The 115,343-nt window shown below is 43.9% G+C and carries 86 protein-coding genes (2 of these 86 cut by a window edge); 33 read left to right on the forward strand and 53 right to left on the reverse strand.

Annotated features, from left to right (window positions below):
• Positions 1 to 272, forward strand: the 3' end of a protein-coding gene (locus tag J8L84_RS03915) for a cell division protein FtsZ (protein WP_211069542.1). 856 nt of this gene lie to the left of the window's left edge; only the last 272 of its 1,128 coding nucleotides appear in the window; the start codon falls outside the window, past its left edge; the stop codon is at positions 270 to 272.
• A 107-nt stretch (positions 273 to 379) separates the two neighbouring features.
• Here J8L84_RS03915 and J8L84_RS03920 read toward each other — a convergent pair whose 3' ends face one another.
• Positions 380 to 1,387, reverse strand: a complete 1,008-nt coding sequence (locus tag J8L84_RS03920; RefSeq protein WP_211069543.1) for a WYL domain-containing protein — start codon at positions 1,385 to 1,387, stop codon at positions 380 to 382.
• Positions 1,388 to 1,633: 246 nt separating this feature from the next.
• Between J8L84_RS03920 and J8L84_RS03925 the strand changes: the two genes are divergently transcribed.
• From J8L84_RS03925 to map, 3 genes are all read left to right on the forward strand, one after another.
• A complete protein-coding gene (locus J8L84_RS03925; protein WP_211069544.1) occupies positions 1,634 to 3,142 on the forward strand; it encodes a CotH kinase family protein in 1,509 nt (502 codons plus the stop codon).
• Between the two features lie 146 nt (positions 3,143 to 3,288).
• Positions 3,289 to 3,495, forward strand: coding sequence for a ParD-like family protein (locus J8L84_RS03930; RefSeq protein ID WP_211069545.1), 207 nt, complete (start codon positions 3,289 to 3,291; stop codon positions 3,493 to 3,495).
• Positions 3,488 to 4,258: a type I methionyl aminopeptidase gene (gene map / locus J8L84_RS03935; RefSeq protein ID WP_211069546.1), complete on the forward strand. Its 771-nt coding sequence runs from the start codon at positions 3,488 to 3,490 to the stop codon at positions 4,256 to 4,258. The genes J8L84_RS03930 and map overlap by 8 nt, the downstream gene beginning before the upstream one ends.
• 90 nt (positions 4,259 to 4,348) lie before the next feature.
• Here the strand turns inward: map and J8L84_RS03940 are convergent, their stop codons facing one another.
• Positions 4,349 to 4,705 (reverse strand): HopJ type III effector protein, encoded by a 357-nt coding sequence (locus J8L84_RS03940; RefSeq protein ID WP_211069547.1) that lies wholly within the window; start codon positions 4,703 to 4,705, stop codon positions 4,349 to 4,351.
• A gap of 242 nt (positions 4,706 to 4,947) precedes the next feature.
• Between J8L84_RS03940 and J8L84_RS03945 the strand changes: the two genes are divergently transcribed.
• Positions 4,948 to 6,651, forward strand: coding sequence for a protein adenylyltransferase SelO family protein (locus tag J8L84_RS03945; protein WP_211069548.1), 1,704 nt, complete (start codon positions 4,948 to 4,950; stop codon positions 6,649 to 6,651).
• 60 nt (positions 6,652 to 6,711) lie between these two features.
• Here the strand turns inward: J8L84_RS03945 and J8L84_RS03950 are convergent, their stop codons facing one another.
• Entirely contained in the window at positions 6,712 to 7,092 is a 381-nt protein-coding gene (locus tag J8L84_RS03950) for a glutaredoxin domain-containing protein (protein ID WP_211069549.1), read from the reverse strand.
• A 186-nt stretch (positions 7,093 to 7,278) separates the two neighbouring features.
• Between J8L84_RS03950 and J8L84_RS20365 the strand changes: the two genes are divergently transcribed.
• Positions 7,279 to 7,398, forward strand: a complete 120-nt coding sequence (locus tag J8L84_RS20365) for a hypothetical protein (RefSeq protein ID WP_348771808.1) — start codon at positions 7,279 to 7,281, stop codon at positions 7,396 to 7,398.
• Positions 7,399 to 7,595: 197 nt separating this feature from the next.
• On the opposite strand, the gene J8L84_RS03960 is transcribed toward J8L84_RS20365, so the two are convergent.
• A complete protein-coding gene (locus tag J8L84_RS03960; protein WP_211069550.1) occupies positions 7,596 to 8,483 on the reverse strand; it encodes a helix-turn-helix domain-containing protein in 888 nt (295 codons plus the stop codon).
• A 135-nt stretch (positions 8,484 to 8,618) separates the two neighbouring features.
• On the opposite strand from J8L84_RS03960, the gene pobA reads away from it, so the two are divergent.
• The gene (pobA, locus tag J8L84_RS03965; protein ID WP_247670549.1) at positions 8,619 to 9,833 is read left to right on the forward strand and encodes a 4-hydroxybenzoate 3-monooxygenase; all 1,215 of its coding nucleotides are present in this window, start codon (positions 8,619 to 8,621) and stop codon (positions 9,831 to 9,833) included.
• A 27-nt stretch (positions 9,834 to 9,860) separates the two neighbouring features.
• Here the strand turns inward: pobA and J8L84_RS03970 are convergent, their stop codons facing one another.
• The gene (locus J8L84_RS03970) at positions 9,861 to 10,490 is read right to left on the reverse strand and encodes a GntR family transcriptional regulator (protein ID WP_211069551.1); all 630 of its coding nucleotides are present in this window, start codon (positions 10,488 to 10,490) and stop codon (positions 9,861 to 9,863) included.
• Positions 10,491 to 10,514: 24 nt separating this feature from the next.
• On the opposite strand from J8L84_RS03970, the gene J8L84_RS03975 reads away from it, so the two are divergent.
• A complete protein-coding gene (locus J8L84_RS03975) occupies positions 10,515 to 11,051 on the forward strand; it encodes a hypothetical protein (RefSeq protein ID WP_348771809.1) in 537 nt (178 codons plus the stop codon).
• A 220-nt stretch (positions 11,052 to 11,271) separates the two neighbouring features.
• On the opposite strand, the gene J8L84_RS03980 is transcribed toward J8L84_RS03975, so the two are convergent.
• Positions 11,272 to 12,258 (reverse strand): MBL fold metallo-hydrolase, encoded by a 987-nt coding sequence (locus J8L84_RS03980; protein WP_211069552.1) that lies wholly within the window; start codon positions 12,256 to 12,258, stop codon positions 11,272 to 11,274.
• Positions 12,259 to 12,664: 406 nt separating this feature from the next.
• Between J8L84_RS03980 and J8L84_RS03985 the strand changes: the two genes are divergently transcribed.
• Positions 12,665 to 13,867 carry an MFS transporter gene (locus tag J8L84_RS03985; protein ID WP_211069553.1) on the forward strand — a complete coding sequence of 401 codons (1,203 nt, stop codon included), beginning with the start codon at positions 12,665 to 12,667 and terminating at the stop codon, positions 13,865 to 13,867.
• Between the two features lie 814 nt (positions 13,868 to 14,681).
• Here J8L84_RS03985 and J8L84_RS03990 read toward each other — a convergent pair.
• A complete protein-coding gene (locus J8L84_RS03990) occupies positions 14,682 to 15,455 on the reverse strand; it encodes a glutathione S-transferase family protein (RefSeq protein WP_211069554.1) in 774 nt (257 codons plus the stop codon).
• Positions 15,456 to 15,686: 231 nt separating this feature from the next.
• Here J8L84_RS03990 and J8L84_RS03995 point away from each other — a divergent pair, with 231 nt between their 5' ends.
• Complete coding sequence (locus tag J8L84_RS03995) at positions 15,687 to 16,343, forward strand: glutathione S-transferase family protein (RefSeq protein WP_247670575.1); 657 nt, start codon at positions 15,687 to 15,689, stop codon at positions 16,341 to 16,343.
• Between the two features lie 26 nt (positions 16,344 to 16,369).
• Positions 16,370 to 17,113, forward strand: a complete 744-nt coding sequence (locus tag J8L84_RS04000; RefSeq protein ID WP_211069556.1) for a siderophore-interacting protein — start codon at positions 16,370 to 16,372, stop codon at positions 17,111 to 17,113.
• 255 nt (positions 17,114 to 17,368) lie between these two features.
• Here J8L84_RS04000 and J8L84_RS04005 read toward each other — a convergent pair whose 3' ends face one another.
• Positions 17,369 to 18,325 carry a PDR/VanB family oxidoreductase gene (locus J8L84_RS04005; RefSeq protein WP_211069557.1) on the reverse strand — a complete coding sequence of 319 codons (957 nt, stop codon included), beginning with the start codon at positions 18,323 to 18,325 and terminating at the stop codon, positions 17,369 to 17,371.
• 390 nt (positions 18,326 to 18,715) lie between these two features.
• Positions 18,716 to 19,759 carry an aromatic ring-hydroxylating dioxygenase subunit alpha gene (locus tag J8L84_RS04010; protein ID WP_317350025.1) on the reverse strand — a complete coding sequence of 348 codons (1,044 nt, stop codon included), beginning with the start codon at positions 19,757 to 19,759 and terminating at the stop codon, positions 18,716 to 18,718.
• A gap of 457 nt (positions 19,760 to 20,216) precedes the next feature.
• On the opposite strand from J8L84_RS04010, the gene J8L84_RS04015 reads away from it, so the two are divergent.
• Positions 20,217 to 21,116 (forward strand): LysR substrate-binding domain-containing protein, encoded by a 900-nt coding sequence (locus J8L84_RS04015; protein ID WP_211069559.1) that lies wholly within the window; start codon positions 20,217 to 20,219, stop codon positions 21,114 to 21,116.
• Positions 21,117 to 21,249: 133 nt separating this feature from the next.
• Here J8L84_RS04015 and J8L84_RS04020 read toward each other — a convergent pair whose 3' ends face one another.
• The 7 genes from J8L84_RS04020 to J8L84_RS04050 form a co-directional block, all read right to left on the reverse strand.
• The gene (locus J8L84_RS04020; RefSeq protein WP_211069560.1) at positions 21,250 to 23,739 is read right to left on the reverse strand and encodes a TonB-dependent receptor; all 2,490 of its coding nucleotides are present in this window, start codon (positions 23,737 to 23,739) and stop codon (positions 21,250 to 21,252) included.
• A gap of 1,058 nt (positions 23,740 to 24,797) precedes the next feature.
• Complete coding sequence (locus tag J8L84_RS04025; protein ID WP_348771803.1) at positions 24,798 to 25,916, reverse strand: FAD-dependent oxidoreductase; 1,119 nt, start codon at positions 25,914 to 25,916, stop codon at positions 24,798 to 24,800.
• 8 nt (positions 25,917 to 25,924) lie between these two features.
• Positions 25,925 to 26,287, reverse strand: a complete 363-nt coding sequence (locus tag J8L84_RS04030) for a Rieske 2Fe-2S domain-containing protein (protein WP_211069562.1) — start codon at positions 26,285 to 26,287, stop codon at positions 25,925 to 25,927.
• A gap of 5 nt (positions 26,288 to 26,292) precedes the next feature.
• The gene (locus J8L84_RS04035; protein ID WP_211069563.1) at positions 26,293 to 27,225 is read right to left on the reverse strand and encodes a VOC family protein; all 933 of its coding nucleotides are present in this window, start codon (positions 27,223 to 27,225) and stop codon (positions 26,293 to 26,295) included.
• Positions 27,226 to 27,235: 10 nt separating this feature from the next.
• The gene (locus tag J8L84_RS04040) at positions 27,236 to 28,396 is read right to left on the reverse strand and encodes a prolyl oligopeptidase family serine peptidase (RefSeq protein ID WP_211069564.1); all 1,161 of its coding nucleotides are present in this window, start codon (positions 28,394 to 28,396) and stop codon (positions 27,236 to 27,238) included.
• 51 nt (positions 28,397 to 28,447) lie between these two features.
• Positions 28,448 to 29,239: a cyclase family protein gene (locus J8L84_RS04045; protein ID WP_211069565.1), complete on the reverse strand. Its 792-nt coding sequence runs from the start codon at positions 29,237 to 29,239 to the stop codon at positions 28,448 to 28,450.
• Entirely contained in the window at positions 29,239 to 30,234 is a 996-nt protein-coding gene (locus J8L84_RS04050; protein ID WP_211069566.1) for a fumarylacetoacetate hydrolase family protein, read from the reverse strand. The genes J8L84_RS04045 and J8L84_RS04050 overlap by 1 nt, the downstream gene beginning before the upstream one ends.
• Before the next feature lie 194 nt (positions 30,235 to 30,428).
• Here J8L84_RS04050 and J8L84_RS04055 point away from each other — a divergent pair, with 194 nt between their 5' ends.
• Positions 30,429 to 31,337: a LysR family transcriptional regulator gene (locus J8L84_RS04055; RefSeq protein WP_211069567.1), complete on the forward strand. Its 909-nt coding sequence runs from the start codon at positions 30,429 to 30,431 to the stop codon at positions 31,335 to 31,337.
• A 6-nt stretch (positions 31,338 to 31,343) separates the two neighbouring features.
• On the opposite strand, the gene J8L84_RS04060 is transcribed toward J8L84_RS04055, so the two are convergent.
• Both J8L84_RS04060 and J8L84_RS04065 read right to left on the reverse strand, forming a co-directional pair.
• Entirely contained in the window at positions 31,344 to 31,499 is a 156-nt protein-coding gene (locus J8L84_RS04060; RefSeq protein WP_211069568.1) for a hypothetical protein, read from the reverse strand.
• Between the two features lie 142 nt (positions 31,500 to 31,641).
• On the reverse strand, positions 31,642 to 32,715 hold the full coding sequence (locus J8L84_RS04065; protein WP_211069569.1) for an aromatic ring-hydroxylating dioxygenase subunit alpha: 1,074 nt from the start codon (positions 32,713 to 32,715) through the stop codon (positions 31,642 to 31,644).
• Positions 32,716 to 32,957: 242 nt separating this feature from the next.
• Here J8L84_RS04065 and J8L84_RS04070 point away from each other — a divergent pair, with 242 nt between their 5' ends.
• Complete coding sequence (locus J8L84_RS04070; RefSeq protein WP_211069570.1) at positions 32,958 to 33,908, forward strand: AraC family transcriptional regulator; 951 nt, start codon at positions 32,958 to 32,960, stop codon at positions 33,906 to 33,908.
• Between the two features lie 517 nt (positions 33,909 to 34,425).
• On the opposite strand, the gene J8L84_RS04075 is transcribed toward J8L84_RS04070, so the two are convergent.
• The 3 genes from J8L84_RS04075 to J8L84_RS04085 all read right to left on the reverse strand — a co-directional run bounded on the left by J8L84_RS04075 (position 34,426) and on the right by J8L84_RS04085 (position 37,732).
• Positions 34,426 to 35,499 (reverse strand): fumarylacetoacetate hydrolase family protein, encoded by a 1,074-nt coding sequence (locus tag J8L84_RS04075; protein ID WP_211069571.1) that lies wholly within the window; start codon positions 35,497 to 35,499, stop codon positions 34,426 to 34,428.
• Positions 35,500 to 35,541: 42 nt separating this feature from the next.
• Positions 35,542 to 36,480 carry a VOC family protein gene (locus tag J8L84_RS04080; RefSeq protein ID WP_211069572.1) on the reverse strand — a complete coding sequence of 313 codons (939 nt, stop codon included), beginning with the start codon at positions 36,478 to 36,480 and terminating at the stop codon, positions 35,542 to 35,544.
• Positions 36,481 to 36,682: 202 nt separating this feature from the next.
• The gene (locus J8L84_RS04085) at positions 36,683 to 37,732 is read right to left on the reverse strand and encodes an amidohydrolase family protein (protein ID WP_211069573.1); all 1,050 of its coding nucleotides are present in this window, start codon (positions 37,730 to 37,732) and stop codon (positions 36,683 to 36,685) included.
• A 351-nt stretch (positions 37,733 to 38,083) separates the two neighbouring features.
• Between J8L84_RS04085 and J8L84_RS04090 the strand changes: the two genes are divergently transcribed.
• Entirely contained in the window at positions 38,084 to 38,986 is a 903-nt protein-coding gene (locus J8L84_RS04090; RefSeq protein ID WP_211069574.1) for a LysR family transcriptional regulator, read from the forward strand.
• A 467-nt stretch (positions 38,987 to 39,453) separates the two neighbouring features.
• On the opposite strand, the gene J8L84_RS04095 is transcribed toward J8L84_RS04090, so the two are convergent.
• The 8 genes from J8L84_RS04095 to J8L84_RS04130 form a co-directional block, all read right to left on the reverse strand.
• Positions 39,454 to 40,440: an aldo/keto reductase gene (locus J8L84_RS04095; protein WP_211069575.1), complete on the reverse strand. Its 987-nt coding sequence runs from the start codon at positions 40,438 to 40,440 to the stop codon at positions 39,454 to 39,456.
• A 17-nt stretch (positions 40,441 to 40,457) separates the two neighbouring features.
• Entirely contained in the window at positions 40,458 to 41,399 is a 942-nt protein-coding gene (locus tag J8L84_RS04100) for a Gfo/Idh/MocA family oxidoreductase (RefSeq protein ID WP_211069576.1), read from the reverse strand.
• A 15-nt stretch (positions 41,400 to 41,414) separates the two neighbouring features.
• Positions 41,415 to 42,254: a class III extradiol dioxygenase subunit beta gene (locus J8L84_RS04105; protein WP_211069577.1), complete on the reverse strand. Its 840-nt coding sequence runs from the start codon at positions 42,252 to 42,254 to the stop codon at positions 41,415 to 41,417.
• 2 nt (positions 42,255 to 42,256) lie between these two features.
• A complete protein-coding gene (ligA, locus tag J8L84_RS04110) occupies positions 42,257 to 42,646 on the reverse strand; it encodes a protocatechuate 4,5-dioxygenase subunit alpha (RefSeq protein ID WP_211069578.1) in 390 nt (129 codons plus the stop codon).
• Positions 42,647 to 42,655: 9 nt separating this feature from the next.
• The gene (locus tag J8L84_RS04115; RefSeq protein WP_348771804.1) at positions 42,656 to 43,549 is read right to left on the reverse strand and encodes an amidohydrolase family protein; all 894 of its coding nucleotides are present in this window, start codon (positions 43,547 to 43,549) and stop codon (positions 42,656 to 42,658) included.
• On the reverse strand, positions 43,546 to 44,565 hold the full coding sequence (locus tag J8L84_RS04120; protein ID WP_211069579.1) for an amidohydrolase family protein: 1,020 nt from the start codon (positions 44,563 to 44,565) through the stop codon (positions 43,546 to 43,548). Before J8L84_RS04120 ends, J8L84_RS04115 begins: the two co-directional genes overlap by 4 nt.
• A gap of 108 nt (positions 44,566 to 44,673) precedes the next feature.
• Entirely contained in the window at positions 44,674 to 45,765 is a 1,092-nt protein-coding gene (locus tag J8L84_RS04125; protein WP_211069580.1) for a 4-oxalomesaconate tautomerase, read from the reverse strand.
• A 2-nt stretch (positions 45,766 to 45,767) separates the two neighbouring features.
• A complete protein-coding gene (locus J8L84_RS04130; protein ID WP_211069581.1) occupies positions 45,768 to 46,454 on the reverse strand; it encodes a 4-carboxy-4-hydroxy-2-oxoadipate aldolase/oxaloacetate decarboxylase in 687 nt (228 codons plus the stop codon).
• Positions 46,455 to 46,594: 140 nt separating this feature from the next.
• On the opposite strand from J8L84_RS04130, the gene J8L84_RS04135 reads away from it, so the two are divergent.
• From J8L84_RS04135 to J8L84_RS04145, 3 genes are all read left to right on the forward strand, one after another.
• The gene (locus J8L84_RS04135; protein ID WP_211069582.1) at positions 46,595 to 47,782 is read left to right on the forward strand and encodes a LysR family transcriptional regulator; all 1,188 of its coding nucleotides are present in this window, start codon (positions 46,595 to 46,597) and stop codon (positions 47,780 to 47,782) included.
• A gap of 850 nt (positions 47,783 to 48,632) precedes the next feature.
• Positions 48,633 to 49,487: a family 16 glycosylhydrolase gene (locus tag J8L84_RS04140; RefSeq protein ID WP_211069583.1), complete on the forward strand. Its 855-nt coding sequence runs from the start codon at positions 48,633 to 48,635 to the stop codon at positions 49,485 to 49,487.
• Between the two features lie 121 nt (positions 49,488 to 49,608).
• Complete coding sequence (locus tag J8L84_RS04145) at positions 49,609 to 51,249, forward strand: glycoside hydrolase family 43 protein (protein ID WP_211069584.1); 1,641 nt, start codon at positions 49,609 to 49,611, stop codon at positions 51,247 to 51,249.
• A gap of 465 nt (positions 51,250 to 51,714) precedes the next feature.
• Here J8L84_RS04145 and J8L84_RS04150 read toward each other — a convergent pair whose 3' ends face one another.
• Positions 51,715 to 54,921, reverse strand: coding sequence for an Ig-like domain-containing protein (locus tag J8L84_RS04150; protein WP_211069585.1), 3,207 nt, complete (start codon positions 54,919 to 54,921; stop codon positions 51,715 to 51,717).
• A 431-nt stretch (positions 54,922 to 55,352) separates the two neighbouring features.
• Between J8L84_RS04150 and J8L84_RS04155 the strand changes: the two genes are divergently transcribed.
• Positions 55,353 to 56,123, forward strand: coding sequence for a hypothetical protein (locus tag J8L84_RS04155; protein WP_211069586.1), 771 nt, complete (start codon positions 55,353 to 55,355; stop codon positions 56,121 to 56,123).
• Positions 56,124 to 56,191: 68 nt separating this feature from the next.
• Here J8L84_RS04155 and J8L84_RS04160 read toward each other — a convergent pair whose 3' ends face one another.
• From J8L84_RS04160 to J8L84_RS04185, 6 genes are read right to left on the reverse strand one after another with little or no spacing between them, the layout of a single operon-like run.
• Positions 56,192 to 57,115 carry an alpha/beta hydrolase gene (locus J8L84_RS04160; protein WP_211069587.1) on the reverse strand — a complete coding sequence of 308 codons (924 nt, stop codon included), beginning with the start codon at positions 57,113 to 57,115 and terminating at the stop codon, positions 56,192 to 56,194.
• Positions 57,115 to 58,062 (reverse strand): sugar kinase, encoded by a 948-nt coding sequence (locus J8L84_RS04165; RefSeq protein WP_211069588.1) that lies wholly within the window; start codon positions 58,060 to 58,062, stop codon positions 57,115 to 57,117. Before J8L84_RS04165 ends, J8L84_RS04160 begins: the two co-directional genes overlap by 1 nt.
• A 22-nt stretch (positions 58,063 to 58,084) precedes the next feature.
• Entirely contained in the window at positions 58,085 to 59,653 is a 1,569-nt protein-coding gene (locus tag J8L84_RS04170) for a sodium/sugar symporter (protein ID WP_211069589.1), read from the reverse strand.
• 12 nt (positions 59,654 to 59,665) lie between these two features.
• Entirely contained in the window at positions 59,666 to 61,144 is a 1,479-nt protein-coding gene (locus J8L84_RS04175) for a mannitol dehydrogenase family protein (protein ID WP_211069590.1), read from the reverse strand.
• Positions 61,145 to 61,148: 4 nt separating this feature from the next.
• Positions 61,149 to 62,786, reverse strand: coding sequence for a DUF5060 domain-containing protein (locus J8L84_RS04180; protein WP_211069591.1), 1,638 nt, complete (start codon positions 62,784 to 62,786; stop codon positions 61,149 to 61,151).
• Positions 62,776 to 65,715 carry a glycoside hydrolase family 2 TIM barrel-domain containing protein gene (locus tag J8L84_RS04185; protein ID WP_211069592.1) on the reverse strand — a complete coding sequence of 980 codons (2,940 nt, stop codon included), beginning with the start codon at positions 65,713 to 65,715 and terminating at the stop codon, positions 62,776 to 62,778. Before J8L84_RS04185 ends, J8L84_RS04180 begins: the two co-directional genes overlap by 11 nt.
• Positions 65,716 to 66,095: 380 nt before the next feature.
• On the opposite strand from J8L84_RS04185, the gene J8L84_RS04190 reads away from it, so the two are divergent.
• Together J8L84_RS04190 and J8L84_RS04195 are read left to right on the forward strand one after the other, a co-directional pair.
• The gene (locus tag J8L84_RS04190; protein WP_211069593.1) at positions 66,096 to 67,688 is read left to right on the forward strand and encodes an alpha-L-fucosidase; all 1,593 of its coding nucleotides are present in this window, start codon (positions 66,096 to 66,098) and stop codon (positions 67,686 to 67,688) included.
• Between the two features lie 136 nt (positions 67,689 to 67,824).
• Positions 67,825 to 69,645: a sialate O-acetylesterase gene (locus tag J8L84_RS04195; RefSeq protein WP_211069594.1), complete on the forward strand. Its 1,821-nt coding sequence runs from the start codon at positions 67,825 to 67,827 to the stop codon at positions 69,643 to 69,645.
• 111 nt (positions 69,646 to 69,756) lie between these two features.
• On the opposite strand, the gene J8L84_RS04200 is transcribed toward J8L84_RS04195, so the two are convergent.
• The 4 genes from J8L84_RS04200 to J8L84_RS04215 all read right to left on the reverse strand — a co-directional run bounded on the left by J8L84_RS04200 (position 69,757) and on the right by J8L84_RS04215 (position 75,594).
• Positions 69,757 to 71,253, reverse strand: coding sequence for an arylsulfatase (locus J8L84_RS04200; RefSeq protein ID WP_247670551.1), 1,497 nt, complete (start codon positions 71,251 to 71,253; stop codon positions 69,757 to 69,759).
• A gap of 81 nt (positions 71,254 to 71,334) precedes the next feature.
• Entirely contained in the window at positions 71,335 to 72,822 is a 1,488-nt protein-coding gene (locus J8L84_RS04205) for an SGNH/GDSL hydrolase family protein (protein ID WP_211069596.1), read from the reverse strand.
• Positions 72,823 to 72,841: 19 nt separating this feature from the next.
• Positions 72,842 to 73,720, reverse strand: coding sequence for an AraC family transcriptional regulator (locus tag J8L84_RS04210; RefSeq protein ID WP_211069597.1), 879 nt, complete (start codon positions 73,718 to 73,720; stop codon positions 72,842 to 72,844).
• Positions 73,717 to 75,594 (reverse strand): sulfatase-like hydrolase/transferase, encoded by a 1,878-nt coding sequence (locus J8L84_RS04215; protein ID WP_211069598.1) that lies wholly within the window; start codon positions 75,592 to 75,594, stop codon positions 73,717 to 73,719. Before J8L84_RS04215 ends, J8L84_RS04210 begins: the two co-directional genes overlap by 4 nt.
• 109 nt (positions 75,595 to 75,703) lie before the next feature.
• Here J8L84_RS04215 and J8L84_RS04220 point away from each other — a divergent pair, with 109 nt between their 5' ends.
• On the forward strand, positions 75,704 to 77,905 hold the full coding sequence (locus J8L84_RS04220) for a glycoside hydrolase family 3 C-terminal domain-containing protein (protein ID WP_211069599.1): 2,202 nt from the start codon (positions 75,704 to 75,706) through the stop codon (positions 77,903 to 77,905).
• Positions 77,906 to 78,079: 174 nt separating this feature from the next.
• On the opposite strand, the gene J8L84_RS04225 is transcribed toward J8L84_RS04220, so the two are convergent.
• The 3 genes from J8L84_RS04225 to J8L84_RS04235 all read right to left on the reverse strand — a co-directional run bounded on the left by J8L84_RS04225 (position 78,080) and on the right by J8L84_RS04235 (position 81,606).
• Complete coding sequence (locus J8L84_RS04225; protein WP_211069600.1) at positions 78,080 to 79,444, reverse strand: family 16 glycosylhydrolase; 1,365 nt, start codon at positions 79,442 to 79,444, stop codon at positions 78,080 to 78,082.
• A 41-nt stretch (positions 79,445 to 79,485) separates the two neighbouring features.
• On the reverse strand, positions 79,486 to 81,090 hold the full coding sequence (locus J8L84_RS04230) for an alpha-L-fucosidase (protein ID WP_211069601.1): 1,605 nt from the start codon (positions 81,088 to 81,090) through the stop codon (positions 79,486 to 79,488).
• A gap of 159 nt (positions 81,091 to 81,249) precedes the next feature.
• On the reverse strand, positions 81,250 to 81,606 hold the full coding sequence (locus J8L84_RS04235; RefSeq protein ID WP_211069602.1) for an L-rhamnose mutarotase: 357 nt from the start codon (positions 81,604 to 81,606) through the stop codon (positions 81,250 to 81,252).
• A gap of 165 nt (positions 81,607 to 81,771) precedes the next feature.
• Between J8L84_RS04235 and J8L84_RS04240 the strand changes: the two genes are divergently transcribed.
• From J8L84_RS04240 to J8L84_RS04250, 3 genes are read left to right on the forward strand one after another with little or no spacing between them, the layout of a single operon-like run.
• Positions 81,772 to 85,011: a glycoside hydrolase family 2 TIM barrel-domain containing protein gene (locus J8L84_RS04240; protein ID WP_211069603.1), complete on the forward strand. Its 3,240-nt coding sequence runs from the start codon at positions 81,772 to 81,774 to the stop codon at positions 85,009 to 85,011.
• A gap of 2 nt (positions 85,012 to 85,013) precedes the next feature.
• A complete protein-coding gene (locus J8L84_RS04245; protein WP_011573709.1) occupies positions 85,014 to 86,897 on the forward strand; it encodes an arylsulfatase in 1,884 nt (627 codons plus the stop codon).
• 15 nt (positions 86,898 to 86,912) lie between these two features.
• Positions 86,913 to 88,484 (forward strand): arylsulfatase, encoded by a 1,572-nt coding sequence (locus tag J8L84_RS04250; RefSeq protein WP_211069604.1) that lies wholly within the window; start codon positions 86,913 to 86,915, stop codon positions 88,482 to 88,484.
• A 148-nt stretch (positions 88,485 to 88,632) separates the two neighbouring features.
• On the opposite strand, the gene J8L84_RS04255 is transcribed toward J8L84_RS04250, so the two are convergent.
• The gene (locus tag J8L84_RS04255) at positions 88,633 to 89,514 is read right to left on the reverse strand and encodes an AraC family transcriptional regulator (RefSeq protein WP_211069605.1); all 882 of its coding nucleotides are present in this window, start codon (positions 89,512 to 89,514) and stop codon (positions 88,633 to 88,635) included.
• Between the two features lie 169 nt (positions 89,515 to 89,683).
• Here J8L84_RS04255 and J8L84_RS04260 point away from each other — a divergent pair, with 169 nt between their 5' ends.
• Genes J8L84_RS04260 through J8L84_RS04275 form a run of 4 tightly spaced genes read left to right on the forward strand, consistent with a single transcriptional unit; the run spans position 89,684 to position 96,987 of the window.
• A complete protein-coding gene (locus J8L84_RS04260) occupies positions 89,684 to 91,084 on the forward strand; it encodes a c-type cytochrome domain-containing protein (protein WP_211069606.1) in 1,401 nt (466 codons plus the stop codon).
• Positions 91,084 to 92,325: a 6-bladed beta-propeller gene (locus J8L84_RS04265; protein WP_211069695.1), complete on the forward strand. Its 1,242-nt coding sequence runs from the start codon at positions 91,084 to 91,086 to the stop codon at positions 92,323 to 92,325. Before J8L84_RS04260 ends, J8L84_RS04265 begins: the two co-directional genes overlap by 1 nt.
• A 9-nt stretch (positions 92,326 to 92,334) precedes the next feature.
• On the forward strand, positions 92,335 to 95,559 hold the full coding sequence (locus J8L84_RS04270) for a DUF1553 domain-containing protein (RefSeq protein ID WP_247670552.1): 3,225 nt from the start codon (positions 92,335 to 92,337) through the stop codon (positions 95,557 to 95,559).
• Positions 95,560 to 95,568: 9 nt separating this feature from the next.
• Complete coding sequence (locus J8L84_RS04275; protein WP_211069607.1) at positions 95,569 to 96,987, forward strand: DUF1501 domain-containing protein; 1,419 nt, start codon at positions 95,569 to 95,571, stop codon at positions 96,985 to 96,987.
• 64 nt (positions 96,988 to 97,051) lie between these two features.
• Here the strand turns inward: J8L84_RS04275 and J8L84_RS20370 are convergent, their stop codons facing one another.
• The 4 genes from J8L84_RS20370 to J8L84_RS04290 all read right to left on the reverse strand — a co-directional run bounded on the left by J8L84_RS20370 (position 97,052) and on the right by J8L84_RS04290 (position 99,814).
• Positions 97,052 to 97,231, reverse strand: coding sequence for a hypothetical protein (locus J8L84_RS20370; RefSeq protein ID WP_247670553.1), 180 nt, complete (start codon positions 97,229 to 97,231; stop codon positions 97,052 to 97,054).
• Positions 97,232 to 97,333: 102 nt separating this feature from the next.
• Entirely contained in the window at positions 97,334 to 97,477 is a 144-nt protein-coding gene (locus J8L84_RS20375; RefSeq protein ID WP_247670554.1) for a hypothetical protein, read from the reverse strand.
• Positions 97,478 to 97,501: 24 nt separating this feature from the next.
• A complete protein-coding gene (locus tag J8L84_RS04285; protein WP_211069608.1) occupies positions 97,502 to 98,419 on the reverse strand; it encodes a DUF1080 domain-containing protein in 918 nt (305 codons plus the stop codon).
• Positions 98,420 to 98,461: 42 nt separating this feature from the next.
• Positions 98,462 to 99,814, reverse strand: a complete 1,353-nt coding sequence (locus J8L84_RS04290; RefSeq protein WP_211069609.1) for a family 43 glycosylhydrolase — start codon at positions 99,812 to 99,814, stop codon at positions 98,462 to 98,464.
• A gap of 690 nt (positions 99,815 to 100,504) precedes the next feature.
• Here J8L84_RS04290 and J8L84_RS04295 point away from each other — a divergent pair.
• From J8L84_RS04295 to J8L84_RS04310, 4 genes are all read left to right on the forward strand, one after another.
• On the forward strand, positions 100,505 to 104,167 hold the full coding sequence (locus J8L84_RS04295; RefSeq protein ID WP_211069610.1) for a TonB-dependent receptor: 3,663 nt from the start codon (positions 100,505 to 100,507) through the stop codon (positions 104,165 to 104,167).
• Positions 104,168 to 104,241: 74 nt separating this feature from the next.
• The gene (locus tag J8L84_RS04300) at positions 104,242 to 105,942 is read left to right on the forward strand and encodes an Ig-like domain-containing protein (RefSeq protein ID WP_211069611.1); all 1,701 of its coding nucleotides are present in this window, start codon (positions 104,242 to 104,244) and stop codon (positions 105,940 to 105,942) included.
• An 88-nt stretch (positions 105,943 to 106,030) separates the two neighbouring features.
• Positions 106,031 to 106,183 carry a hypothetical protein gene (locus tag J8L84_RS04305; RefSeq protein ID WP_247670555.1) on the forward strand — a complete coding sequence of 51 codons (153 nt, stop codon included), beginning with the start codon at positions 106,031 to 106,033 and terminating at the stop codon, positions 106,181 to 106,183.
• Between the two features lie 28 nt (positions 106,184 to 106,211).
• Positions 106,212 to 106,880: a putative glycoside hydrolase gene (locus J8L84_RS04310; protein WP_211069612.1), complete on the forward strand. Its 669-nt coding sequence runs from the start codon at positions 106,212 to 106,214 to the stop codon at positions 106,878 to 106,880.
• Between the two features lie 109 nt (positions 106,881 to 106,989).
• Here J8L84_RS04310 and J8L84_RS04315 read toward each other — a convergent pair whose 3' ends face one another.
• The 5 genes from J8L84_RS04315 to fucP all read right to left on the reverse strand — a co-directional run.
• Positions 106,990 to 107,877: a family 16 glycosylhydrolase gene (locus tag J8L84_RS04315; RefSeq protein ID WP_211069613.1), complete on the reverse strand. Its 888-nt coding sequence runs from the start codon at positions 107,875 to 107,877 to the stop codon at positions 106,990 to 106,992.
• A gap of 12 nt (positions 107,878 to 107,889) precedes the next feature.
• Complete coding sequence (locus tag J8L84_RS04320; RefSeq protein ID WP_211069614.1) at positions 107,890 to 110,466, reverse strand: sugar-binding domain-containing protein; 2,577 nt, start codon at positions 110,464 to 110,466, stop codon at positions 107,890 to 107,892.
• 298 nt (positions 110,467 to 110,764) lie between these two features.
• Positions 110,765 to 112,285, reverse strand: a complete 1,521-nt coding sequence (locus J8L84_RS04325; protein WP_211069615.1) for a tryptophan halogenase family protein — start codon at positions 112,283 to 112,285, stop codon at positions 110,765 to 110,767.
• Complete coding sequence (locus tag J8L84_RS04330) at positions 112,263 to 113,765, reverse strand: tryptophan 7-halogenase (protein ID WP_211069616.1); 1,503 nt, start codon at positions 113,763 to 113,765, stop codon at positions 112,263 to 112,265. Before J8L84_RS04330 ends, J8L84_RS04325 begins: the two co-directional genes overlap by 23 nt.
• Positions 113,766 to 114,096: 331 nt before the next feature.
• Positions 114,097 to 115,343 carry the 3' portion of an L-fucose:H+ symporter permease gene (gene fucP / locus J8L84_RS04335; RefSeq protein ID WP_211069617.1) on the reverse strand. Its footprint extends 178 nt past the window's final position, so 1,247 of the gene's 1,425 nt are visible here — the last part of the coding sequence; its start codon lies off the right edge, out of view; it ends in the stop codon at positions 114,097 to 114,099.

Below are 115,343 nucleotides of genomic sequence, written 5' to 3' on the forward strand. Positions count from 1 at the left end.
GTATTTCAATGTATGAAAGTATGCTGGCTGAACTACAAACCTTGATAGAAAGCTCTCAAGCATTAATTATTAGTGGCGTTACTATCAATGAAGCACTCCCCCACTTTGCTGAGGTATTTGTTATTGCGACAGGCATTCCACCCGATGAACAACGCGAACCTACCTCTGAGAAGATAGTAGAGATGAAACGGCCAAGACTATCTCAACCCTATAATGGCAAGGGAGAATATCTAGATACGCCGACCTTCGTTAGGCTTAAAGGTAAAGGTTAGAAGGGAAAAGTGAAAGGATAAAAGCTAAATGGGGAATACTAAAGGGAAGGACTAAAGATTAACGACGACTTACTGTAAGAGTCAGAACAAGAGAGTATGTTTTCGCACTAATTACAGTAGGTCTGGTAAAGGCTTTCAGATAAGTCAGCAAAATATTTTCGAAGTGTTAAGGGTGCTACAACTTCAATATTACTCCCTAGTCCTCTTAAAAACGCGCGAAGTTTACTATCATCGGTCACCGTTGCCATCAACATCGATTTTCCAGCAATCGTCGAGCTACAAATAGCCTGATCTTCAGCCAGCTTGTAGCCGTGTAATAAGAAAAAAGCACTGTCGTTGATAAGCAGCTTCAATTTCACCTTTTCAGGCGTTGATACTAGTTCAGCAGATGAGTTTTTCTGGAAGTCATTACTTTGCTGGCAATCATTGTCTGTTACCTCGACATTTCGAATAAAGTTTATAGGTAGGGAATAGCGCCTAGTATGCAAAGGTCCAAACGTACAAATGAAAATCAAACGACCATTTTGCTGAATTAACCCCATAGGGTTAACCTTGTCATAGTGCTTCCACACCGCTTGCTTTGCACGTTTAAAAAGACGTTTTATATCGGCATTTACCTGCTTTTTATAAAACAAAGCGGTTTTTAAACGCGCTAACGTAACCGGGTCAATATCCGGTGGCACTAAAGGTTGTGACACTTGCACGTTACTCACCGACTTTGACCAATGCTGCAAAAGCGAGTCGTTATCATGGGCTAATATTTGCTCAGCCTTATTGAAGTAAGGCTGTAGCTCTTTCAGTGTTGTATTCGGAAGAGTTTCACTAGATTGCTCCAATACATTGAACGCAAGGGCGGTGTTACCGTCCATCAAGCTTAAGTTCAATTTCTTGAAACACGCATTAATATTCCAGCCAAAGGGCTTCGAACGTTTATCGACTTCTAGCCCGAATAAGCCTATCTGCTCAAGACTTTTTAAATCTCGCTGCACCGTGCGCATATCTATATTGGCATGACCACTGTTTTGTAGGTTATCCAGAATCTGTCGACTAGACACCTTACGAGGTGCGCGGGGTATAAATTGTAGGATGTCTAATTTTCGCTGGAATGCGCTCACGGGTTTCTGCCTGTAATTAACGTTTTCATTATCGTAAATATTTGCTGCGACAAAAAGTGTCGCAGCAATCGTAAAATTGTCTCATGACGGTGAGTTAACCTAAAATGAATTTTTTACAAAACGATAATTCCTCAAAGTCTCCAATAATACTGCACCCTTTCTCCACCTTTTTGCAGTAGCTTCCCTCCATACTGAACTATTACCTTTCACGCTATAAGGCGATTGAAAGAGCTCAATGGAGTGCTTATGCGAAATCGATTTACATTAACTTTAGACCCAGCGTTCTGCAAAATTCAACGGTTTGATTTTATTGCTGTTATGTTCACTGCACTGCTATTTTTAACCGCATGTGGCAGCAGTAGTAGTACGGTTGAAGATGAGACCGTTGCTGAAGACATTGTTGACAATGTTGCTGAGGACACTGCTGAGGACAGCAGCTCAGATACTACAGAAATTACAGACACCGACTTTGAAGCAACGGACTGGACTGATGAAACTCACAGTAAAAATGTAGACCCGAACTTTGAAGAAGTGTTTGATGGCAGCGCGGTAAAGCGATTAGATTTTGTTGTCACCGAAGCGCGTTGGCAAAGTATGTTAGACGATATGACCGACACCTATGGTGAATTCGGGCAAAGCACTAACAGCGCCGGGCTAATCGATACCGATGAAAACCCAATATTTGTACCAGCTGACATTTATTACGAAGGTACTCAATGGTATCGAGTTGGCATTCGATTCAAGGGAAACTCGTCGTTACAATCAAGTTGGCAAGCAGGTATTTTAAAACTTTCTTTCAAACTAGATTTTGACGAATTTGAAGACGACTACCCTCAAATAGATAATCAACGTTTTTATGGCTTTAAGAAACTTAGCTTAAAAAATAACTATGATGACGAATCACTTCTACGCGAAAAAGTGGCTGCAGATGTATTTAGAGATGCAGGCTTAGCCGTTTCTCATACTGCCTTTTATACCTTGTATGTCGACCACGGTAATGGACCCGAATATTTCGGTCTTTACACCTTGGTAGAGGAAATTGACGATACGGTTATCGACACACAGTTTTCTAGCGATGATGGAAACTTATACAAACCAGAAGACAGTGGTGCGGATTTCGTAGAGGGTTCATTTAACGAAGAAAGCTTTGAGAAGAAGACAAATGAAGATGATGAAGATTGGTCTGATATCATCGCATTGTTTGACGCATTACATGATGATACCGCAACAACAGCACCTGCTACATGGAGAGAAAATCTAGAGGCAGTGTTCGATGTAGATGGCTTTTTAAAGTATTTAGCAGTGAATGGCATCATTCAAAATTGGGACACCTACGGCAGAATGACGCATAACTATTATTTGTATAACGATCCTGATACATCAAAACTAACGTGGATCCCTTGGGATAACAATGAAGCGTTCCAAGATGGAAAACAAGGTGGTGCGTTGAACCTAGATTTCTCAAACCTTAGCTCAAGCAGTTGGCCGTTAATTTCAAAACTATATGCCGATGACGTATACAAGGCTCGTTACAACGACTACCTATTAGAAGTCATTAGCGACGCGTTTGAAACCAACACCATTCAAGCAACTTACGACTCGTATTCAGCACTCATTGAGCCTTATGCAACAACCGAGTTGTCAGGCTATTCTTATTTAGAAAGTGCGAGCGACTTTTACAATGCAGTGCAACAGTTAAACGAACATGCACAAGAACGTTCAGAAGCGGTTGATACCTATTTAGACAGTCAGTAAATACCACCGTCTCTTATAAAATAAGTGCCTTTAGGGGCACTTATTTTCGTTATATCTAGTCTCTTCCAATGACAACAGCTCACCCAATAGACAAAACATACATTACAGTACATTATGTGGCAATACATATACTATTTGGAATAGCGATGGGAATTGTTAAAATATCTGATGCACTGCACGAAGAGGTACGTAAAACCAGTGCTGTTATGGAACGTTCTATAAACTCACAGGCAGAATTTTGGATGAAAGTTGGCCGCTTAGCAGAGCAAAATCCAAAGTTAACGTACGACCAGATCATTGAATTGGAGATGCGCTCTCAAAATGTGTCTTCAGTAAGGTTGGTCAGTGAATAGCCTCGTAAAGTCTCCAAGTGAAATTGCGCTCATGCGAGAATCTGGCAAATTATTGGCGAAGGTCTTCAGCGAGCTAGATAATTTTGTTGCCCCAGGTATTACCACTCTTGATATTGATAGCTTTGTAGAGCGGTACATTGTTGATTGCCTTAATGCGAGACCCGCAAGTAAAGGGCAATACGGGTATCAATTTGTGCTTAATAGCTCTGTGAATGACGTGGTTTGCCATGGCGTTCCCTCTGCTGCCAAAAAGCTCAAAAATGGCGATATCGTCAACATAGATATTACCCTTGAAAAAAATGGTTATATTGCGGATAGCAGCAAAATGTACGCTATTGGCACTGTGTCACCTATAGCGAGTAAATTAGTTGATGTAACGTATGAAGCTATGTGGAAAGGCATAAACACCGTTAAGCACGGCTCGACAATTGGTGATATTGGCTTTGCTATTCAACAGCATGCGCAGAAACATGGTTACAGTGTTGTTCGCGATTATTGTGGCCACGGCATTGGGAAGGAAATGCACGAAGAGCCTCAGATTCTCCACGTTGGTAGCGCGGGAACTGGGCTTAAATTGGAAGCTGGCATGACATTCACAATAGAGCCCATGATTAATCAAGGAACCTACAAAACAAAGCTTAAGAAAGACGGCTGGACCGTTGTGACAAGAGATAAGAAGCTATCTGCTCAATGGGAACACACGGTCTTGGTAACAGATACTGGCGTGGAAGTATTAACGTTAAGGCCTTCTGAAGCAAGATAATAGGCGCTCTGGTAAACTGCCCTACTATTTCGCCATATTTTAATCACACCTATTACCGAAGCGTTTTTAGCTCACAACGCCCAGGAAGGGTTAGCTGTTAATGGTTAATGGAAATTTTTCAAAGCTAACACCTTCGTGGCCTGACTGCATAAAATTGCGAATGTTCGCGTGGTCATCACCCTCTGGATTTTTTAAAACGTCGACACGATAAAAAGCACCAAACAGCGCCAAGGTTTGTGCTTGGCTAAGTTGAAGATGCTGCCCTAACGCGAGCAATTTGCACGAACCATTGTTTTGGTTTGCCTCATTGGTTACTTCGCCATTGCTAAAAGCCGTTGGCGTGAAAGTAAAAGCACTATCGATAAGGGCAATAACATCACCAAACTCAACGGTTTCAGGGGAATCATTAAGGTGCTTTGTTAACGCATTAACGTTGTTATAGTTCATATAAAATTTCCGTATCGAATTTGAAAAAATGAGAGTTTAAAGTCGTATTTATAGGGTTGCAAGCAGGCTTTATTCAAGAAGGACGCGTTTTTCATAGCTAAGCTTGGAAGCAATAGCCAATGATGCCTTTCAATGCCGAACATTTCTATAGACTACAAATTTAAATACTCATCGCAGTTTAAAGCAACGATATTTATATGTAGTACAATGCCGTTTAAATCAAACGTTTTAAAGAGTCGCCAATGATAGATGATCAAGAAAATAAACCCGAACAGCCAATCCAAACTCTTCGCGACCTTGCAAAATACGTTGATTATTCGTTTCTTAATAGCCTAGTGGTAGACCCACAAGCACAAGAAGATGGCAATGAGCATAACCCAAGGCAGGTATTCTCTGGGCATTATGTACCGGTAACACCAACCCCCATAGAAAACCCCACATACGTTGCGCATAGTCACACTTTCTTTGAAGAATTAGGGTTTGATAATAGCCTTTCCCATACGCCTGAATTCATGCGCTTGTTTTCGGGTGACATGTCTTCCCTCCCCTCTGCAATAAGGCCCTATGGGTGGGCTACTGGCTACGCACTGTCTATTTATGGCACTGAATATATTCAGCAGTGTCCATTTTCAACGGGCAATGGATATGGAGATGGTCGAGCGCTGTCTGTACTAGAAATTGTTACCAACAAAAAGCGTTTTGAAATGCAATTAAAGGGCGCAGGAAGAACGCCATACTGCCGAGGTGCAGACGGCAGAGCAGTATTGCGTTCCAGTGTTCGAGAGTTTTTAGTACAAGAGCACATGCACGCATTGGGCGTTCCTACGTCTCGTTCTCTTAGTTTATTTATGTCTCAGTCGGAAACCGTCGACAGACCTTGGTATTTAGAAGGCTCGAACTCTCAAGACCCTGAAGTCATGGTGCCAAACTTGGTGGCCATCTCAACCCGTGTGGCCCCTTCATTTATTCGCGTAGGTCAGCTAGAGCTTTTTGGAAGACGAGCAAGAAGCAACCAACACCCTACTGCTTTGGAAGAGCTTCGGCTTCTAACCGCACATTTGATTGAACGTGAATATAAAAATGATATCGATACAGCGCAACCATTTGAAGCTCAACTAGTGGCTCTTGCTACTGCGTTTCAAGACAGGCTTACATCGCTTGTCGCCCATTGGGTTCGAGTGGGTTACTGCCAAGGCAATTTCAATAGCGACAACTGCGCGGCGGGAGGATATACATTAGATTATGGGCCATTTGGATTCTGTGAGTTGTTCGACTCGGCTTACCAACCATGGACTGGTGGCGGCCGTCATTTCTCGTTTCTTAACCAACCTGTAGCGGCAGAAAAGAACTTTGCTATGTTTTGTCGCGCCATCGAACCACTGCTAGCAGATACACCAAAGGAACTAGAAGCATTGCGCGATGTGAACCGCAACTTTGCCACTGTCATGCAAGAAAAAATGAATAACATGTGGGCCGCAAAACTCGGGCTTGCGGTTTACGACAATGACCTTTTGCTGCAACTATTACACTTAATGATGCGCACGGGCGTGGACTATAACTACTTTTTCAGAGAATTAGCGAACCTTCCGAATGATGTTGAAGCACTTGCATCGAGCTTTTATGCTCCGTTAAAAGAAGACATGATTTCCCAGTGGAATGAATGGCTTCAACAATGGCGTACTCAACTTGAAAAGTCGGGGGATATTAACGAAAGCGCGACAAGAATGAAGCTCACCAACCCTAAGTTTACCTGGCGCGAATGGTTAGTGGTGCCGGCATATAAAGAGGCGGAAGTGGGTACTTTCAATCGCATTCACGCACTGCAAGAGGTGCTTGCCAAGCCTTACGAAGAACAATCAGCACAAACAGAAAGCGATTATTACCGTTTACGCCCTAGAGAATATTTTGGTGCTGGCGGTATTTCTCACTATAGCTGTTCTTCGTAGAAGGTGAGCCCTTTTAGTAGGGCCACCAGTTACAGTGAAGTTAGATACTACTGCGAACGATTACTTTGCTTCAACAAAGCGCGCTTCTAAATAACCGATAATCGCTTTAGAGTCATATAGCCACTCAACGCCATCGTTATTTTCAATTCGAAGACATGGCGTTTGAATTTTTCCGCCGCCTTGTAACAACTCCTCTCTGTACGGCGAACCCTCTGACACATTTCGCTTTTGAATAGGCACATTATATTTGTACATTGCTCGGCGAGTTTTAATGCAAAAAGGGCAACCAAAAAACTGGTATAAAGCCAATTTTTGGCTCTCTTCAGCCACTTGCATTTGTTTTTCTGGCGAACGTTTTAGCTTAGTGCCACGGGTAATGACATCTATAAAAGCAATAATGGCCCCGAGTAGGTTGCGAATTAGGTTGATAAAGAATTTCATTTTGTGGCTCTATTAACGAATGATAAAAATAAAAACGCGATTGTACTACTTGGTGCCATGCTTTGATAATTAAGATCATGAAATTTATTCATGTCTTAAATGTGAAAATCTGCACATTCAAAGGGCTATTAATTTTGGTATGTCTATAGGCTGAAATTTTATCATGCAGGAAGTTGTTTCATTGATATCACACCTCAACAGCACCAGTTTTTAAAAGCTGCGTCTGCCATTCAAAGAAAAAGCATAAAAAATATATACTTGAATGAGCTTTGCCTAATAATAAAGAGCAAGCTTATAGTGTATTAGTTTCTATTTATAAATGGTTCTATGTAGTCTATATACCTGCTTGTGCTTGATGTAGAGTTCGGCGCTGTCATAAATCAATCCAATATGGCCATCCATACAATTTTGAGTAATTGGGCTTATTCAACCATTTTTTGCACATTACAAACTTTTATTCTTTCGTGTGAGTGGGTCATTATCAAGAAATGCCAACTGTAGAATTACTTAATATTTCCTTGCTGCCGAAAAGCTCGGGCAGTAACGCCTTCCATTTTTTTGAAATATCGACTGAAATAAGCAGGGTCGTTAAAGCCAAGTTGTGCTGATATTTCTTCTACACTCTGTTTGGTATACACCAAACTGCGTTTGGCTTCTATGAGTAACCTTTGGTGGATTATGGCTTTGGGTGAGCCATGTAATAAGGTTCGACATAGGCGATTAAGTTTAGAAACGGAAATATGCAAATGCTGGGCATAGCCTTTGACAGTTAAATGGTGTTGATAGTGTTGTTCGATTAAGGCGCGGAATTTTAGCAGTATGTCTGACTCTCGGCTGGCGTTACTTAATGTCATGTCTTGTAAACGTTGCTGGCGCAATACTGTAACTAGAATCATTTGTACTAGATGATTAACCGCAAGATTTTGCGCTACTCCATCGGCTGTTAGTTCATGTTTAAGAAGCTTAATGTAATTGCAAAAGTGTGAAATTTGTTCAGCATTCTTAAATTTTAGCGTTTGGGGCCGCCAATCCAAAGCGGATAACTCACTTATATTGGTATCGCTTTGCCCATTCCCAGCTAATAATGAGTCGTTTAGAGATAAAACAAAACCTTGGGTATTTGACGCAAAATGAAAGCCATGCACTACCCCTGCTGGAATCAATACCAACCAATCGCCTAACAACTCATGATGTTTATCGTCTAAATCTACCGTCCATTGACCGTTAAACACGGCAATAATTTGCGATAACCTGTTATGCCTATGCGGGGCGATTTCCCAGCCAAGACCGCGACTTCTTGTTGCAATATCCTCCACATGGGCCACATTTGGCTCTTGGCGAATAAAAGCTTCTCCATATAAATCGTAAAAGGGAATGGTGTTATCGATCATAGGAAACTCATTACCACGCTTATATTAGAAATTGTCAATATGACGCAAAAGTACAATAACTTAGCTCGTATGTGAATTCCTAATTATTGTTTTATTAGCCATGATAGCTAAAAGAGATAATGAGTTAGACTAAAAATGAAATCAATCAAAACTAAAGTTGCCATCATTGGTGCTGGACCTTCGGGTTTGTTACTGGGGCAACTGCTCGCTAAACAGGGCATAGACAATGTGGTCATTGAACGGGTATCGGCCGACTATGTGCTTGGTCGAATTCGTGCCGGCATATTAGAACAAGGTTTGGTTGATTTGTTGCGTGAAGCCGAAGTAAGCGAACGCATGGACCAAGAAGGTCATGTGCATGACGGCTTTGCCATTAGTTATTACGGTAAACCCCATCGCATTGACTTAAATAAACTTACCCAAGGCAAAACGGTGATGTGTTATGGCCAAACCGAAGTAACAAGAGATTTAATGAATGCTCGTTCAGAAAAAGCGCTAGCCACTTATTATAGTTCTAGCGATGTGCTTTTACATGATATCGAAAGCGAAAATCCCACAGTCACATTTGAGCAGGACGCTGTAATTTACAAGCTAGAATGTGATTATATCGCCGGTTGCGATGGTTTTCATGGTGTGTCACGTAAAAGTATTCCGGAAGAAAAACGTCAGGAGTTTGAGCGGGTTTATCCCTTTGGTTGGCTTGGCATATTGAGTGACACGCCACCAGTTGATGATGAATTAATTTATTGCAAAACTGAACGTGGATTTGCGTTAGCGAGTATGCGTTCATCAACGCGTTCTCGTTATTATCTGCAAGTGCCGTTAACTGATAAGGTAGAAGATTGGAGCGATCAACGATTTTGGGATGAGCTTAAAAATCGCTTGCCACAAGAGTCTGCCAAGGCTTTAGTCACCGGCCCTAGTATCGAAAAAAGTATTGCACCACTGCGTAGTTTTGTTTGTGAACCGATGCAATTAGGTAAATTGTTTTTAGTTGGCGATGCCGCGCATATTGTGCCCCCAACGGGTGCCAAAGGTTTAAATCTAGCAGCCTCTGACGTGGCTATTTTATCTCGTTTATTATGCCAAGAGTATATTGAGAATCAAGCAAACGCCAGTCAGAGGTATTCTGAATTAGCCTTAGAGCGAGTGTGGCATGCTGAACGTTTTTCTTGGTGGATGAGCAATATGTTGCATGATTTTAAAGATGATGCCGCAGAAGCAAACAGTTTAGATCAGAAAACTTTTGAACGCTTTATGAAGTCTGAACTAGACTTTTTTCTGAGTCATGAAGCCGGCCAACGGGTTATTGCAATGCAATATGTGGGCTTGCCTTATCCTCAAATTTAAATGACGCTCCCCCATTAATTGAAAACTTTACATGACAGTTCTGGCTGATTCTTTATCAAATAGCGCTGAATAGGCCAAAGTAGCATGTGCATGCTCTTTCATCAGGGCTTCTGCACGAGCACCTTGACCATTTATCAAAGCATGAAATACGGCATGATGTTGAGTGTGAGCATAAAACAATCGTCGGTATTCTTGCTGCATTTGTTTAGGATTAAAGGCCAAGGCGCTATCAGAGGCGAAAGGTAGATGCTCACTGAGCGCTAAGGCCGCACTAATAGCACTGTTGCCACTAGCGGCAATAATTAATGCATGAAAACGCATGTTCATTTTATGATATTTTTCAACATCTGCTTCTGCTAACACGCCATTTTCAAATAATTGATCACCGGCTAGCAAACAGGCCTGTATGTGCTCTTTAGTGCTTTCACTCAGCCCAACTTCTGCCGCTTGCCTTGCCGCTAAACCTTCAAGTACGCCTCGCACTTCCACAGAATCTACTATTTGAGCCTGGGTGAAGTTCCTCACCTGATAACCGCGGCGAGGCAACTTTTCAAGCAAACCTTCTTGAGCCAGTGCACGAAAAGCAATGCGTACTGGGGTACGCGAAATACCTAAACGTTCTGCGGTGGGAATCTCAGCCACGAAACCTATGTACATGCCTCAAGCATTGGCCAAAAAGAAATAGACGAAGCGCCGGTTTCTACAAAAGTGGAAGGCAACCAAGTAGTAACTAGTCGCTTTATGGATGATGTGTATGCACCGCCTTTTTGGCAAAACGCCCTTCGCGCTAATGACTTGGCCGATGACGTAAAAGTGGACCGCTGGCAAATCTGCCGTTTCGATTTACCTAGCCATATTATGATTGAAGTGGGTGTGGCTCACGCAGGCTTAGGCGGATATCACGCCCCACAAGCATTCAAAGCCAGCAGTATAGTAGTTGATTTTATTACGCCGGAAAGCGACACATCAATTTGGTATTTCTGGGGTATGGCGCGTAACTTTAAACCCCAAGATCAAAAATTAACGGATTCTATTCGTGAAGGTCAAGGGGTTATTTTCTCTGAAGATTTAGAAGTATTAGAGAAACAGCAGCAAAACCTGCTGCATCCTGATCGCAAATTGCTGAAGCTGGATATTGATGCAGGCGGCGTAAAGGCGCGACGGTTAATTGATCGAGCTATTAAACAAGAACACCCCCTTGCTCCCAAAGCACCTTAAAAACTGGAGAATTCGATAGCATGATTAAGATGCCAGATATGGTTTATGCAGCGCTTGAATATACTTATTACCGTGCGTTTGCTTTAAGGGGCGTCAACAGGGTGAAGATTTGCAATAAAATAGTCTAAATGTAAAAACATCGGGAAAGCAATAATGCCAGCCCCGATGTTTTATCAAATAACCTGAATTATGTTTAGATAATTGGTTTTACTGCCCAAGTTTATTTTTGCAAGGTAAAACGATCTAGGTCGTTAGCGATAGTAATATCACCCTTATAAAATTCAGCTACTTCATTGGTGTATTTTTCAAATTCAGCAGGTGTCACTAAACCAGGTGCCATATGTGTTACCACTAATTTTTTGACTTTAGCCTTGGTAGCTAATTGACCTACATCAGCCGGTACTAAATGATGTTTAGACAAATGTTGCTGCATGTGGCCAAGAGCTTTGGCTGGCATCATCGGGTTCATGCGTTTTACCAAATTTACTGTATGTTCAACGTCCATCATTTCACTAATCAATAGATCAACGTTCTGTGAGAGCAATTCAACCGCTTCACTCGGCCCAGTATCACCAGTATACACAACGCTATAGTCAGTCAATTCGAACTTAAATGATAGGGCTTGAAATTTATCGTACTCCTCGCTGCCTTTTGGCCAGCTGTAATGACTATTGCGGATAACACTGAGGTTAAATCCATCAAAATCAATGCGTGAACCATCTGTTACTTCTACCACTTTAACATGACTACTTGGCGGCGGGGGCACTTGACCAGGTACTCCATAGTGGCCTAATGCGCCATAGGTCATATAAGCAAATATCCCATCTACGGTTTGTTTTGTGCCCGGAGGCCCGTAAATAGTTAATTCACTTTTAGTTTCAGTTTGCCAGCGTAAACTCAAAATAGCAGGAAGTCCGCCAGTGTGGTCAAAATGAAGATGGCTTAAAAAAATTGCATCAACCTTTTTAATATTCAAGCCGACTTTAGCTAACTGTCCAGCCGTCCCGTCGCCCGCATCGACTAAATAGGTCTTTCCATTAACTAACAAGGCATTTGCTGGTTGTGAGTGAGTCGCATTAGGAATAGGTCCAGCCATTGTACCCAGAGTTATCCATTCATTTTTTGTATTTGTTTCGCTGGCCGCCAAAACATGACTAAAAATACTCGCACCAATAAGTGTACTAACAATAATTTTCGACAGCTTCATTAATTTATCCTCTAATAATTCCTATTTATAGGTCCTGCAAATGGCGCTTCTTTCACCGCCATAATAATTAGTTAAATGCCAAAGCTCACAAAGCCCACAAAGCCCAACACTTATTTAACACTTCATTAACTATACGTTACAAGGAACTATCGTGATAATTGATTTTATAGATACAATTAAGCTGTTATTGAAATACTTTTGAACTATTTACTATCAGTTTTCATGATAGTTAAAATCAGATTAATCCATTTTTAATATATACAAATATACAACATGCTTTTAACATAAACCTTTAACCAGCCTACTTAGTGTTAGTACTTGAATTCTGCATTACTCTAGAAAACAATCGTTTAATGTATGTAATAAAGGGTATTGAGGCTTAGTAAAAACATTTGGATATACCTTTATGTCGACTCACCTCGCTGATGTAAACCCAACAAATAATCAAGCCTCTGCTAAACACGGCATTATTCTTATTCTGGCAGCTATCATGCCGCCAATGGCAATTATTACTCTAATTCCTATTTTGCCTCTATTGATGAAAGAGTTCTCTGATGTTCAAGGATCAGCGTTTTTAGTTCCTATCGCCCTAACTATTCCAGCCCTATGTGTTGCGTTATTTTCGCCTTTAGCAGGCTGGATTTCAGATAAGATGGGTAGAAAGCCAGTATTGATATCAGCACTTTTGATTTACGCGATTATTGGTTTAGTACCTTATTTTCTAACCAACCTAACACAGATTATTATCGCAAGAGTTATATTGGGTATTGCGGAAGCGGCTATAATGACAGTAGCAACCGCGCTAATTGCTGACTATTTTAAAGGTAAAGCGCGGCAACGTTGGGTATCTATCCAAATAGCGTGTGTAAGTTTAAGTGCTATTGTACTGATTGCTATAGGTGGGCTATTAGGTGAATTTTTTGGCTCTCGGGGACCGTTCTTACTTTATCTGCTTGCCATTCCAATCGCACTATGTGCTGCTTTTATCCTTTATGAACCAATAAAAAGCCATGAGAAAGTCAGTTTAGATACGCCCAAAGTACCTTGGTCACGTGTTTTACCCTTACTGTTTATTACACTTTTTGTGGGTGTTGTCTTCTACACTATTATGGTTAAACTTGGAGCGATTTTAGCGTTAGCAAGTGAAGTATCACCTGCAATAATTGGTGGAATAGGAGCTGCAGCGAACATTGGTATGGCTTTAGGTTCAATGGCATTTGGTAAATTTAAAGGAGCTTCTGGCCCTAGGTTGATTAGCATCGGTTTAACATTATCGGCCATTGGTTATATAGGTGCCGCTTTCTCGACAGCGCTAATATTCACCAGCATAGCCATCTTTGTAGCCTCCTTCGGTTTTGGCATGTTATTACCTACCATGCTGAACTGGATACTTAGTGTGCTACCTAGAAATGTCTTAGGACGTGGAACTGGCCTGTGGACTGGCGCATTTTTCTTAGGGCAATTTACCGCGCCTATCATAGCTACTGCTTTGGAAAGCAAAGTAGGCGGACTCGAAAACGTATTAATAGTATATGCAGGTTTATCGATTATCGGTGTTGTTATGGCTTTAACTAAGATAAAGGGCGCTAAAGGATTGGTTAATCACTAATCCTATTTGAAACGACAGGCAAATAGCACACACTCATGATGACATAATCAATGTAATGACTGTGCACCCCATTGATGGGGATTTGCCTGACACGATGTCTAACTAACGGTATCAGAGTGAATAGTTCTGCCATAAGCGCTTGAAAATGTCACTTATTGATAACAGTTTTTTTAGCGTAGAGCACGCCACAGAAAATCCCCACCTTGTTAACCGGCATTCCTCTATTTTTCCTAGTTTAGTCTCTGCGATTATTAATGGTTAGCTTTCATAACCTAACTTGCCAATGAATTTGAACAAAATAGGATGAGAACAATAAATATACTTTTAATAAAAACGTGGTTCATAGATGCTCCATGGGATATTAGCGGACATGACAGCTGTCGAGTAGATTAGAACGTTTGGACAACTATATTGAATGTATGTCCGAATTAGCCCTACGGATTAGTAAAAGATTAAATAAAACATGGTCGCAATATGTAATTCACGTCCCGATAAAATAATTACAACTGCGGGATACGCGCCACCATTATCAAAACCAAAACTATAGAGCCACACCATCGCTGGGAGTTTCGTATCACTTTATATTTTTGGGGGGACCATACATTTGAGAATGAACAGTCTTCGCTTATCGGCTCACCTAATGGTGCTGCGTCATCGGGAAAAGGTATTTGCAAATTATCGTTACAAAAATGCGTGACATCGCTAGTATCCTACCAAGTACTGACTGATTGTGACGGTTGCCAACGTCAATCTGAAACAGGTTACCAACTATCATCCCCAAGTTTGAGTGTTAATTCGGGCAGTAAGCCGCTAATTAATCGAGCATAGAAAGTTTTTCTGCCGATGCCATTAATTGTATATATTCTGCGTTGTGCCATTCAAGAACACCAACTTTGTATGCATCTGTGGTTTGCACCCGAGTCAACCATGCATCAATTTGCGGGTAATCAGCCCACATACTTTTAAGCTGTAATTGTTCTAAACGCTCAATATAAGGTAAAAAAGCAAAGTCGACGAGACTAATACCAGAATTCAATATCCAGTGGTTACTTTCAAGAGCACTGGCTAAATCTTTTAGTAATTTTTTGTAAGCATAAATAGCCAAATTTAGACGGGGAGATTCAGTGCCATTGGTGACCATATCCCGCATCAGAACTTTACGAGCAGGGTCTGGGATATTAGCCAAAAACGACTCTAATGCGTCATCTGTTGTATAACGTTTTAATATTTGTTGACGAAAGGCAAGGCAAAAGCTAATAACCGCAATTTGCTCATGTAACCCTGCATCTAATCGGGTCAACCATACCCTCAATTCCGCTTTTTTAACTGGGCATTCGGGCATTAAAGGCGCTTCTGAAAATACTTCTTCAAGGTAATAACAGATAACATTTGATTCGGTAATTATGTGGCCATCGTCGACCAATACTGGAATGACCGCTTTCGGGTTTATTTTTAAAAATTCCGGGGTGAATTGTTCCCCTGCACGCAAATTCATATGCACACTATGGTAAGTTAATTGTTTGTACGCTAGCACTAGGCGCACTTTCTGAGCACAGACAGACATGTCATTGTGGTAAAGCTCTATCATGTTATTTCCGACTTATTTTAGAAAATATAAATCAAGATTACCTCATGCAAACTGCTGCTAAAATTGGCTTTATTAGATACTAACTATTGGCATTGCTGATAGGTACTATGAAAATAGACGAATAGTGTTAGTGAACCAAATTCGCTATGCTCGTACTTTAGTAAAGTAAGCATTTTATGGTCCAAGCATTAACCCTCTGGGAGTTTCAGAATGAGTAATATAGTTCTTTATATGTCGCCAGGCAGTTGTGCTCGTGTGAGTGCCATTGTGTTAGAAGAATTAGAACTTGAATTTGAAACTCGTGTTGTGCGTTTTATGAAAGGTGAGCATAAATCTCCTGAATTTAAACTGAAAAATCCTAAAGGAAAAGTCCCTGCGCTTATCTACAAGGGCCAGACGCTTACTGAAAATGTCGCCATTATTACCTATTTGAATCAACTACATGGTCAACTGTTACCTGCAACTAACAATGCCCTAGACTTTGCAAAACAGATTGCCGATCTGTGTTTTTGTTCTGCAACACTGCACCCTTTGGTCACACGTATAAGAATGCCAGGATTTTTTGCAGGCGACGACAATGCAAAGACAGTGCAAGACATTGCCTTTAATGCCATGGATGAGTTTTTTCACTTAATTGATAACCAGTTAGCTGATCGGCAATGGTGGTATCAAGATCAATGGTCAGCTATGGATGCCTATCTTTTTTGGTGTTTTTGGCGTGTTCAAGGGGCTGGTTACCCTGTTGAAAAGTTTGCTCATTACTGCGCTCATGCGCAAAGAATGGAACAACGACCCGCTGTAAAAAGGGCAATTGCCCGTGATGATGAAGCGATTAAGATTTTGGAAAACGAAGGTTTGCTGTTTACACCCAAAAAGATTTTTCGTTAATTCATTTTATTTAAAAGGAAAATGTTATGGCTACTAGGCCCGCACCAAGAAATTTAGTTGTGATCAACAGCCGATATATCACACCTAATATGTTACGTATTACCTTAGGCGGCGAGGAGATGAGTGACTTTCCCGCAGATCAAGACAGCGCTTACGTGAAGTTAATTTTTCCAAGGGCCGATGGCGGTCGCCCTATGATGAGAACCTACACCGTTCGTAGCCAAACAGAGAATTCGATTGATGTTGATTTTGCTTTGCATGAAGTGAAAGGCCCAGCCTCTTCATGGGCAGTAAGTGCTAAAGTCGGCGATAAGATTATTGTTGGCGGGCCTGGTCCTAAAAAACTGCTTAACCAAGATGCAGATTGGGTAATTATCTGTGGTGATATGACAGCCTTACCGGCTATTAGTGTCAATCTTGCAATATTACCAAAAGACACAAAAGGTTATGCAGTGCTAGAAGTAGTTGATGATGCTGATATACAAGATCTCGTGCATCCTGACAATGTGCAATTAATTTGGGTTGTTAATAAACCCAGCGCTAATACGGAAGTTTTGCCTTTACTTGAACGCATCAAATCATTGCCTTCATTTGAAGGTAATTTATCCGTATGGGTTGCCTGTGAATTCAACACCATGAAAGCAATTCGTAAGTATTTGCGCAACACCTTTGAACTGCCTAAAAGTCATTTTTATACCTCAAGTTATTGGAAACTCGGCGTCTCTGAAGATGAGCATAAAATTGCAAAAAGGGAAGACAACGGATCCTAAGTGTAGGATCCAAACCTATCTATTAATACGACTTGCAGAGGCTATTCGTTTGACTCAAAAAAGTGAACCTCGATGCACTAAATTTTTTCGATAAATTAGTCAAACTTAAATAAGTTGGCTACTGTTTTGAATTGAACGACTCCATGTTGCTGGCTCTGAAATCTTCCAATTTCTTTACTAGTGCATTGTTTGCTAACGTTAATCATTTGGGTATTTCAATGGGATTAAGCCACCAAAATCCCATAACACTAAAAGCTATAAGTCTATCGTTAGCGTACTTGTTAATGCCCTTGAGCAACAAGGTGTAAATTGGTCATTTTTAGCTTTTTCTTCGCTAGATAAAAACTCATCTCTATGGTCGGGAACGCCATCTGTTACAGCGGTTAAACAAGCGCCACATATTCCCATTTCACAGGACATATCGATCTCAACACCAGCATCTTCAATGGCTTCTAGCGCTGTTTGATCGGATGCAACATCTATCTCTAAACCAGAACGACTTAAAATGAGTTTAAAAGGTATATCCCCAGTGTGTGACTCTTTAGGTTCAACTTTAAAAATTTCTTTATGTAGGTTTTGCTCATTCCATGAATGTGACTTCGCAATATCAAATATATAATCCATGTAGCCGACTGGCCCACATGTATACAAATGGGTATTTTCGGTAAAGTTTTTCAATGCCTGATTGATTGTCGCCGTATTGTTTTCCTCTTCATCTGAAAAAGAAAAAAACACCTTGGAGGCAAACGAACAAGTGGATAGTTGCTGATAAAAAGCGGTTTCAGATTTCGAACGTGTTCGATAGTGGAGTTCGAAATCTATGCCATGACTATCAAGTTCTATTGCCATTGACATAATAGGGGTAATTCCAATACCACCAGCAAAAAGTAACACTTTCTTACTTTGAACGTTGAGCGGGAACAGGTTCCGTGGTTCAGAAATAATCAGTTTATCTCCTACCGCAAGCTCATTATGCATTCTAATTGAGCCGCCCCGCGAGTTAGCATCCTTTAACACTGCAATTTTATAAAAAGCTTCAGCTTGTGGATGATTAATCAGAGAATAATGACGCAGTAGATTTTCCCCAAGGTGCACATCAATATGACTACCTGTTTCAAAAACGGGTAATTTCCCACCATCTTCACGCACCAACTCAAAGCTAGAAATATTAGGGGTCTCTTGCGTTTTCTTCTGAATAACAACTTCAAACATAATTTTCCTCGGTCTACATATTTTGCCTAAAGCAAACTAGATAAATACAACCTAATTGGTTTTTGTGCGGTTTAGCTCAGTTTTGATGACATTATCTAATGCCAATGCTCCTTGGCCTGAGAAGATGAAGTAAAAATACTCAAAACAGAACATGATTGTTTGCTCTCCCTCATTGACTATAGGGGACAAATCTTTTGTTGCATGAAATATAAAGTCAGCAACGGCCAGATAGCAAAAACGGTACGGGTACGCCATCCCAACAATATACGTAGCCCGCCAACGAATACTTAAACGCCTGCAACTCCAACTAAACTAAACCGTGCCAATGGACCTTGATGATGGATGGCCCCTGCACGGTAATGAGACAGTTTCTGCGAGACGTGCTGATATCTATGCGTCTTCTAAAGGGATATTTTCCTCGGCTAACATAGCTTCAATTCTTCTACGAACTTGGACCGCTGGTTTATCTGCCCCCACTAAGAGTTCTCGTTGTTGAGTTACGGCGTAATCTAGTCTTTTTTCTACCGCATTGATGGCAATTTGATCCTGGCCTCTAATTTTTTGATCAGCGACAAGTTGGAATTGATCTAAATCTTTATCCCCTAATCTGAAATTGCGTGTGGAAAAACCAAAGTAGTGAGTGGTCTTGTCTGTTTCTGGGGTTGCGCCGTGGAGGATCATCAGTGTACCCAACTCCTTTGGAACCTCGCTTTTACCAGGGACAGCTGTAACAATAGGTAAACTTGTTGACATAAATTCTGGACCAAAGAAGTCACTTTTTATCATGAAATCACAGAGCCCTTCGAATTCTGCTTCTGGACCAAATACCATCTTGAAATAATCGTTCCAAGGTGCTTTGCCATTTCGCGTTATGCGATAACTTCTTTCTCGCTCTTCTGTGTTAATAGGTATATCGGCCATCGCATCTTTACCTGATATGTGGTGATGCACATAAGGAAGGTGGGTAAGATCCATTAAATTATCGACTAATAATTGCGAGCGACCTTCTAGGTGAAAGTAATTTTCGGAATGAAATTCCCACCCAGGCTGGTCTAATCCAAAATCTTCATATGGAGGAATTAAATCAATATCACATTTATCTTCATCACCCATCCATATCCAACAGATTGGACCTTTTTCTACAATTTTGTATACCGGCTGACAAATTCTACCTGTGACTTTGGGCTGTGAAGGAATTTGAATACAATCGCCATTATCAGCAAATTTAAAGCCGTGATAGCCACATACAATGGCATCACCTTCAAGTCGCCCTTGAACTAAAGGCAAATAGCGGTGTGGACATAAGCCATACATAGCAACAGGGGTGCCATCTTCCTTACGATACATCACAACAGGTTTGTTCAACATGGTACGTTCCATTGGCTCCCGAGTTATCTCTGTTGAAAACGCCGCCATATACCAACGATTAGTCACGATTGAACTTTTATATTTAAATGGATACATAATTTAATATTCCTCTATTCAATACTTTTAGTAAGCTTTGTTTACCCTGTTGTTTAGTAACGTCAAGACTTCATACATCTTGTCTTCTATGACTTGTTCTGAAAACTATCAGTATAAAAAAAACCTAAATACGCGTTCTAAGCGCAGCGCTTAAAACCTTACTATTTTTAATGCCTTTACGATTCTGATGTAATATATCAGCGCCTATTAAGACTCACCAATCCTTATCAACGCTAGTTGGTATCGGTAAATTCGATGGTATTATAAGCAATAAAAAATAACGCCCCAAAACACCAAAAAACACTTTAAATTCATCACCTTAATTTTATTTTCAATATTTGAATCCACTGGTTGATTGACGGCAAAGCTCCTTTAAAATAGATTGGTATCATCTTTTGGTAGCGATAAAAATGATGGTGATGTGTGAATGCGCTTTAAAGGACTGGATTTAAATTTGTTAGTTGCGTTAGATGCACTTATTACTGAGCGCAACATTACCCGAGCAGGTGAGCGTATTAATATGAGCCAATCAGGAATGAGCTCAGCGGTATCTCGGTTACGCCAATATTTTGATGACGATCTATTTGTTCTTGTAGGTAGAGAACTTGTACCCACTTCTTTAGCTGAGACACTGGAAAAGCCAGTACGCCGCATCCTTATAGAAATGGAAAACACCATCATCAATCGTCAAAAATTTGACCCTAAAAGTGCGGATCGTAGTTATAATATTAGCGCATCTGAATTAACCACCATGGTGTTAATGCCAAAGGTCATTAGTCGATTAGCTGAAGAAGCACCCAACATTCGCTTAGAGTTATCAACAATAGGTAACATTGAGCTGCTTGATAAAGGTGATATTGATTTAATGATAATCCCTCGTCAGTTTACCTTAGAAGGTCACCCCTACGACGAAATTTATCAGGAGGGCTACAAGTGTATTTGCTGGCAAGGGAACATATCTATTGGTGACAAAATCACCTTTGAGGATTATCAATCGGCTGGTCATGTTGCAGTGAGCTATGGGAAAAATCACTCTCCAGCTTTTGATGGTTGGTTTATGAGTAATTATGGCATCAAACGCAAGGTCGAAATTACCACATCAAACTTGCTCGCACCGCCACTACTTATCATAGGAACGCAGCGAATTGCCACTGTTCATAGCCGACTAGCACAGTTTGTGAGCCAATCACTTCCCATCAAAATTATGGACCCTCCAATTGAAATTCCGGCGTTAATGCAAACCATGCAATATCATCGAAGTCGTGAAAATGATGCAGGGTTAAACTGGTTAAGACAATTGATTATTGATATAGCAAAAACAATTTAATGTATCTCTTCGAACACATTTTTAGTATGTAAAAAAACCCCGATAATCGGGGTTTTTTACTAACAGGCCTACAGCCCAATTTTAATGCTAAGAATTCGCGGCTAACATTTATTGCGACTCTCTTGCGCCGGTCCTAATAGAAGTTTGCTCTTAAACGAAGCCCAAAGGTACGAGGTGGATTATGAATAGCGTACGTTAGCCCTCGGTTGTTGACATTTGAGTTAGCCACAAATGACTCATCGGTCACATTGCGAACAAACACAGATATAGCCCAGTTAATATCGCCTGAGGTAGACATAAGCGTGGCATCTAGGTCTAGCGTTGTATAAGACTTTGCTTCTGTCGCATCGACAAATAAGAAATTAGTTTCTTGCTCAGAACGATGAGAAACCTGTGCAGTCAAAGACAAATAATGTTCGTCAAACTCAATATTATGGTTTATTGCCATGCCAGCACCGAAATCAGGAGAATACAATAAGCTTTCTCCAGAACAATCATAGCTTTCGATTGCACCTGTTACACCTGTTGATGCACATCCAAACCGACCTCGTCCAGGGTCCGATACCAGCGTCAGCGAGTCGTAGGTCGAATCTAAGAATTGAGCATTGCCGCTTATCGTGGTGTCAACGCCGACTCTCCAAATCATATCCACATCTAAACCTTGAATGGTTGAGTCACCATTAGCAATCGGAAACGACGATGCGCTATCTAATGTAGTGAAATAAGTAACTTGCTGCCCATCATACTTCCAGTGAAATGCTTCTAAGTTAAGTTGAAGGGTGTTGTCTAAAAACCGATTTTTCGAACCTATGGTAAATGCATCAATATACTCTGGGTCATAGGTAGGCGATACTGCAGATAAATCGACGCCACCTGCGCGATAACCCGTTTCGAAAGTTGCGTACAATAAATTGTCTTCGGCCACGTCATACTCTAGGCCAATACGGTATGTCGTTTCGCTGTAATCTAAGTCCGCCTCTATGAATCCCTCACCCACATTTGCTATTGTGCCTATTTGAGGAGTAATACCACCTGGAATTGTTAAGTTATATAATGGAGGAGGCCCCATGCCAGGTACTGTCGCAACTGAGTCTGGTGCAATTAATCCTTCATTCACAAAGTACGCTATGAATTCATCCCGATCTGAAGTGATAGGGTGAGCTGGCATAGCACCAGAGGCACAACCGTTACCAAAACTTGCTGGCGGTGTTAGGAAGTTACCGCTAGACGGCGCACCACCACAGAAGGTAACAAACGTATCACTAATACCCTCAACGTACTTTTTATCTTCCGTGTAACGCAAACCTAGATTTATACGAAACGTTTCCGATATGTCATATGTTCCCTGACCAAATATAGCCCATGAGTCGCCACCATTTTCATAATTTTGGATTGGCGAAGCATAGTTCTGCGCGAACACACCACTGGTTTGAATTTCTTCGTCAAAATAGAATGCGCCTAAAATACCATTAAAGGGACCTTCGAAATCAGTTGTAAAGCGGGTCTCTATACTCGTTTGCTCGTTTTCCTCACTCGTTTTAGCGGGTGCAAAGCCAGGACCAATAAATGTGTACTCTTGGTCTGATTTTCTGTACGCGGGGATCACACTTAATGTACCTAATTCAGTCGTGTAATTTAATTCAACCATTAAGCCTGAAAATGAAAGATCCTGACCTAAGTCGTCAATATTTAACGGTTTGTATGGTGCAAACGATGGTGTGTGCAGCACACCCGTTCGAATGTCGTTAGCTTCATCTGAGGTAGGGCCAGAATAAAGAGCAATTCCTGAAGGAGTAAAATCAGTTAGACTGCCAGAGTCATTACTAAACGTACCTATCAGGTCACCGCCTTGGCCTATCCCTGAATTTTCAGAATAATCTGCGGCAAAACGAATGTTAAAATCATCAGAAGGTTCATAGTAAACTTGAGCTCGAACAGCAAACGTATCGGCATCGTTAGTGCCATCGTCAGAGTAACCATCGCGTTGTAACGAGTTAATTGATAATCTGAGCGCTGCATCATCGCCAATCGGTGCATTGTAAGCGCCTTGGAAACCTAATCTTGAATAATTGCCTACTTCAACTTGAGCGTAACCTGAGGTTTCACGTAACTGAGGCTTTACAGGGATGTAATTAACAACACCGCCCGTTGCGTTACGTCCATATAGGGTACCTTGAGGCCCTTTTAGAATCTCAACCCGTTCCAAATCGAAAAGCGCTTGTCCCGCAGCACCACTAGAACGCCCTAGATAGACCCCATCGACGTTCTGCGCAACGGCGGCATCAGTCAAAGGGTTGACTGTCAACGCCCCTACCCCACGTACAAAAATACTTGTCAGTGGGCCACCACCAGGACTTATCCCTAATGAAGGAGAAAGCCTGCCTAGGTCTTGACCAGAATCAAGACCTTGACGAGTCAGTGAATCCTGATTAACCGCTAACATTGGTACAGCCGCGTCCTGTAACGACTCAGATTTTCGTTGAGCCGTGACCATAATTGTTTCAATGGCAGCGCTTTCGTCAGCCTCTACTTCTTGGTTTGCAGTCTCTTGAGCTGCAGCTTGAAGTGATAGTGCTGAAAATGCCAGAAGCGGAAAATATAACGATAGTTTTTTTAGTTTCATGTGACGTCCCCAATAATTATTGCTGTGCCAAACTCGTATATGTAGTGTTCGATGCTATAAAACAGCCTGATGTTAAAATTTAATAGCAAACATAGTGCTTATTTAACGTTTTTGTTTCATATGATTAACATAGGACAAATGTAGGAATTGATAAAATCGAATATTTTGATATTAACTATCTATATAGGCGATACCACTATCCCTTAGTCGAAGTGGCATTTTGCTCAATCTGGCAATGTGTATGGCTGTCGTAAGCTCTACTATGACTTAGAAGATATTGGAGAAAAGTTCGGCATCAATGGTGTTCGCAAACTGAAGAAGTAAAAAGAGGCAATAGCCCAAGTCGTCTCTCGAAAGCGCATTATCTTAGGCATGGACAAGCAAGTGATGGCAGTTGTGAGATACAGTGATTATTAGGTAAGAAAAGCACTTAAGTCTGGAGTGCTACCGCTTCCTATAATAGTTGATTATCGCATTATCCGATTTGAGGTAATTAATCAATATTATCAGGCAGATGGATTCGTTTTGCAGTGCTCACAAAGGCGTATTTTAAGTCGGTAATAATAGCGTTCCTAGATACATTAAATCGGCTTAACCCATTTCTCACATACAAGTTAATTATAGTGTTTGACTTAGCTATTTAGTGGCATTGATACCTATTAAATATAAATAATTGAATAACAACACCCGGACACTACAGCTTCAAATGCTGACTAAACTGCACGAATAAAATATGGCATCATTCTACGCAGCAAACGACTGCAAGCATCGACATATGTTATTTTTGAAAAGGTGAACAAGATAGGCTCTCTTCATTTGTGCGACCTACTCGACCAAGAGAAATCCTTCATGACCAAATACCTAGGTTGGCTTTAGAGAAAAATTGCTCTTGAGTGGTATATCAAAGGCAGATTTAGAGGTCGTCATTAGGTATTACCTTAGCTCAATAAAAACCTAAAACAAATTAACGCATTTGAACCACTGTAGAAAATAACACTATACGTGACATAAAATGAGCCAAAAAGGCACTTGTCCTTTTTGGCATTAAAATAGCCGTTTTAAATTGGCTGAGCCAAGGCCATCATTGATTCGCGCATAATTTGTGTATGCTCTTGCTTATCGCCGCCCTCTATTTCAATTTGAGCTAATCGAGCCGAATTCTCCACCACCATACGACAACGTTCCCAACGACGGTCTTGAAATGTGGCGAGTGCTTTTTCCAGGCTCACATTTTTGGATAATTCTTCTGCTAAGACAATGGCACTTTCAATACCAATGCAAGCACCAGATGCTAGGTGAGGTGTTGTTGCATGTACCGTATCACCAATAAGTACGATACGATTTTTATACCAAGGAGCAGGCACAAGTAATTTCCCTATAGCACGAAAATCAATCAGTGAATCTTCGTTCATCATATCTTTAAATTGCTGAATGATTGGGGCGGGAAAAGTCGCCATTAAGGCTTTAAGCTTCTCTAAGAAATCAGCGGGCTCAACGTGTTGACGTTCTTTTTTGTCTTCAGTCAAAAATAGATACATTTCGTCCTTGGACATAGGGTTTACCCCTACTTTCAAATGAGGTCCGACCCACATCATAGTGTTTTTTACTTCTGGAAGACGAGGTAGTACCGCACGCCAAATTCCTTGCCCTACATATTTAGGCTCTTCAGCTTCGGGGAATTGAGTCTTACGTACTTGGGAAAACATGCCATCTGCGCCAATCACTAAGTCATAGCTTTGTGATGTACCATCGGCAAAGGTAACGTCTACACCATTCTCTGTCTGAGTCATTTCAGTGAAGGTGCAACCGAGCTTAACATTGGAGCCTGACTGTCGGGTTTTTTCTGCTAGTATTTTTGCCAGAGCTGGACGCATAATGGCCCCCGAATTAGGAATATCTGGATCACCAATCACTGGCGTAGGAATATGAGCCAAATGCACGCCATGGGGAGCGTGTATATCCAGACCACTATGGGCACTGCCCACTTTTAAAAAGTCCTCTAATATACCTAGCGTTTTAAAAGCCCGTAATGTGGCACCACCTATGCTGATACCCGCACCATCTGTTCGCCAATTAGGATCAATTTCAACTAAATCGACCTCGATATCATTTTTACGTAGCTCAATGGCAGCAGACATACCTGAAAAACCACCACCAACAATCAAAACTTTATTCACACATGGGCTCATGATTTGAACTCCTCTATTATTCTCAGGTCAACCCACATGTCATTGCAGGCGTTAACCTCGACCTCTATCTTTGCTAACGATTGGCCCTCACAAGCCCCCTGAATACACAGACCATTTTCTATATCAAACAGAGCTCCATGGGCGGCACAAACAATGTATTTGCAAGCGGCATCTAAATACTGATGCCGCTTCCAGGGCAAAGACGTACTGCCGTAGTGCGGACAGACATCTGAATAGGCATATACCAGCCCCCCCTTTCGCACCACAAACAAGCTATCTTGACCTGTGCAACCAGGGTCAAATCCTCTGGCCTGTCCATCGGCAATATCACCAATATTACCTAAGCGTACTCTACTCATTTGACTTAGGACGCTTTAGACGGAGGTGGCCCGCCTGGCGCCCACTTCTCTTCATAGTGCAATAAAAATACTTGAGAGTTATCTGCACCAGGCATGGCTTCACGTGCAACCCATTGTTCGTCATGTAAGTCCATGTCTGCGTCATACTCAATATTGCAACCAAAGGGGCTTTTAAAATACCAAAACCAATTAGAGCCAAAGATGTGACGACCTGGTCCCCAGAAACTCTGGTAACCTTTTTCAACCAAGGCATTGCCTGCCTGTGCGACTTCTGTTGGGCCACTCATATGAAAAGTAAAATGCTCGACACCTTGCATGTGCGGCGGCGTATTTAAAAAGAATAAGGTGTGATGGTCATTTGTGCCGGCAGGGCGCATAAATGGCCCCATATGTTTAAATCGGTCGGTAGTCACAAAGCCAAGGCGTTCAGCGAAAAAGGCTTCAGCTTTAACAGCATCAGGCACAAAATAAACCACATGAGACAAGCTTCGAGGTTTAGCCACAAACTCTTTGCTGACACCTGTTTCATTCACTCCTCGTTGAGGCGGTGCACCCGGTGCATTAATGGTTTCAGCTGGCAAGTCGAGGGCTTGACGAATAGTCACTTGAAACCCTAATACGAATCCCATGTCATCCATCGTTTCGATGCTGCCATCATCCAAGGTTTTGACTTCTCTATCTTTTGACAACTCGGCCTTTATTGCATCTACTGTTGCATTATCAGCAACACCATAAAGGGTTTTACGCAGCATAGAGCCGGTGCTAAGAGCTTCGGGAAGTGAGGCGTTATCTTTGCTGTGAATTTCAATGCCTGTGCCATCAAGGGCGACAAAGTTGACATCATCTTGCTGTGTTAGTCCATAATCGAGGGCGAACTGCTTACACGCGGTGACATCGTCGACAGCAAAAATAAGTTTGTCTGGTCCGATAATATTCATAATAGGACTCCTACTTTTCTTTTAATTCGTTAAAGGTTTCAGCCACCCAATCAGCGATGTAAGAACCCGCATTCGAACTGTTATCAAAACTTGAATGCTGCACGCCACCTTCACGTTCGGTAAATATTTTAAGTTCGCGTTTAGGGCTATTAACTAATTGCTCGTAGGTGCGCTCGGCCCATTTAAGGGGGATTTGCGAATCCTTCAAGCCATGAGTAACTAAAAAAGGCACTTTAATTTTTTCAATCTGACCATCAAGATGCACGTTTTCAGCAATATTCATGAAGTCATCCATATCTTTGGCGCCCCACACCCATTGGACATGTGCCCAATAATGGGGAACGGGGAAGTCACCTTCTTTCTCTAGGCGACGCTTTTGCACATCACGCCAGTCATGGTTAGCGCCCCAAATACAACCTAGGGCAAGTCTAGGTTCGTTGGCAACCGCACGAGGACAGTAATAACCGCCCAAAGACACCCCTTCCATACCAATTCGTTTGCTATCCACGTCTTCTTGTTGTTCTAGCCAATCGACCACTGGGCTGGCCCAATGTTCAGTATCATAACGAGCATGAAAACCTTGTAATTTTAACGCTTCACCTGTGCCGGGCTGATCCAAAATTAATGATGACACGCCGCGCTCAGCTAACCATGCGGGTAACCCCACGCGATATTTCATTTCTTTAGATGAATCAAGACCGTTAACTTGAATAAGGAGGGGCGCTGGGCCTTCTACTCCCTCAGCTTTCACATAGAGTGCTGACAGGTGTTTTCCTTCATAAGGGATTTCAACACGCACACAATTTTCTTTACCAAGCTCAATAGACTTTTGGAAAAGCTCAAGTGAATCTTTATAAAGTTCTGTTCTGCCAGGGGCTCCATGAGCTTGAATACGCTCACAGGTAATAAGGTAGGTTGCTGCACGATTATATTTATAGCCTGCTGATAAGGTGCGCCCTTTAGCCAAATCTTCTTCTGCTAAGCCGCAAAGTTTATCAGCCATCTTGGCCCAGGTGTCTCTAAAGGCTTGCACACCTTCTTTATCTGGTGATTTTGCAGCGTCTTGTAACGGACCACACATTTCCTCTATCTCACCGATACGTGCGCCCATTTCTATGGCTAAATTGACTGATAAATTCCATACGTAGTTTGTTGGAAAGTACTTAAACATAATTTTTCCTCAATTTTGGAGATTCAAAATGAATGCTCAAAATTTCAAATGTTATGATTTTTCGATTAATGCAACGGCTCTGCAAAAGCCCGCAGATGCGTGTTTAATTTTGTAAGGGAAACAATTAATTAAAAATCCCGTTGACGGTAAAGTCTCTAAATTACTGAGTTTTTCCATTTGCCCATAGCCGATATCTCGGCCTGCTTTATGGCCTTCCCAGATAATAGAAGCATCGCCAGATTCGGCAAATCTCTCACGGGTGTATTTAAAGGGGGCGTCCCAACTCCATGCGTCTGTACCCACCACTTTTACGCCACGTTCTAATAAGTACATGGTTGCTTCACGGCCCATGCCCACCCCTGCATCAAGATAACCAGGCTGCCCAAACAGTTCACCTGCGCGAGTATTGACCACCACTATGTCTAATGGCTGCAACTCATGCCCAATGCGTGTTAACTCTTCTTCCACATCTTTGGCAGTGATAACGTAGCCATCTGCTAAATGCCTAAAGTCCAATTTCACACCTGGCTGAAAACACCATTCAAGAGGTAATTCATCGATACCAAAAGCTGGTTTTCCTCCGTCGGTTGTTGATGCGTAGTGCCAAGGTGCATCCATATGTGTACCGCTATGAGTGGTTATATCCAAGCGTTCTGCAGCCCATGCTTCGTCACCCGGCATTTGTGCTTTAGTTAGGCCGGGAAACATAGCGCCCATTTCTGGCCAACCCTCTTGATGATCGGTATATTCAATTTTGGGTAATAGAGGCGGAGGATCGGTATAAGGGTTGTTGTCTAGGGTGACGGACAAGTCGACAATGGTAAAATTTCTTGGGTTAAACATTATTGGTTCTCACTTTTATTACTGGCTGTAACGCGCTGTTCGATAGCACCAAATAGACTGTTACCGTTAGTATCAAAGACATTAAACTCAACCACTTCATCTTGTTGCATAAAAGGCGTTTGTGGCGCGCCGTGCTGGATCATTTCTTTTGCGCGAAGTTCAGAAATGCAGGCTTGTCCTTTAGATGGGTCAGCATTTGATACTGTACCTGAGCCAAAAACTGTGCCCGCATTAATCGGACGGGTTTGTGCCACATGAGCAATCAGTTCATGAAAACCAAAGTGCATCTCTTGCCCATCAGGTTGGCCAAATGCTTCACTATTGCGAGTTACTTGTAAGGGCAAACACACACGACCATTCTGCCAATGCTCGCCAAGTTCATCTGGGGTTAGTGCAATAGGAGCAAACGCCGTCGCCCCTTTTGCTTGCACAAATCCAAAGCCTGTTTTCATTTCACGTGGGCCAAGGGCTCGATAACTAATATCGTTAAGCAGCACCACTAGGCGAATCTTCGAAAGCGCTTCTTGGGCAGAACAGCCCATTGGAATGGCATCCACAATCACACCAAATTCACCTTCAAAATCGATACCGTGTTTTAAATCTGCGACCACTATGTCGTCTTTAGCGCCAAGAAAGCTGTCACCAGCACCTTGATACACCAACGGAAATTTGTCTGCGTCAGCGATAGGGTCAAGATGAAATGCTTGCTGCATTAAATGACCATGATTGAGAAAAAGGGAACCATCTAGCCATTGCCAAGCTCTAGGTAAAGGAGCAAGAACAGATTGTCCAGCAAACACCGCCGCACTTTTTGCTTCGCCATTATTAAGACTTTGATACCTTGCGGTTAAGGCCTCACAGCAGCTTGACCAATTTTCTAGAGCCGACTGCATTGTTGCTGCAATGTCACTCACATCCACATAAAGGGCCCGATCGTGTGAAACGATAATTAGTTTGCCATCTGGATGGTCGGTTTTTAGCGATGCTAATTTCATAGATTAGACCCAGTTAAAATTGTTAAAAATTAATCAATTAAATTGAGTTTCAATGTTAATATTTTATTTGCAATTCAAAAAATTGAATGTTTAGATGGCAACCATCAGAAAACTGGATACCTAAAGTTCTCAAAATATTTTACAACTGAATGTCTGGTGAATGGCTTGGCTTGGCTTTTCTATGAGAAAATAATATGCGATTTGAACAACTTGACCTTAATTTACTTGTAGCCTTAGATATATTGCTTGAAGAGCAAAATATCACCCGTAGTGCAGAACGATTACACCTATCCCAGTCTGCAACCAGTGGCATCTTGTCTAGACTAAGAGCCTTTTTTGAAGATGACTTACTAGTACAGATTGGCAAAAAGATGCAGCCAACACCTTTTGCTTTAGAATTGCAGGAACCAATTGCTGGTGTACTCGCCACTGTGCGCGGCTCTATCATTGGTAAAAAAGCCAACAATCCTGAGCAAAGTGAACGTCATTTCAAAATAGTGGCTACTGATTATGTTGTGCAGGTATTGCTCCGACATGTTGTAGTGGCGGTCGCAAAATTGGCACCTAATGTCACCTTTGAGTTTATGTCACCTTTTGCCCATGAAATAAATGTCCTCTCCAAAGGTGGCGCGGACATGACAATTGCCCCTGAAGTTGCCATGTTAGATATATATTCATGTGCACCACTGACTACTGATGAATTGGTGTGTATTGCAGATATTAATAATAAACTGGTCGATGATGTTTTGACTTTAGAGCAATTTAGTTCTTTGGGCCACGTATCTGTTGGTTATGCCCGTACTAGCCACTTGAGTATTGAACATTGGTTGTTCGAAAAAATGGAAATAACTCGTCGAGTCGAGATACTTACGAATGACTTTTCAACCATGATTTATACTTTGCTAAATACCAACCGTATTGCCATTTTGCCTCAGCACTTTGCCGAAACGCATGCCCAGCGTGAATTCTTTAAAATTGTTAAATTACCTTTTGAAACACCTCCGCTAAAAGAAATTATGATGTGGCACCCCACCTTAGAAAATGATCCTATGCACCGTTGGTTAAGGCAAAAGATCATCGAAAGTGCGGCTAAATTTAATTAGTAGTAACTAAAAACGGAATGATTCATGTAATTCTGCTTCGGCCGCTAATTTATTCATGGGTATGGCAATGTCAGCTGGCAATTCATTATTGGTCTCAATGCCATCTAAGAAGAACCAGCACACAAGCCACCACGCCACCACGCCACCACGCCACCACGCCACCAAATATTGCCACTGACCTGCTTCAACGTAAAACCTAAGATTTTACGTTGAAGCTCAAGTTCCTTAAAATTGTCCAGTATCTTCATAAAGCCTAATAGCTTATGCACTGGGCGCATTTGAATAGTAAAAGATTGAATACTTATTAAAGGCCTGTCACCGCGTTTTCTGCCGCTAACATTGCATCCACTTTTCTTCGAGCCTGAATTGCTGCTTTATCAGCACCAACTATTAACTCTCTTTGAAATAGCGCTGCTTGATCTATTCTTTTTTCCATATCTTCAATGGCATCAACATCTTGTTGGCGCACTTGCATTTCAGAATCATATTGGAATTTATCTAATGTTTTATCACCTTGTCTAAAATTACGAGTAGAAAAACCAAAATAGTGGGTGGTTGTTTCAGTTTCAGGGGTCAGTCCATGCAATATGGCCATATGACCCAACTCTTTAGGCACACCATCTCTACCTGGTATTTTGGTGATAGAAGGGATGCTTGTTTTGACTAGTTCTGGGCCATAAAAATCGCTCAAGTGAACAAAGTCAGCTAACCCCTCATACTCAGCTTTTTTTCCATAAATCGTTTCTAAGAAGGGGTTCCACGGCATTTTTCCCTTTCTGAGCACTCGGTAACTTTCATCACGCTCTAAGGTCTCCATAGGAATTTTTTTCAAGGTATCTCCCCCTTTACCCAATTGCTGATGTATGTAGGGCAAATGGGTTAGATCCATTAAATTATCGACCAATAATTGCGAGCGGCCTTCAACATGAAAGTAATTTTCCGAACTGTAATATGAGTCTGAATTATCTAATCCAATGTCATGATAGGGAGGGATTAAGTTAGTATCACACTTTTCGAGGTCCCCCATCCAAATCCAGCAAATTGGCCCTCGCTCTTCTAAAGGGTAAACTGGCTGGCAAAAATTACGGGGAACCGTATCTTGTGAGGGAATTTCAATACAATCGCCGTTATCGGCAAACTTAAAGCCATGATAACCACATACAATGTTATCTCCTTCAACCCGACCTTTTACTAACGAAAAATAACGGTGCGGACATAAGCCATACATAGCGACCGGAGTACCATCTTGTTTACGGTACATCACAACTGGCTTGCTCAAAAACGTGCGTTCTATTGGTTCACGGGATATCTCGTTAGAAAAAGCGGCCATATACCAACGGTTTCGTACGATAGATGTTTTGTATTTAAATGGGTACATAATGTCAATAATCCTATCTTATTATTCATTAACTTGGAGTTCATGCTCTGCCCAAAGTCGACGATTCAAATCCGAACCCACATTGTTTACTAGTGGTTCAAATGTATATTGCTGATATACCAAACATGCATTAAAAAGTTATTAATGGGCTATAGTTGTTATTATTTTGTAACTTAGTGTAGTTTCTATATTACGGAGAATATATACTTTAAGGCCCCACATTTCGGCTAAATACTCTCATTATGGACTTACTTGGTGATGTACTTTGCTCATTAAATGTGTTTTCGCATTCAATTGGCACATTTAGGTTAGCCCCCGCGATACATTTACATTTATCTGCGCTGCCAACCAATTTTGCCTATGTGTTTTCCAATATCGACAGAGACTTTTGGATCGAAGTTGACGGTAGCGAACCCTGCCATTTACAAACGGGTGACTCAATCTTAATTTTAGGTGGTAGAGCACACCGCTTTGGAGTTTCATTAGACAGTGAACCGCAGTGTTTTGAAGAGATATGGGCAGCCAATGAACTGCCAAAATTTGGAGAAATTCGGAATAAACCAATGGATCTTAAAGTTGGTGATATCCCGAATTCTGTTTCTCTTCTATCTTTGGCATTTACAGTAGATGAACCGGAGCAAAACTCACTATTGAGATTACTGCCTCCCTATATTCTGATCCCCAAGGGAAATCAGCTCGATACATGGATAGCCGCAGCATACACTTTTTGCCAGCGGGAACTTACTCACAACACGCCAGGTTTCAGCGCAACAGCAATGAATATCACTAATTTGATTTTTGGTGAGTTTATTCGCTCTTATCTAAACTCCGCAGATTTAACCCAAATGAGTTGGATGCGAGGATTATCTGACCCGCGAATTGGCGAAGCGCTAGCAATAATGCATACACGCAGTGAAGAACAATTAAGCGTCAGTATAATTGCCAAAGAAGTAGGCATGTCTCGAGCGAGTTTTGCGCGAATATTTAAAGACTTAGTAGGACAAACACCCATCGATTATCTGATTGATTGTCGTATGCAAAAGGCGGCACAGTTTTTACAGGTAGGCAAAGTTCCAATTGGCAAGATTAGCGAGATGATTGGTTACAATTCTGAACGGGCATTTAGGCAAGCTTTTATCAAGCGCACTGGTTTGTCACCCAGTCGTTATCGTAAACAAACACTCCAGATTTAAAGCCGTAATACTTCGTATAGACCGAGATCAGCTAAAGCTTAATAAACTTAGCTCAAATAATCAGGGAGCCCATGTTGATTACATGAACCTTCTAGACAAGAGCAAACTATTGAGCTTTAAGCGGCAACCGGACGGGCAAGGTTTACATTTAGACATATACCTGTTCTTCCCTCTTTACAATTGCGACAGCGGCCACTGACAATATTAAAGGGTACTGAAAACTAGTCACCGGGCTAAATAAATTCGACATCTCGCCCCATTTCAAGTACCCCTCCGGTAATTTCATGACCTAAAACCAATCTAGAACAAGCATAATCTAACCGCTTGACCTTCAAAAGGTCACTAAAAGCCTAACAATGTAAATATAAAAGAAATGGTTAATCTATAACTGTGCTCAATATTTATCAAATTCCAAGTTCAACTGTTTTAAATAGCTAAACGGTGAGCGATCGCTTCTGAACCTACTATATCTCAAACACCATCGCTCACACTTATCAAATAGAGCGTTAGCGCTTAGTTACCATTCGGTTTTGAACGCACCATAAGTGACCGATTTACCTTCGGTTTCCTCTTTGACAATATTATTACGTTGACGGCCAAGGTAAGTAATTTCAGCTTCCATTACATCGCCTTCTTTAAGCCATGCTCCGCCAAAATTTGCAGCATTACCTGGAGGCGAGCCCATAATGAACAGATCACCAGGTAATAACCGAAGACGCTCGGATGCATGGGAAAGCACTTGACTTGGACCGAAGATCATATCTTCTGCAGGCCAATCTTGACGCTTCTCACCATTAACATTTAATCTAATTTGCATTTTGTTGCGATCGACAAATTCTTTTGGCACTGCAAAAGGACCAAATGGCTTGAAGTTAGGCTGGAATTTACTGACCCAATCAAAGTTAAATTTGATATCGGCACGTTTAAATTCATCAACCGTACCTATATCGTTAACCATTACGTATGCAGCGATCATATCTTCGGCATTTTCTGGTTTTACATAACGCTCACCTTTACCAAGGATAAATCCAAGCTCTAATTCCCAATCAGGTTGTTGACCGATTAAAGGCAAGGGAACGTCTTCATTCGCTCCACATAAAGAAGAATGTAAACCGGTAAAAAAGAAAGGGGTACCTTCGCGGCCACGACGGTCTACTTCAGCGTAGTTACGTTTAAAGAAAGCTTCATCGTCTTCACCCGGTAAACGCTTGTCCTGATTGAATTTGTTGAAAGTCATCATTTCTGCAACATGTTGACGGTAGTTAGACGCTGCGCAAATGAAGTTGGGATGGGCTAAGACAGGTAAAATGTTCAATTCTGTAAACGATTTTGCTGGACGATCTTGTTTCGCCGCTACTTCTTTCAACCAAACTAGGGCATTGTCCCAATCGTCAAAGATGGCATGGGTGTCTACATAACGGTCAGATACATCTAACACATCACCATTTGGCAAAACTAAACCTGGGAAAGCGGCTTCGCCTTCTACTTGGTAAGTACCAATACCAAAGGTTCCTTCGACTAAGCCCGTTACTGGGTTGATATTTTCTGGCTCTACTGCGGGCTTTACGTCGCCCATCATAAATTTACTCATTATTTATACCTCTATTCTGATATTTGTGTAGTGAAATGGCGATTATTCAAAATAGCGATCAGGTGGCTCAGAACTCCACACATCCATTTCCACTTCAGCAATATTATGCACCCGTGAACCATCACTAGCTTTTAAGCGATCGGTGTCAGAAAAAGTTTCAAAACGATTGCGATCTGGGTCGCGCCATACATCAAAAATATGACTACCATGGGGGTGACGGCCAACGCCCCAAACCAATTCGTATTCTTTAGATTCTAAATAACGATGGGTCATAAACTGGGCTTCAAAGTCTTGCGCTTCAAAACTAATATGGTGACAAGCCGCTTCACCGGTTTGACTTTGCATAAGGGCAATAACATGGTGATCCACCAGCTCTTCACCGCGGTCAAGACGACAAAAACCCACAATCTGTGCCTGGGGTTGTCCAGGAATGTGGTACACATCACTAGGGATCAAACCCAACACATCTTTATACCAAGGCAAACTTTGGCCAAAACTCGGAATAAATAAACCTACATGACCTAAGCGAAAAAGTTTTGCTGGAGCCATAGGTCGTTTTGGTTCAAAACGTTCTTCACGGGTATATTGTCCCGGTGCATTCATAACAAGCTGGTCATAAGCTGGCTCTGCAGCCACTCGCTCAATGCCATAAACCAGATCAATTTTGAAACCGTTAGGATCGGTTAATGTCACTCCGATACCGCCGCCTGGTGTGCTTAGTGCTTGAATGGGACTGGCACCGTGCTCGCTAATAGCGCTTTCAAGATCATCTTTACTGTCTACTTCAAACGCCAAGCCTACAAAACTCGCTTTATCGGCTTTTTCAGCGACATAAGCAAAAGCGTCTCCACCGCCGGTTCGCATAATCAAGTGTTGATCATTACATTCTACGGTAAGCAAACCGAAGTCCTGAGCAAACGCTTCGGTTTGCACTAAATCAGGTACCTTAAACTTCACATTGTGAAGGCTTTTAATACGCATGTAAGAGTACTCCTTTTTGAATTTGATATTCTGCTTGAGTCAGTAAAGGGGTGACAACACTCCCCTTTAATGTCTGCCCAATTCAGCATTGGCAATAATATAAAGCTCCAACCTATCAGCGTCCAATGACAAATTACTCACTTAGGTATTCGTAATACTTATAGGTCAAAAAACTATACGTTCGCGATATATTTAGGTGTAATCAAACTTTCGGTGCTAATCCCAATAGATCTGCTGCGTTCAAACCAAGTATCTTGGCTTTATCGTTTTCAGCTAGCTGATCATGAAATTCCACTGGGTTGGGTTCAGCCATATCAAATGGATAATCACTACCAAGACATAAACGATCAGAACCGTGGCTGCGCACTAGAGAATCTAGCTGCTCTTTGTCAAATACTAGGGTGTCGAACCATAGTTTGCGCAGATAACTTGAAGGCAAGTGCTTACAATGCTCACTGCAATCAGGACGGGCACGCCAACCGTGATCCATACGCCCCCAATACCCAGGAACATAACCACCACCATGTGCAACACAGATTTTTAATTCTGGATAACGATCTAACACTCCGCCAAAAATTAAATGGCCTACGGCAAGTGTGGACTCCAATGGATTACCAATTAGATTGTTAAAATAATACTCTTTCATGCGGTGTGCTTGGGTAAAACCCAGTGGATGTATAAACAATAAGATGCCAAGTTCTTCAGCTGCAGCAAAAAAAGGCTGCAACTCTTCATGATGTAAATCTTTGCCGTTTACATTGGTGCTTATCTCAATACCACGCAGATCCAATTCTTGGGCGCAGCGTCTCATTTCTGAGATCGCCATGGCAATGTTTTGCATTGGGACTGTACCCATACCCACAAATCTTTCTGGATTAGAAGCGACCGCTTCAGCAATACCATTATTCACTGCTTGTGAAGCAGCCAGACCAGTTTCATCGTCAGTATAATAAAAATACTGGCCGGGATTGGGCGATATCACTTGAACATCAACACCCAGTCTATCCATATCTGCAATACGTAAATCGATATTGTTTAGGGTTGCGCCTATGGTGCAAAATTGGGCCTTATTGACCTCGTTAGACTTGTCACTAGAAAATTCGTGGATACCTGGTGGTGGCCCAGGGTATTTAGATTGCACAATTTGATCTGCCGCTTTCACATTAAGGTGGCAATGAATATCCACCACTAAATGTTGCCCTTTTTTACTTACCGAAATTAAATTTTTACCTGTACAGCAATCAGCACTCATAAACGAAACCTAATAAAACAATATTTTTTAACGACAAATTTATGTGCAATATCCAACATACACACGACTCATATTTGTTGTACCTATTTCACTTTTCAGAAATAAAAACAAAGTGTGGTATTTAACTCAACTAGAGGACATTAAATTTGCCTAACAATGGTCAATACCCTCAGTCCACAAACAGCAAAATCTTGGTGCATCACCGTTTTTAACTAAGTACACAAACCGCCTAATGGGCGGACACTCTACTCTCCCTCTAAAACCTATCAGCGTCCAATCACAATTAACCTTGTAAGCTATAAGTGGGGCTGATAGATTTGTCACACATAACTTGATGAGTTAGATTTACCCATGCGATTTGACGGATTGGATTTAAACCTCCTAGTTGCTCTTGAAGCATTAATAGAAGAACGAAATGTATCAGCGGCAGCTCGACGTATACATTTAAGTCAACCTGCTGTCACCGGAGCCCTAAAACGCTTACGGGAATATTTCAACGATGAACTATTAGAACAAAGCGGGCGCCGCATGTTTCTTACTCCTAAGGCCGAAGCACTAGCTAGCCCTGTTCGCAGAGCACTGTTTCAGATAAGAGGTGAAATTACCCGGGCTGGCAGTTTTGATCCAACCACCACATCGCGACATTTTGTGATTTCAGCTTCTGATTACGCCTATACAATTTTACTCGCCAAGGTTATAGCCAAGGCCTCAACGCTCGCTCCCTTTGTCACCTTTGAAATCATGCCACCTAACGAACAAGTAAATGAACGTTTCGAACGTGCTGAAATAGATCTTTTAGTAACCGTCGATAAGTTCGCCTTACAGGGACACACATTTACTGAACTGTGGCGGGACGAAGAGGTCATTATTAGTTGTCAAAAAGCGGGCTTCGATAAAATTGATGAAGATACTTTTTTTGCTTGTGGACACGCCGTTGCTACCTTTGGACTTGAGCACAGGGCCTCTATTGCAGACAAACATGTAGATCAAAAAGGCAGGAAAAGACGGGTTGAGGTGCAGTTGCCGGAATTTGGCGCACTCTGCCAAGGAATAGTGGGAACCAAACGTTTGGCTACTATGCATCGTCGTTATGCCCTGCACTATGCTAAATTATACCCCATCAAACTTCACCAGACTTGGGAGCACTTTCCTGAAATCATTGAAGGTATGCAATGGCATAAAGTCAGAGATATGGACCCTGGCTTACTTTGGTTGCGAGGCCTACTAGAAGACGGCGGAAAAAATATCGACTAGCATCCTTCCTAGGCTAGATTCCAGTGTTGAAAGTACATCGAAGCCTCACTTTAAAATGTAAAGAAAGTAACTTTATTTACAGCCCCAATAGATGATGCACTTTTGCTATAAAAACGTGGTTAGTTGCCTCTGACGATTGGCAATGCTGAGAGATTAAAGGTTCGCACATGTTGCCCTACTGAATTGCTCATATAATCAATCAGCATTCTATTAATGCAGATAGTAATGAAAAGGACCGATTTAAACAGTTACTAGACTTGTTTACTTTGGTCATCAAAGCGTTTTCAACTGATCATGGGTTCAGAATAGCCAGTTAGGCATCGGCACGTTACAAGTTACAAGTTACAAGTTACAAGAGAGTATAAACACCTATTTAAGTTACAGCAGCAGTGATAAAAGAGGTAAAGCCGGCCAAGATAATTAGTATCCCACTAAGTGGGCGTACCAATTCCGCGGCTAGTGGTCCATCAAAACTCTTCAGTATCAATTTCCACTTGAGTTGCTGCGGGATAACGTGGTCCATTGATTTTTTTATAATCAAAGACGTTATCTAATAAGGCCAACTGCTTCTCGGATAAACAAATCTTACTAGCCGCCATGTTTTCGGAAAGATGAGATAGTTGGGTCGTTCCTGGGATTGGAATAACGTGGTTACCTTGATGTAATAACCAGGCCAAACTCAGCTGCGCCATAGAGCAATTCAACGTTAAACTCATGTCTGAAATGTGGCTTAATAACTCTTGGTTAAGTTTGGCTTGTTCCGGCTGAAAGCGCGGCATACCTTTACGGATATCACCTTGCACCAAAGCGTTTGAATCTTGCACTTGGCCACTTAAAAACCCTCGACCCAAGGGAGAAAATGCCACGAAGGCAACATCTAGCGCTTGGCAGGTATTTAGTACCGCAATCTCGGGGTTACGTGTCCACAAGGAATATTCGGTTTGTAAAGCAGCAATAGGATGCACTTGATGGGCTTTACGTAAAGTGACAGCAGAGACTTCAGATAAACCAATGGCCTTGATCTTACCTTCTGTCACCAGCAGTGCTAACTCCCCCACGCTGTCTTCAATAGGTACATTTTTGTCCCAGCGATGTAAATAATAAAGGTCAATCACATCGGCTTGCAGATTTCTTAAGGACTGTTCAATAGTCGCTCTTATTGTGGCAGGGCGACCATCAATCACGCGTTTGCCATCCACACCTGTCATGCCACACTTACTGGCCAAAAAGAATTTGTTCCTATGGGATTTTAATGCTTTCCCAAGTAGCTTTTCGTTGTTGCCAAATCCATAAAGGGCAGCAGTGTCAAAGTGATCCACGCCTAAATCAATTGCTTGATGTAAAAATTGAATTGCCTCTTTTTCAGAAGGAGGCGTACCATAGGCATGGCTCAAATTCATGCAGCCCAAGCCAATTGGTTTGAGTTTTTTGTCGGCAATACTGCGCAGTGACATGGTTAGATTCCTGTTTGTTAACTGTTAAGCTGCTGTTCTAAATCGTGCAACACCTTATAACAAGCCAATACTTGACCAACGCTTGAATTAGGCTCACGGCCTTCTTTAATTGCACTAAAAAACTCACGATCTTGCAATTCAATACCGTCCATAGATACATCCACTTTTGATACATCTATGACAGTGCCTTTACCATCCTCTAAATCATCGTAACGGGCAATGTAGGTACCGTTGTCACAGATATAGCGGAAAAAGGTGCCCAGCGGACCATCGTTATTAAATGATAATGACAAAGTACAAATCGCCCCATTTTCAGCTTGCAACTGAATCGACATATCCAGCGCTATGCCTAACTCAGGATGAATTGGCCCTTGTACTGCATTGGCTTTAACAATTTTGCTGCCAGCCTGATATGCAAATAAATCCACGGTATGAGCGGCATGGTGCCATAACAAATGATCTGTCCAAGAACGGGCTTCCCCTTTGGCATTGATATTTTTACGACGGAAAAAATAAGTTTGCACATCCATTTGTTGGATATTGAGTTCACCAGCGGTAATTTTTTGATTAACCCACTGATGGGAAGGATTAAAACGACGAGTATGACCTACCATGCACGTTAAGCCGGTTTCTTGTTGGGTTTTGACTACCGCTTGAGAGTCAGCCCAGCTATCAGCCAAGGGGATTTCAACTTGTACATGTTTGCCCGCTTGCATACAAAGAATAGATTGCTCAGCATGTTGCTGGGTAGGCGTACATAGAATGACTGCATCAGCTTCTACTTTCAATGCCTCTTCTAAGCTGGTAAAAGTTTGTGCAATACCGTATTCATCAGCGACTTTTTGAGTCTTGTCTGGTGTGCGGCCTACTAAGGCGACGACTTCAACACCGTCGATATTTTTTATACCGTTTAAATGTTTTATACCAAAGGCACCTGGGCCTACTACTATTACTTTCATGTTAACTCTCCAAATCTATTTGTTTTCTAACACCAGGTGGCCAACAGCCGTGTTTGAGGCGGGTACATGATAAAAGCGCTGTTTTACGTCAACATTGTCATTCAAAGCACCACGCATAATAAGCCACATGATTAACTCTATGCCTTCAGAACCCGCCAAATTGATGTAATCAAGATGGGGTTTTAAAGCTAGACTTTCAGGGTTATTCACAATGTCATCTAAAAATGCATTATCAAATTCTTTATTAATTAAACCAGCTCGGGGGCCTTGTAATTGGTGGCTCATCCCGCCCGTCCCCCAAATTTGTACATTTAGGTTTTCATCGAAACTTTCTACCGCTTTACGCAATGCTTTACCTAGGTTGTAGCAACGTTGACCTGATGGTGTAGGGTAAAGCACCACATTCACAGCAATGGGAATGACTTTACAAGGCCAGTTTTCTGGCTGTCCAAACATGAGTGACAATGGCACAGTTAATCCATGATCAACATCTAAGGTATTCACCACTGTTAAATCAAAATCATCTTGGATTACCGACTGCGCAATGTGGGAAGCAAATTCAGGGTGACCCTGAACATTAGGTACTGGACGCGGCCCCCAGCCTTCATCGGCAGGTTTAAATTCTTCGCCCGTTGCTATAGCGAAAGTCGGTACCAAATTAGAATCGAAGGCGGTAGCATGGTCGTTATAAACAAGTAAAACCACATCAGGTTTTTGTAGTTTTATCCATTCTTTAGCGTATTCATAACCATCAAAAAGAGGTTTCCAATAGTCATTTTGTGTCAAACCATTATCGATAGCGGCCCCAATAGCTGGTACATGAGATGTCGCCACACCTGCTTTAATTTTAGCCATTGTTAACTATCCTTCTGTAGTGTGTTGCTGCTATCGGGAACTCGTCCACCTGACAACATCATTTGCGCATATTCTTCTTGCGTCATACCAGTCATCGTTGATGCTGCAGCTTGAAAACTAATACCGTCACTTGAAAATATTTTTGCCAGAAAATAGATATTGCCTCCATGGCTCATCATTTGATTATAATCTCGCGCCATGACCGCTTCTTTTTGTGCTTCACTCATTGGCCATTCATCGAGATAGGCTTTTTCATTCTGCTTGAATTTTTCGCGATTAGGCGCTTTCATTAATGACATACAAAACTGGTTTAAATGAAACCCTAAACGTGCCATATCGGCATCAAATATGGTGGTACCCGGCACATTTTTATAAGGTTTATCAATAGCCATCTGTGTTCCTTATTTCGACCAATACAAACGCATTGGATTATCGATTAATAGCTTTTGCTGTAACTCAGCAGTGGGCGCAAAAAGTGGGATCATGTCCACTAATTTACCGTCATCTGGCATGTGACTTTTCATATTTGGATGAGGCCAGTCAGTCCCCCATAAAACACGGTCGGGGAAGTGTTCAACCACTTTACGAGCAAAAGGCACAACGTCTAGATAATTGTTGTCAGGACCTACAATAGAGATGCGTTCAGGACAACTGACCTTTGACCATACATTCTCATTTTCTTGCATAAATTTTAGGAATAATGCGAAGTCTTCACCATCTACAGGTTTACTCACATCTGGACGCCCCATATGATCAACGACTAAGGTGGTAGGCAAACTCGTAAAGAAGTCATATAGCTCAGGTAAATCTTGACTTTCAAAGTAGATCACTATGTGCCAATCTCGGCTAACAATTCGATCGGCAATTCGCTTTAAGGAATCAAAAGGCAATGCATCAACTAAACGTTTTACGAAATTAAAGCGTACACCTCGCACACCAGCTGCGTGCAATTTATCAAGCTCAGCTTCTGTAATATCTTCTTTTATAGTCGCTACGCCGCGGGCCAAACCATTTGAGGCTTCTAAGGCATCAACCAAAGCACTATTATCAGCCCCATGGCATGTCGCCTGTACTATTACATTGCGGCTAAACCCTAAGTATTGTCGTAGGTCCCAAAGTTGCTGCTTTGATGCATCACATGGGGTGTACTTACGCTCAGGAGCAAAACCAAATTCACTACCTGGACCAAATACATGACAATGAGCGTCAACTGCACCTGCGGGTACCTGAAAACTAGGTTTTGACGGTGATTGATGCCAGTGCAGCCAATTGGCATCCATTACAAATTCACTCACAATCCCATCCCCTTTAATTTTTTATCTAACCCCGGATACACTCGACGGGCATTACCTGAATATATTTGTGTACGTTGTGCTTCAGTCAGATTTAAACCGTCTACATAACGTTTGGTATCATCAAAATAGTGACCCGTTTCTGGATCTATGCCACGTACGGCACCTATCATTTCTGAACCAAACAATATATTTTTAAGGTCGATAACTTTAAACAGCAAATCGATACCCGGCTGATGATAAACACAGGTATCAAAATACACGTTATTCATTACATGTTCTCGCAAAGGTGGCTGTTTAAGCATATCCGCTAAGCCACGATAACGGCCCCAATGGTATGGTACAGCGCCACCACCATGAGGAATAATAAAACGTAATTCTGGGAAATCTTTGAATAAATTTCCTTCCAAGAACTGCATAAATGCTGTGGTATCGGCATTCATGTAATGAGCACCTGTAGCATGAAAATTAGCATTACATGAACCTGATACATGGATCATTGCTGGCACATCTAACTCAACCATTTTTTCGTAAAACGGATACCAACTAGGGTCTGTTAATGGTGCCGAATTCCAATGCCCACCAGATGGATCTGGGTTCAAATTACAACCGACGAAACCTTTTTCAGTCACGCAACGTTCTAATTCTTCGATTGAGTTTTTAATGGGTACACCTACCGATTGTGGCAATTGGCAAACACCAATAAAGCGTTCAGGGTACAAATCAACAACTCGTGCAATTAAATCATTACAAGCACTGGTCCATTGCTTAGATACAGCTTCGTCACCAATATGATGAGCCATAGCAGACGCTCTCGGCGAAAAGATTGTCATGTCTAAACCGCGTTCATCAAGCAGTTTAATTTGATTCTTTTCTATGCTCTCACGGATTTGGTCATCGCTAATAAACGGTACTTCAGGTAATGCTTTACCTGCTTTAAACGCCTTAATTTGAGCTTCACGAAAAAGCTGTAACGGCTCTGGCGCTGTTGTGTAATGGCCGTGGCAATCAATGATCATATTATATTCCTTTTGATTCGGGGACTGGTTTGTTTCTCCGAAATAACATTAATAATTAGCAGCCAGGGCTTGCTAATTTGCGATGGCTAACTAATTCGCCATGGCTTGCTAATTCACCATGGCTTCGCCACGCATCAACAACCGGGCGGTACGTAATAAAGCGGCGCGATGAATTGTAAAGTGATTGATGTTGGCACTGCCGCTCACTTCCATTTCTACATTAAATTGACCAGTAGGATGTTCGACTACTATTTCTACGCTGCCATCGGCAAAGTTTTGTTGTAATAAATCGTGGACAACAGTGCCCTTCAGCACACAGGCAGTAGCGACACTGACCGATCCTAAGACACCTATAGCATCATGTACCCTGTGGGGAATAAAGCTTCGAGTATTCAGTAAACCACCATGTAAAGGTTTAGAAATTAGAGTCATTTTGGGAACGGTTTTTTTACTGACATCACCTAAATTCATTAACTTCCCCGCTTGTAAACGGATAGCTTCAATTTTTTCTTTGAGGCTTTGATCGGACTCTAATTCAGCGGGCGATTCATGCCCTAACAAACCAAAATCGCCGGCCTTGAGCAATACCACTGGCATGCCATTATCGATACAAGTCACAGCAATATCATTTATCAGGTCTTGGCTATTACCACTCGGGAACAAGCTGCCACAACTAGAACCTGCAATATCCAAAAAGTCGATTAATATTGGTGCACTAGCACCGGGAACGCCGTCTATTTTAGCTTCGCCGGTATAGGTCACTTTACCTTGTGGGGTTTGTACTCGTGTCACTGCATTAGAACCGGTATTGAGCATATGAATACGCACATCGGTATAGTTGTCTTTAGCTGCCACTAAACCTTGCTCTATGGCAAAAGGACCGACTCCGGCAAGAATATTCCCGCAATTTTGCGCGTCACTGACCTGAGCTTTATCCACCATCACTTGAAGAAACAAATAATCCACATCTGCATCGGCGCGAGTTGATTTACTCACAATAGCCACTTTGCTGGTAAGAGGATGACCGCCTCCCAAACCATCAATTTGGCGATCATCTGGTGAGCCCATTAGACTCAGTAATAGTGGGTCACGTAAAGCAGGCTCAGCAGGCAAGTCTGAGGCAAGAAAATACAAGCCCTTAGACGTGCCACCACGCATGATGTAACAGGGGACAACTTGTCGGTCATGGTTTACATGCATCACTATTGCTCATCGAACTTAACGTATACCAAACCTTTGGCAGCAAGACGTTCACGCATGTTATAGATATCTAGGCCTAACTCCCCCTTTTCAAATCGCAGTCGTTTCGACTCTTCATTGGCAATGCGTTGCTCTACTTTCGACATGACACTCTCTGCTTCTTCCCGTTGCACCACAACCACGCCATCTTCATCGGCAACAATCATGTCGCCAGGACGGATATAAGCCCCAGCGCAAGTCATAGGTACGTTGACATTGGCAATGGTTTCTTTAACACAACCTTGGGAGAAAATAGCTTTTGACCAGACAGGGAAATTCATCTCTGTAAGGGTGGCAGTGTCACGCACTCCTCCTTCTATGATCAAACCGAGTACCCCACGCGCTTTAAGGGAGGTCGCTAATAAATCGCCAAAAAAACCATCAACACTAGGGCTGGTTGGTTTAACTACTAGTACATCACCTGGTTGACATTGTTCAACCGCAACATGGATCATCCAGTTATCACCAGGTGCGACTTCGCAGGTGATTGCTGGGCCGGCAATTTTAGCTGGTTTATAAATAGGTCGCATATATTCAGACAAGAGGCCTTTTCGCCCTTGCGCCTCGTGCACTGTAGCGACTTCAGCACCTTGATACTTAGCCACCACTGTGTTGTCTGGACGAGGAATATCAGTTACACAAATTGCCATAAATTCACCTAGAAAAGTCATTTAACGATAATGAGTATGGCCCAAGCCTACGCACAAATAACTTTAGAAAGCTGTCTTAGGCCATTAATTTTTTCTATAATGAAATGATTACTCTGTTAAAAGTTGTTAAGTATCTTTATATGCACATCAATACACGGCATTTACTTTGCGCCCTAAAGATAAAGGAATTTGGCACTTTGAGTGAGGCTGCCAGTCAAATCCATTTGACTCAATCTGCTCTCACCCAAGGTATTAATAAGTTAGAATCTGGGCTTGGTCATACACTTTTTAATCGCTCCCATGCAGGTATGCAACCTACTGAAGTCGGTGAGCTATTTTTGTTGCGTATAGAGCGTGCCTTTGAACACTTACACGAATTTGTCAGCATTTTATTTGCCAACGACAAAGCGAAACGCCAAACTTTTATACGCGCAATCACTAGTCGGCAACTGACAGCATTGCTCCACGTTGTAGAATTACAAAGTTATACCGCCGCCGCTCAATACTTAGGTTTGTCGCAACCTACTTTGCACCGCACCATCAAAGACCTTGAACAGTTTTGTGAACAAGCTTTATTGCAACGCTCTCCAACTGGCGTAGAACCCACTTGGCGCGCCAAACAACTGCGGCGTTACGCCAGTTTGTTTTTTGCAGAATTACAGCAAGGCATCGACGAAATGCATGAGTTTAATGGTCAAGTAAACGGTTCATTGCGCATAGGTAGTTTGCCTTTGGCTAGATCAGAGATTGTTCCCTTAGCGGTTTTACAGCTTAATGATGAGTTCCCCGAAGCGAGTATATCTATTGTAGATGGCCCCTACGGCGAGCAATTTAATAGCTTGTTACATGGGCAACTAGATTTAATAGTGGGTGCCCTACGCTCCCCCAGTCCAGATACCATGCAGCGCCAGTTGTTTAAGGATCAACTCAGTATAGTAGTGAAAGCTAATCATCCGCTGGTAACGCGCCAATCCATCACAGCAACCGAATTACAACAGTTCGATTGGGTAGCGCCAGCTAAAAGCACACCAGCACGTCATGTATTCAGCCAGATTTTTGTGAGCAGAGGCTTAGCGCCGCCATCCCATGTGATTGAATGTAGCTCTTTAGTAGCGGTGCGTGGCATTTTGCTTAACAGCGAACGCGCAGCTTTGTTACCCGCCCGACAAGTAGAAGTGGAAGTCCGCGCTGGCTTGCTTGTCGTTTGCCCTATGACTTTACCTGATACAGATAGAGAGATAGGCTTAACTATGCGTAAAAATTGGCATCCAACGAAAATGCAAAGTAGATTTTTAGAGATTATTCAAATGATTGTAAAAAACTCTTAAAGTGTCCTGGTGGTTCTCGAAGTCATTACATTTAACCGTTGGTGATGTTTAAAGTTGCTCAATTAATGCTTTCTATGGTTTTCACATGGAGTTCTTAAGGTAAAGGTGTGAGCTCGCCAATTTGGGGGACCCACGAAACTGTAGGTGCCTTTTTACAGGTTATCTGCGCTTACTTTTGATTATTTGGTTCAACTTTATCCATGTTTATATCCTTGTCTTTTATCAAATTACACTTGATGTAAAGAGCAAGCCATCTCGCGGTGTCATAGTCGGTAGTACCCAACGAAGCAACGAAATACTTGTCTTTGAGACAAACATGACATGTTTGATCAAAATTTCCGTATCGGATCCAAAAAAAAATAGTTAGACGAGTTTTTGAATTTATATAGGCAAGTTGGTGGGCGGTTTTGCATGCTTCTCTGCCTTTTTGTGACAGAATAAAGTCGAACGGGATTCATCGGCCTATTACTGCTGACGGACGACATAAATTTGAAATGCTCGACATCCTACAGGAGATTGACTAGCCGGCTGAAAGTGAACTGAACCAATCATAATATTCCCTCCTTTAAGTATTAACTCTTTAGCACTAACCCACGATATAACATTTGCATCATTACAAAAAAATCCTAGTCATTGCAGAAATTTCAAATAAAAACTGCTACGTACTAAAGGAAAACACTTAACTTTACTCTGCAAATAGATATGCACCAAATTTACAAATAAAACAAATGATTCATATTTAATTTACAAACATTCCAACACATGCTTTAATCAAGCCCACCCAAAGGGGTAGTTTTTTGGGCTGCAAAACTCTAAAAATTCAGTTTGAACGTTAAAAATAAGGTATCGAATGAAAATTAATTTTAGAAAAATAGCGAAATCTATTCCGGCTTTAATTGCTTTATCCGCTAGCATGGCCTCCCATGCTGCAACACCTGATGTTGACGGAGAAGGCAATTGGTTAATCAATAACGCAGGCTATACGTTTGATGCGAGCGTAAGCGATGAATTTAATCAAGCCGGACAATGGCAAACCCCTGATACAACAAAGTGGAATCGGTATCACCCTACCGGTTGGCTTGGCAATAACAGTTTTACCTATAGCAACTCACTTGCATATACGCATCAAGGAAATCTTGTGCTGGAAGCGAGGCAAGGTGATTTCTTTGGCGATAAGCACACCACGGGTATTGTCTCTAGTAAACAAGCCTTCAAATACGGTTATTTTGAGGTGAGAGCCAAAGCTGCTAATAATAATATTGCGAGTAGCTTTTGGTTTTTTAACCGCAATAACGCCAATGGCGAGCAGTATGAAATAGATGTGTATGAACATTTCCCCTATGAAGGCTGGAATGATCAAACCAAAAGTAAAAGTAATATTCATCACTTTGTATGGACTCAGCAAACAGGCAATGTAGACCAAATTCCAAACTACAACTATGCAGCCCAACTTGAAAACGGCGGTGTAAACACGGATTGGCATACCTATGGTGTAATGCGAACGCCCGCTGGCATTTACTTTTACGTAGACGGTAAAAAAGTACGAACTATTTGGAAGAGTGCCGTCAATGCGGCGGATTATCCTGGAGACGTAGATATGCCGGTTATTCTAGATATTTTAGTGTACGACTGGCAATCAGGGGATAATGAGCCGAGACAAGAACGCTCCTATTACCATGTTGATTATTTTAGAGCGTGGCGATAAACGCAAACATTGAATATGTAGTCGATACTCAATCGACTACCCTCTGCTCGCCTCTATATTTGCCAATTTAACCTAGCAGTAAACATAACACTAGAACCGAACGCCTTATTGAGATGCTGACATGAACAACCTACTAAAACGTTTTTCGCTGCTTGTTTGTATTCTGTCTTTCAGCCCGTTGACCTATTCAGCTACCGATAATTTCAAGAATCCGATCCTCTCTGGGTTTTACCCAGACCCTTCAATAACTCGCTCTGGTGATACCTATTACATGACGAACTCAACGTTTGAATGGTTCCCAGCCCTGCCCATTCATAAAAGCAAAGATCTCGTTAACTGGGAGCTCGTTGGCTATGGCATCAATGACACTGCGCATTTGAACCTACAAGAAGGACTGAATGACTCATTGGGTATTTTTGCGCCTACCATTAGGTATCACGGCAACACATTTTATATTATTACGACCTGTGTAGGTTGCGGTGGCAACTTTATTATCACAGCCAAGGATCCCGCTGGTCCTTGGAGTAAGCCCACGTGGCTTAAAGGAGCGATAGGCATCGATCCATCATTGTATTGGGAGGACGGTAAGAGCTATTACCTTGGCGCGGGCTTATTAGAAGCGGAGGACAAAAAACAGTGGCCGGGGAAAAACGGTATTTGGATGCAAGAGATTGACATCGAATCAGCCAGCCTGCTGGGCCAACCAAAACAATTAACGTTTGGCCACGCTGCGAATGCCCGCTGGGCTGAGGGGCCGAGGTTATTTAAGATTGATGGCGAATACATGTTGTTAATTGGTGAAGGAGGAACAAACGAGTTTCACGCTGTTACGGTTTTCAACAGCCCGTCTCTTTGGGGTCCATATGTGCCCAATCATGCCAATCCCGTGCTAACCCATCGTCATTTGCAAAATACTTATCCTATTGCTCAAACCGGCCATGCTGATTTAGTGCAAACCCAAGATGAACAATGGTGGTCTGTGGTACTTGCCAAACGCCCACAAGAAGGTATTACCTTACTCTCCCGAGAGACATTTCTAGCCAAAGTGGTTATGAGTAGAAATGAAAGTGGTGTCACTCCTATCTTTAACCCAGGGGTAGGATTGCTGCAATCAGAGCAGCCGAGACCTAATTTACCGTGGACACCTGTTCAGCAAGAGGCGGCGCGGGACGAGTTTAATGCTAATGAATTGTCGCTACAGTGGAACTTTTTACGTACCCCTAGCAAGCAATTGTACGCGCTAGAGGCTGGTGCTCTTCACTTAGCGTTGGCACCTCAGCGCATTGAAGATTTAGCTAATCCCGCGTTCGTTGCTAAGCGCATTAAGCACCATAGTTTTCACGCCTCAACTGCGCTTAATTTCTCCTCGACCAAACAAAATGAAAAAGCAGGGTTAGTGCTATACCGAAGGTCGACCAATCACTATCAGCTGCTTAAACAAGCAAATGAACTCGTGTTACAAAAAACGAATAAACGAGCAGAAAACGGAAAGTTAATAGCGTCAGAAATCGCTCGCGTACCTTATACACATGACTCTATTATCATGCGCGTTGATGTAAATAATAATATGGCTCAATTTAGCTTTGGCCAGGATGAATCCCAGTTAGCACCTATCGGTGCGCCTCAAAGCGTAAGTATCTTGTCTGATGAAGTGACTCAAAGATTTAATGGTAACTATGTTGGCATGTACGCCACCAGTTCAGGGCTCGTCAGCAACGCTCGAGCACAATTTAATTGGTTCGAGTATTCACATAAGAACTAACAAACCTAGTGTCAGTGCAGTGCATAAGCTTTTATTACAATAACCGCCCTGACACTCGTAACACTCAAGAAGCAACGTCGGTTTAGGCGTCTGTGTCCTCTTAACATTTTGCTTTGTTCTTTCTTGGCGCCTTTACAACTCTGTCTAAAGCCCCCCCTTTTCGCTATCGTGCCTTAGTCCCCTTACCCAATGCTCTAAGCTGAGCTATCAATGCTACTGCATAACGCTATTCGAGTTCATTTAGCTAACCTTTTGCCTGCGCAATGTCTTTTGTGACACACATGCTTTTTACTGATGCACTGACCATCGCTTAAAAATGAGAAAATCGCATGTAGGGATAACGCTGAAAACGCCTCGTGTGGAATAATGGTTAAGCTAATTGATTCGCGGTAGTAAAAAAGTGCGATACAGCTAGCCACTCACTAACACCCTTACCTCAATAGTAAGGTAAGGGTTGACCTATCGTTAAGGCGCTGTGGGTACTTCCTCCAATACAAAATCGTCTGCATACCAAGTATGCCCAGAGCTCATCAAATTGACTTCAAACGAGGTTTGCGTATCTGGCCAATCTAGCCCATCAAATTCAATTTCTACCCGTTGCCACTCACCCGTTAGGGTGCCACCGAACCACTTCTGCCCGGAGCTTTTCCAGCCACCGTTTTGGTTAATAAACTGACTCATGCCACCTGACCATCCGCCTGACGTCAGGCGTTTTAGCTGAAAGCTCAGTCTAAACTTCTTGTTTGCCTTCATTAGCGCTGTTGGTAAGACGTTTTCGCCAAGTGAAATACCCACTTTTCCGTTTGCAGTGTCGAACTTGATGCCATAGCTGCCGTTGTAAGCGGCTTCTTGGCTGACGACTACGTCACCAGTTGAACCGAACACGTGTTGCCAATCTCCCAATGTACCTTTTTCAAAGTCACCGTTTGCCCCCAGCAAATTGTCGACTGGAACAGGAGCGGCATCTGGTGAGGCTATTTCAACCCCAGTGATAGTGTGACCATCGACACTGGTTCTCCAGTCCCCGTCTATTTCACGCAGGGCTGCTATTATTTTATAGCCCGTTCCAGAGGCAAGCGTTTCTTCAAAGCTAAGAGTGATCTGAGTTGTGCCCTCTCCTGCTGGCACGGTAACGCGACTTAAACCTAGCCAGTTACCTTGGGGGCCTATCAATTCAAATGCAACGTCGCGATCGATACTCGTCGAGTAATCAATATCAAGGGTAATGCTATTTGTCGGCTCCATTGATGACACATCGTTAGTAATAGCGATGGTGTTTCTGACCGTCAACTCGTCTTTGACCTCAACACTTGTGGAAGCACTAAACTCGCCATCCTCACTCATTGCGCTAATGTCAACGAAACCTGGGGCAATCGGCGTGACTAAGCCATCCTCAACTGTAGCGATAGATTCATCACTAGACTGCCAAAGCAGGTATTTATTGGTGGCCGTTTGCGGCATGACATTGGCAAACAACCGATAAGGGCGGTCTTTCTTGATGGAGACATAGGGCTTTTGCATTTCAAGGCCTGTCACCGCAACAGTTTGCAATGGCTCTTGGGTATCAACCTCTAAAATCAACGAACTAACATGCCCTTGAGTGTCAGGAAATATTAAGTCAACATTGGTATTCGCCTTCAAAAATTTAGCTGGCACGGGGATTTCAATTACACCGAAGAAGTCTTCACGTGAGGTTTGATCATAACCGCGCCAATCATTAGGCACCTCAACTCTGTGTCCGTTAATTAACACCACTGGCTGTTTAGATTTATCGTGCTTGCGACCCACACCCATTTTAAGTATGGCCGTGCGCTCTGAGGCATTATACCCATGCATAGCATAATGATATTGCAGGGCTTTAGCTGTCGTCGCAGAGCGCTCCGCTCTTTGTACTAGGCGCGCAAAGTCGGCACTTTCACGCCATGTATCGGAGTGTTTTCGTATTATGTTCGTCAGTTGTCGATCGAAACTACGCATGGTCGATGTTAAACGATTAATTTCGTTTGTTTCAATGGCGTCTACTACTGCTTGGTCAAATTCCACCCCCTGATATACATCCGCAAACCCCATGGAGCTTTGCCCTACATCAATATCGTTGAAGGTAAATGCCAACTCAGTGTTTTCAACAATGGGCTGTAAATAAGTTTGCGCATAATAACTACTTTTTCGTACGATACCATCCGGTGAAATCGGCTGAGCGAACTCATATTCCAACACGACTGTTTCATGGCCTTGCATGGTAATGCTGGAAGGCGCTGAAGATAGGATTTCATCCGTATAGTTCGCCGCTTGGTCGTACGGCACATCTAAGCGTTTTGCACGCACTTTTGATACCGAGTTTCCTTGGTAGATAAAACGTAAATCAACGTCTTTACTGCTGTCTTCATAGTTATTCAATGCTAAATACAGCGTACTACCATAATTGAATGCCTGCACAGCCAGATCAGGATCTAACGAATCTACCACCACGCGATTGCCCTTCACATCAGACCATAACTTATAAAAGTAGGCTTTCTCTGTGGGCAAATATCCGTTGACCTTATTTGAGATAATTTTATCTGGATCGGGGCGCAGCACTGTCGCTGAATAGGGGTTAAAGTTGTTCGCATCATAAAACCACTTTGATATCCCTGTAATGAATGGCGTCGATGTCAGTATTCTGTCTTCTCGTTCCAATAACGAGAATAAAATATGGTTGTAAGAGCGCAATTCCTGCGCACTTTTTTCAGCACTGTATTCAAGTGGGTAACCATCAATGATCCCTCCGTACTCAGTCACTGCATGGTCTTTGACTTCTCCCCATTTAATATGACTGTATGCTTCAATCATATCAATGATGGCTTCTGCATTACTGCCAGAACGAAAATTGTCTTGCCCCTCTACATTGACACCATCATACAAGTGAAAAGAAAAACCATCCACGTGGTCGCCCGCAAGGTCCATAAACATTTTTTGACGCGACTGCCAATGGGAAAAATCTGACAGCTCGAAAGACGGCCACGCTGAAGAAAACCCGATAACGTTAGTATTTAAACCTCGCTGGTCAAATGTTTTACCTATCTCAGCAAACCAAGACGCCATGTGTCTTTGTACTGCTTCGTTAGCGACGGGATCCCATGGCCCATCAACGAAATCAGATGCATGGACAAAGGGCTCATTCATTGGTTCATAAAATAGTGGGCGCCTTTCATCTTCAAAATAATACTCAAAGTAGTCTGCAGCCCAGCGTGCGCCTTCCACTGGGTCGTTGCCAGGCGCTAACACGCTCCTAGGGTGCTCTGTCGCAACCATACGATTAGTACCGAATTCATAAAACGCCCCAGCCTTTGCATTAATAATCGATTGTTCACCGTCAAGCATCGCCTGTTCAGTATTGGGATAGTCAGCACTGCCATTAAGGGCCATTGGCCCCCAAAAGATCCGCCCATACTGAGCGTTGAGCTCATTTTTAATGTAAAGCATGTCTTGTTCAGCGGCGCCGGGTTCACCGGGACTTGAATGAATATTGAAGAACTTATTCCGATCGAGTGCAGTGGTATCACCTACGTATAATTGCTTACTTAAATCAACGCTCACGACTGCCGGATGTCCATATGATGTATGTACATACCCTGCACTAGCGAGTCCAAAAGCTATCGCAAGTGACGCCTTACTAGGCTTAAACCATTTCATTTAACACCTCAATTTTTATTTACATGTGATTTACAATAATTACAAATAAAAATTAATATGTAAAAATAAACTTTCCTAACGGGCATTACTAAAAATGTTTTTCACCCAACTATTTTTAGTTTATTTGGGATGCAATTAATGCTTGAGTTTGGTTTGTGACTTTAGTTCGTTAGTAATTAGCATCGGTATGTCAGTGACCTATCCATAGGCTACACAACTCAATATCATTCTTTAAAACCCTGAAACAGGTCACGTTAATACGGCAGTTACCTAGACAGCTCAGTACTATCGAAAGCAACGAAGGTCAGCGATATCAGCAATCAGCAACCACTTAGTAAATCACTATGATGTAAACACTATGTTAAATATCTTGATAACTAACTCTCGATCATTTATAACTAAATAAACTTCATATACAAAAAATAAATATCATGAATAAAAAATTAAAATTCTTGGGATTATTATCAATTTTACTATTACCTACGGTAACGCAGGCGAGTATCTTGCCCCTAGGCACAACTGCAGATGCCACGGTTGCATTTGACGATGTCAGTTCGTTTATATTGGATACCCAGCAGACAGACAGCTTTTCGATTGGTGCGCAAAGTAGCCAAGTCAATGATGGCGTAGTCACTGGAGACAACCCAGTGAGTGCGGTACTGAACGCCCCTATTTTTATCAACTCATCACTTGGCGCACAAAATACTGATGCAGACTTTGAATATGTACGCTACTTTTTCGATGTGAACCTGAGTAATAGCAGTGCAGACAGTACGGCTGAATTTGTATTTGACTACCGTATTTTTCAACAAGTCTCGGCGAGCGCTTCAGCCCCCTTTGTAGATGACGCCTTCGCAGATTCAACTATCACCTTGTTCGATGACAACAACCTAGCGTTTCTGTTCTCTTCTGTTTCTTCAGACATCAACATAGGCGCCCAAACGGTCGCCGACAGTGGTACGTTTTCATTTTTACTCGATCCTGGCGAATCCCTGTCTTTTGGCGGTCTCTACGAGTCAAACGTGTATAGCTTCGGTGAGGCGGCATTCTCTTCGCTGACGAACGCTGAATTGGTACTAACAACAGTGAATGAAACTACTATTAATGTATCAGAACCAACAGGCTTCGCTTTGACCTTTATATTTGCTTCTTTGGCTATGGGTTATCGCCGCCAAACTAAGCGTAACGACATGGCTAAATAAAGTGATGCCCATAACCATCTGTTAAATATCCCTATAACAGATGGTTCAGTAACATACTTTGCTAATAATTACGGATTCGGAATGTCAACGGACTCTAAAAAAGCAAAGATATCACGATAAATCGTTTGGAATTGGCCGTCAGTAAAACCCAAATGTCGGCCATCGGGTATGATTGTGACTTGGTTGGGGACCGCAAATTCGTCGAGTACTTTATGTAAACGCGCAGTTTGTTCAATAGGCACAACTTCATCGGATGAACCATGAATACTCAGTACCGATGGCGTTAGTGAATTAACGTATCGAATGGGGGAATATTGCTTAACGAGCCGCTCAAAAGTCACATCATCCTTTGCCCACGCTCTCGGGTAATTCCAGTTTCCTGTACTCTCCAAATAGGTGTCTAGCTGCGCGATATCTGCTACACCAAACCAATTTATTACAGCCTTAACTGTCATTTCATCGCCTGTGTAAGCGGCATGCTTAGGTACAGCATTAATAAATCCAGCCAATAATGCTAAGTGCCCACCAGCGGAATCACCGGATACAACAATATTATTGAGATCAATGGCATATCGCTTTGCATTTTTTACTAGCCATTGCATAGCGAGGTGCACATCGTCTGCACCTTGAGGAGCAGTGCCTGCGCCAGTAGTATATTCGATATTCACCACAGTCCACCCTCTTTGCACAAATGGCATAATCGACCAAACCGAAGCGGCTTTACTACCGCCGTGCCAGGCCCCCCCGTGAATGTAAATTAGAGTAGGTCTAGAGCCTGTGTGGGGAACAAAATAATCTGGCGGCCCATGCCAAGCTCCCTGTCGATAAATATCTAACGTTTGTGAAACTGATGTCCCATAGGCAATATCATAGTCGACCCCAAAACGATGTGACCAATTTATGCTATCTACGATACAGTTTGGGGTAATCGTATTACACCCTAATAAAGACAGCACAAAGGCGATATATACTAATAATTTACCCTGGTGCATTAACTATTTACTTCATTGCTTAATGCGCTGAACAATGAGTTAGTCGTTAATTCAGATGCTACAATTGCGCCTGAAAACTGCACTACAGTGCGCGCCAATTCGGACGCTCGTATAGTGGCTTGTTCTATATTCAAACCGTCACATCGGGACACGAGGTAAGCACCTGCAAACGAGTCACCCGCGCCTGTAGTATCACGCTGGATTGCTGCAGGCTTGAACGGTTGGTGATACTGTTTTCCAGTGAGATCGTAGACATAAGTGCCTTGTACTCCACATTTTATCACCTGCTCTTGAACACCAAACTGGTTAAGAAAGTCATGCACTTGCTGAGCATCGGTATGCTGAAAAAGAGCGTCATGATCTTCCAAGCCAGGAAGCGCAATATCCGCCAGAGCATAAGCTTGCTCTAGCCAATACTTTGCTTCCGTTTTATCTGCCCACAAACGAGCACGATAATTTGGGTCAAATGTTATTGTTACCCCCCTGCTTTTAGCCCTTTGCAATATGCTTAATAATTTCTGGCGGTCTTGCTGGTCTAGGATCGCAAGAGTAATTCCGCTAAAAAATATCAGAGCGAAATTTTCGTCATCAATCAGGCTTTCTTTACATTGCTTAAGCATATTTTTTGCAGCTGAATTCTCACGCCAGTATGCGAAGGAGCGCTCTCCGCTATAATCTGTGGTGATCGAATATATGCCCAAATTGCGTTCGTGATTGCATCCAACCAAATGGCTATCAATGCCCTCCATTGCCATGTTACTTAGTAGTTGCTGACTAAACACATCATCCCCTACAGCGCTCAAGTATGCGACCTCAGACTCAGGACAAGTCCGCTTAGCATAAACCGCACTGTTGTATGTGTCGCCAGCATAACTAGTATGCACTTGACCGTTTTCATCGCGTCTTAGTTCGAGCATACATTCGCCGACAAAGAGTAATTTATTCATGTCATATTCCTTGAATATCTTGCTACCACCAAGTCGCATACAGGCCGATTAAAATAACAACCACGCCAACGGCTGCCGCGGTAAAACCGTTAGTGGTCTTAAAGCTGATGTCTTTCACCTGTACCCCCTTGTTGACCTCTGGAGCGGCTTCTAACAACGACACAGCATAAGCCAAAGCTAAACATAGAAGGAACACCAAGCCGATTCGATCCATAAACGGTAAGCTGGGCCACATCAATGCAATCAGAACAGAAAACGCTGCCGATCCCAATGCCGCAGCAAGGGCCGCCGTTGACGTGGTTCGAGACCAAAACATCCCCATTAAGAAAATCACTGTAATGCCAGGGGAAAATAGCCCTGTAAATTCTTGAATGTATTGAAATGCTTGCTCTGATTGACCAATTAACGGTTGAGCGACGCACACAGCCACCACCAGCGAAACTAAGGTGGCTACGCGACCAACGTTGACATAGTGATGCTCACCTTTGCCCTCATTTAAGGGACGATACAAGTCCATGGTAAAGATAGTGGAAATACTGTTAGTCATTGACGCCAAAGAGGAAATGATCGCCGCTACTAGCGCGGCAAAAACAAGCCCTTTTATGCCCACAGGCATTAACGACATCATAGAAGGATACGCTTGATCGGGCTTGTCTAAATCAGGGAATAACAGCACGGCAGCAATACCCGGTAAGACCACGATTATCGGCATTAACAATTTTAAATAAGCAGCAAAAGCAATACCTTTTTGTGCTTCTTGAATATTCTTAGCCGCCAACGCTCGTTGAATAATGTATTGGTTAAAACCCCAATAACCTATGTTCATCACCCATAGCCCGCCTACTAACACAGAGATACCAGGTAAATTCATGTACTCACTGTTGTCAGGGCTCAGTATCATGTCAAAGTGACTCGGTACTTTCTCAGTTAATATGCCGAAGCCTTTCATTAACCCTTCACCACCGGATATCTGCTGCAATGCAAGGTAGCTAAGCAATAATCCCCCGAACACCAATAGAACCACTTGAATGATATCTGTGTAGGCCACCGCTTTCAGTCCACCGTAAGTGGAGTAGGCAACCGAAAATACAGCCAGAAACAGCATGCCATACAGCCAGTCAATACCTGCCACGCTTTGTATCGCCAAACCGCCCAACCACAGCACTGAGGTCAAGTTAACGAACACATATACAGCTAACCAAAATAAGGCTAAGGTCGTTTTTACCCTGCCGTCAAAACGCTGCTGCAAATACTGCGGCATGGTGTAAATTTCGTTCTTCAAAAAAATGGGCAGAAAGTATTTTCCTACCAAAATCAGAGTAATAGCCGCCATCCATTCATAAGACGCGATCCCCAAGCCTAGTGCAAAACCAGAACCTGACATACCAATAATTTGTTCAGCTGAGATGTTAGCTGCAATTAGCGATGCACCTATCGCCCACCAGGGCAGCGATTTACTCGCAAGAAAGTAATCTTTTGTGTTTCTCTCATGGGACTTTTCGCCCTGAGATATCCACAACGCAATGCCAAGAAGCACCAATACGTAGGCCAAAAAAACGCCTACATCCAAGGGGGCGAGTGTGAGTGTCATTTCAAGTTCCTCTTACGCAGACCAGTTGTGTTGATTATCATTGATGACCGGCGCTAAGTTTGTGTATGCCGCTTGTAGGGCAGAATTGAAATCCTCGTCAGTCGCTAATGACGAAGGAAAAATAGCTGACATCGACAAAAATAAACCCACATCATGCTGAGCCTCTCCATTACAAGAGACGCACAAAGTCTCTAGTTGAGCTACCAAAGGGTCCACTAAGGCCTCGCCTTTACTATATTGCAGACGCACAAAGTGCATCCACGCGGCTAACGCATAGCAAAGTAACCTTACGCTGCGCCCTTCTCGTAAATTTTGCTGAATGATAGGCAAGATGCGCATGGGGATTTTTTGTGTTCCATCCCACGCAATCTGGCTTAACAGATGGCGAATGGCTGGGTTTCTGAAGCGCTGTAAAATATCTTGGCTGTATTGCTTTGCATCGAGCTCTTTTGGCCCTTCGATAGAAGGCAGTATTTCTTCTTGGATCATGCTTTCAATAAACGCCATCAGCTGAGTATGCTGCATGGCGTCATAGACTGTCTCTATGCCAAGCAAGCACCCTAAATAAGCAATGCTAGAATGGGGACAATTCAACAGCCTGAGTTTTGCTCTTTCAAACCCCTCTACGTCTCGGGTTAGTACAGCGCCCACTTGCTCCCAGGCCGGTCTATCCGACGGTAAACAATCTTCAATTACCCACTGTAAGAACGCCTCACGTTTTATGGGCCAATTGTCATTTATGCTTAGCGTCTGCTGGACGAGCTCGCGCAGCGCATCATCTGTTGCTGGAGTGATACTGTCAACCATGGTGCTCGGGCACGTTATCGAGTCAGCAAGCCATGTGGCCAAGGTTAAATTGAACTGTGCAGCGAACGACACCAGCGCATTTTTTAATTTACCGCCATTGCCCGTAATGTTGTCGCAACTAATGACGGTAAATGCAGGCAGGCCTTTGTCGTGGCGAACAGACAGTGCCTCTACAAGTATTCCAACCGCGGAAACGCGTTCAGTCATCACCTCAAGATCATGCTGTATATCAGCATGGGCGAGATCAAGTTCACCTTGATTGTTCAGGCAATAGCCCTTCTCGGTAATGGTGAGCGTGACAAATTTCGTGTCAACATGGGTAAGACGAGCAATAACGTCAGCATATTGTTGTCGAGCAACTAACACTTCTTTAATCGAGCCGACGACCTCAAAGTTGGTGTCTTTATCCAACTCAGCTAAGCAGTACAACCCGTTTTGCTCAGTAAGTGCATCGCTGACACCACTTGAACGAAGCGACACTGCACTGATGCACCAATCCCCCCCGTGACGCTTCAACGCTTGATGTGTGTACCAAGCTTGATGGGCACGAAAAAATGCACCAGGCCCAATGTGCACTATGCCTATTTTGGCAGCACTTGGTGGCTTGCGATATTGCGGAACGTTAATGCCTTTATTGGCAGCCTCTTCAAGGCTATTTTCGTTTAGATTTATTATCTGGCTCATTGGGTTACTCTGCTACCTGACTGATCAAAATGGCGTCGGCGCTTTTGCGCCACGGTGAAATAAATAATTGTCCTTTTTGTATATCTCTGGCGTCGGTTAACTCCCCCGTTAGGGTGTTAAACCACTGCATGGTGCGCTTTGGCTTTTTGCCGTCAGGCGCTAAGTACCAGTTGCCACGAGACATCTGAAAATTGTCTTTTGAGACATAAATTAAATAGGTGTCGTGTTCATCAACTAGCGTGAAACCAGAGCCATTTTTACCTGGGGCCGGCGTAAAGGATGAGAACGCAAAGCGCTCGAAAAACGCGGACATCGCACTGAAGTAGTTAAATTTCGGGTGGGTGCTAGCGTCAGCCTGTTCAAATGGGTTATAGATGATGACGTTCCAGGCATTCGCTTGCCAATAATAGGTACTGTACACACCAGCGAAAATCGTCATCCAGTTTCTTCTAAGGACGACTTCTGGATCAGTGTAGTCACCGGGAAACACTTCATAGGGAGACGCTTCGTACCCTCCATGCTCTATGTTATAAATCACCTTATCTGCAAAGCGTTTTCTAACATCTAACATACGGTTGTAAATGTCATAGCCCCAATCTTGGGTGGATATAAAATCGACTTGTTCTGGGTATTTTGCACAATAATTAAAGTCATGTACTGTCACTAAACGGTTAAAGTGATTCAACTTGCGCAGACGTTCAATCCGCCCTTTGATGTAAGCTTCATCCGCGCGGCCATAGAACAGCGCCTCTTTTGAAATGTCCCACACAATATTCGGAAACGCCTGATAGCGCTTAACCACATAGTCAAAATACATATTATCGGCGTCTGAATTCATATCAGGCCAATTGACCATTTTATTCCACACGTAAATCATCAAATGACTCACCATGCGCTTGTCGTGAAGTAATTGAATGCTACGATCGAGTTTCTGGAAAAATGCGACGTTCAAAGCTGAAAAATCTGGCTGCTCATTACTCCCTAAAAACGGGTAGATGTCCTGTCGCCCACCAAACTCATGTTCGGGATGAGCAGCAAGTTTCGAATCTTTTTGCCAACTCACGTCATGGGCATACACGTTCATCACCACATGATTGAAACCATGCTCTTTAATGCGCGATAACAAATGTTCACTTTTCGGTGTTGACTGATCGTTGGCATAATCCAACGCAAACAACCAATCTAGCTCGTAACCCAACAAAAAGTACTCGCTGCCATCTTCGTAGGCAAAGGCTTGTTTATTATGTGGTGACAACACCATGGCACCATGGTTAGTGGGATCATCATTTGCTATTACTTGCACCCGACCACGTAAACCATTCAGTTGGGGCACGTCTCCTTCGACTTGGTAATTCCATTCCCCAGAGTGTGCTGCTGAGAATCGCAACAACCAATCATTGTTACCGTTAAACACGATGGGAACGGTTTGTTTTTCACCTGTCCCTTGATGCGTAAAGTAAGCATTCACGTTGGCCGCAAAAGGAGCTTGAGTGGACCCCTTGGTTGTTAAAGTAATATCCAGCACTTCCCACTTTTCGATTGTATTTCTCGACGACGAATCAGTACTGGTCTGGGCGATGGCTGACCCAAGCATCATCAACAGGCTACAACAACACAATATGGTTTTGATATTAAGACCCATTGGTAGCCCCTGAAACTAATTGAATAAGAGCAAAACCGTTAAGACGTATTTGCTGATTGCCATCAGGAGCAGCCATGAGCAACGTTGCTTCACCTCGCTCGTTTACCGTAAAGATGTGTCGTGCGAACCCTGCAGCCCCTTTATTTGAACCACCGTCACCTCTTTCTCCGCCTCCAGCTTCTGTAATAGCAATACGCTTACCAAAAGTGGGGCGATAATCATCTACGCTTTGGGCATCAGTGTTATTGGGCATGCTAAAATTCAGGGGGCGAATGGCATCACCGTCATCGCTTAACATGTGATGCCAAGTTTGCAGCACATATTGCCCTTGAGGTAACTGACTAAAGTGCAGCTTAATGGGTTGCCCCTTGGCGTTATTTACCCCATCTTCGATTAGAAAGCTCAGATCACCAGGGACTCCCCACGTGTTATCCCACGTAAGTGGCTCCGTTGTCCCCGATAACGCTATTGTTACCTTTTGTCCATTGCCGGCTGTCACGACACGAGAGTCATCACCTGATTGATGAGACCAGACGTAAAAGTTTTCTTGCGGGTGCTGTTCTTCATTACCAAAATCGACATACAGCGCTAAAGGGTCAAGTACACGGCTTGAATCGCTCTTTGATTGTGTTTGGTTTACTCCATTTAGCGTCACGCTAGCACTGCCTGTTTGCAAACCGTCGGCATAAGCACTCAATGTTAAAACGCTGGCCGTGGAGCCGACTCGAATCATTATGGGTGCGTGACCATTACGCCAAGCAACAGGATTAGCACCAATGGTCTCATCACCAATGATCTGGCCGTCCCCTTGCAGTTCAAACCTAACCTTAGGGGTATCCTTGTCAATCAAGCCTCCCTGATTGTCGGTGATTTTTGCGTAGGCAAGAATGATACTTGAGCCATCTGCTGTCATATCAAACCCTGTGGTATCAAACACTACATCTAGTTTGGTTGGTTGAGTACCTTTGGCTCTTTGGTGCTTCGCCACAACGAGTTCGCCATCTTTTTGGTAAGCAAGGGCAGTTAATGTGCCGCTTTGCCACTTAAACGGAATTAAAATAGAAGGTGAATTAAGATACTTGTTTTGCTCTGTACGCTTGGCTTGATAACGACCTAATGAGCGATCGTTATGCAATAACTCCACTTCTGCTGCATTGGTGAACACCTGCACCTGATCATCAAACTGTCCACGCGTGTCAGCAATATGTACCATAGGCTCAGAGGTAAGCTCTGATTGATACCAATAGTAATTCGGTTTGGGTAAACGGAATGCATCCCAGCTTGACGCTTGCCACACAGATAAATTTGGATATTGCTCATCGCGTTTTATAAAAGATTGGCTGTCATGGGCGCTCCAAGAGGCTAACCCGATTAGGTTTGGGTCTCCCTTGTAACGAGATACTATCTCTTGCAGCGAAAGACTATCAGTGGAGCCCGAGTGCTCCATGGCAAAGAGTAGATCATCCGATTGGCGCTTCGCTCCTCGGTAATCCATTACTGCATATAAGTCTGTAATACCCGAGTGTTGCTCACCTGTCCATAAGGTGCCATTGTTCATGCTGATGCGTGTAGGGTCTTCTTCTTTAGCGGCATAATGTAGGCGCTTGATTGTACCTCTGTGGTTGATACCCGCACCCCAGCCTAACACTGACGGGTGATTTCGGTGATTTCGTATCATTCGACGTGAGGCCTCTTCTAATCGTGCCATCCACAGTTTATCTCCCATACCTATCCATGTAGGAGGCTCTTCGACCACGATTAATCCGAGCTCATCGCATGCTTGCAAAAATGCATTATCGTGGGGGTAATGGGCCAAGCGCACTAAATTCATACCTGAACGCTTGAATTTTAACGCGTCCATACGATGCAGATTATTTGGCACTGCATCCCCGATATAGGGGAAATGCTGATGACGATTCGCTCCGATAATGTCAATGGGTTCACCGTTGAGCAATAGGCCTTTATCTAGCACTAGCTCAAATTTGCGGATCCCAAGAGGATTCGTTTTGCTGTGCAGTATCCTTCCTTCTTCATCAAGTACCTGACTGATCACCTCATATAAGTAGGGACTGTCTGGTGACCAAAGGCGTAAGTTTTGGTCGATGCCGCTGGTGTGTTTCACCAAATGCGTGGCCCCCGAACCTAGAGTATGTGCTGTGCGCTTTCTTTGAATGATGATTGCCTGATGGTCAACAATATAGGTTTGCACAAAAAATTTACGCGGGCTATCTCCTGTATTGACCACCTCGCTTCGCACGGTGACCGTCGCATCCTTTTTTGTCACTGTCGGGGTAGTGACAAAAATCCCTGAGGTGCTTGTGTCCCAATCGAAAGTAAAATGCAGAGGGTCTAATACATTTAAATAAACATCTCGGTAAAGGCCACCAAACAGCACGTAATCAGTCGTATGGCCATCGGGCGGTATCTGTTTATTACGTCGATTATCTAACTCAAGGGTAAGAGTATTTGTTTGACCCAAGGTAACAAATTCAGATATATCAAAATGAAATGGTGTGTAGGCGCCTACCGCATGTTCACCCACATATTGTCCATTAACCCACAAACGGGTTTTCTGATGTGCCCCTTCAAATTCGAGATAGACCTTACTGCCTTGGTTTCCATTGATGGTTAGCGCTCGTTCATAAAAGCTAATATCGCGATGAAATGTTTGCTGTGACTTATCATCGTCGCTGCTATCTAAGTTAATTGAAGTCAGGGCATAACTGTGCGGAAGGTTGACCTCTTGCCAGTCTTCAGTAGACCATTGCTTGCTGCTTGGTGGGTGCGCCGTCTCCCCTTTGTGATAGCGCCAACCAATGTTTATATTTTCTCGCGAGCTAACAGAGGCCGTTTCAACGGTTTTAATTTGTCCATTTACATTTAAAGCGATACTACAAACCAAGCATAAAAAAAGGAGACGCAAAAACATGATGCAACCTTATATCAACCAAACAATTGATCGACAATACACGATTCAAATGCAATTGTTAATATTTATATATGATAAGTCAGGGCATGTCATTTGTTCTATAGCGCGCAATAAATCCTAAATAAAACCTTATGAAAAAGTCGCTAAACTAAAGAATATTAATATTTATTAGTAGTAATCTGACATATAAAATAATGGGTAATATAGGGTTCACCGCTGAGAATGCACCTCGGTTTCTTACAACAAAAAAATAAGTGCATATAAAAACAATGATTTTCATATGTAAATTTTATTTGCAATTAAGTGAAGTTTATATTTATAGTACCGCTAACATTTTATTAACGTGAATAAATTAAAAAATGGCTCGAGAAATGATACCGATGAAAAGTCTACTAGCTGTCACTGTTGCCACCCTACTCGCTGCGTGCTCGGAACAACCGCTGGAAATGTCTTCCACCACGAAAACGTCGACCGCTGAGAGTAAGCCCACCGCTATGGATGCCCCCGATTACAGTGAAAAATTATCTGAAATTCGCAGTGTCGCCAATCAAGGGCCGTTCAAAGCCAATTGGGATTCACTTAAAGACTATGAGATCCCAACTTGGTACCAAGATGCCAAGTTCGGCATTTTCATTCATTGGGGGGTATATTCTGTGCCTTCGCATAATGGCGAATGGTACCCGCGAAAAATGTATCTAAGCGATACCGAAGAGTTTGCCTATCAACAAGAAAAACATGGTCCACTCACAGAGTTCGGCTATAAAGATTTTATCCCACAGTTTACCGCTAAAAAGTTTGATGCAGATAAGTGGCTGGACGTCGTTAAAAACTCAGGTGCTAAATATATCGTGCCTGTAGCTGAACATCACGATGGTTTCTCTATGTACGATAACTCCTACTCCCGATGGGATGCGGTTGAAATGGGACCGAAAAGGGATGTCATTGCTGAATTAAAAACCGCAGCAAGTAAAGCTGATATCTATTTTGGTTTATCAAGTCATCGCGCTGAGAACTGGTGGTTCTTCGAAGGTGGGCGAGAAGTGCCTAGTGATGTACAAGATGAAGCCTATCGCGACTTATATGGCCCAGCGGTCAGCCGTGAAACCTCCGAAGCAGGTGAGACCCCGCCTACCCAAGCGTTTTTAGATGATTGGCTATTAAGAACCGTGGAAATTGTGGATAAATATGAGCCTGATCTGATTTGGTTTGATTGGTGGATGGCATCGGAGCCGTTTCATCAACATGTAAAAGAGTTCACCAGCTACTTCTACAATAAAGGCTCGAAATGGGACGACATGCCAGCTCTTAACTACAAAGACTTAGGTGAATTTCGCTCGTTTCCACCAGGCTCAGCAGTACTGGATATTGAACGTGGACAAATGTCCGACACCTATGAGCATTTCTGGCAAACAGATACCTCTGTATCAAAAACCTCTTGGGGCTATGTGACTAACCCCTCTTACCGAGATGCCAACTCATTAGTCGATGATTTGATTGATATTGTCAGTAAAAATGGCTCTATGTTACTTAATATCGGCCCCAAGCCGGACGGCACAATACCGCAACAAGAAATTGATTTACTAGCCGAAATCGGCAGTTGGTTAAAACTTAACGGTGAAGCAATTTACAGCACCCGTCCATGGGTAACCTTTGGCGAAGGCTCGACAGTTGTCATCGATGGTACCAACTCCAATGATGCTGAGGAGCACCGTAAAGACTTTAATAGTAGTGATATTCGTTTTACCCAAAACGGCGATGCGTTATACGCTACTTTGATGGCTTGGCCAGAAAATAGTAATGAACTTACGATCCGTTCGATTAATAGCGACAATTATCCTGACAAGATTGCCAGTGTTACCATGCTGGGCCATGACGAAGCGTTGACCTTTTCACAAACTGAAAAGGGGTTAACCATTACGTTGCCCGACTCTTCACCGTCACGATTTGCTCAAGTCATTAAAATCACTAAATAGGTCCTTTTCGCAGTCATCGGTTGTGTCGCTGGTGGCTGCTATTTTCCTTATGAATACACAATTACGCTTATTAATCTTTCTCGCTCTCTTTTGCACCCTACTTACCCCAACAAGTCACGCTATTGAGTTGCCATCTATGTACGCTGAACATATGGTCATTCAGCGCGACTCCCCTATCAAAATCAAGGGCAAAGCCGCCTCTGGCGCAAACGTTACACTCACCATCGCGGGGCAACAGCACGATACCACTGCCGATCCACAAGGGCATTGGCAAGTCACCTTAACTGCCGAATCGGCGGGTGGCCCCTTTACCCTGCATGCCGCTGAGCCTGGCTCAACAGTTGAAATAAACGATGTTTACTTTGGTGACGTGTGGTTAGCCTCTGGCCAATCGAACATGGAGTGGAAACTCGCTTGGCAAGTCGAGAATTGGCAACAAGAAGTAAAAGACAGTAACTTTCCATTGATCCGTTATTTCGACGTACCAAACCATTATACCGCCGACGAGCAAAACAACATCAATCACGCTCAGTGGCAACTAGCGTCTCCGGCGACTTCCGGTAACTTTTCAGCGATCGCATGGTTTTTTGCTAAGCAACTGCACCTTGAGAAAAACGTACCGGTTGCCATCATTGATGCTACGTGGGGAGGCACGCCAGCTGAGGCATGGACGCCACTACCAACATTACGCCAGCAAGAAGCCTATCAAGTTCAAGCAAGTGAACTGATGTCTGACCCCGCCCATTGGAATCAAATATTTCAGGATACTCAAGCCCAAGAACTGAAAAAGCAACAGCATCTTGACAGCCAAGACGGCCATCACATTCAAAGGTTGACGCATCCACGTTTTGATGACCATCAATGGGTAAGCGCTGACCTGCCCTTACTTACCCCTTTGCCGGATGTGCTATGGGCGCGTAAACGCTTTTCACTTACCCAGGCCCAACGTCGGTCTGATGGCGCACTTTTTATTGGTTATAGCCCTTCCCATGTTCAAGTCTATTTAAATGGTAAGCAGGTGCAGAAGTCGCTCGGGGCACAAAGAGACGACCCGTATATTTTACCTAAAGAGCACTTTAATGCTGGGGATAACCTCATCGCTTTAAGAGCCGTAAACAGCTGGGATAACAAGGCTAATATTGCCAGCAAGGACAAACTAATACTGCACATACAAGACGCTAAGATAGCACTCAATAATGATTGGAAAATCAACAATAAAGCAGAAGACCCGCTGCCCATGCCACCTATGTTGTGGCAAAAGCCGGGGGTGCTTTACAACGCAATGATCCACCCCTTGATTGGCTTTCCATTGAAAGGGGTTATTTGGTATCAAGGGGAAAGTAATGTAGGTCAAGCTGCTCAGTACGCGTCGCTGTTTACCTCTTTGATAAAAAGCTGGCGGAAGCGTTGGGGTCAGAAAGAGTTACCTTTTGTTTATGCACAACTGGCCAACATACATGGAATAAAAGAGCAACCAGCTCCAAGCGATTGGGCGCTGTTACGAGAAGCTCAAACGCAAGCGTTAGCACTCCCCCACACCGCAATGGCGGTATTAATGGACGCTGGCGACCCTTGGGACATTCACCCTAGAAACAAACAAATAGTCGCACAGCGCCTTTGGCACGGGGCAAAAAAGGTCGCCTATCACGGTAAAAACCTTGCTTCTGGGCCTATGATCGAAAAGATGCAGGTTGACGGCACCAGTATTCTGCTGAGCTATACAGATATAGGCCAAGGCTTACGCGCGAAAGGACAGTCTCTACTCGGATTCGAATTAGCAGGAAAAGACGGCCACTATGTGAATGCTCAGGCGAGTATCGAAGGCAATCAAGTACGTGTACACGCCGCGGCAATAAAGGAGCCTGTATCTGTTCGCTATGCTTGGGCTGATAACTCTTTAGCCAACTTGTATAACCTTGACGGATTTCCGGCTATTCCTTTTCGCATAGGGGAATAATTAGGAAAAAAATAAAGGCTGAGAACAATACACTGCTAGTCACATCGTTCTTAGCAGCACGTTAATCCAGCCTCACTCCCTAGAACTGACTAAATAGCCGACTTGTCAGACTTAGCCATCAGCGCTGACAGTCGCTATACCTGATTGCCTGATCTGTTTGTAATCCGCTAGCATGCTTTTGATTCTTGATTGATGCTCGGGGGATTTAAGTAAATTCTTCGACTCACGCTCTTGGTGATTAGAGTGCAGATTAAACAACGCTATTGGCTCAATTTTTGATAGTTTGTGATCACTTTGCATGATGAGTTTCCACTCTCCTTGACGATAAATCAGTTCATTATTCGACCCGCCTTGCAACATCATAAAATGACGCTCTTGCTGAGCTTGCCCCGTCAGCAATGGAAGTAAATTCTTAGAATCAGGCGCTGCGCTAATATCCATGGGTGTACCAGCTGCAGCTGCAACAGTAGCCAATATATCTTGTACCAGAACCGGCAAAGTGAGCTGTCCCCTCTTTGCCAAGGCGTTTGGCCACGAGACAATGAAAGGGACTCTATGGCCGCCCTCGTATGCGCTATTTTTACTCCCTCTGTAGTCACCGCTAGGGCGATGCCCAGAGGCAAGAGTGCCAGGCACGCGATAGGTCAAGCCGCCGTTGTCAGAAGTGAAAATAATCAAGGTGTCCTTGTAGCGGCCTGTCGATTTAAGTGCTGAAACGATTCTTTTCACTTGTAGATCTAATTCATAAATCATATCCAGATGCGCAGAGGGCGTGCTGCCAGCGACTTTTTCCCCATCAAAATAAGCGGGTGGCATATGCGGTAAATGCGCCATAGGACTGGCATAATATAAAAACAGAGGCTGCTGAGCCGGATGGCCGCGAATAAATTCAACGGCTTTTGCTGACAGTAGATCGCCGATTTTACTGGTGTCCCAAGCACTGTCCCCCATGCCATCTCCTTTATCAGAAATCGTTTTCAAAGGGGTCACTGACTGTTGATTAACATGAATGATGTTTGACGAGTCCGATAACGGCGCCCAGCGCTGATTTTCGAATGCCAAATACAGTGGCCCTTGAATACCATCGGGAAGCATGTAGCTATATTCAAAACCGAGATCGTTCGGACCACCAGCGACCATTACCGACAAATCAACGTTTGGTATAAACCCCTCATCAGATCCACGGAAGACACTTTGACCATCAGTACGCATAAAGTCACCGCCTAGGTGCCATTTACCAACGAATGCTGTTTTATAGCCGGCTTTTTGCGTCACATTGCCTAGCGTGGGAGCATCAGATGCAATCGCATTAGGCTGGAAACTGCCCCACACACCCCAGGGCGATTTAGAGCGATAGTTATTGTTACCTGTCATCACAGCATAACGTGTTGGCGCGCACAAAGCGGTGGCTGAATGAGCATCATTTATCCAGATGCCCTGCTGCGCTAAGGCATCGATATTCGCTGTACGTACAACCGGCTTTTGCTGTAAAACGGTATCAGTGTAATAGCTAATATCACCTAGCCCGATGTCATCGGCGAGAATAACGACAATATCAGGTTGCTCAGGGTTACCCAGGACATAGTGCGGAAGGATGAGCAAAAACATTATGCTCAATATGCTCAGTTTGTATCGAGTGTTCACAGGTGTTCCTCTTGACGGGAGCAAAGAAAATAGTTGGTATCACCGCTATTCCACGCCAACAAAACTGAGCGTGTAATTGTGTGTTCCCGGCTTATTGACTTCGTACATTTTCTTATGTAATGAAACTAATTCATCGCGATAATGCGTTTCGTTATCGACTTCAGTTAAATACGTATTCACTTGCTTTTTCAAATACCCATACCAAGGTTCATTAGCGCTCTTTTCAACATGGGCTAAAAGCACTTGAGACACAGCAGAGAAGTCTGAGGTGTCAGTATCTGGGTAATGGTCTAGCATCGAATATTTGACCTGCGCGATATCGCGCAACAAGCGCGAAGTAGACGCTCTGCGGTCGTTTATCGCTTTCACTGCTAATGCTTGCTGGTACATAGGCGTGGACTCAATCGCCGCTAAGTTAACGCCACTTGAAAGCAAAGAGTGCGAAAAAATACCAACAAACTTTTGATCGATATGAAGACTGTATTGACCTTTTTTGAGGCCACTAATTTGAAGTCGCTGTTGATTTAACTGCTCCATAAAAGGTACCCATTGCAATGCTTGTTTTTGGGCTTGCGAAACAGGAAACGGCAATGCTGCTGCTTGGCATGAAAAGCCTACAAAGTCTCTAGCAGTGCGTAAGTCGTCGTTAAGAGCGCAGTTTTCAAATACGTTAAGATTATCACTGCTGACATCAATCGAAATATTAGCAACGTATTTATTCGCTTTCTGAGCCTTTAAAAATGCATACGACATAACGAAATGTCCTGCCTCGCCAGGATGAACTCTGTCAACTCCCACTAAAGTAGCGCTAGGATCATTTACCTGTAGCGCAGCGTTCACCTCAAGCATGGGTTGCTGAAAATCCACTACCTCTGCGCCAAACTCTTTTGCGATTTTGGTCAGTTCGCCAGAGAAAGCCTTCAGCGCGTCGTTCACACCGTAGTTATTGACAGAGGTAACCTGGGCACTTTGATCATAAATAGAAGGTGTTAAGATCACGATCTTTGTTCCAAGCTCTTTTAATCTGACCATAATTTTTCGCATATTAGTTAAATACGCGGTTCGTATTACTGCTGCTTCTTTGCCTCGCGCGATGCGCGCAGCTTCGTCCTTCGCTGGCGTTTCGTATAAATAGCGCCCGACATCATTCATGCCTAGCATGATTGTCGCTACAGCAGGCCGGTGCGGTGCTATATCCCTGTCAAATCGGCGAAGGGTACCTACAGCGGTGTCACCAGAAATTCCCCCATTTACGTAAAAGACGTGATTCTGCGGAAAGCGCGTCGCATTAAAGAGCGCGATGTTTTGGTGATAACTGCCACCATGGGTAATTGAGTCACCGATAAAGACCAATACGTCCTCACTCATTAACTGCGCTGTGCTTGAAAGCATGCGCGGCATAGACGCTACGCGATAACTAAAAAGCAATGTCACTAGCCCAATGGAAATGAACATGTATTTTAAAACGGTAGATAACCGTTCGATTTGATTCTGCGAACCAAGCAACTTTATTTTCAAGAGCAATATATTCATGTGTGAATTAATCATTTCCTTACGCTTCTTGTTTAGAGTTTTTTGTTAAGATCGCTTTTCTATATTTATTCGGTGTGCAACCATATTGTTTCTTAAATTGAGCGATAAAATGCGAGGGGTTGGAGAAGTTTAAATCATAGCTAAGATGCGTAATGGACACCCTGCTTTGCCCCAACATTCTAGCGGCATGGTACAGCCGATGACGCACCACATATTCAGAATAAGAAAAGCAAAAAATGCTTTTAAAGACCCTAGAAAAATAAGATGGAGATAAGTGACATTTCTTCGCTGCATCTTCCAAACTTAACGCTACACTCGGTTGCGTTCTAAAGATTTCCATTACGGGTTGGATCTTAGCGTTGAGGGATCTTGAACTTAGAATTCTCGGTACTTGGGCATTTAAGACTGCGCCGTGTTCTTTAAGCATGACCAGCGCTAAATTCAACAATGCGATGCATTTTTCAGGATATTCATCAGACTTAAAGCTCTCATGAGCCCAGCGAATGATCTGCAGTAATTGCTCTTGAAACGCAGCAGGAATGCGAAAATGTATACCCACTTCGAATAAAGTGGACAGAGCACCGAATTGGCCGGTCTCAAAAAGCGCTTTAGGAAATTGCACCACATACCACGACTTAGCCTGCTCAGTTAGGTCAAAATCATGGGTCTCCATGGCAGGGGTATAAACCACATCGAACGAACGTAAATGCGTCTCTCCCTGATGGTAATGAAAGGTGCCAGCGACGTGTTCGAAAAAAATGAGCTCTTGTACTTCATGGAAATGCATTTCGCACTGATAGTTTTCTTTCTCTTGATAACTCACATGATGTATTTCGATTTCATGACCATCTTTTATGCAACAAGGTTCGCAATAGGCACCAAATTGAGACGTATTCATTGGCTTGCTCCATTGGTTTTTTGGCTCAGTTTCAATGACGTCACCTTCACCACCACAGATGTTGAGAGCCCAGTACGTTGATAGGTCTTGGCTTTATTGGCAGCTAATGGCTCAGCATCCTCCCATGAAAAAGCACGAATGGTGGCTTGCCCCACTTTGAGAGCGCTTATTTGTCCAAATTTATCGACACTGACTACATTAGGATTGCTAGACTCCCAAATAACGCCTTGGCGCTGTGCCTGTTCGGGGAAAACGCTGATATCTAGGTTCACTCTTTCTCCCGGTGACAAAATTGTCTGGGACGCGTCAATCGTTAGCTTCGTCACTGGGGTAAGTTTGTGCTTGTCTAGAATGGCACCTAGATATCGATAAACCTCAGCCTGCTCTGGGGTTAAATGGCTGATGTCTAACCCACTGTAACGCTTTAATTGCCAGGCTTTTTCAACGACTTTGTTTCCTTGGCGTTCAAGTGGGTCAGTGCGCAGGTCAAAGAATCGTCCATCAGGGAAATCTTTGTCTGGTGCGTAGCGTTTAAACTGTTTATTAAATGCGTAACGTAAGACTTTGTCTTCGTCTTTGTATGTTTCGTTGCCGATATACCACGTGTAAATATACTCTCGGTGTTCTTTGGTTTTCTGACCCGTTGCTTGAGGCCAGAAACTGATGCCGTCGATCTGCTGAGCGTCAGGCAATTCAATACCTGCCGCTTGAGCAATCGTTGGGTAAATATCGGTCAAGTTAACCAACCCATCGTACGTGCGATAATCAGCATGCTTTCCACTTGGTATTTCACCGGGGTGATGTAAGACCAAAGGCACATGTAACCCGTTGTCTGCGTTGCCTCCTTTCCTGCCGGGATAAATACTTCCGTCAGGTAACATGTGTCCGAAACTTTCTTTAGTGCCGTTGTCTCCCATGACGACAATCAAGGTGTTATCAAGCAATGATTGCTGACGTAACTTATCCACCACCTGCCCAATCAACTTATCCATGTAGCGAATCATGTCAGGAAAGTATTGGCGGTCGTCCCCTCGAGTGTTGTTGTAATCGGCATTTTCTGGAAACCCATCGAATATCGATTCGGGTTGCGTATCAGGGGTAGGTTTATGATCGTCGTGCACCAAGATCATGGGATAATATAAAAAGAAGGGTTTATCTTTGTTTTGCTCTATAAATTGCAACGCGTGGCGATTAACTATATCTGGCCCATACCAACGCCTGCCAGTCGCTGGGTCGAGATCTTTTCGCCCGTTATAATTATGCACCTCACCATTTATCACCAAGTTAGGATTAATATAGCGCTGGCCTTCTGTGACCACGTCAAAAGCGGCGTAATCGTCCCAACCAAATTGACTTATGTACTCTTTACCCGGAACCTCTACTGTGCCTCTGGTTTGCTTCCATTTACCAAACAAGCCAGTGGTATAGCCGGCTTTTTTAAACGCATCGCCAAAGGTTAAATCGGAACTATGTTGAGATTTTGGCTGCAGGTAATTTCTATCGTTTCGCTTGCCACTCATTAGGGCTATTCGCGTGTTTTCACAGATAGGATAGGCAAATGCACGGTCTACTCTTATCCCTTGCTGTGCTAGCGCATCAATACTAGGAGTAGCAAACTCAGCACCACTAAATTCACCATCATAACTGTGTAATCGGTTGGCACCGTAAGCCGTCACACCATAGTGACTTAAGTCATCAATTAAAATCAGTACCACATTAGTATGTGTATTGTTCGGTTTAGATGGTTCAGAAGATGCCGTAGTCGATTCAGTTGCCGCTGCGCTAACAAATGAATCGTTCTCACCAGACTGCCTGGCACACGCCGTTAGTGCTAGCGACATACAAAGAAAAGAAGCAACGCGTTTTAGGTGCATCTGTGAACCAAATAAAAAACCAATGATTTACATATGATACACATAATTTATATTTAATGTATACTGCTTTACCTACATCTGTTGCAATAATGTAAATGAAGAGGGTTCAATGATTATTAGAAATACGGCAATCACATTGCTAGCTTTGTGTGTGGCATCTCCTACTTTGGCTAACGACCAACCTTGGTTTGATACTCAGCTCCCTACCAATGAGCGCATCGAGTCTTTGATAGACGCCATGACCCTAAAAGAAAAAGCGTCGCAACTGGTTAACAGCAACGTGGCTATTGAACGCTTAGGTTTACCTGAGTACGATTTTTGGAATGAAGCATTGCACGGCGTAGCCAGAAACGGCAGAGCCACGGTTTTTCCTCAAGCCATAGGAATGGCTGCCACCTTTGATCAGGACTTATTGTTACAAGCCGCGACGGTTATTTCAGATGAGGCGCGGGCGAAATTTAACGTTTCTAGCGAAATAGGCAATCGCAGTAAATATTCTGGCTTAACCTTCTGGACTCCTAATATCAACATCTTCAGAGATCCCCGCTGGGGGCGAGGTCAGGAGACCTACGGCGAAGACCCATACCTAACAGCACAAATGGGTAAGGCCATGGTGAATGGTTTACAAGGTGACCACCCCAAGTATTTAAAAACAGCAGCAGCGGCGAAGCATTTCGCAGTGCACTCAGGGCCAGAAGCGTTGCGCCATGAGTTTGATGCCATCGCCTCAGAAAAAGACATGTACGAAACTTATTTCCCCGCCTTTGAAGCCTTGGTTACAGAAGCCGATGTTGAAACCGTTATGGCTGCGTATAACCGAGTGAACGGTCATCCCGCGGGCGGTTCAGATTTCTTATTAAATACCGTACTTAGGGATAAGTGGGGATTTAGCGGGCATATCGTGTCAGATTGCTGGGGTTTAGCGGACTTTCACGAATATCACAAGGTCACTGCCAACGCTGTCGAGTCAGCTGCTTTAGCTATCAACACAGGGACAGATTTAAACTGTGGTTCTGTTTATACTGCCCTTCCCGATGCGGTGGAAGCAGGTTTAGTGGATGAAAAGACCATAGATACGCGTTTGCATAAAGTCCTTGCCACTAAATTCAAATTAGGCTTTTTTGACCCCAAAGACGACAACCCTTACAACAGTATTTCTGCTGATGTGGTTAACTCTGACGCACACGCCGACGTTGCCTACGAAATGGCGGTAAAATCAATTGTGCTGCTACAGAATAAAAACCAGGTTTTGCCTTTAGATAAGAATATTCGAAACGTGTATGTCACCGGTCCCTTTGCCAGTAGCAGTGAAGTATTATTGGGGAATTATTACGGCTTAAGTGGTAAAACTACCAACATTCTTGATGGCATAACCGCTAACGTAAGCGTTGGCACCACCATTAATTACAAACAAGGCATTTTGCCCTATCAAGCGAACGTTAACCCCATCGACTGGACGACAGGGGAAGCCAAGCAAATGGGGGATGTCATCATAGCGGTAATGGGCTTGTCTGGCGCTTATGAAGGTGAGGAAGGTGAAGCGATTGCCTCTCCTCATAAAGGCGATAGATTGTCTTTGGATTTACCAGAGCATCAAATTGAATTTTTGCGCAAATTAAGAAAAGACAATGACAAGCCTGTTATTGCGGTATTAACCGCAGGCACACCGGTAAATGTCACTGAAATAGCACAACTAGCGGATGCTATTGTGTTTGCTTGGTACCCAGGCCAAGAAGGCGGTAAAGCCGTGGCCGATATCCTGTTTGGTGAGCGCTCACCGTCGGGTCGCCTACCCATCACCTTTCCTAAATCAGAAGCCCAACTTCCTCCTTACGATGACTACAGTATGCAAGGGCGCACCTATCGTTACATGACTGAAGAGCCCATGTATCCATTTGGTTTCGGTTTAAGTTACGCCACGGTCAAATTTGATAATATTACCCTTGGCAACACCGAGGCGCTCAGCAGCACGGATGGGCAAAAAGGCACCTTAGATGTATCGGTGAATGTCACTAACACTGGTACTCGTGAGTTGGAAGAGGTAGTACAATTGTACTTGAAAACGCCCAATGCCGGCATAGATCAGCCAATCCAGTCGCTAAAAGGGTTTCAGCGGATTAAACTGGCGCCGGGGCAAACTGAACAAGTCTCATTTACTGTGTCGAAGAAACAGTTGTATTCCATAAACGCCAAAGGCAAACCCGTGCTACTCGAGGGAGATTACCACGTCATTGTAGGTAACGCGTCACCGGGCAAACGCAGCGAAATCCTAGGGGCGGCTAAACCACAAATAGCCAAGTTCGTGTTGTAAACCAGCGCGTCTTGCAATCAAGGTGTCTCATGAATAAGCTGTAAGGAAGCAACTTCAAAACCACCTTAGCGAAAAAAGCCAACGTAAAGTTGGCTTTTTTGTTAACGAAAACCTAGCGCTTTGCGTAGGTTACTAACATAAAATACAGCGGTTATAAATGCTATGCACCACGAATCATTCGGCCTCAACCTTCATCATCGCAACATTATCAAACACAGTACTGCCCGCTTGTGAACCGCTCAGACGCAAGATGATTTTCTGCCCTTTAAGGCCTGAAAAGTTGTAGGTGTAAGGTGAGAAGATATTCCCTGAAACTACAACAGAATCCAGCACCTTACCTTGTTCGCTTAGCACGCTTAACCTGCCACCCGTATCAGCGCTATCGCTGATATTTTTAGCGTATACGGAAATCTCATATTGCCCTTCATCAATTAACGTCACAGTTTGCTGTGCATGACTTTGCGCCCCTAACTTTACGCCCCAAGCTTGGGTGTAACTCATCTTAGGCTCATCAGTAAAAGTGGCGCGCTTCCCTGCCAATTGCCAACTGTCAGTTCGCGACGATGATTCAAAACCCGCATCATTAATTAGGTTATCTGCTGATGATTGCAATTGGTAGCTGCGCACGTGGTCGTAGTAGGCAGTATTGATACTTGGGTCATCTAACTCGCTCTCATTGGGATAAGGTGCATGCCCTTCTGGTATCCATTGCGGTTGCCAATCGTATGTTTCGACCACCATTCGCAGCGACATTTCACTATTGAACGGCAGTTGGTCGCGCTCATGAGCTAGATTAACCGTGCCTGTACGATTGCCATTAAAGTAAAAGTGCATTTGATTTGGCGTTACCCACCACATTGAGTAGGTGTTGAAGTCTGCCGAGAGCTTATTTTGACTGTCATATTTTACGCCCTTTGAAAGGTATGGCGCTCCTTTACACTTACCATCCACCATTTCGCTCGGTTTATAGTGCGTGTTTGAGCGCATCACATTAGCCCAGTTGTCCTCTGGCCAGCCGCCAATCGTTTCAAGAATATCCAATTCTGTGGAGTGGAATTTACCGCATCCTTTGTGACGATCATCAGACTCATCTGAGTGCAACCAAAACGTTGTCGACATTTTGGTTTTGGACGCTTTGATGCGCGCTTCGAAGTAACCGAAGGTGGCAGGAGTCTTGCCAGACACCGCAGAGCCCCCCATGGAATAGGTGTCATTCGGCTTAGGGTGAGTCGACGTTTTTAGCTCAAGATTGCCGTTCGCCACTTTCACGTTTGATGTCAAAAACTCGGCCGGAGGGCGCCCCTGCCACGTCGTAATGTGGTCGCGCCATTTTGTGCTATCAAGTTCCCCAGCGTTAAATTCATCAGACATACTGTGAATGGGCAGCCATTCAAAGCCCTTAGGTGCATCGGGTAAAAAGCTCGGGACAGGGACTTTTGCCGTTGCCGCCGGTATATCGCTATTGCCTTGCTGGCAGCCAGCCAGGCAAAACGCTGCCGCTAAGGCCGTTAGTAGCGGCCCGTTATTGTTAGCAATCATAAACATTCCTAATGTTAGATAAAGAATAATTCCCTGGGCAGTTAAAGCACGTCAGGGGGAGGGTCAGCTAATTCGATTTTGATCCCTAGGGCATAGCTGCCCGCGGGCTTGCTCGGTAGCGTTACTGTGAGTTTGTCGGCATCTTGTTGCCAAACCAGTTCCTCGTCGTTGGCCAACAGCGAGACATGTTTTATCGGATCGATAAGATGATGTTGCTCACTGCCAAGAGCGTTGAAGGAAACAGTGTCTTGCTTTTCTGGCCAATCAAGCACAAAAGCATAGATAGACTGGTCCTTACGGGTATAACGGATATCGCGAGAGGTATAACCTGTATCTTTGTGATTGCCGTGCAGCACAAGTTTGGCGTTGGTAGGGCCTTGGCCGAAAACACTGAATGGCCTTGTTTCGTAAATTCCCTCACCATTTTTATCCAACCATCCCCCTAGCTCCATAAGCACGTCGACTTGATCTTGAGAGATAACACCATTCACATCAGGCGCAACATTGAGCAGAAGGGAACCGTTTTTACTGACAATATCAATTAGGTCACCAATCAACTTATCCGCTGGCATGGTTTGCCAATCGTCATTGTAAGACCAGCGCCAACCACCTAACGACATGTCTGTTTGCCAAGGCATATCTCGTATTCGGTCTAATTTACCTGACTCCACATCAAGTACCGCGGCGCCATCAGGTATAGGCTTGTAGCTAATGTTTTTGTAGTTAAGTACGACGCCTTGCTCATTCTTAACCCCCTGATTGTAGTATTGAGCGAGAAGCGACTTTCGCTTTTCTTCGTACTCAGGATTAGAAAAGCCTAAATCGAACCAGAGCAAGTCAGGCTCATACTGTTGCATCATGTCCATACTACGAGCAAACCATTGGTTTACATGTTCTTCACTGTGGGGGTCGGTAATCGCATGCGGTTTGCCATAAAAGTCCTCAAAGGCGGGGTCAACTGTGTCCGTCCCTTCTTTGTATCCCCACCAATACCAGCCGTAAGCATAGTGAGAAGACATGCCTACCTTCATACCTTTTGCTCTAGCGGCTTCGAATATTTCCCCCACAACGTCCCGTTTAGGGCCCATATTAACGGCGTCCCAGCGAGTAACATGGGAATCATACATGGCGAAACCGTCGCAATGCTCGGCAACAGGGACCACATATTTAGCCCCAGCTTTTTCGAATAAGGTTATCCATTGCTTTGCATCAAAGTCTTTACCGTGAAATTTTGGAATGAAGTCCTTGTAGCCAAATTCTTCTGTGCCACCATAGTGTTCTATGTGGTGCTGATACACTTGATTCACTCTATCTGGATTCGGATTACCTTTGATATCAACCGTTTGCTCTCGATACATATGGTATCCATAAAATGGCCCTAAATATTTAGGCACCACATAGGGACCCCAATGTATAAAGATCCCCAACTTTGAATCTTGGAACCACTGTGGGGTTTGATACTGTTTTAGTGAGTCCCACGTGGCTTCATAAGGACCAGAAATAAAGGCTTCTGACTGGGCAGACGAGACGCCTTGCGCGCCTATTTTCGCATTTACTTGCGTATCTATTTGCGCAACTGCGTGTGTCGTTAAAAATCCGCTCAATAACGTCCCTATTATCGCGCTAGCATATGTAAAGCGAGCCATCAGACTATTTCCTCATCTATCACTTAGTAACCAATCTAGTTATTCATTCAGCCGTTAAATCAGTCATATTTCGCACAAAATCATCACATATAAATATGCATGTTTAAGTTTAAATTTAAAATCATTCAACTATTATGACTATTTAACCCGTATTTCAAACTAGGTTAACGCGAGTTTCAGGTCATATATTTTGTTCATCTCAACCCACTTCTGCCCTTCTTCTGCCCAAGGCAATGGTTTTTGAAATTGCCACATGAGCGCTTCCCATTCATTACTCTTCGCTCTGCCTTCTGGGGTAGCCGGTTCCGCGTTTGGATCATAATGCTCGTTGGTTTCCATTATCATAAAAAGCCTATCCCCTAGATGATAAATCTCCATATCAACTATGCCCATTTCGCGCATGTTTTGCGTGATTTGTGGCCATGCTTTGTCTGGCGTATGAAACGCTAAATACTGCTCAATCAGTGCTGGATCGTCGATTAAATCTAACGCTAAGCAATAACGTTTGTGAGTCATATGTTTTCCTTCATCAAAATTTCTGCGTGATAAATGCATAAAATAATTGTTGTCAATTTGTAAATACGGTACATTTAAATTAAATATGAATCAATTAATTAACATGTAAATTTTTAAAGCATTTATTTGAACTAGATTTACATATTAAAAGAGGTGTTCTACCAAATGCTTTACGCCCGCTATGCCACTTTGTTCGTCATTACCCAGGTATGTTTGTTGTTCTCTTTTACAGGTAGCGCAAAAACAGTTCAGGTCAAAAACGACTGGGAGAACCCAGACGTGATACAAATCAACAGGTTGCCCGCTAGGGCAACCTCCTATTCTTTTGATACGCCAGAACAGGCTTTGACTCGAGATCGCAACCAATCCACCTTACAAAGCTTAAATGGCCAGTGGAAGTTTCATTTTGCTGAAAAAAGTCAAAATCGCCCCATGAATTTCTTTCGCACGGATTTTGATAGCCAATCTTGGTCTACCATCACCGTCCCTGCCAACTGGGAGCTAGAGGGCTATGGCACGCCTATTTATACCAACTCGGTATATCCGATGTTTGAAGATGAAAATGACATCGTTTTACCCTTAATCACCCGTGACAATCCTGTAGGCTCCTATTTAACGGACTTTAGCGTTCCCGAAGACTGGCAGGATGAGCAGATTATTTTGCACTTTGGTGGCGTAACCTCGGCCTATTACGTTTGGGTTAATGGACAAAAAGTTGGCTATGCTCAGGGCAGTCGTCTGCCATCTGAATTCGATATTACCGATTACTTAGTGCCGGGCAATAACACCTTAGCAGTGCAAGTATTCCGTTGGAGTGATGGTAGTTATTTAGAAGACCAAGATCACTGGCGATTAAGCGGCATTCATAGAGAAGTCATGCTGATGGCTCAGCCTAAAGTCGCTTTGAACGACTTTTTTGTGCAGACTCATTTAAGCGACAATTACCAACAGGGTATGATTGAAATCAATCCTAAACTGTCTAACCCTGAGCGTCAGAAATTAGCAGGTTGGACAGTCAAAGCTGCACTGTACGACGCCATGGGTAAAGAAATCGACGATACCCGCATGCAAGTTGACGCTACAAAATTAACCCGCGTGGCCTATCCTCAGCGTGATAATTTCGCTTTCGGGTTGATGAAAACCAAAGTAGATAAACCAGCACTATGGACATCAGAAACCCCTAACTTGTATACCCTAGTGTTAAGTTTGCACGATCAACAAGGTGAGCTGGTTGAAACACGCAGCACCAGAGTCGGCTTTCGCGATGTAAAATTTGGCCCCGACGGAGAGTTGTTGATTAATGGCCAAAGTGTTGAAATTATTGGGGTAAATCGTCACGACCATGACGCGAAAAAAGGTAAAGCGCTGAATCGCGAAGATCTACGTCAAGACGTTATCATGCTCAAGCAGTTTAATTTTAACTCAGTACGCACCTCTCACTATCCGAATGATCCGTATTTTTATGAACTTGCGGATGAGTACGGTTTGTACATTATGGATGAAGCAAATATTGAATCTCATGGTGTGGGCGGCCTGCTTGCGAACTTACCCGAGTGGAACTATTCCATGAGTCAACGTGCCATGCGCATGCTTGAAAGAGATAAAAATCACCCGTCTATTATTTCATGGTCTATGGGTAACGAGTCAGGTACTGGTCCTAACTTTGCCGCGATAGCAGGCTGGTTAAAAGATAAAGATCCTACGCGATTTGTGCATTATGAAGGCGCACAAGGCGATCCAACTCACCCACAATACGTTGGTTTAAGTGAACGCTACCCGACCGATGAAGAGAAAAGTCAGTATTACACCCCTCTTGCTAATCCGACGGATCCAAAGTTTGTTGATGTCATTAGCAGGATGTACCCCACCCTTGACGAGCTTAAAGGCTTAGCTGACAGTCCGCATATTGATCGTCCTATTTTAATGTGTGAATACGCCCATGCGATGGGTAACTCCTTGGGTAATCTTGCCGAGTACTGGGAAATGGTTCGAGCAAGACCAAACCTCATCGGCGGATACATCTGGGACTGGATTGACCAAGGAATAGAGACACAGAACGATCAGGGGGAAACCTACCTTGCCTATGGCGGAGATTTTGGTGACGCGCCAAATGCATCTAACTTTTGTTTAAATGGCGTGATGGACTCCTACCGCCAACCTAATCCTCATGCATGGGAAGCAAAATATGTTTTCCAGCCAGCGGAATTTACCTTAGTGGAACCTGCGAAAGGTAAAGTATCAGTGCTTAATCGCTTTTTCTTTAACAACCTAGCTAACTACGATATTAGCTGGTCGCTTTCTGAAGATGGTAAGCGTATTGAACAGGGCCTTATTCAGCCAGGTGATGTGGCACCTGGTGCACACAAGAGCTTAGTGATCCCCTATCAAAAACCGAGCATTAAGCCAGGTGCAATCTATTGGTTAAAAGTCAGCTTATTACTTCGCGACGATACGTTGTGGGCGGCCAAAGGCCATGAGTTAGCGAAAGCGCAATTTAGTTTACCTTTCTCTCGCCCGGCTGAAGAAGCGCCCATCAGCGCAAGTGCCTTGCAAGTAGATGACACTACAGCGAAGTTAACCATCGCTGCAGACACAGTTAGTGTGACCTTCAATAAAACAACTGGTTACTTAGATAGCCTCATTTCTGATGAGCTGAAAATCCTACACGAACCACTTAAACATAACTTTTGGCGTCCTCAGACCGACAACGATCGCATCGGTTGGAAAACCCTCGAAAATAAGAAAGTATGGTTTGAGGCGACGCAGCATTTAGCACTTGGCAGCTTTGATTACCGCCAAACTGATACAGGCGTAATAGTAAACACCCGCCATACTAACGGCGCTTCTGTGAAAGTAGATACCCAATATCACATTGATGCAGCGGGTAATGTCACCGTGCAAGTCGCACTTGATGCCGATAAAGACTTGCCTGATTTGTTGCGAGTAGGTATGTCTACAGCGGTCAGCAGCACGCTCGAGCGCATGGCGTACTATGGTAAAGGCCCTCACGAAAATTATATCGATCGTAATCAAGGTGCCGAAACTGACGTATACCAAGGGGTAGTTTCAGACTTTGTACACAGCTACGCCCGCCCTCAAGAAAATGGAAACCGTACTGGAGTGAAGTGGTTAACCTTAAGCGATTATGCTCAGCATTCCTTCACCGTAAAAGGCAAACAAGACCTCAGTATGTCAGTATGGCCTTGGTCAGCTGAGAACTTACAAGAAGCAAACCATCCATATGACTTGGTGGAACGGGGAATATTTACCGTCAACATCGACCTTATCCAAGCTGGAGTAGGTGGAATTGACTCATGGAGTCCCAATGCTGCACCAATCAAAAAGTATCAGTTGCCATCAGGTCAGTATCAATACCAATTCACCCTAGCTGTAGGTAAGCATTAATCATGTGGTTAAAAAGACGTCAGGCTTTGGCGGTAGGCCACATCACGCTGCTAGTAAGCAGTCTGTTGTGGTCGCTAACAGTGTGCTCAGCCGTGCAGAATAGAAGCGCCTCAGCTGAGCCCCCCACCAAACCCAATATTGTGCTTATCGTTACAGACGATCAGGGCTATGGGGATATTGGGCGTCACAATAACCCGATTATTCAAACCCCCAATATTGACGATATTGCGGCGCAAAGTGCCAGGCTGACTAACTTTCATGTAGACCCCACATGTTCTCCCACGCGATCTGCTTTGTTAACGGGTAAACACTCCCTGAGAGCTGGCGTTTGGCACACTATTTTAGGGCGGTACATGTTGGGCCCTGAACATGTCACTCTCGCTGAATCGCTTCAAGAAAATGGCTACAGAACCGGGATATTTGGCAAGTGGCACTTAGGTGATAATTATCCTTATCGCCCACAAGACCAAGGGTTTGACGATGTACTCATTCATGGTGGCGGTGGCGTCGGCCAAACTCCAGATTATTGGGGCAATACCCAGTTTAATGACACCTATTACCGCAACGGTACACCCGAAAAATTCAGTGGTTACGCCACTAAAATCTGGTTTGATGAAGCCAAAAAGTTCATCGATAAACAACACGACACACCGTATTTTGCCTATATCGCACTCAATGCCCCCCATGGGCCTTACCGCGCCCCAGAAACTCACATTGAGCCCTACGAAAAGCGGGGTTTAAATCGAGACATGGCAAGCTTTTACGGTATGATCAGCTACATTGACGAGCAAGTCGGCGAGCTGCGTGCCCACCTACGCGCCCAAGATCAACTCGACAATACCATTTTTATTTTTATGACAGACAACGGTAGCTCTTATAAGCCCACCGATGCGAAAACCCATTTAACTAAGCGCCACCTGCCGTTGGCTGAGCAATACCCTAATTGGCAGCCGAACGACAATATGCGCGGCTATAAAGGGGAAGTGTATGAGGGAGGGCATCGGGTACCGTTCTTTATCTCTTACCCTAATGGCAATATCACAACCGGGGATTACGAAGCAATAACCGCCCATTTTGACGTTATGCCAACGCTCTTAGAATTGGCAAATATTCCGCCGGTAAATAGCACCTTAGATGGCACAAGTTTAGCAACATACCTTAAGGGTGAGCAGGCAAACCGCTCTTTGGAAAGCAAGTTATCCGAACGAGCGATAGTGGTGACTAACCAACGCGTATATCACCCCAGCGTCAAACGTCCCATCGCTATTGCGTTTCATCAGTGGCGCTACATTTCAGCCAACGACAGCGAAAAACTGTTTAACCTACAGCAAGACCCAAGCCAGCAAAATGACATTAAAAACGACCATCCCGACATACTCGCCAGAATGCGCCAGCGCAAGCAAACTTGGTGGCAAGAGATGCAAAACAGTGGTTTTAAAGACCGCTATATTTCAGTTGGCAATGACGCAGAAAACCCAGTACGCCTTAACGCGATGGATTGGATGGAAGTACCAGACAATCAAGCCGTGCCCTGGTTCATTGGCCATCAAGCCCCTGCGCCAGAATGGGACTACGTACATTGGTTAACAGAAGAAGATAAATACCAAGCGCTACCTTGGTATATCGATGTAGAGCAAGCGGCAAACTATCACGTTAAAGCTTACTTTCACGATATACCCGCCGCGACGCCGGTAAACAAACAGCTGTGTGTTATACAGGTGGGCGACAAACAGCTTTCCGCTCCCGTTTACGGTCGTGCCTCCCACTGTGCTATTACCTTACCCTTGGCCAAAGGCAAGCAAAAAATCAGTGCTTGGTTTACCGATAACAAACAAAGCCTGTCAAAAGAAAAAGCCGCCTTTTATCTCTATCTTGAACGTATCTAGCACGAGGATTTAATCATGTCAGCCATCAATGGAAAAACGCTGCTCGTAAGTACTGCTTTTTTATTACTATGCGGCTTAGGCATCAGTGGAAAAGCCTATACCCGAACCCAAGTGCAGAGTGAAAGTGAAACAGTAAAAAATAAACCTAATATCGTTATTTTTTATGTGGACGATCTCGGTTACAACGATATTGGCGCTAATGGCGGTACCCTGGTAAGTACACCAAATATCGACCAACTCGCCAGCAAGGGTATCCGCTTCACTGACGCCCATAGCTCGTCAGCGACATGCACCCCTTCGCGCTATTCCTTGCTCACAGGGGAATACGCTTTTAGAAACAACGCAGCCGTACTGCCAGGTGACGCGCCTCTTATCATTAACGTGAATAAGTCAACCTTGCCCGATATGCTCAGCAAGGCCGGCTATACCAGTGCCATGGTAGGCAAATGGCACTTAGGGTTAGGTGACGGCGAGAGCCAAGTCGATTGGAATCAAGAAGTTAAACCCGGCCCACGACAGGTGGGCTTTGATTACAGCTTTATCCTGCCCTCAACCGGTGATCGCGTACCGTCTGTATACATGGAAAACGGCCGAGTGCAGAATTTAGATCCCATGGACCCGCTAAAAATAAGTTACGTGGAAAAGATTGGTCAGCGTCCCACAGGACGTGAAAACCCTGAATTATTGCGCCAGCAAGCTGATAATCAACACAGTGATACCATTATCAATGGCATCAGCCGGATCGGGTTTATGCAAGGGGGGAAATCCGCTGAATGGAAAGACGAAGAGTTCTACCAAGTCTTCACGAATAAAGCCAATCACTTCATCGAACAAAACGCGAAAAAGCCGTTTTTCTTGTTTTTCTCATTTCATGATATTCACGTACCACGTTTGCCTAACGAGCGCTTTTTAGGAAAAAGCCCTTTGGGTATTCGCGGTGATGCCATTATGCAAATGGACTGGATTACCGGACAGGTCGTAGCCAAACTAAAAGCAATCAACGCCCTAGACAACACGCTTATTATTTTTACCAGTGACAACGGGCCTGTGTTGAATGACGGCTATCAAGACGGTGCTGACAACACCTTGAGTCAGCATCAGCCTGGGGGTTTATATCGTGGTGGTAAATACAGCGCTTACGAAGCCGGCACGCGAGTTCCTACCATTGTGCATTACCCAGCGAAAGTGAAAGCTGGGGTGAGCGATGCTCTGGTCAGTCAAATTGATATTTACGCCTCTTTGGCATCTATGCTCGATATTGAACTAGATGACAAAGAAGCCATTGATAGCGAAGATTATCTAGCAACATGGTTAAACAGTGACACTGCAGGCAGAACTGAGCTGATTGAAGAGTCATACACGTTGGCACTTCGTACCGGTGACTGGAAATTCATTGCCCCCACAGATAAAACCAACCCTTGGATTGCCAGTGATAAACGCATTGAGTCAGGCATGTCCCCTACCCCACAATTATTTAACCTGAAGGACGATCCACAAGAGCAACATAACGTGTTTATCAAGCACCCAGACAAAGTCACTCAATATAGCCAGCGCATTGCAGATTTGGTTAAACGTGAAACGCGCTAATGTAAAATTTTGCGTGTATGGTTTCGAGTGTGATACCTATCCGATTGGTCTGTTAAATCAGCAGCATTAGCTTAATTAATGGATGACTAAATTAGCAAGGGGCACGCCAGTAATACGTCAACAACACACCTGCAATACTCTAGTATTCCTAACTAGGCTTCGGGGGAAAAGCGCGGATCGTGTACTCTTTGCGAAACGCGCTGGGCGTCACGCCCGTTTCCTTTTTGAACGTGCGAGAAAAATGAAAAATATCACAAAACCCGCAACGTTCAGCCACTCTATCAATACTGTCAGCCCCCAATAACAAACGCTGTTTCGCTAAAGCGATTTGCTTGTGCACCATATATCGTTTTGGAGATACATTAAACGCGGCTTTAAATTTTCGTGAAAAATGCTCAGGCGACATGTTTGCTGCCTCGGCAAGTGCGATCAAACTTGGTGGATTTGCGACGTGTTGATTGATAACGCTAAGGGATGAAACAAGCGCAGGGTGCAACAAATGTTTACGCTGCTGGGGCACATCATCAAAAATATGCATAAATGGCCGCAATAGGTTTAACAGTAAGCTCTGACGCTCTAGCACCGCGCTTGGGCGCATCGTCTGCATTGCTGTAATCAGCTCGTCAAACAAGGTGCTTACTACATCCGGATTAGTGCATTTCACTCTACACGGCTTACCGTATAGCATAAATAAATCCAATCCCTCATCAAGACTCGCCTGAAAGTGGGCCCACTTAAAGCCTAGCTTTCCTTGAGCTGAATGAGACAGTAACTGATAAGGCGGAATGAGGTATAAGTACCCTGGCTCCATAATGAGCACACGATCGCTAAAATGTAATTCGGCTACCCCAGACTCAACATAATAAATTCGATTGTAGTGATTAACGAACTGGCTACCGTTCCACTCTGCCCCTATTTGCATATCAAAGGCGGCATATACGTGAAAATGCACCTTGCTGAATAGCGCATCAGGCTGCAGGTTTTGCCACACAAACCCGCCCGAGCCAGTTTCAAATTGTTCAATTAACATTATCTATAATCACCTTAATACACAAAGAGGCTTGACTACACTCGCTGAAAAATATCGATTTCACTAGTGAAATATCAATTTCATACAAATATACATCAAGATTATCAATGGTGACACCTTTAACATCTGCGTAACATTGATTACATCTAAAATACACTTAAAGATAACTATGGATTTATTTCAATTCTTTGCGCGCTTTCATGTACTGGTGTTGCACTTGCCTATCGGTATTCTCATGTTGGCAGCCTTGGTAGAGATGGTCATTCGTTTTAAAGGCCAAGCACGAAGTGCACTGCTCAACATAGTTTGGTTCTGGGGTGCCGCTTCAGCTGTTGCGGCTTGCGTACTGGGCTGGATGTTGTCTCAAGCCGATGGCTACAGTGCAGAGGCCATCTTTATACATCGTAGTTTTGGCATATCCGTGGCGATTACCGCTTGGATTTGCTGGTGGGTATTTAAACGTAACAGCCCAAAGATAGTGATTTATACCTTATCGAGTATTGTATTGGGGCTGTTATTTTCTACTGGCCATTACGGCGCCAATATGACCCACGGTGAAACCTATTTAGTCGAGTACGCACCGAACCCGATTCGCCAAATAGCAGGTTTTGAACCACATAAAGCGCCCAGAGCACCAATCACCAGCCTTGCTCAAGCAGATGTATATTTAGATGTCATTTCCCCTATGTTTGAAAAACGCTGTGCCAGCTGCCACAACGACAGCAAACAAAAAGGCGGTCTCAGCCTTGCCTCATTTGAAAGCCTGAAAAAAGGCGGAAAAAGTGGTGATACCGTCGTCGCAGGTAAGCCTGAACTCAGTGAACTTTATCAGCGCGTAACCCTCGATCACGACGAAAAAGGATATATGCCAGCAGAAGGCAAGAAGCCCCTTAGCGTAGAGGAAATTGAAGTGATTAAATGGTGGATAGCCACAGGTATTCCTCATCAAGGCCCTGTGACTGATTTTGTGCAAAACAAAGAGCAAAAAACCTTACTCACTGACCTGCTGGCCATTAACCCAAATTCTTTAGCGGACATTGAGCCTATTAGCGACGAGCAAGCCCAACAGTTAGTCAATGCTGGCTTTGTGGTTAAGCAAATTGGCCAGCAGTCCAACTACTTAGACCTCGACATGTCTATTTCGCCATTGCCACTTTCTGCCGACACGTTAGCCCTACTAACTGAGGTGAAATCCCATGTGCTGTATTTGAATATTGCTAAGAAAGACGTGACCAAGAGCCACATGGAAGCGATTGCCCAATTGCCTAATTTGCAAAAACTGCGTTTAGAGCACTCAACGGTAACCACCCGCTCTCTGGCTCCTCTGAAACAAGCCGCTAATTTGTATTACCTCAATCTTTACGCCACCGAAGTAGATAACGATGTACTGCCAATGCTCAACGAATTTGCCGCATTGCAACAAGTGTACTTGTCAGCCAGCAAGGTCGATGCGGAGGCATTTGCTCGTCACTCTCCAAACAGTGACACCAAGATGTATTACAGCACGGTCGCAAGCAACGACGCCAACATTGTCCAAAACAATAAACACGGATCGAAAGTGGAAAAATGATGCAAAACACGAAACTGAACACCACAGAAACAGCGCGCTCTCATTCAGCCCTTGATTCGGCCTGTCACTCAGCGCTTGACGCTCCCAAGGTAGATACAAGTAAGCGCCAGTTCTTACAAGGTGGCGCAACACTCGGTAGCGCATTGCTATTAGCCGGCATGTCGTCTCCTACCCATGCTCATGAACCTGAGAAAAAGCAGCTGCCCAAAGCAGGGCGTTCACCTCACGGTAGCATCGTTGGCCACGGCGACTTTCAATATAAAGTGGACTACAACTGGGGCAGATTAGATCCTCACAAAGTGCCCGTTGAAAACAGTCACGGTCTGGCCATCGACTCTAAAGGGCGAATCATTATGGTCACCGATAGCGACGTAAATAACTTCGTGGTGTACAACAAAGACGGCAAATTGCTCGACGCTTGGGGCACACAATACCCCGGGGCGCATTCCGTTAAAATTTCTCATGAAAATGGCGAAGACTTTATCTATATCGTTGATTGCGGATGGGTGCTTGATCGCAACCGCCCTGACGATCAATGGAAAAATAAATGGTATCCACAAAGTGGCTTTATCGCCAAGCTAACGATAGACGGAAAACTGGTTTACACCATAGGCCACCCCGTCACTATAGGTATTTATACCCCAGACATGCGCTATCAACCGACCGATCTCACCGTCGCCCCTAACGGAGACTTGTACGTCACCGATGGCTACGGATCAGATTTTGTTATCCACTACGATAGCAATGGTAAATATCTGCGCCACTGGGGAGGCACGAAAAACGCCGATAAATCACTGAACTTGGTCAATACCCATGGTATTGGAGTGGACACACGTGACCCAAATAATCACCACTTACTTGTTAGCTCAAGGGGCGAACAAGCTATCAAAAAGTATTCAATGGACGGAAAGTTGCTCGGAGATATTCATTTACCTGGGGCCTATGTAGGCGGTCCTGTGTTCAAAGGTGAGTATTTTTATGTCCCTGTTTGCTGGTCGCACATAGACGCAAAGATGGCTCCTAACTCCGGTTTTATCACCATACTCGATAAAAACAACCGTGTGGTCTCTAACCCCGGCGGTTTAGCACCTGAGTATGTCAATGCTCAGCTACAGCCTATGCAAACCAACTATCAAGTTTTTAATCACTGTCATGCTGTGTGTGTAGATGATGACGAAAATCTGTATGTGGGCCAGTGGAATGCCAATCAGATGTACCCCATTAAATTAGAACGCGTGTAGGTCAAAGCCATGAAAATTCATTTTCCCCTTATCACTACTATTATTGTTGGTATGCCCGTGGCAATGCTCGTCGCGGGTTGCAACGACGATGCAAGCGATGTGGCATTTAAAGAGCCACTGCCTGACGTGGTCGATTTTAACTACCATGTTAAGCCGATCCTGTCAGATACCTGTTATTTGTGTCACGGCCCGGATATAGCCAACGCCAAAGCAGGCTTAAGCCTGTCTAATTTTGACAGTGCCACCAGCCACAAGACCGATGACGGACTGGCCGCCTTGGTCGCAGGTTCAGCCAAAAACAGTGCTGCCTATCGTCGTATCATGTCTGATGACGAAAATATGGTTATGCCGCCACCTGAGTCAAACCTATCGCTGTCTCCCAGGGAAAAAGCACTCATCGGAAAATGGATAGATCAAGGTGCTGAATACAAAAAACACTGGTCTTTTATCGCCCCAGAAAAAACAACCTTGCCGACACCCGCCAACTCAGACTGGGCGGCAAACCCAGTGGATAATTTCATACTGAAAGCCATCGAGGATAAAGGCTTAACGGTCAGTCCTCGTGCTGACAAAGAAACACTGATACGCCGAGTCACCTTCGATCTTACTGGCTTGCCTCCCACTTTAGAGGAAATCGATGCGTTTCTTGCTGACACCAGCCCTGACGCCTATCAGCAAGTGGTAAAACGGTTACTTGCCACCCCTGCATTTGGTGAGCGCTTAGCAACAGAGTGGCTAGATGTTGCGCGCTACGCTGATACCCATGGATACAGCACAGACTTTTACCGAGACATGTCTCCCTATCGTGATTGGGTCATCCAAGCATTTAATCAAAACATGCCATTCGATGAATTTGTTACCTGGCAGCTTGCCGGCGACTTGCTACCTGACCCAACAAAAGAGCAAGTGCTCGCCACGGCCTTCAACCGTATCCATGCGCAAAATGGCGAGGGCGGGATCGTTAACGAAGAATTCAGAGTGGAGTACGTGAAAGATCGGGTGCAAACCGTAGGCACCGGCTTACTGGGTTTGACCATGCACTGCGCCCAATGTCACGACCATAAATACGACCCTATATCTGCCAAAGAGTATTACGCCACGACAGCATTTTTTAACAATATCGAAGAGTCAGGGCAAATATCCTACGATGCCAACGATATGCCTGTCCCCACCTTGCTATTACCTACTGACACGCAACAAGCGCAGCTTGAACGCATCACGACACAAATGAATGCCCTAACCCAGCAGATGGACTCTCGTCACAGCGTCGACAACAACGCCTTCAAACAGTGGGTAAACAGTAATATATCCTCTGACGCCCGAGACATTAACCAAACCCTGCAGGCCTACTTTCCTTTGTCTTCCTCTGATAGTAACGACAACATCAGCAACCAAATCAACAAAGATGCCCCCGGCAAGGTTATCTTTGGCTCTGACCCGAAAAAGAAAGTGGGCGATGCGATGGTGCATATAAAAGACGATGGCCGAGAAGCAATCGTCCTAAATGGCGACGATCCTCTTTACTTTCCAACCGTAAACGGCTTCGAGCGCGCGAAACGCTTTAGCATTAGCTTAGATACCAAAGTGCCTGACTCGTTAGAAGAAGGGGTCCTGTTTCATTACAACAAAGCCGGTATTCTTTATAATTTTAAAGGCTTTGATGTTTCAATACAGGACGGACGCTGGCTGGTGCGTTTTGCCCATACTTACCCATTTAACGCCATTACATTAACCTCAACCGAAGAGGTAACACGCAATCGGTGGCAAAATATCACTCTGACCTACGACGGCTCTTCAAAAGCCGCTGGTGTACATTTTTATATCGACGGCCAACCACTAAAAATGCAGGTTGAGAAAGACAATCTATACAAAGATTTCAAACACACACATGAAGGCGTGCTAAAAGAAATGGGCCTAAAAATTGGGGCCAGATGGCGTAGTCGAGGCACACCTGACACGTTAGTCGATAACCTGCGGGTCTACAGCGCTGACTTGACACATGTTGAAGTTGCTAAAGCGTTTGGCGCTCAGAAACGTGAATCTGACTTTGACCAGCAAGATTTATTGGCCTTATACAATCACAGGTACAACAGTGCATTTCAGCGAGACATTGCTCACCTATCCGAGTTACGGGCCGAGCACAGTGGTTTAGCTGAGCGGATTCAAGAGATTATGGTCATGAAAGAAGGCCCTAATCCTAAGCAAGCCTACGTACTGAACCGTGGAAGCTATGCAGAGCATGGGGAGCCAGTAGAACCCGGTGTACCTGAGACGGTTCTACCGTTTGATAAAAGTTTACCTAAAAATCGTTTGGGATTAGCCAAGTGGCTAACGGATGCTAAAAATCCACTGGTGTCTCGGGTTGTGGTTAACCGCTATTGGCAGATGATTTATGGCCAAGGTTTGGTGACCACGCCAGAAGACTTTGGCAGCCAAGGCAAGCTGCCGTCACACCCGGAATTACTCGACTGGCTTGCAGTGGAATTCATCGAATCTGGGTGGAACGTTAAGCAGCTCATCGCGTTGATGGTCAACTCATCGACTTACACTCAATCATCCAAGGGGTCCCCTGAGCTAAAAGAGCTAGACCCAGAGAATACGCTACTGGCTCGCGGCCCAAGTGCTCGTTTAACAGCTGAAATGATACGTGATAATGCACTGGCCAGTAGCGGTTTATTAGTCGAGCAGGTGGGCGGGAAAAGCGTACACCCTTATCAGCCTAATGGTATTTGGCGAATGAACAACATGGATTACGTGCAAGGTTCTGGGCAAGATTTGTATCGCCGCTCCATGTACACCATATACAAGCGCAGCGTTCCTCCACCCAATATGACCGCCTTTGATGCTCCGTCCCGGGCGCACAGTGTGGGGGTTAGGCAAGCAACCAGCACCCCATTGCAAGCGCTGGCGTTATTAAACGACCCACAAATTATTGAGGCATCTCGTGTGTTAGCACAAAACGTACTAAGCGACACCTCAAATACCGAGGAACAACTTAAGAAAGTATATCGTTTACTGACCAGTCGTATGCCAAGCGAAGCAGAGCAGGCTCTGATCCTAGAAATGTATAGCGAGATTGAGCAAAGCTTTAGCCAAACACCTGAGAAAGCAGCCGAATTTCTATCTGTGGGTGAAACCCCTGCCAATAGTGAGCTTAATGAAATTAAGCTGGCTGCATTGGGCACAGTGACCAATATGTTAATTAACCACGACGCTAGCGTCATTAAACGTTAGGAGCCGAACATGACAAACAGACGAGATTTTTTAAAAGGTACGATGCAGGGTTTGGCCGCTGGGGCAATGGCCAGCGCCATTCCTAATTTCGCCCAAGCACGAGACCTTAACCCTGGCTTAAATGGTATTTTGGGCTCTCCTCATAAACCGGCCAAAGCAAAACGGGTTATCTACTTATTTCAAAGCGGCGGACCATCGCAGCTAGAAACCTTTGACTACAAACCCACGTTAGACAAACGCCACGGTCAGCAACTGCCAGCAGAAGTAAGAGGCGATCAAGTATTAACGGGCATGAGTGCGCAGCAAAGCTCCCTGCCCCTAGCTCGCTCAGTGTTCGACTTTAAACAATATGGCGAATCTGGGGCTTGGGTGAGTGAGCTATTACCCCACACGGCCAAAATTGTTGATGACTTGTGTATCGTGCGCTCAATGCACACAGATGCTATCAACCACGATCCTGCAATTACCTTCTTACAAACAGGATTCCCTATCGCTGGTCGCCCCAGTATAGGCGCTTGGTTAAGCTATGCGCTAGGCTCCGACAACCCCAATTTACCGCCTTTCATCGTCATGGTATCAACCAATGCCGGCGGCCAGCCTCTATATTCGCGCCTGTGGGGAAATGGCTTTTTGCCATCCATCCATCAAGGTGTTCAATTTAGAGGTGGAGCAGACCCAGTACTTTATTTAAACAACCCGCCGGGCTTAGACGTGAAGAACCGCTCGAAGCTAATGGATAAATTCAAACAGCTGCAAGATGCACAATATCAACAGTGGCAAGATGAAGAGATTATATCACGGGCCGCGCAATACGATATGGCTGAGCGCATGCAAAAGTCAGTACCTGATGCCACTGATTTCAGCGATGAGCCTGATTGGGTTTTTGATATGTATGGGCCTGACTCACGCAAACCGGGCACTTACGCAGCTAACTGTCTTTTGGCTAGGCGCTTAGCTGAGCGCAATGTTAAATTTACTCAGCTTTATCATCAGGGCTGGGATCAACACGATAACCTGCCTGGCGGCATTAAAGCCCAGTGTGAAAAGACCGATCAGGCTTCTGCAGCGCTGGTGACAGATTTGAAACAACGCGGACTACTAGACGATACCCTAGTGGTTTGGGGAGGCGAGTTTGGCCGCACGAATTACTCTCAAGGCAAGCTGACAGAAACCAATTATGGCCGTGACCATCATCCTGGCTGCTTTACCATGTGGATGGCGGGGGGCGGCATTAAGCCGGGTATATACGGTGAAACGGACGAATTCGGCTACAATATCATCAAAGATCCCGTGCATGTGCATGACTTTCAAGCCACATTAATGCATCTCATGGGGGTTGAGCATGAAAAGCTCACGTACAAGTATCAAGGCAGACGCTTTCGTTTAACCGATGTGCACGGCAAGGTAATGAAGAACTTGTTAATCTAATCGTTAGCTCTATCAGTGCGTAAAAAAGGCCACTACACGTGGCCTTTATCATATGAAGCCTGAATTAGAAATTGTAGCGAGCGGAAATACCGAACAAATCTACGTCATCAGCAAGAGTGTAAAAGGTACCAGCGGACACCCCGTATCCGTTGTCGTCAAAATTATCTTCAGCAAAGCCAGCGTCAATTGACACATCTGCATACTCATAGCTTAGCGCTGCGATAAAATCAGTATTTGCGGTCACGCCGTGGCGATAACCGATGTCGACTGAGGTTTATTCTAGATCAACGTCCACACCCATTTCCTCTTCGCTGCATAAAGAGTAGGCACCTAATACAAAGAAGTTTTAACCCAACGACTTGAAGCCTCTTAATTCAACCCCTTTAGGCTCAAAGTCAGCTGCATCTTCAAGAATAGCTTGATCATAGTTACCTTGAACAAAATCCCAAGAAGGTGAGGCTGCGAATGCGTTTGCACAAACCAAACTCATCGCGGATGCAAGCAAAAGTGCGGTTCATAAGTGTGCTTCGCGCACGATGTGATTAGGAAATGCATTAATTGGGCGTATTTTTATATCTCGAAAAAACACCTCTGCGCCTTCAGATTGCAACTGTAGCTGCCCTGATGTTAATGGGTTTCCTTGCTCGTTAATAGAGTCCGCCACAACCATGACCACCTCGCCATTAATAACAAACACAGCGCTGTCGGCCAACGCGTAAAGCTCTACCGTATTCCAGTTGCCATGTTGATAATCTGGCTCTAAATGCGCATGACTATAACCCCCAACCTGATTCCACTCTTGGCTATTGGGGTCATAAAATTGTTGACCATCTTTATAAGTTGAGCGAATTTTCCCTCCTGGGCCAGCAAGGGGAATGTAGTCACCAAAATCACTTTCTTGAATTTGTAACTCTTGGCATGCCTTCCACACTTTCCAAAATGCACCATGCTCACCTTGGCAATGAAATAGCAGACCACTGTCACGTTTGGCTTCAAGCCTAGGCGCCCATTTTTTATCCCCCCACTTCACTTGTAAGCTCAAGTGGTAGTTTTTAAAGTTTAACTTGCTGGTTAAACCACCATAAATTTCACCGCTCACGCGCAACACGGGTTGCTGCTGCTCTTGGCTAACGGAAAATACACTTTTCACATCGGCATTGAGCCCCATGGCATCACTTGGGTCTCCGTTTACGTTTAAGTTGTCAGCTTGGTGCGTTCCATCAGGTAATCCGTTTACCGACGAATGAGGCACACCCATCCAAACATTCCATTGAGACAATTCGCTATCGAGTAAGTAACGCCATTGACTATCTGGTGTCTGCTCAGCCGTATCATCCGTAGGGGAACATGCACTTAACAGCAACACAGAACAGACGGCTCCAAACCGGCAGAGTTGATAACCAACACGTGACGAGTGAAATAAAGTATTCATTTTGGATTTACCTTTTTTAGGCACTCAAGGCATTTGTGAGCGCTATTTAAAGCTCACCCAGTCAATGTTAAATAAGTGGCCTTGTTCGGCGCCTTTAAACACAAATGAGAGATTATTAACCCCAGTTAGCTTGGTGTTGACTGGCGCTTCAAATACTTGCCATTTATCCCAACCACCCGTGCTGCTGATTGGCACTTGAGCAATAACTTCACCTTCGGGGCCACCTAAGCGCACCTCGACCGTGCCCCCTTGCGTTTTCGAAGCCGCTCGAACGACGATTTTCTTAGCTTGGCCTTGCTCAAAATCAACACGCTCATAGTTTAACCATGCGCCATTTTCTATCCAATCAACTTGCCAATTCGCTGGTAAGGCTCCTCCAGTCACTTTTGAGACTTTGACTCCCGTATCAGACAACATACTGTATCTGTCGATCTGTAATTTTGCCGTCGCCAATGGGGTGCCAATTCCTCGCTCAGTGGGGGTAATCGGTTGAATATAACCGCTACTGTCAAAAAATAATCTGTCGGCTCGCATCGAGCGCAAATGTTGATTTTGGCTTATTTGGTGATGGTGATAAAACACGTACCACTGGTTTTCGTATTCCACAACAGAGTGGTGATTGGTCCAAATACCATCACGCCAACGTTGCATGAACATGCCTTGATATTCGAAGGGCCCTAAGGGGCTGTCACCCACCGCATAAGCCAACTCTTCAGAGCCGCTAGGGGAATGAGGAAAAGTAAAATAATACACGCCATCGCGCTTAAATAAGAAAGGCCCTTCTTTATACTTAGACGGCAGCCCTGCAATTTCCTTAGGCTCGCTCGCTAACTCAACCATGTTTGGCTTAAGCTTGGCCACATAGAGTTTCTCACCTCCACCGAAGTACAAGTAAGCTTGACCGTCGTCATCAATAAACACATTAGGATCAATCCCACTGACGCCTGCTATATAGTCATCCATTACGCTAAATGGCCCTGCAGGAGACTGCGCCGTAGCAACACCAATTCGCCTAAACCCGCTTTCGTCTAGTGGAATATCAGGGAAGTAAAAATAGTATGTACCGTCTTTCTCAACGACATCGGGTGCCCACATGCCAAAGCCATCTTTTTTCCCCCAAGGCACATCGGTCTGGTCAACTATAGTGCCGTGGTCTTGCCAATCGTGAAGATTGCTTGAAGAAAATACGTTATAGCTGGGCATACAAAAACCGTTATTGCCAAACCCCTCTTCACAAACCACGTCTGTTGAAGGGTAAACATAGACTTTGTTTTCAAATACCCGAGCAGTAGGATCTGCAGTGAACATATGAGTAACGAGCGGATTATCCGCTAGGGCGGAGCTAGACAGACAACATAAACCTAGAAGCTGTAATTTAAAACGACCTGTGAGCATAATCTTTGACTTACTGCTAAAATGTATATTTGAATATACATTTTCATATATACACTTGCAATGCCATTTTATACGTTTGCCACGGGTATTTTTTAGACTTTAGTATAAGAGAAGAATCAAAACGGGCAAATAAACCTACCAATGTCGCTCAATAGACATAAGAAGTGTATTCAATATAACTGCTTAACACGTTATTTGGCTTTCTATAAAATCTACATAACTGTCTATATTCAGCCTTTAGCCGACATAATTGATTTAGCTCAAAGCGTCGTTCTCACGCAGTGGCAACAGTTACTTGTAACTAATTTGTTACATTGAAATTTATAATTACTAGGTTATAGCCTGTATTATGCATAAATTCTAAGAACCAACAGATATTATCACCGGCGAATAAGCCTTAAAAAATCAACCTAATTAACAACAACTTAGAACAAATGAACTAAATAATATCTGGTATGATAAAAGAATAAATGTTTGAGCACACGTAATTACATTGATAAAACTCCTGATTTACATGTGAATTATCTTTACATAAAAGAAACATCTAAATATACTCATCAACATATAAAAATAGCATTTTATATATAATACTAAAAACACATACATTTAGTGATACTAGGCTGAAACCGAGTCAGATTGCCTTACGGATCTCACCCCTACACAGTCGGTATTTAACAGGAGAACTTATAAATGTCTGCAAGTTTCAAATTAAAGCCACTCGTCCTCGCGATGATGCCTCTTTTATTTGCTTCCAACTCTGCAACTGTATTTGCTCAAGATACCGATGCACAAGACACACCCAGTAGCGAAGAAGAGAAAGAGAAAGAGAAAAAGAAAAAAGCTGAAGAAGACTTAGAGATCATCGAAGTTTCAGGTTATAGAGGAAGCGTTATTCGCTCAATCAACGCCAAGAAATTCTCTGATGGTGTGCAAGATTCGATATTTGCAGAGGATATAGGTAAATCTACCGACCAGAACATTGCTGATGCTTTGTCTCGCGTTACTGGGGTGACAGTACAAGAAGCTGACGGCGAAGGTACGCGTATTTCCGTGCGCGGTGCAGGGGCGGCGTTAAACCAAATATCTCTCAATGGCGTGGCGTTAACATCTGGATTGAACGGTTCTGGGTCAAATCAGAGTGTGTCAGATGAAAGTGTCGATTTAAGTACGTTCTCATCCGACATTCTATCTTCTATAAACGTAATAAAAACTGCCGCAGCAGATCACGATGAAGGCTCATTAGGTGCCAACGTTATTCTAAAAACGTTCAAACCATTAAGCGTAGAAGAAGACCGCCGTTCTATTGAGGTACAAGGTCGGCATAACGAATACGCTGAAAAGAATAACTTTAAAGTAAGCGGTACGTTCTCAGAGAAGTTTTTTGATGACAATTTAGGCATTATCGTTACCGCTTCAAAAGAGACCCAAGATACACGCCGAGATTCATTAGGTGGCGATTGGATTTCCCCCTACAAAACAGCGCGAATTCGCGAAGGTGGGGCAACCAACTTAGATGGGGAAGTCATCACTGAAGAGCGTGATGCACTCATCGCCAATGGCCGCTCTTTCAATACGTTTGTAAATACGCGCGACCGCGATACGCTCACTATGGGCATTCAGTTTCTGCCGACTGACGTGACAGACGTGCAATTAGATTTAAGCTATTCAAAACAGACCTTTGAACAAGACTCTCATAGCATATACGTTACAACCCCAGATTTGTCTGTATTAGGTTCTGGCGTCACTAATTTTTACAATACTGAATTCAACGGGTCGGTTCCTGAAACCCAAGCGCATCTGGGCACGGTTTTTACCGATCCTCAGCAAGACTGGTGGATCCTTGATGAACAAAACAACACACTAGTAAAATCTATCAACCGTTTTGCTTCAGGTGGTTTTTCACGCCAACTATCTGGTAATGAAACCGAGAACAAGGTAGCTACCTTAAAAATCAATCATGAATTAACTGAAGATCTGCTGGTCGAGTTTACTGCAGGTTATTCGAGAACAGACTTTGAATCACTACCGAACGCCTCGGTCAGAACGCAAAACTGGAACAAAGTACCAATTCCTGATTTAGCTGAAGTTCCTATCGTCGATCCTGATGGTAACGCCGTGTTGCAACCCGTTGGTTTTGATTGCAGTACAGGGCAATGTGTATTGGTCACTGGCGATCAACCTGTATCATACGTTCCAACCAATGCTGGGGGAGCACAATCAAATATTTCTCCTACTGGGTTTAGTCCGTATGACTTAAACGCTAATCATTTGGGTGGTTTATCTCGCTACAACGAAGATCAAATCGATACCAATAAATCTGTATTTTTAGATTTTGATTGGGCGGTAGATTTTGTCGGCGTTAATAAGGTCGAGTTTGGCTTAAAATATTCTAGCCGTGATAAAGAGGTCTTTACTGACTACCAAGACTTCTCGAATACCGACGATATTGTATTGAACCCAGAAACCGGTGAGGTCATATCCGGTTTAGGCCAAGGCGATATCACAGTGGCTGATTTTACAGCAGGTACTGGCTTACCCGTTAGCGACTTCTTTGACGGCCTACTTGGCTCTAATGCCAGCGAATACAACACCAACTACCTTAATGGTTGGGCGATCCTTGACCCAGAAAAAGCGTTTGCTGAGCGATTCCAAATACCAAATTCGGTGTTAGTGAGTAATAATAATGGCGACCGAAAAATCACCCAAGACAACGTGTCTGCCTACGCTAAGCTAAACTTTGAGTACTTTGATTCAAAGCTCACTGGTAATATTGGTGTACGCTATGTAAAAACGGATAACACCTCAATTGGCAACTCAACGTTTAACTTTAATGGACAAAATGTTGCATTTGACCCTGTCGCGCTAATCTACGACAAACAACTGGCTAATACTTCATTGGCACCGTGCCCAGAGGCCGTGTTTATTGATGGTTCAGTGGTGAACGCCGACCCCAACATTTACCCGTGCTACGATGACGCCTTCTCAGGTATCGTCATCAATGAAGCAGGCGACTCGGTAGATCGCGGTTTTGCCGTCGAATACGATGCAAACGGCAATGTGGTCAGCCCAGTTGGGCAATTCCCGCAAAACGAACCTGTCACCAACAACTCTCGAAACTGGTACCAATTGCTTGACCACAGGGATACTTCAACCCAAAGCGCTAGCGCTCAAGCATTATTGGATGCGGGTTTAATCTCGTCTCTCAGAGAGGTTAACAACCGTGCATTTGCCGGCACCGGTGAAAACGAATCTGAAATTTGGTTGCCAAGTGCAAATTTAAACTATGCCATCAATGATGAATTAATAGCCCGATTTGCTGCCTCAAAAACCATGGCACGCCCTAGGTTTGACTCTCTTACGCCGGGCTTTAGCGCCAGTGAAGATCCATGGGGTGTTGATTCAAGTAGTATTCGTACTAACAACCCTAGACTTCAGCCTTTAACGTCGAACAACATCGATATTTCATTGGAGTGGTACTTCAACAAAGCAGGTTTGGTGTCGGTCGCCTTGTTTAGAAAAGACATGAAAAACTTCGAGGAGCGCGTCAGTGCTGAGGTTTATCTTAAGGATATTCGAACTGACTATGGGCTAGAGTCGATATCCCTCGACGAAATAGTCATCAACCCAGGGGCAGAAACCGAAGTGACTAACCCCAATGATGGCCGCGTAACCCAGGTCAACGAAGTTACACCGTTTAACAGTGACTGTTTGCCTTTCAGGGTCGTACAGGTGCAAATAGCTGATGTATTGCCTGTGGAATGTCGTAATTTCCAAGCCAGTGTATTGCGTAATGGTAAAGGCTCACTCACTCAGGGCTTAGAATTTTCCTACAACCAATCTTATGACTTTTTACCCGATTTTTGGTCTGGCCTTGGGGTTAACTTTAACTACACCTTTGCTGACTCAGAAAACGAATCAGACTTTGATGAAACTTTACAGCGTGTCGTGCAACCAGTACCCCAAGCATATACACCAAGGCACAGCGCCAATACAACCTTGTTCTGGGAGAAAAACGGACATCAACTTCGTTTAACCCATAGGTTTAATTCTGATCAATTCGTGGGTGAGGTAACCAATGGTAACGCTTGGCAAGATTCCACCACTAGGCTTGATTTTAGCGCAACTTACAAATGGGATGAGAACATCACGTTTACGTTCCATGCGCTGAATCTTACGGATGACATCACTCGCACGTACTTCACCTCTCGAGACCTGACCTTGAGAGATGCTGATGGCAACGTAACGGTATTGAGCGAAGGCAACGCACTGACGGGTGACGTTTATCAAGGACGAACCATCGCGGAGTACAAAACAGGTCGTCAATTCCGTGTGAGCGCCAGAGTGAATTTCTAACGTTCATAAATCGTATTGTCGCGCTTGTTTTAACCAATGGTTAAACGAGCGCCAAAAATTGGAGAATTAGTAAGATGTACATAAACTTACTTAAAAAATGTAGTTTAGGCTTAGCTGTATCTTTGGCGTTAACCGCATGCGGAGAAGGCGATGGCACGCAAGAATTATTTGGTGATGATGTTCCAGCTCCTCAGGTTGCACAAACTAGCCCAACACTGACCTTCAGTGAAGATGAAGTCACTACTGTGGATTTAACAGAAGGGGTCACTAACCCAGCTGATACACCGATATTTATTCGCAAACTCACCTACCTTGAAAAAGTCATAGACGAATTTGGTAATGAAATACCTGGCCCTGATGGCTTAGTGCAAAATCTCTACGTAGGCCCGCCTTTACCTAACAGAGCGGTCACCGCCACGTTAAATGAATTAACCATAGATGGCACTGCGTTTGAAGATGCACTTGTGCATCCCTACACGGTTGAACAAAGAGATGCATTAATTGCCGAAGTAAATGCGCAAAACAGGGAAATCGAAGCAAGTAACAATGCTGACGATGATGTAAGTAACGATGAGCCACTTATAGATGTGCCGCCACAACTATACTCCCAAGGTATTTATCGCTTCACTTACTCTGTTGATAATGGTTCAGATACACTACCTGAGGTGGAATTAACGATTACGGTCAATGGTGCCGAAGTCAAAGCACAAGAGATTAATTTAGTCAGTGATGCCAATGTCGAGGTAGCAAAAGGCTATACCGCACAAATCAACGCCAATTTGACGCCTGCAAACACCACCTATATCAACCCCGTGTTTACCAGTATGGACCCACAAGTGGCATCAGTGAGTCCCCAAGGCCTGATAACGGGCGTTGAACTGGGCTCATTTACGATCCTTGTTGCAAACCAAGATGGCACCTTAACGACAGAAGTGACGGGGGACGTCGTGCCATTAACGAACCCCACTGGCATTGCTATTATTGATGACGATGAGGCCGAATCACCCAATACCTTAGCCGCGGTCGAAGTTCAATTAGATACACCGCTAGATTTGGATTATCTGTTGTTGCCCGATACTGACGAAGTGGAATTTACCAATAATGTACTTTGGACGTCTTCTGATACAGACAAACTCACAGTGGATGAAGATGGGTTGGTTACACCGCTTGTGTACAATAACGCAGTGGATATGCAGGATGACAACAAAGTCATAGTAACGGCCATGATTGAAGACACCAACTTAAATTATGATACAGAGGTAACGATTGTTCCGGGCGCCAATCTAATGGCTAAAGGTAAGCGTGAGTTCTCATCAGAAGATGCCCTCGGCCCTGACTTCCTGTTTGCTAGAACAGACGCAGGCCAAGTTAACCTTGGGGTAATAGAGTTGCGTGATGATGCTAACGCTATTGATGGTCAAAGCTTGTACGTTAACTCTATGGGTGGTAATGGTGTAAAAGCGCAATTTTCGCCTAAGGCGTTTGCCCATGCAGGTGTCGATACTTCTGTCGCCCACGAAGTGAGCTTTGATGTTCGCGTCATACAAGGTAGCGCCATTCAGGTCTACTTCCAGTCTCCTGGTGTGATCAATTGGCAGACCACAGTGCTAAATGTGACACCAGAGCAAGTAGCCAATGGTGAAGTTGTGCGCTTTACCCACAGGTTTAACAGTCCTGGCGAGAGTCGCAACGATGGCAGTTTTTACTTTAACTTCCATGTTGAGCCCAGCGTAGAAGCGTACATTGACAACTTGTCTTACGAGAATGTCGAATAAGCGTTAAGTAACACTTATAAAGCCCCGTTTGTCGGGGCTTTGTCGGTAACACGTTTCATGTTTTTCACGTAAAAGAGGTTGGTTTCAAGTGTTGGTAGGGCAAGGCTACTTAGCGGACTATTTCGCCTTTTCAGACAAACAGTTCGATGCGCAGCAAGCTGAGCCGTTCTTCAATAACGTGAAACTCGCCATACTGTCAGAAGTCGCCCGCTTAGCACCACATCAGTCCTACCTCCAATAGTACCTCAGAAAAATAACAAGGTGGCTTTATGCAAAACACAAAAAAATCATACACGCGACACACATTAGCACTCGTCTTAACCGGCTTGTTTACCGCTCAAGCATTCAGCTTTGGTACCGATCCTGTGTCTAGTTACTTGACACAAGGCAAGGCCGTGGGTAATTGGACGGCGTCGATAGGTAATGGCTTGAATTACTATATTCCCTTGGAGGATCAACAAGCCGCCACGGCTAGGGGGAACTTATCGGTCCGCCCAGCACAGCAAAATACCAAGGGGGACGCGCTGAACCTAAAGTGGAAGGGCCGGAAAGTGAAAAATGAATGGGGTGGCAACGCGCTCTACGACAGCACCTTCAGCTTAGGAAGAAGCAATGCGGATATATCGTCGGTGAAAGAAATAGCAGCATTAGTGCTTAATATAAAGGTGCTACGGGCACCGAATGCGTTAACTAAGCTCACGATGCAATGTAATAACTCAAATAAATGTATCGGTGAGCTGCCCATTAATATGGCGCTGGGGAAATTACAAAAAGACCAATGGCTGAATGTGCCCATACCGTTAAGTTGTTTTGATAAATCTGGCCAGTTCGATTTTAGCAACGTCACCAGTATATCGATTGGCACCCAAGGCAAGATGGAAATTGAATTAGCGAATATTGGCTTAGCCCCGCTGCCTGAGGACGCTTCTGGTTGCTAGTGTTGCCGATTAACCTAAGTTGTTTTATCGGCAGTTTATCGCCAACAACAAAAGCACAATACTCGCAAAAAACACCTGTAAGTAAGGCTTGCTTACAGGGTACTGCCTATTATTGACGCTGTTGCCACACGCGCACGTATTTAACTCTATATTCTTCATCCGTACGGCTATCATCTGGTAAGGCTTTAAACCATTTGTTTGATTCATTATTAACGTTAATTGTCAGCGGCTGGTGCCAATGGGTATTTTCAACTTCTCGAAACATAAAGCCGTCAATAAAGAAGCGAATCACGTCTTCGTTCCATTCTAGCCCCCACACGTGATAATCCTTTTGAATCTCATCTGGGTGATAGTATTTCTTTGAATCAGAGAAATGTTTTTTGACATTCCCATGCTCCTTAGGCGAACGAAATACATGCAGGTTACTATTGATATCGTGACGCTGGCCCTCTACACAGGGGCAATTCTCTTGAATGTCGATTTCTGTCCACCACTCTTTGGTGCCCATGGTCAACCAGAACCCAGATACCCAAGGGGCATCCATTAACTTTGCTTCTGACTCAAAATAGCCGTACAGCACACGCTCTTTGGTTTTAATAAACCCTGACGAATGTGTATATCCTTCAGGTAATTCGGTATCCCCATGTTGATTAATAGTCATGACCAACTCGCCGCCTTCTAAGCGAGTATTGTCTTTATGAAAAAAGGTCGGCTCTCGTCCTTTCCAACCAGGGTTAGTTGGGTGCCAACGCTGGGTATCCAATATTTGACCATCGAATTCATCAGTTAACTGTGAATTTATAACCCACTTGCCCTTGTTGTTTTGATCCGACAAAGGGAACTGCTGATTTTGCCGCTGCACTAAATCGCTTTTTTGGATAATGGCCGTGTAACCAGGAGGCGGCACAGTTAACTCCTGTGCGGCACTCACGGTACACAATGTCAAATAAAGCCCGCTGACCATAGCCTTAATTATCGCTTTTAATGTTAGTTTCATGCTCAAAACGCCTTAATTACTGCTATTCAAGGTTATAAAAACAGGCTCAGCACCTTGGGTAGCAACCCGTAAGGTAATATCTCCCGCTACGTCAGTAGACTGAATAATGGCTAAGGCTCGCCCTTGATGAGGTAAAATATTGTCGGCACGTTCGTCTTGTACGCTGTTCTCCCAGCCGTTGTCTACAGCCAATAAGGTGCCAGGACCAGATACACTAAAGCTCACGCTGTCATCATGGTTAAGGACGGTGTTGCCGTTTTTATCCACCAACCTGACATGCACATGAGCAACATCGTACTGATCCGCTTGCATTTGTTTTTTAGTCGACGTGAGTTCTATCGATGCGATAGTTTGGTGGGTATGTAACGCGTACTCTGCAACAGGCTGTCCATCATTGTAACCAACGACCTTTAGCTCGCCTGCTGTGAACGGTAACTGCCAAAATAGAATACGGTTATTGTCGTCACTGATAGATTGCTTGCCCAGTGATATCCCGTTTAACAGTAATTCACTTTGCTCGGTGTTTGAATAAACGTGAACGATAACATCTTGTTGCGATTGATAGTTCCAGCTGTCGTCAACGTCATACCATTCCCATGCTCTAAGCCACTGCATTTGTTCAATAGGGTGAGCACGTTCGGTAAACACCCAACCTTCTTGTTTATTAAACTGGAACTCAGATTCAGCAGCATCTATGGTCGCCAAATAAACCTTAGGTTCGTCAACCCAAAACCCTTCAAATTGATGACCTCGAGGGGTTTTATTGCCCGCATAGTCGAACAGTGAAATCTCTAATCCTTTGCGCGGCCAAGGCCCTGCCTCCCCTTTGTATGCGAAGCCTGTCCAAATAAAAATGCCCGGCACGAATGCACGATCTTTTGCTGCTTTCCACTCTGGCCACGTGCCCCAGTTTTCCGAGCCATAAATTGGTTTATCTGGGTACATCTCGTGGGCTGCGTCGTACTCTTGTGAGCGATAATTAAAGCCTGCAACGTCCAGAGCATCTGCGTACCCACTTACAAAGTTTACTGATGGGGTGACCATACCGGCGGTAACGGGTCGTGATACATCGAGCTTTTTAACAATGTTTGCTAGGTATTTAGCCGTTCGCGCAAGATGGTCGACTTCTTGACCTTTGTTGTTATCAAATTCTTTGCGTACTCTGGCAGGATCGTAAACAGGTGGATTTTTGCCGTGATAATCTTTTTTGTCACCATCCCATTGTTGAGACGCATTGTAGTAAGGGTATGTCCACTCGATTTCATTACCGATACTCCACATGATGACGGAGGGATGATTAAAATCACGGCGGATCAAATCACTTAGATCGCGCTCAGCCCATTGGGGGAAATGCTCAGTGTAGGATTTTACCGCATCTCCCTTGCCGGCGTTATCGCTCAAAAACACCACGCTCTTGTCTTTCGGGCGCAACCAATCATCAAACATTTCAGCGATGATTAAAAAGCCCATCTCGTCAGCTAAATCGAGCAGATCTGTCGAGTGGGGGTTGTGTGCCAATCGCAGCGCATTCACTCCAACAGATTGAAGCTTTTCTAGGCGGTAACGCCAAATTTCTTTTGGCACTGCTGCGCCCACAGCCCCTGCATCATGATGCAGATTGACACCTTTAAACTCAGTGCTTTTGCCATTAAGAAAGAAGCCTTGGTCTGGATCGAAAGCCAGGCTTCTCACGCCAAATTGCGTTTCGGTTGAATCGACAACTCCCAGTTTACTGCGCAGCGCCACCTTAGCAGTGTACAAGGTCGGTTGTTCAAGCGTCCACAGCTGGGGACGCTGCAACTGCAGTTCACTGTTTATTACAGTTGCCTGGCCTTGTTTGAGCTTGGTTTTTGATGCAGCAACTCGCTTACCATCTGGGTCTAATATTTGGACATCTAGATATAAGTTCGAGCTATTAAACTCTTTAGCTTCATTTATACCTGAGAGTGCAAGGTCAGTGAGTGCCAGCTCTGCACGGACAGAAACACTTGCTTTATCGGCGCTGACCTTGGGCGTTAAGACTTGAACTCCCCAATGTTCGATATGATTTTGATTGGCTTTCACCAATCGAACGTCACGGTATATTCCAGAACCGGTATACCATCTTGCGTCATTGAAGGCTGTGCGATTCACTTTGACGGTGACCATGTTTTTACCCGCTAACGCATGTGCTGACAGATCGATAGCAAAGCTGCTGTAGCCGCTGGGACGTCGCCCTGCAAAGTGGCCGTTTATCCAAATTTCAGCATTGTTATAAATGCCATCAAATTCGAACCACATGGCTTTACTCATGTCACTTTGAGACAACGAAAATGTCTTCCGATACCAGCCTATTCCACCTGCTTTAAAGCCGGTGCTTGATGCGCTTTTTTCTTGCGAATAGGGTAAATCGACCGACCAATCGTGAGGTAACCTTACTCGCTCCCACTCAACGCCTTCAGCGTTATCAGGGATAAAGGCCCCTTCTACTTCGCCAAGATGGAACTGCCAGTCAAAATTAAAATCTATCGTTTTTCTTGCTTCGGTACCGGCTAAAGCGCAGCTGCTCAGGCAGCCATATAGTAATACGATAAATGACCATTTTTTCATTTTTTATCCCTTAACGAGTAGCAGATGAAGCTATTTTCTGGAGTGCTGCCTTTCTTCTGAAGTACCGCTTTTCTTCAAAAGATCGGAATACAGAGCTACTTGAACAGCGAACAACAAAATAACTTAAAACCTCACAAAAAAGCGTCACAAATAAACCTGCAACATATTGTTCGTTACATCCTAATCAAGCTAGATAAGAGAAAGTACAATCGTTGCGACGAGAAATAACAGCATCATGTCTTTTACCGGATGGGTGCATAAATTACGGGTGCAGTTTTGCCACAAATGCGCACCAGTGTTAGCGTTGTTTTAACTCAGCTAGGGCGACGTCATGCGGTGGGTAATGCTTTGCACTAGTTTCAACAAAGTGTTTAATTTTTTGCATATCAATACGCATTGGTGCGGGCAACGCCTGTAGGGGCTGTTCGCTTTTAGGAAATACGCCTTTTCCCGCAAGTAAACACAACCATGATTCATGGCCGAAAAGTTGCAAACTCACTGATTCCTCATCTAATACCCGCGGCACACTCTGACCTTGGTGCCACGTTTTTAATATGCGTTGTAATCGCGGCGATGGTGTATGACTACGTGCGGCTTTCCAGTAGGCAGTGTCGTTGCGGCTATTCGCTAAGTAGTGCAATTCAATATAATCACGAACGCAGCTAAACCTATCCATTAACTTATTGTTATAGGCAGCTTGATTGGAACAACCCTCGTGGTCCGTGCTGTTGTCGATTGCGCTGACGAAATCCACGACCGATTGGGTGGCAAAGTGCAGTGCGGTTGCCTCTAACGGCTCTATAAAACCTTGAGACAACCCCACGGCTAACACGTTTTTATCCCAACCTTTGGCGAAGTGCCCAACGCGCATTTTTAGATGGTTAAACTGCGTGCCTTCAGGCAGCCCTAAATGCTGCCTGAATTCTTCTTCAGCCTCTTTTGGAGACTGAAAACGACTACTAAACACGTAGCCGTTACCAAAACGATTGGTCAGGGGTATGCGCCACGCCCAACCTGACGAAAGAGCGGTAGAAAGGGTCATCGAAGGTGTCGTGTCTTCACTGTCGGTTACTATGGTCACCGCTGAGTCATTCAACAAACTGTCGGCAAAACTTTGGTAGGGTACGTTTAAGGTCTTGCCTAAAAGCAGTGAACGGAAACCAGAACAATCCACAAAAAAATCAGCTTCGAACTCTTCTCCTGATGCAGTTGCGACACTAGCCACGCTGCCATCATTCTTCTGCTTTACCTCGCTGATGGTTGCCACCTGATGCGTCACGTTCCACTCCAGGGCCTTTTTCTTTAGAAACTGAGCCAATAACGTTGCGTCAAAATGGTAAGCATAGGCCATATCAAATGGATAATGTTCAGGCTCAATGGGCGCTTTGCGCTGGGTCGCTAATTCACTGGCTAGTAGGTATTGGTCTGGGTGAGCATGCACATCAAATCCACGATGCTTCAAGTGAATGTTTTGAAAAAACTCATGTTGAAAGTATTCATCTAACTGCGAATAAAACGGGTGGAAGTAACTTTTGTAGTTTGGGTCAGACGACCAATTCACGAATCGAATGCCTGTTTTATACGTAGCATTACACGCCGGCATCCATTCTTTGGCGGCAATGCCGAGTTGCTCAAAGAAGCCTTTAATCGAAGGGGTCGTTCCCTCCCCCACGCCTATGGTTCCTATGGCATCAGATTCAATGATCTTTATCTCTACGTCATACTGCTGCCACATTTTGGCTAAGTAACAAGCACTCATCCACCCTGCGGTTCCACCGCCAATAATAATTATTTTTTTAAACGGCAGTGACGTTCGCATGGCATTGACCTTCATCTAATTGGCTTTCGTGTGATTCGAAATTTAAGCAACAACCGTTTAACTTTCTACCCATGTCTTGAATATTATCTTGGATACTCGAAGCTTGGGGATGGGGCTTAGTATCATCTTTAGGGTAGTGCCCCAAGCCAGAAAATAGAGCGTACCAAGCATTGGCTCCATTGATGTCCCAAATAGGCTCCACTTCAAGATCTTGACCATTTAACCATTGGCTGAACAGCATTTTACCTATGGGAGTAAGTGCGTTAGGATTTTGAGGCGTTTGCCAATAAGGCGAATTTCGTCTGGCGTTTAACAGTAGCAGCGTGCTGTGGAACGAGTGAATGTATATAAAGCGACTTTTAATTCTGTCATTATAATCTTGCACGACCGCCGACACGTCATCTGGACTTTGAATACTTGAAACAAAACGCTCAAGCATCGCGAATGTATGAGCAAGTTCATGATCTTCTGTTCCTTGGGTTAAGCCGCAAGCTGGGCCTATTGCAATACAGTTTTTGCTCCACGGCTGAAAGACTAAGCATGCCTGGTTCGCACTAAGATTGCGCTGTAACACATTGTCATACCCTTGCTGAGACATGTGTCGCCCAAGCACTTGTAACGCTTGCTCATCTTGAATGAATTTGCTGCTGTAATGATACTGAAAATGTACTGAGCCTCGTAGGGAGTACTGTTGCACAAAGCCGCAGTCTAACGCCGTCGTTATCACCTCACTGGCGCAGGATCCAGCCGACGCGGTAAAGGTTAACACTCGATCGTTTATTCTTACTTCAGGCAAGGGCTCCTCGCGAAACTCAGGCATGTTTCCGATCAGCATCTTGGCGTTGCCAGTGCAATCGAAAAAGTAATCTCCACTTAGTATCTGGCCTTCGCATTCTACATGTTTCAACCTTCCTTGCTGGTCGAACTGTAGGGTTTCCAGTGGTTTTTGCACTATATCAATACTGTTTGTGGCCGCTATTTGCTGCAGTAAAATAAGCAGCCTATTGGTATCAACTTGATATTGGTAATGAGTTTCAAACGGAAAGTCTTGTGCCTTTGGGGACAAATTCCTTTTTGCTAGCGCTGTGCTGAAAAAGAAATCATCTAAGGTTAAATCGAGCTGATAATGTTGGCGTTTTAATTTTGTCAGCTCAAGCATCAGTGGTTGGTGCAAGATATCAACTTCGGAGGTATTGGCCACGCTAAAAGGTGTCTCGCTAAAGCCTACATAACGGTTACTCAATTTGAAAGTCGCTTTCGTTTGCTGCATCCAATTTGTTTCTGACTGACCAAAGTGCGCCAACAGTGTATTAAGCGCATTCCCAGCTAACATTACTTTAGGGGGCTGATTATCTTCTATCTGCCCCATTAAGGTAATCTTGGTGACAGCTGGGTTATAGGCTTTACGCAGCATTAATGCTGTGAGTAAACCGTGAACGTTTAACCCTATAATAGTAATGTTCTGTGGGATGGGTAACACGGGCTTTTACATCCTTAATCTCGTCTTTTCGTATTTATCTTTGTACACATATCTATCGCTAAGCATATCATCAGTTCACAATTGAATTGATAACCTAGCTTAGAAAACTAGCGTTAAAATAAACATTAAATTCAACGCCAAATCTCACAAAAAGAAAAATTACATATAAATTAAGATTCTCATATTTAATGCGCGGTGTATACGAGTGTCTATTTCAACTGCCAATGCTGTAGCTATTAAACGTTCACAGCACTCACGTCAAGCAAGCAGCTGTTGAGCACAGCGCGCTATACTGCACAACTGCGCTAACGTATTCATATATGCTTTTGGTTTATCGACCATATTTATAGTGAGCGCGATATCCATACAGACATATCACTGCAAAGCAAATGAGGGGCAGCACGAATGACGTTTGCACCGAGGGGATACCGTCGATAAGCGACGCTCCATCAATCATAGAGCCTTGCATGGGGGGCATAAGCGCCCCACCGACGATTGCCATTACTAAACCAGCCGACGCTAGGCTAGCATCTTCGCCCATTCCTTTGAGCGCGATACCATAAATGGTTGGGAACATTAATGACATACACGCTGAGGTAGCTATTAAACAGTACAACCCTGTGTACCCTCCGACGAAGATAGTCCCTAGAGACAAAATAAACCCACCTAAAGCAAGTAACATCAACAGCTGCCCCGGCCTAAAGAAACCGAGTAAAAATGTACATATAAAACGGCTAGCTAAAAATATTCCCATGGCCACCATGTTATAGCTTTGCGCTTCAGAGGCACTTAGCCCTACTGATGTCATGCCGTAATGAATAACGAACGTCCAGCACATGATTTGTGCCCCGACATAGAACGCTTGAGCGATGACGCCCTCTAAATAACATTTGTTGGCAAACAAGCGTTGAAATGTGTTCTTTAATTCAGAGGTGGTCAAGGGCGTCGCTTGTGCCATGGTTTTAGGCAGTTTACTTAACAGAAATACAAAGAACATAATCGCTACCACGACCGCAATAGCCACATACGGACCGCGAACAGTGATGAGATCAGCCGCCTGCATCGTCTGATGCTCTACCGGGTTGTTTAGCGCAAAGTCATATAGTGCATTGGTTAATTTGCCGTCTACTACTGATGGCAGCATTTGCGCATATTCTGGGTGAGCTACTTTTTCTTGCTCTCTAAAGGCTTCAACCCGTAATTCGCTAAGAATATAGCTACTGGCGACGAACATACCTGAGAGTGAGCCTATGGGATTAAACGCTTGAGCCAAATTTAAACGTTGAGTCGATGTATCGGGATGCCCCATAGACAACACGTAAGGATTGGCCGTTGTTTCTAGTAACGCTAAACCGCAGGTTAAGATCCACAATGCAGCTAAAAAGTAAGAAAACTCCATGTATATTGATGCGGGTACAAAAAGACTTGCGCCAATAGCGTATAGCCCTAGACCAAGCAAAATACCGGATTTATATGAGAATCGACGAATGAAAATTGCCGCAGGTATTGCCATCACTCCATAGCCCAAGTAGAAGGCAAATTGCACTAAACTACTTTGCGCATTAGAAATCATAAAAA

It is taken from the genome of Alteromonas sp. MMG017 (assembly GCF_018100795.1).
Lineage (GTDB): Bacteria > Pseudomonadota > Gammaproteobacteria > Enterobacterales > Alteromonadaceae > Alteromonas.

Bases quoted from the DNA above. Each gene is read 5' to 3' on its own strand.
- J8L84_RS04220 (WP_211069599.1), top strand. From the start codon at position 75,704: ATGATTATTAGAAATACGGCAATCACATTGCTAGCTTTGTGTGTGGCA.
- pobA (WP_247670549.1), top strand. From the start codon at position 8,619: ATGAAATCAATCAAAACTAAAGTTGCCATCATTGGTGCTGGACCTTCG.
- J8L84_RS03930 (WP_211069545.1), top strand. From the start codon at position 3,289: ATGGGAATTGTTAAAATATCTGATGCACTGCACGAAGAGGTACGTAAA.
- J8L84_RS04210 (WP_211069597.1), bottom strand. From the start codon at position 73,720: ATGAATACGTCTCAATTTGGTGCCTATTGCGAACCTTGTTGCATAAAA.
- J8L84_RS04135 (WP_211069582.1), top strand. From the start codon at position 46,595: ATGCACATCAATACACGGCATTTACTTTGCGCCCTAAAGATAAAGGAA.
- J8L84_RS04325 (WP_211069615.1), bottom strand. From the start codon at position 112,285: ATGCGAACGTCACTGCCGTTTAAAAAAATAATTATTATTGGCGGTGGA.
- J8L84_RS04235 (WP_211069602.1), bottom strand. From the start codon at position 81,606: ATGACTCACAAACGTTATTGCTTAGCGTTAGATTTAATCGACGATCCA.
- J8L84_RS04150 (WP_211069585.1), bottom strand. From the start codon at position 54,921: ATGAAATGGTTTAAGCCTAGTAAGGCGTCACTTGCGATAGCTTTTGGA.
- J8L84_RS04185 (WP_211069592.1), bottom strand. From the start codon at position 65,715: ATGTTTTTGCGTCTCCTTTTTTTATGCTTGGTTTGTAGTATCGCTTTA.
- J8L84_RS04160 (WP_211069587.1), bottom strand. From the start codon at position 57,115: ATGCACCAGGGTAAATTATTAGTATATATCGCCTTTGTGCTGTCTTTA.
- J8L84_RS04230 (WP_211069601.1), bottom strand. From the start codon at position 81,090: ATGGCTCGCTTTACATATGCTAGCGCGATAATAGGGACGTTATTGAGC.
- J8L84_RS04090 (WP_211069574.1), top strand. From the start codon at position 38,084: ATGCGATTTGACGGATTGGATTTAAACCTCCTAGTTGCTCTTGAAGCA.
- J8L84_RS04175 (WP_211069590.1), bottom strand. From the start codon at position 61,144: ATGAGCCAGATAATAAATCTAAACGAAAATAGCCTTGAAGAGGCTGCC.
- J8L84_RS04275 (WP_211069607.1), top strand. From the start codon at position 95,569: ATGACAAACAGACGAGATTTTTTAAAAGGTACGATGCAGGGTTTGGCC.
- J8L84_RS04200 (WP_247670551.1), bottom strand. From the start codon at position 71,253: ATGTTTTTGCTCATCCTTCCGCACTATGTCCTGGGTAACCCTGAGCAA.
- J8L84_RS03960 (WP_211069550.1), bottom strand. From the start codon at position 8,483: ATGATCGATAACACCATTCCCTTTTACGATTTATATGGAGAAGCTTTT.
- J8L84_RS04215 (WP_211069598.1), bottom strand. From the start codon at position 75,594: ATGCACCTAAAACGCGTTGCTTCTTTTCTTTGTATGTCGCTAGCACTA.
- J8L84_RS04105 (WP_211069577.1), bottom strand. From the start codon at position 42,254: ATGGCTAAAATTAAAGCAGGTGTGGCGACATCTCATGTACCAGCTATT.
- J8L84_RS04000 (WP_211069556.1), top strand. From the start codon at position 16,370: ATGGCTACTAGGCCCGCACCAAGAAATTTAGTTGTGATCAACAGCCGA.
- J8L84_RS04240 (WP_211069603.1), top strand. From the start codon at position 81,772: ATGCTTTACGCCCGCTATGCCACTTTGTTCGTCATTACCCAGGTATGT.
- J8L84_RS04050 (WP_211069566.1), bottom strand. From the start codon at position 30,234: ATGAAATTAGCATCGCTAAAAACCGACCATCCAGATGGCAAACTAATT.
- J8L84_RS04205 (WP_211069596.1), bottom strand. From the start codon at position 72,822: ATGAATATATTGCTCTTGAAAATAAAGTTGCTTGGTTCGCAGAATCAA.
- J8L84_RS04095 (WP_211069575.1), bottom strand. From the start codon at position 40,440: ATGTCACTGCGCAGTATTGCCGACAAAAAACTCAAACCAATTGGCTTG.
- J8L84_RS04080 (WP_211069572.1), bottom strand. From the start codon at position 36,480: ATGCGTATTAAAAGCCTTCACAATGTGAAGTTTAAGGTACCTGATTTA.
- J8L84_RS04125 (WP_211069580.1), bottom strand. From the start codon at position 45,765: ATGCATGTAAACCATGACCGACAAGTTGTCCCCTGTTACATCATGCGT.
- J8L84_RS04295 (WP_211069610.1), top strand. From the start codon at position 100,505: ATGTCTGCAAGTTTCAAATTAAAGCCACTCGTCCTCGCGATGATGCCT.
- J8L84_RS04225 (WP_211069600.1), bottom strand. From the start codon at position 79,444: ATGATTGCTAACAATAACGGGCCGCTACTAACGGCCTTAGCGGCAGCG.
- J8L84_RS03995 (WP_247670575.1), top strand. From the start codon at position 15,687: ATGTCGCCAGGCAGTTGTGCTCGTGTGAGTGCCATTGTGTTAGAAGAA.
- J8L84_RS04310 (WP_211069612.1), top strand. From the start codon at position 106,212: ATGCAAAACACAAAAAAATCATACACGCGACACACATTAGCACTCGTC.
- J8L84_RS04300 (WP_211069611.1), top strand. From the start codon at position 104,242: ATGTACATAAACTTACTTAAAAAATGTAGTTTAGGCTTAGCTGTATCT.
- J8L84_RS04120 (WP_211069579.1), bottom strand. From the start codon at position 44,565: ATGATCATTGATTGCCACGGCCATTACACAACAGCGCCAGAGCCGTTA.
- J8L84_RS04260 (WP_211069606.1), top strand. From the start codon at position 89,684: ATGGATTTATTTCAATTCTTTGCGCGCTTTCATGTACTGGTGTTGCAC.
- J8L84_RS04250 (WP_211069604.1), top strand. From the start codon at position 86,913: ATGTCAGCCATCAATGGAAAAACGCTGCTCGTAAGTACTGCTTTTTTA.
- J8L84_RS03970 (WP_211069551.1), bottom strand. From the start codon at position 10,490: ATGTACATAGGTTTCGTGGCTGAGATTCCCACCGCAGAACGTTTAGGT.
- J8L84_RS04130 (WP_211069581.1), bottom strand. From the start codon at position 46,454: ATGGCAATTTGTGTAACTGATATTCCTCGTCCAGACAACACAGTGGTG.
- J8L84_RS04005 (WP_211069557.1), bottom strand. From the start codon at position 18,325: ATGTTTGAAGTTGTTATTCAGAAGAAAACGCAAGAGACCCCTAATATT.
- J8L84_RS04055 (WP_211069567.1), top strand. From the start codon at position 30,429: ATGCGATTTGAACAACTTGACCTTAATTTACTTGTAGCCTTAGATATA.
- J8L84_RS04155 (WP_211069586.1), top strand. From the start codon at position 55,353: ATGAATAAAAAATTAAAATTCTTGGGATTATTATCAATTTTACTATTA.
- J8L84_RS04320 (WP_211069614.1), bottom strand. From the start codon at position 110,466: ATGAAAAAATGGTCATTTATCGTATTACTATATGGCTGCCTGAGCAGC.
- ligA (WP_211069578.1), bottom strand. From the start codon at position 42,646: ATGGCTATTGATAAACCTTATAAAAATGTGCCGGGTACCACCATATTT.
- J8L84_RS03990 (WP_211069554.1), bottom strand. From the start codon at position 15,455: ATGATAGAGCTTTACCACAATGACATGTCTGTCTGTGCTCAGAAAGTG.
- J8L84_RS04245 (WP_011573709.1), top strand. From the start codon at position 85,014: ATGTGGTTAAAAAGACGTCAGGCTTTGGCGGTAGGCCACATCACGCTG.
- J8L84_RS03985 (WP_211069553.1), top strand. From the start codon at position 12,665: ATGTCGACTCACCTCGCTGATGTAAACCCAACAAATAATCAAGCCTCT.
- J8L84_RS04085 (WP_211069573.1), bottom strand. From the start codon at position 37,732: ATGAGTGCTGATTGCTGTACAGGTAAAAATTTAATTTCGGTAAGTAAA.
- J8L84_RS04165 (WP_211069588.1), bottom strand. From the start codon at position 58,062: ATGAATAAATTACTCTTTGTCGGCGAATGTATGCTCGAACTAAGACGC.
- J8L84_RS04145 (WP_211069584.1), top strand. From the start codon at position 49,609: ATGAACAACCTACTAAAACGTTTTTCGCTGCTTGTTTGTATTCTGTCT.
- J8L84_RS04045 (WP_211069565.1), bottom strand. From the start codon at position 29,239: ATGTTTAACCCAAGAAATTTTACCATTGTCGACTTGTCCGTCACCCTA.
- J8L84_RS04255 (WP_211069605.1), bottom strand. From the start codon at position 89,514: ATGTTAATTGAACAATTTGAAACTGGCTCGGGCGGGTTTGTGTGGCAA.
- J8L84_RS03940 (WP_211069547.1), bottom strand. From the start codon at position 4,705: ATGAACTATAACAACGTTAATGCGTTAACAAAGCACCTTAATGATTCC.
- J8L84_RS04035 (WP_211069563.1), bottom strand. From the start codon at position 27,225: ATGAATATTATCGGACCAGACAAACTTATTTTTGCTGTCGACGATGTC.
- J8L84_RS03925 (WP_211069544.1), top strand. From the start codon at position 1,634: ATGCGAAATCGATTTACATTAACTTTAGACCCAGCGTTCTGCAAAATT.
- J8L84_RS04015 (WP_211069559.1), top strand. From the start codon at position 20,217: ATGCGCTTTAAAGGACTGGATTTAAATTTGTTAGTTGCGTTAGATGCA.
- J8L84_RS20375 (WP_247670554.1), bottom strand. From the start codon at position 97,477: ATGAGTTTGGTTTGTGCAAACGCATTCGCAGCCTCACCTTCTTGGGAT.
- J8L84_RS04290 (WP_211069609.1), bottom strand. From the start codon at position 99,814: ATGCTCACAGGTCGTTTTAAATTACAGCTTCTAGGTTTATGTTGTCTG.
- J8L84_RS04030 (WP_211069562.1), bottom strand. From the start codon at position 26,287: ATGAGTAGAGTACGCTTAGGTAATATTGGTGATATTGCCGATGGACAG.
- J8L84_RS04285 (WP_211069608.1), bottom strand. From the start codon at position 98,419: ATGAATACTTTATTTCACTCGTCACGTGTTGGTTATCAACTCTGCCGG.
- J8L84_RS03980 (WP_211069552.1), bottom strand. From the start codon at position 12,258: ATGAAGCTGTCGAAAATTATTGTTAGTACACTTATTGGTGCGAGTATT.
- J8L84_RS04040 (WP_211069564.1), bottom strand. From the start codon at position 28,396: ATGTTTAAGTACTTTCCAACAAACTACGTATGGAATTTATCAGTCAAT.
- J8L84_RS04265 (WP_211069695.1), top strand. From the start codon at position 91,084: ATGCAAAACACGAAACTGAACACCACAGAAACAGCGCGCTCTCATTCA.
- J8L84_RS04075 (WP_211069571.1), bottom strand. From the start codon at position 35,499: ATGAGTAAATTTATGATGGGCGACGTAAAGCCCGCAGTAGAGCCAGAA.
- J8L84_RS04070 (WP_211069570.1), top strand. From the start codon at position 32,958: ATGGACTTACTTGGTGATGTACTTTGCTCATTAAATGTGTTTTCGCAT.
- J8L84_RS03950 (WP_211069549.1), bottom strand. From the start codon at position 7,092: ATGAAATTCTTTATCAACCTAATTCGCAACCTACTCGGGGCCATTATT.
- J8L84_RS04315 (WP_211069613.1), bottom strand. From the start codon at position 107,877: ATGAAACTAACATTAAAAGCGATAATTAAGGCTATGGTCAGCGGGCTT.
- J8L84_RS04100 (WP_211069576.1), bottom strand. From the start codon at position 41,399: ATGAAAGTAATAGTAGTAGGCCCAGGTGCCTTTGGTATAAAACATTTA.
- J8L84_RS04195 (WP_211069594.1), top strand. From the start codon at position 67,825: ATGTACGCTGAACATATGGTCATTCAGCGCGACTCCCCTATCAAAATC.
- J8L84_RS04020 (WP_211069560.1), bottom strand. From the start codon at position 23,739: ATGAAACTAAAAAAACTATCGTTATATTTTCCGCTTCTGGCATTTTCA.
- J8L84_RS04140 (WP_211069583.1), top strand. From the start codon at position 48,633: ATGAAAATTAATTTTAGAAAAATAGCGAAATCTATTCCGGCTTTAATT.
- J8L84_RS04270 (WP_247670552.1), top strand. From the start codon at position 92,335: ATGAAAATTCATTTTCCCCTTATCACTACTATTATTGTTGGTATGCCC.
- J8L84_RS03945 (WP_211069548.1), top strand. From the start codon at position 4,948: ATGATAGATGATCAAGAAAATAAACCCGAACAGCCAATCCAAACTCTT.
- J8L84_RS04170 (WP_211069589.1), bottom strand. From the start codon at position 59,653: ATGACACTCACACTCGCCCCCTTGGATGTAGGCGTTTTTTTGGCCTAC.
- J8L84_RS04065 (WP_211069569.1), bottom strand. From the start codon at position 32,715: ATGTACCCATTTAAATACAAAACATCTATCGTACGAAACCGTTGGTAT.
- J8L84_RS04190 (WP_211069593.1), top strand. From the start codon at position 66,096: ATGAAAAGTCTACTAGCTGTCACTGTTGCCACCCTACTCGCTGCGTGC.
- J8L84_RS04180 (WP_211069591.1), bottom strand. From the start codon at position 62,786: ATGGGTCTTAATATCAAAACCATATTGTGTTGTTGTAGCCTGTTGATG.